This window comes from Vibrio sp. 378 (assembly GCF_033339435.1).
In genome coordinates, this window is record NZ_JAWOUO010000002.1 from 234,941 (window position 1) to 350,283 (window position 115,343).

Sequence of the window (115,343 nt, forward strand, 5' to 3'; positions counted from 1 at the left end):
CAACAAAAGTCTCAAAACGAAGGGAAAGAAGCGCAAGGACAACAGTCACAAAATCAGCAAGATTCTGAAAATAAAAAAGAAAAACAAAAAACGGAACAACATCAACCGCAACGAGATGACAAGCAAGTGAAGGATCAAGGTGAACCAATACAGGCTAAAGCGCATCCCGAAAAAATGCATCAGGATGATCCTGAGTTCCGTCGACTAGAAGCAGTAGAAAGTGCTCGCGACCCAAGCTTTTTGATCCGTGCGCAAATGCAACTTCAAGCGCAACAAAAACAACCTCCACAACAATCTCAAAAGGAGTGGTAAGCCTGTGATGAACAAAGGCGTAAAACTGGTCTTTATTTTTGTGGCCAGCCTAATATCCAGTTTCTCGGTGATGGCACAGACACTTCAAGCTAGTGTGAATAAAACACAAGTAGCCAAGAATGAAGTGATTAACCTCAGAATCATTTCAGATACTGAGCTCAGCTCAGACTCAATCGACTTCAATGTTCTAGAGAAAGACTTCTTCTTAGGTCAACCTCGTTATGGCCGCTCTAGCAATAACATTAACGGAAGAAAATCAGTGCGTACCGAGTGGAGTATCTCAATTGCACCAATGAAAGAAGGTGTTCTGACTATTCCAAGTTTTTCCGCTGATGGTATGAGAACGGAGCCGATCAAACTGCGTGTCAACGCGAGCCAAACAGACCCCAATCTTGATGATCTATTTAGCTTCAATATTACGGTCGACAACAGTACGCTCTACCCTCAGCAATCTGCAACATTACGTATACAGCTTCTAATTAAAGCGGACACTCGACGCCTAGATAACCCGCAAATAGTACCTCCGCAGATTGAAGGCATGAAGCTTGAGGCACTGGGTGGCTTACAGCAAAGACAGAAGATCTTAAATGGGTTAGAAGTAGCGGTCATAGAGCAGTCGTTTCGCTTAACGGCCAATCAACCAGGCACTTATACCTTGATAGGTCCTAAACTGACCGGTTCTTATATTTATGGCGACAGCTTGACGGGCTCAACCAAAATAATGCCTATCAACACCAAAGCGGAACGCATGCCAATCACGGTCAAACCGATTCCGAGCGAATTTAAAGGTGAATGGCTTCCTGCTTCAGCGTTAGAAATGACACAGAGCTGGCAAGACGATCAAGGTAATCTACTGTCGACTAACGCGATCAACACAGTAAAGCAAGGTTCTTCACTCACTCGAACCATTCAAGTTAAGGCTCGCGGTACACAAGCCGAATATCTGCCACGAGTCAATATTAGTTACCCGAGTTCACTGCGCGTGTATCCCGAACAACCTAAGTTCGATAGCGGAAGAGATGGCACCGTTACCATGACGGTGAAGCAAGTCATTATTCCTACAGAGGCCGGGAGATATACCTTACCAGGATACGACTTGAACTGGTGGGACAGTCAAAATGATGAAGCGAAGAAAACAACGTTACCAGAGCTAACATTAGACGTAGAGAAAAATGACACTGGGCTAATCACGTTGCCGGAATCGCCTCTTTCAGCACCTTTAGTGTCAGCCCCTAGTCCTGAATCAAGCGGCGGTGTGAGCAGTCTCTGGCGAACGTTAACCTTTGTTTTCTCAGGGCTTTGGATAATGACATTGGGAATCGCAATTTGGGCATGGAAAAAGCGCCCAATAACAGCAAGTGGAACGGTTTCAAATGCTGAACAACCACTTTACATCAACGCGCTAAAAAAAGTCATCGAAGAAGGCGATGCTGCGAAAATTGAACGCTCTGTAAATGAGTATTTAACCACTCATCAAGACAGGTTAAACCCTGGTGACGTACAAGCAATTAAGCAAGAGCTTAATGCCATGAATCGAGCGCATTTTAGTGCTAACCAACAACCTTGGAGCCCTGATTCGCTGCTAGCCAAAATTCAAAACCTTGGCAAAGCAAACGTAACGAAAACCGACCACCAGCTCGAAAAGCTATAAATAACTAGATAACAATGGCAGCTCTCATGAGCTGCCCATTCTCTTATCCGGCCAAATTTGCTTTAGCGGTTTTATCTAGAGCACCAACCGCCACCCCCTTCCCTATCAAGTTGCTCTTATGAACATCACTTACTCAACAATACTTGGGGCTCGTATTCGTATCGCCTTACACAATTTCGCCCATGATTCTTCGCTTGATAGAGTGCCTTATCCGACAACTGATATAAATGGTCGAAATTAAAGTCTTTGCCTTTCGCTTTATAACAGGAGTAACCGACTGAAACGGTAAGTAACTCCCCTTCTGGGTTATGTCGATGCTTTATCCCCTCGCCCTCGATGCACTGACGAATGCACTCTGCTCTCAGTCGAACCTCCTCTTGCTCAGAACCAATCATGAGCAATGCAAACTCCTCACCACCGATACGGCAAAAAACTTCATCTTCACCTTTGGTATGATGATCCAAGATATAGCCAATTCGCATCAATGCGATATCGCCTTCGAGATGACCATAGTGATTATTGAATAAGCCAAAATGGTCAATATCAATCAGGATCAGGCCAAACGACATGTCGTCTTCACACTCTAGGGCACAATATTTTTGCATCACATGTTCTAACATGCGGCGATTACCAAGACGCGTCAAAGGATCGAGCTTAGAAAGTACCTCAAGCTGTCGATTGGCTTCCTCCAACTCTTTTGTTCGGTTCTGAACCTCCAGCTCTAAGTTTTCGTTTAATTCGCGAATCGCCTCTTGAGCTTGAGTACGTTGCAATACTTCAGCTAAGCTGGACGCGAACATACGAATCACTTCACGTAACTGAGAAGTTAACGGCGCACGTGTCAGCAAATTATCAACAGCGATAAAGGCGATAGGACCACTGCTATTTGAAGTCAATACCGTCATCGCAGCCCAACCAAAGCCAACAATATTACAGTCATGATAAATAGGCACTGATTCTTCAAATGCGACTTCGTTTGGCATTGAGCGAGCCAGATTTATAAGAGAGAAATCTTGGGTTTCGCCAAAGAAGTAAGATTCATCCACCACGTTACCTTGAATATCGGTACCCCACGTTCCTTGCATGTAAGAGCAATTTTCATCAGTTAAAAACACCGCCATTCGATCAATACCAAGATTTTTAATGGCGAAAGTGACGGCCGATTTGCATACTCCACTGACAGTAGTGCAACGTGATAACTCAACCATGCTTGAATGCAGCATGCGTACGTTTTGTTCTTGGCGCTTACGAATGTAAATTTGAGAGAAGAGTGAACCAAACGAGTCCAACATCTGTTTTTGATATGCCGTTATCGGCTTACGATGAATAAAGTTATCTAGCGCGAACCACCCAAACGGTTCATTGCCATCGCGTAAAATCAACATCGCATTCCAGCCCTGCCCGATGACCTTGCCTGCTGTGTATATTGGCGCGTCTTCTACAATAACTAAGTTGCTCTCGAGGCTAGATAACGCGGTGATATACTCCTCGCTAAGTTGGTGTAAATCATATTGTGTGTGAAATTCATCAATCGTAATTCCTGACTCATCCGTGCCGTATGTACCACTGAAGCTGCGCTTTTTCATATCGAGAAGCATCAGTGTAGAGCGATCAAACCCAAGTCGTTCACGTAACGCTTCGACGGCTTTGTAGTACAAGTCCTTTAAAGAATCAGGATTAGAGATTTCGAGTGCAACTTGCTGAACTAACTTCATATTTTCGATAAATCGCTCGCGTTGGCTAATCTCATCAACATATTGCGCTTCACGAATATCTCTGTGCCTGATCTCTTTCGAGGCATTTTTTTCGGCACGAATACATTGCCAACGCGCCGCTGCAAGCTGCATTGCGTCGTAACTTTCTTCATAGATATTATGTGCCGTGCGAGCATGAACAGATTGAATCAGTAGGTAGGTACGTTTTATAGGCGTGTTGTCGAGCATCATGATGTAACTATCACCACCTAAATCTCGAGTGTGATTCCAGTTACATGTGTTGATCGCCAGAGGTATGATGCTTTCAGAGGTGTCAAACTGACTTGCCCACTCCCAGAATGTCTCAGGATAGTTTTGGGTTGGGTAAAGCTCTCCGCGAGAGAAGCTCATCGAATGACGAGGGTTAATTGAAGGATCTTCAAAAATAGCGAGGGCTTGAGGGGAGAACAGACTCTCTAAATGATCAAAGATTGCCTCCGCTAGCAACCGATGGTCCCTCGTTGAAGACACTTTTCTTGTAAAACTTCTTAAACTCACCCTACCAACCTAATCTACTTTTTTATCCTCGATAAAAAACTACTTAGGCCATGATATGCAATCAATACGTTCAAATTTGAGCTGTTAAGTCATTCGCAAAATTATCAGACTTAGTGTTACATTCGAGAGCTCTTCAGCACTTTTAAAGCCATGTTTCACATAAGTTACATGCTTTATAAACTGGGGAGGAAAGTTGTGCTTATTTACAAGATTTTTTGTGTTGGTAGGCGTTATAAGCCTACGACTTAAAAAGAAAAAGGCCCCTCATTAAGAGGGGCAAAGTTACCATCGCTTATAGTTATTTAGTTATGCTTGTAAATACGGTGGATTAACCGAAATCACCATTTACGTAGCCTTGAGTACGGTCGTCTTGAGGGTTGCTAAAGATCACTTGCGTATCGTTGTGCTCAACCAGTTCACCCATTAGGAAAAACGCAGTGCGGTCAGAGATACGACGCGCCTGTTGCATTGAGTGAGTCACGATAACGATGGTGTAGTTCTTCTTTAGCTCTTCCATCAACTCTTCGATTTTGTGTGTCGCAATTGGGTCAAGTGCCGACGTTGGTTCATCCATCAGAATCACATCAGGCTCCATCGCGATTGTACGTGCAATACATAAACGTTGCTGCTGACCACCAGAAAGACCGAATGCGTGTGATTTAAGGCGATCTTTCACCTCATCCCAAAGTGCAGCACCGCGCAGCGAACGCTCTACCACTTCATCAATTGTCTTTTTGTCTTTGATACCTTGAGCACGTAAGCCGTAAGCCACGTTCTCGTAAATGCTCATCGGGAATGGGTTTGGCTTTTGGAATACCATGCCGACTTTGATGCGAAGGTCAGCAACATCAATGTTGCCGTAAATATCTTCGCCGTCCATCGCCAATTTACCTGTAATTTTCACGCCTTCGATTAGATCATTCATTCGGTTCAAACAGCGTAGAAGCGTTGATTTTCCGCAACCTGACGGGCCGATAAGTGCAGTTACTTGGCGAACTGGAATTGGTAAGTTGATCGATTTCAGTGCTTGGTTGTCACCGTAGAATAGGTCTAGGTTTTCAATATCAAATTTGTTCATTGTCTTAATCTCTTAATTCTTGAATTCGTGTCTTTTAACGTGCGTTCTTAATTAGTGTTGTTAGTAAGTTGCGGTGTTAAAACGTCTAGCAATCAGTTTCGTTACCATGTTGATCAAGAGAACAACCACGATAAGCACTGTTGCCGTACCGTAAGCCTGATTCCATTCTTCAACGGTAAACAGTTCGGTAGTCAGTTTGTATAGGTGAACGGTTAGCGTACGACCTGAATCCAATAAAGAATCCGGAATACGTGCAACCATACCTGCTGTCAGGAATACTGGAGCAGACTCACCAATGACACGACCAATACTTAGAATGACCGAGGTTAAGATACCTGGCATTGCGCTCGGAAGAATCAAACGCCAGATAGTGTAAATCTTAGAAGCACCGAGGCCATAAGAGCCTTCACGGTACGTTTGTGGTACTGCCATCAGCGCTTCTTCCGTTGTACGGATGATCACTGGCAGGATTAGGATACTTAGCGTCAATGCACCCGACAGAATCGAGAAGCCAAGGCCAAGAATCGCCACGAAGAAAGTCATACCAAACAGGCCGAAAATGATCGACGGGATACCCGCCAATGACTCGGTACAGAATCGGATGATTTTCACCAAACGACTGCCCACTTTCGCGTATTCGGTCAAGTAGATTGCCGTCATGATACCGAGTGGCGCTGCCACTGCGATAGAAGCGATAACCATGTAAATGGTCGCCACAATCATTGGGAAGATACCGTGCTCTTCACCTGTGCGCGTATAGTTATCAGTAATGAAGTTCCAATCTACGTGTTGTAGACCGTTTGATAGGATGTACCAGATAATCCAGAACAAAAAACCTACCGTTAGTGCTGCCGAGATCCAGACAAATGCGTTAAAGACATTATCTTTGAACTGGCGTGCTTTTTTTAGTTTTGCGCGATCCATAATAGTCACCTTTAACGAGCGATTACTTCGCTTTTTCTCGGTTTAGGTACAGTAGTACAGCGTTCAACGACATGATGAAGACCAGAAGTACTACACCTGTAGCGTAAAGTGCGTTCGCGTGAACACCACTTGCGTAAGACATTTCAATAGCGATGTTTGCAGTTAGTGTACGAGCCGAATCAAGGATGCCTTCTGGCATTGCCGGCGCGTTACCCATAACCATGATAATCGCCATGGTCTCACCCAACGCACGACCGATACCCAGTATCACACCTGTCATGATGCCTGAGCGAGCCGCTGGAACGAGCAACTTAAAGATGGTGTAGATTTTCGATGCGCCCAGTGCCAAAGAACCTTCTTTATAAGTACGAGGGACAGCGCGAATAGACGTTTCAGAAACCGTAATTACCGTTGGTAGAATCATCACACCAAGAACAATGATACCGGCAAGGATAGTATTACCTGCAGGTACATCAAATACCTTCTGAATCAATGGAACGATAATAACCAGACCGAAGAAACCGTAGACCACTGAAGGAATACCGGCTAGCAGCTCAACCGCTGGACGGATAATGTCTGCTAATCGCTTTGGTGCGATTTCAGCGATAAAAATGGCGGTCAGAACACCAATTGGAACCCCAACAATGACAGCACCAGCCGTCGATACGATAGATGCCACAATCATGGTGGCGACACCGTAAAGCGCAGGTGGTAACCAGTTTTGTCCTAAGACAATGCCCGATACGCCTGCTTCTTGGAATGCCGGAATACTCTCTCGAACGATGAAGTATGCAATAACGGCCAATGAAACAATGCCGATTACGGCACTCGTTAGGAACAAGCCGTGGAAGATGCGCTCTTTCCAGTCTACACGACGCTTCTCGCGTAGGCCTGACTTGCTGATAGCTCTAGCGTCAGTATTCATAAGCTTTTCACTATTTGTTGCGATGGTCATTTAAAAATCTCACGGTTCTGGGCAATGCCGTTGAACACAATGGATAGAAAAGGCTCAGCCCGAAACGTTGGGCTGAGCAAACTTTAGAGTCCCGATGGGATTAGTTAACTGAGATGTAACCTTTTTGGTCAACTAGCGCTTGCGCTTCGTCAGTTAGCATCCAGTCTAGGAATTTTTGCGTTTCTGTTGATGGCTTGCCTTCTTTGTAAAGAACAAGGAATGGACGCGCTACTTTGTAAGAACCGTTTTTAACGTTAGCTACCGTTGCATCAACGCCGTCGATTGCTAGCGCATTAACAGTGTTGTCTACAGTACCAAGAGAAATGTAGCCGATTGCGTATGGGTTAGATGCAACCATTGTTTTCAGTGCGCCGTTACCGTTTGCAACTTGAGCACGTTGAGAGATAGCTGATACCTTCTTACCAGAAATCTTCATTTTTAGAGACATGATGTCTTCAAATGCGCCACGAGTACCAGAAGCTGTGTCACGAGTAATGGCTACGATTGGCTTGTCTGCACCACCAACTTCTTTCCAGTTTGATACTTCGCCTTTGTAGATTGCAGTCACTTGCTCGGCTGTTAGACCTGGCAGTTTGTTTTGTGGGTTAACAACCACTGCGATACCATCACGAGCAACCACTTCTTCGATTAGTGTTGATTCTTTTTCAGAGTCTTTTAGATTACGAGAAGACATACCAAGGTCTGCTGAACCATTTTTCGCTGCTTTTACACCAGCTGAAGAACCAGGACCTTGAACTTCGATAAATACGTTAGGGTTCTTCTTCATGTACGTTTCAGAGAAAACTTCCATCAGTGGAGTTACGCTGCTAGAACCCACTGCAGAGATAGTTTCTTTAGCAGAAACAGGAGTCACTGCCATTGCGCCTAGAAGTGCGATTGCACCGATTACTGTCTTTTTCATCACAATTTCCTTAAGTGGCTTTATTGCCGTTGTGTTTCACTTGAACGGTGCTCACTTTAGAATTTGAATATGACAGTTGTGTTTCACTTAGTTGAACCCTCTATGACACGTTGTCATTTCTAACTATTAATTCCGCGACTTATCCCTCTCTCAATTTGAACGTAACGTTTTTATAACGTTGCCTCATGTTCAAGATGATAACCCCATCGATTTTGGTACATTTCATAACAATTAGATATGAGTAACTCATTGATTTGGCAAATATAACAATTAAAATCGAAATGCTTATTTATAAAAAAGATAATAATCAAACCGATAGAGGGTCAATCTCATGCGTCAATTTCTTAGTACGCTTTCTATTAAACTTCAGGTTTTTCTGCCTGTTCTATTCACAGTTATATTACTCATCATTGGACTGAGTGTCGGAATCGGTAAACTCGATCAAGCATTCAATAAGGTTTCGGCTTCCACCCATAAGCTAATCATTCACAAAGAGGAACTTAGCGGCATCGTAGACAACACTTACGCCATGCGCATCAAAGCCATTTATAGTCTATTTAGAGCCGAAGATGTTCAGTCTCTCAACCAAGAGCTTTCTGAGCGACAAAACAAAAACCGCGATTTTCTTAACTCCATCGACCATCTCCCTGGCGTTCAAAATGAAGTCAATGCTATGCGTAAGGCCATGAATCACTATGTTGATTTCACTCGCGTTACCATGACACCTCTGCTCACCACTAAACACTCTTCTGATTACACCACCTCTGATTTCAATCAAAAGTACGAATATGCAATGGCTGAGTATCGATTAGCTGGCGAAGCGATGATCAACGCCATCGACAAACTATCTAAACAATTGAATCAAATCGTCACCGATGAAGTCGAAACGAATGGCGAACAACATTCAACCACGCTAACTTACAGCGCCGTCTCGCTTGCGGTGATCTTGAGTGCCGCTTCACTTATTAGTTGGGTACTCGCCAGCTACATCGTTGCGCCGATTCGTAACCTTCAAGTAACGATGCAGGAAGTCGCGAAGGGAAACCTACTAGTTAAGGCCGAAGCCATCGGGAAAAACGAAGTGTCTCAGCTGGCTCGAGATGTAAACCAGACCATAGAAAAACTGCGTGAAACTGTAAGCGCATTGGTTCGCATTAGTGAAGATGTGGCATCAGCATCAACCGAGTTAGCAACTGTTATGACTCAAAGCAGCGTCAACTCGGATCAAGAAAAGCAAGAAGTTGAGCAAGTAGCCTCGGCGATCAATCAGCTAGAGTCGACCGCAGCTGAAGTATCGACCAATGCACAAGAAGCCGATAGTGCATCAAATCAAGCACGTACGTTAACCTCACAAAGTATAAGCATGTTTGGGGAAAGTACTCGCGCAAGTGAAAAGATGGCGGAACAACTTAACGAAGCCGCTGCCGTCGTGACTTCGCTAAAAGAACAATCAGAACACATTGGTCGCGTGATCGAAGTGATTGAAGGTATTTCTGAGCAAACGAATCTACTTGCACTGAATGCAGCGATTGAAGCTGCACGAGCGGGCGAAAGTGGCCGAGGCTTTGCGGTAGTGGCCGATGAAGTACGTATGCTGGCAGCGCGAACTCAGGAGTCCACCAAAGAGATCCAAACCATTATAGAAGAGCTACAGCAACAATCTGGTCACGCAAATGAAAGTATGCATTCCAGCTTAGCCATGTTGTCAGACAACCAAGCTCTGACACAAGAAGTTAGCCAATCACTTGCTAATATCAGTAATGCTATCGCCGATCTGAACTCAATCAACACTCAAGTTGCAACCGCATCAGAAGAGCAGAAACAGGTCACGGCTGATATCAACAACAACTTAACGAACATCTATGAACTAGTGAGCCAGAACGTAACTGGCATTACGCAATCAGCCGCAGCAGCGCAAGAACTGTCTGGCTTAGCGGAAAACCAAAAACATCAGCTTAAGCAGTTCCAAGTTTAAATACTCTGCTCAACACGATAAGTTCCAAAGGTTAGAAAAGAAAAAGCTCCGCACTGGCGGAGCTTATTAACATCTGGATTCGTGAAAATCCAACGGGGTGATTACTCCTCGTCAGTAACCAGCAGAACAGAGGAAATGTTCGTTGACTCTAGTGGGTTCCAGTTGTAAACCTCACCATTAAATGAATCAAACACCATAACGTTTGAGCCATCACCGTTTGGTGTGTTACTCCAGATGTAACCAGCATAGTCACCCACCTCTAGCGTGTAACCACTTGCGAATGCAGTGCCGTTCATCGCAGGGCTATGGCAAGCACGTTCTGTCAACGCGACTAACTCCTTAATGTTTGGTATGCGCCAATTCTTTTTGCCAGCGAAGTCATATAAAGCATGATTACCTGATTCATTGCGGATTTGCTCAGCGGTTGATAGCGCTAACTGCCATGACATCTTAGTCGCAGCGCCATCACAAGCTTCGTTTGCCGTATTCCACGTTGAACCAACAGGGCAACGCATCCATGTTAGACCTGTTTTCAGGTCAGTTACGGTACCGCTCTCAGAATATGTATAACGCGTGTTAGGTGCCGTTTTAGCAAAGTCAGTAGAACACTCTTGTGCAGCCATTACAGTTTGAGAAGCCAAAGCAAGAGATAGTACAGTTATTAATTTCTTCATCTTATTGGCCCTTTACTGCTACTAGACGGATTGGGAATTGGAATGACGTGCCTGTGTCACGCTCTACTTTGTCAGAATAAATTTCAACAAAGCTTACGTGGCCACGGTCAGCGCCCTTCGCTGCAATCACTGCAAATTGAAGTGCACCTTCGTAGTTAGCAGGAGAGTAATTATTAAATGTGAAATCACTTAGCCAAATAGCACCTGAATTAGCGTCTGGGCTGCCTTTACCCTGTTGAGGGAAGTAAGCTGTCGTCATACCATAGACATTGCCGTCGGCGTCTTTCTCTGTCTCACCTAAGTCGAGAACATCGTAGAACTCTTGGTATGTTGGTAGGCGCCAGTCACTAATGCCACATAGTGATTGCTTGTTTATATGTTCAACATATTGGCTTGTTGAACAGATGCCATCAGCAGCATCCACACAACCAACGACTTCAAGATCTTCGTAATACGGCTTAAATGTTTCAGACTCAAACGCAAATAGGCGATCTTTAAATTGAACTGAGCTCGCATCCGCACTCTTATTTTCCCAAACAAGACCAGTACGTTCGTCCATAGTACAAGCCCACTTAGTCGCATCTGCTGCTAAAGCTGCACCTTGTGAATCTAGCTTAACGAACTTAAAGCCAGCGCCTGTCGACGTTTGCTTGTCCTCTTTGTCGAAGCCGTATTCCGCATCTTGACCAGGGTAAGACGCTTGAACCTCTGCTACGTCTGCTGCTCCTTCAGCAAAATAAAGAACGGCGCCCGTATCGTTACTACCAACCGTTTGTTCAGCAACCGCTACAATTTCTTCAGCAAATGCACTCACTTCCACTTCAGACAGAAGATCAGAGGCCAATGATTTACCCTGGAAGCTAAGGCTTTGAGCAAGCAGCGCTACGCCTTGGGTCATTTGTTGTGGCTGCATTGCAGCTAATAGTGCAACCGTGTTTTGCTCTAGCTTATCTAGCTCGCTGGCTTCTGCGTTAGACATTACCGTTCCAGACAGAGAAACACCGGCATCGGTGAGTTGTGCTTTCACAATCTCTTCAGCTTGAGCAACGGTTTTACCGTCAACCACAAGACCTGCGAGCAACGTTGTTACACCATTGACCGTGTTACCCGTTGCTAAGTTTTGGCCCGGAGCCGCAAGACGCAACGTTTGGTTCGAACCTTGATCAACTTGAGCAAGAATGGTGCTGGTTAGTACGTTTTTGTCGCTTGAAGTCAGGCTAAATTTACCGGCATTATCCGTTTTAGCACTCGGCTCGGTCGTATCACAAACGTAGTTTTGGTTTAAATCGATGCACACTGGCGTATCAAGAAGTGTACCTGCAGAAACGATGGTGCCAGCTACATCATAGGTCGGTGCCGACGTGTCACCACCAGAACCACCGCCACAGCCAGCTAGGGCTAGTGACATAGCAACGAAAGAATATTGAAACTTCATAGATTTTATCTTCTTTTGATTTTAATTAACGAGAGCGAATCACTCTCACCATTGAAAGCAGGACAAGTCCTAACAAGGTCCAAGGCGAACCACTGCCACCTGAATCACCGCCACTGCTTTCTTTAGTGGTATCAGCACTACACTGATACTGAGCAAAGTGACTCACACCCCACTCTTTCAACACCCCAGAATTCCCTGACACGCGGTCAGACACTTTGAGACGCCAAGTACCCCAACTCGGTTGACCGACAAGTGCTCGTAACTCCTCGTCATACTGAGCGGTGAAGTAACCTTTAAATCCTTTGGTATTGCTTGATTGATGGCTAAGTAGCACGACCGATTTGCCTTGTGGAGACACTAGCGTCACTTGCAGATCTTGCAGTGAGTCATGCTCGATGTTCAGGTAAACCGCAAACGAATCATCAATCGTGCGTGACTTGTCCGATAGCGTCTGAGAGAACAGTCTGTCGCCCTGTTCCGGCAAAGCGGAGTTCACTGGTTGAGGCTGGATATCGAGCTCTGGCGTACCATTAACCAGCATCACCTTATCACTCCACTGGTGAGTCTTTAGGCCTTCTGCAAATTGGTAATCCAATGAAATAGAAGAATCGAATTGCGTGCCACACCTCAGACCGCTTGGTAACGCCACCTTCATTGAGGTCGAATCAGAAAGCGTTTCATCAAAGTCGAAAACGGATGCGTTATTTAGCTGCCATTGCCCTTTGATGCTCGCTTCACGGCCAGTTTGGCTCAGGCTCAAACCAACGTCTTGACCTTGTGCGATGTATCGAGCGTCATAGCGAACACGAAGAGGCGCTTTAAGTAAGTTATGTCTGTTGAAGCTGTCCGTCAGGAATTGGGCGTAGTCTTTATTTGGGAACAAGGTGTTTGCGGCAAACACGGTCGATTCCGCCAGATCATGCATTTTCACGCCACGACCAATGCCGTACATACCTTCAAGTACAATGGCGTCAAACTCGCGGAACACCTTATCGGTATCATCACCGTATCGTTCAACCGATGCTTTAAGCGCTTGAAACAGCGGCGTTGACCATAGCTCGTCACCTAGTTCACCGCCCACACTGACATGCGCTGGATACTCTGAGCTCTCGAAGTAACGTGCTCTTTGGTTCCATAAGCTACGAGTTGTTTTGCGTGTTCCGAACACACCGTCCCAGTTGAACACCGTATCTAACTCGAATTCTTGACCACGACGCGAAGCATCCAAATATTGAGTTCGGTAGCTCGCGCTGCCCGCCCAGTAATCAGCAAAACCCTCTGCGATAGCACCAGTGTGACCGTACGCCCAATCCGGTACGATTTGGTAATGAATGCCATGCCCAAGCTCGTGTATCACTACATCAGCATCGACTGCATCCGGAGAAACACCACCAACACCCAGCATGAGTGCTTTTGGACCGTAATAGTAAGTAGAGTTATCTTTTGATAAACCGCGAGCATCAAAGCGAAGTGGTTCATCAAACAAGTCGTAAGTCAGGCTTGTCAGATATTGGATCGAGCTATCAAGATGATAAAAAGCCATCAACTGTGGGAACGCACTGTCACCAAACTCGGTGCTTTGCATCTCATCAACACTGTCAAATGCTTGAACCCCTTCTGCGCTGAGAAAGTCCAACGTATCGAGTACAGGCGCTTCACCAGGTGCTGGGGCTGCAAATAAGCCCGTCGCATCCACTTGCTTTAATCTTGGGTTAGAGAGATAGAACTTACCGCCGGACTTTAAAACCTCAATCGACTTGGTTACGTACTCGATCGGCTGAGGGTAATCGGACAGTGCTGGCCACGTCGATTCTGGTGCTGCTTGCTGTTGCATGGTGCGAAGATCTGGGTTGAATAAAGAAACCTCAACATCAACCAGACTTCCAGAGCTCAAAGCCGGTGGCTCTTGTGCTTGCAGTTGGCGAGGCGATTCCAATTCCATTGCAACCGTTGGTTTACCGTTGCGAATGATCGTATCGTCAAGGCTCTTAAACACTCGCACAACGTAATGATTTTTATCGGTTGTTACTACGAGGGCACGCTGTGCTTGATATTCACCGTTAACCCAAACATCAAAATTGTAATGCTTGCCAAGCTGAGACTGGGTTTTGTAACGGAACTTAAACTCGCCCGCTTCTGAGTAGTGGCTGTCTAGATAAGTTTTCGCTTGCGCTTCATTGGTCACCACAGAATCCGTTGAGGGATAATCCCACTCTGCAGCCAGCGCCGCAGGGGTACATGCAATAAGCAGTGAAAACGCCAATGGTTTTAGCTTCATGATTTCGTCCTAGAATTCGTATTTTGCAGTCAGCGTGAAGTAGCGCCCTGGCTCAGTTGAGTAACGCTTACTTTCCTCAACGATACCCGCTACGTCTTGGTATCGGATGTATTCTTTGTCGAATAGGTTGATGATGTTTGCGCTAACACGAAGGTCTTTGGAAACGTGGTAAGTTGCGCCGATATCAAACGTATTCCACGCACTTGTCTGCGCGCAATCTGTCGCTAGACCAAGCGTGGTCTGGCATTTAGGAACGCGATCCATTGCCGCGGCCCAGTTCCAAGCCACGTAAGCATTGAAGTCTTGGTCGGCGTATTTCAGTTGAGCGTTACCTTCGAATGGCGTAATGCTTCGAACGTATTCACCTTCCGCGTCTTTGCCATCTACGTAGCCAAACTTGGTGCTGATGTTCCATCGCTTAGTGATCGCGTAACCTGCAGAAAGCTCTGCACCATACGTCTCGACACCATCGAGGTTTTGGTATTGTTTAATGTAATTACCATTGCTTGAGTCAAAGCCCGTGGTCACAACGTCGATGAAGTTTTCAAACTTGTTGTAGAACAAAGACGCATAGACATACGCACGACCGTTATCGAACTTGTTACCGATTTCAAATGAGTCGGAAGTTTCAGCTTCTAGATCCATGTTTGGTGCAATGACAAACGGCGTGAGCGGCACAAAGTCGTGGCTTACGAAGCCATACGCTTTATCGTATTCCGGAGCACGGTAACCATGGTTATAAGATACATAAGCGATGTTGTTGGCAAACATTTCACGAGAAACCGAAAGACTTGGAGATACCTCTGAGCTATCCATGTCTTTTAATGGGAAGCCGCCCACTTCACCCGCACCGTCTGGCGTGAGACGGTGCGCATCAAAGCGTACGCCACCTGTGATGGTCCATTTATCCAGTTCCACCATGTCTCGGACATACAAGCCAATGTTATAAGCACGAGCAGGAGCGAAAGGTTGTTTGGTCGAAGGTGTTACTCCGTTCCAATCAATCTTGGAGTCGCTATCTGTGCGCTCGTAATAGTCTGTAGAAAGCTCAACACCGTAAGCCAATTGGTGCTCAGCATTTGCTGCATAAATCGTATTGGTGAAATCGCCACGGAAGCCAATTGTTTCGTCAATGAAGGTTTTGTGTTCCAGCTCGCGACGTTTGGTGATCAAACCATTGTGATCCACCTGGCGCATTAAACGATTGGTGTCTTCCACGACTTCGGTGTGACGCCAGTAAACTTTGGTATCCAACTCTTCGAACCAAGTTGGATTAATCGGTGTCACCTCTGCGCCAATGTAAGCGCTGTACTCTTCGGAGGTTTCATCTTCAGCAAAGTCTTCAATATGCCAGATGCCATCAGGTTGAATGGACGGTGAACCCTCCAAACGCTCTTGATTCTGGGTGTAGAGTTCCGCTTTGGCTTTCAACATCACCTCTTCATTGAAAAAGTGGTTGATCGTATAAGCACCGCTATAACCATCTAGATCGCGGTTATACAAATCTTCATCAAAGTTACGTGTCTCTTGCCCTTGCCAGTATGAAACGTTAAACAAACTCTCTGTATCACCGGAGCGGAAAGCTAGATTACTCGTGCCTTTGTACTTGTTACTGATGTCCGTGTAAGTACCGGATACATCGGTATAGAAGTCTTTGTCTTTTAAGAAATCACCCGGCTGACTGGATTCTAAAATCACCACACCGCCGATTGCGCCAGAGCCATGCACCGAAGAGCTTGCACCTTTAATGATTTGCAGCGATTCAAAATTGGATAAATCAAAAGTATCTCGCCCAACTGCATCATTAATGTCATTCGCACCGAAGCCATCCGCAGAACGAATGCCATCACGAACGATCATAATGCGGTTACCCGTCATACCACGGATGGTAATGTTTTGCGGACGTCCTGCACCGCCCGTCACGCTTACACCAGGTTCGTTACGCAGCACGTCATATAGCTCGGTCTCGCCTCTTTCTTCGATTTGCTCGTTTGTGATAACCGCGACACTACCTGCCACTTTTGACAATGGCTGATCGATTTTATTGGCGGTTACCACCACCTCTTCCATTGAGAAAACCTTAGATTCGGCGTGCACTTGACTGGCAGCAAGTACCAAAAGTACTGCCGCTGACACTGGGGTAAGCTTCATTTACTGCTCCGCTTTAGATGTTTTAATGAGTGATAGTAGAAATGCGTATTCTTTTGCTTGTTGTTCTTGCGCTTGTCGCGGGTCCATTTGGTGGCCCGAATTAAAATTAGTTTGCAACAAGTACGGCCCGTTGCGCTCACTTAACGCTGAAACTTTAGCGAGATACTTTGCGCCTTCCCAATATGGCACGCGCTGATCGATTAAACCGACTTGAACCAACATGGGTGGGTAAGCGTTTTTATGGATATTGAGAATCGGATCGTACGCCTTCATTAACGCCAATTGTTCAGGTTTGGTTGGGTTACCCCATTCGCCATACTGCTGTGTGGTAAGCGGAAGTGAGGTATCCGACATACTTGCAACCACATCAACAAAAGGCACTTTAAGTACGACACCTGAAAACAATTTAGGATCTTGATTAACCGCTCCGGCCACCAACGTACCACCAGCACTAGAACCGATGGCGAAAACCTCTCTATTGCCACGTTCGAATGTTTGCAGCGCCTTCGCGGCCGCGACAAAATCACCAATAGAATTGGCTTTTCGCACACCACGGCCTTGCTCGTGCCATTCATCGCCAAAGTACCCACCGCCACGGACATGGGCGATAGCGTAAATCACACCTTGGTCGAGTAAACTGATAACCTGAGGCATAAAGTACGGTTTCATCGTAAAACCATACGCGCCGTAACCGTAAATCAACACAGGAGATTGTGGGTGCAATTTGTCTTTGCGATACGCCAAAGAGACCGGGACAGAAACGCCGTCGTGCTTAATAAAAATACGTTGGGTTACATAACGCTGACTATCAAAGTCTTGGTAAGCATCTTGAGAGTACAAGGATTTATTCAGCGTTTTTACATCGAACTCTTCCCACTGAGGAGGCGTAGTCATCGACATGCTTCGGATACGAATTTTGTTTGATTCAAAATCGCCCAACGTGCTTAGCCAAGCGACATTACCATCGTGTTCCAATGGCAGTATCACTTTTTCCTGACCTTGGTAAGAATACACCGTCAAAGTCGACACATTGTTTGGCTTGCTAAGTGCCACAACTCCTGCATCATAAAGGTAGAACTGTTCAAGCGGCTCACGAGGATTGGTGAAGCGTTGCCATGTTGCGCCAAGCGGTGCGAGTTCGGCTTGGTAAAGGGCGAACTTTCCTTCAAAGTTGCTTTTCAGATAAATGTAACCTTTCGCCACATCCGCGTAATATTCCACACCCACTTCAGGCTTTCGCAATGAATCTGAGACAGTGCCCGTTTCTAGATCGACAAGCTTCTGCTCTGTTGTTGACTCGTTGTTGCTTTGCAGCACAGCATAACGGCTATCTGCCGCACGATAGAAAGATAGTAACCAATCTGACTTGGGTTCATTCCATAGGACTGTTTTTGCCAAAGATTCAGTGGAGATACGTAAGATCTGATGAGGTCGCTGAGTGCGCTTTTCTTTTGCAACGAGGAATGCCACTTTCCCGTTAGGTGACAACAATACGCCACTATCGACGTGCGTCGCCAGTTCCGTAGATTGGCCGGAGAGTAAATCAACAACCACAGCACGATATTGTTCGCTACCGTCGATATCTTCCGTGAAAAGGAGCGTGTCACCATTCACTTGCCATTGACCAAGTTGGTAGTACTGATGCGCAGATTGTCGTTCATCGAAATCGAACACCACGTTTTCTGGTGCATGTTGACTCGCACGGGATAATAGTAAGTAACGACCATCGCGACGCGTTAGCGTCCACTCTCTTCCACTCATGATCGACCATGGCTTATCACCTTTGTCTGCCACCATGGTATCCCACTGCGTGAGTAGGTTTTTTGTCAACGTCTGATAACTTTTTTGGTGCTGTTCAGTTTTGTGGTTTTGTTCTGTTAGGTAGGTAAGAACTCGCTCATCTTTACGAGCATCATCTCGAAGCCAGTTGAAATCATCAGCAGCAAAGCCAGAACTAGAGGTAATTATGAGCCCTAAAAAAACATGAGTAAGTTTCATATAGAGAGCGAATTCATTTATAGGATTAATACAATGGCGCGTATTCTGCCCTTAAATAAAAATGAGATCAATTATCATTTTCACAATCATGTGAGATTTTTATCTAGTGTGTGAGGAAAAACGTTTGCTTTGACCGAGGTAATAAAACTTAATAACTTCCTAAATTAGCGTTCTATGCTGTTTATATACAACCAGACAAATATAAAAGCTGACAAACGAGTGAGTATGGAAAGGCGCTATTTCACCTAGCGACAGACATAAAAAATCCGAGTGCGAACACTCGGATTTTTAAGAACTAAAATCAATGGGAAACTACAGCAGCTTTTACTCTTCAGAGCTCGGTGCCGCTGGTTTTTTCTTAGGGATGAAGACATCATCACCCACAGATACGTTTTTGTAGAAGCTCTTGTCACGCTTAGCTGGTTTTTTCGCCGACTTTTTCGCTTGAGGGCGAGCTTTCTTTGCGGTCGCTTTCTTATTGCGAAAATCTGGTTTAGGTGGCTTAAGGCCTTTAAACTTACCTTTCAAATCTTCGAACACTGAAAACTCAAGATCTTGTTGTAGGTATGCTTCTACACGTTTAAAGCTATCCCAGTCTTTTGGACCAACAAGAGAGATTGCATCCCCTTTGTTGCCAGCACGACCAGTACGACCAACTCGGTGTACGTATTCTTCGGTATGCTTTGGCATATCGAAGTTGATGACGTGTGTCACAGTTGCAATATCCAAACCGCGGGAAGCAACATCAGTCGTTACAAGGATCTTAAACACTGCGCGCTCAAACTGACTCATAATGGTGTTACGTTGAGTCTGGTTCAAGTTACCACTTAGTGCTACAGCCTTCAGTTTCTTTTCGTTCAGCTTTTCTGTTAGTCGCTCAGTATCATCACGCGTTGCCGTAAAGATAATAACTTGACGGTATTCAGCCTCAGAAAGAACACGATCTAAAATTGCCTCTTTATGATCCAGGTGATCACACAAGTAAAATTTTTGCGTAATATCTTTATGTTCTTCGTTAGAAACGCCGATAGCAATACGCTTTGGCGTATTGAGCATTTCAGCCGCGATTTCATTGACGTCTGCATGATCTAATGTCGCAGAGAACATCAACGTTTGACGACGACGATGCTTGGCTGCTTTATGAATGCGACGAAGCTCTGGTGCAAAGCCCAAATCCAACATACGGTCTGCTTCGTCAAGAATCAGCGTTTCCAAACCATCCAGATAAAGCGAACGATGATCTAAGTGATCAGCCAAACGTCCTGGTGTCGCCACGATAAATTTCGGGTAACGACGCAGAGCTTTTACCTGATCGTTAAAGTTCTCACCACCCAAAATCAGTGCTGCTTCATAAGATAGGCCAGCTAGCATAGAACGAAGCTCACCATATACTTGTTTCGCTAACTCACGAGTAGGAGCAAGGATAACCGCGCGAGGGTCTTTCGCAGAAAACGATTTTGTCTTTAAAGACTTATGAAGCATTGGCAATACAAACGCCAAAGTCTTGCCCGAACCCGTTTTCGAAGATGCCAATAGATCCTTGCCTGCAATCGCAACAGGAATCGCCTGCTGCTGAATGTCAGTCGCTTTTTTAAAATCGTAGTGTTTTAGGTTCTTCAACAATCGGTTGTCTAGGCCTAGATCTTTAAATTGCAAAGTATTCTCCAATAAATCAGTCAGCGTCTGAGCGCTCTGTAGTGTCGTTTCCGCTCTAACGCAGCAAAAAAATAAAGCTCGGTATAATACCGCAAATCATAGGAGTATAGATAGAGATCACACAAACTAATTCCCTGTGGTGACGGTAAAACATCATTTGTGGCTCAGTTCAGAGTAAACCCTAGCCTTTTTGATGTGCATCTGAACGTGAAGTTTAATGAAAGGCCTTTCAGATATGTCTTCTATTCTTCAACAAAACGACGTAAATAGCAGTTATTTGGGCCAATAAACTTTCATTTGTGTCAATATCGTCTAAATTATTGATATCAGGAACGTGGCAAATACACCTGCTATGAAAACTGTTGTGAGAGCGAGGGAGAAGATAGACTATTCACCTTTGTTAAGCTCAGGTAAAAGTTGACGTCAGGTACTCCATGAAATTCTTGGGTTTTTTTGACTTTTGCTACATCATGTACTGATAAAATGTAACCACATTTAACCTCGCTACTGTATAAAATAATAGTTGGTGGCGAGACTTTCACTATAAGCAAGGAGTTCTTATATGAACAAAACGTTGATCGCAGCTGCAGCAACTTCAGTACTTCTACTAGCCGGTTGTGCTTCTTCTGATGACGCAGCTACAGCAAATGCAGCAAAATTAGACGAACTAAGCAACCAAGTTAGCCAACTAAGCCAAGACGTACAAGCTCTTCAATCTGACGTTCAAAAATCAGGCGCAGCAGCAATGGCTGCTCAAGAAGAAGCTGAGCGTGCTAACGAGCGTATCGATAACATCGCTCAGTCTTACACGAAGTAAGATTTGATACCGCGTCTTAACGCCCGTTAAGGCGCGGTTATTTCGACAGGAACCCCATTCTGTGCAGCGATTGCTGCTTTAGCCTTCACGTTTTTCATACCGAATTCATCCAGCCACCACTTTAACTCTTTCGGCACTTTGAGTTCATCTTTCTCGCCATTACTACGAGTCAAAGGCTCATGTGCTTCTAAGAACACACTTCTGTCAGGTTCAAGTGTCATTTTGATAGGCTGGTTAATGATGTTAACGTCTTCGCCGTTACGAACCTTGTCAAATAACCACTCAATGTCACTTGGGTCCATACGAATACAACCCGCGCTGACTCGCATACCAATCCCAAAGTCCTTGTTGGTACCATGAATTAGGTATTCGCCGTTTCCGTAAGCTAAACGCAATGCAAACATACCAAGCGGATTATCAGGCCCCGCAGGAACAACGGCTGGTAGGTCAATGCCCTTTGCTTTGTACTCGGCACGAATAGAGGCTGGAGGAGTCCATGTAGGGTTCGGTCGTTTTTGGCTGATACGCGTTGTCATTACTGGGGTATCGCGCCCTATTCGGCCAATTCCGACAGGAAATACATGGACAATATCCTCTCCTTCCGGAAAGTAATATAAGCGCAGCTCGGCTAGATTAATAACGATACCTTTATAAGGTACGTCTGGGAGGATTAGCTGTGTCGGAATAGTAAGAACATGCCCCTCTTCTGGTAAGAAGGGATCCACGCCTTTGTTTGCGGCCATTAAACCTAGCATACCCACATCGTAGAGCTTAGCGATATTTGCCATGGTTTCGCCTTCTTGAACGACGTGGTTTTCAAGGCGACCAATTAAACGGCTTCCATCCTCTGGTAATTCGTACATCTTAGCGAATGATAGACCACTCACTAAAGATAACGACACAGATAGCAGGGTACGTTTTGCGAAACTCATTGATCGCTTTTTGCTAAGCATTTCACTCTATTCCTTGGCACTTTTAAAGAGCTGTAAGGTTATCTCTCTTTCTGTCTTGTGATCAACCATCGGCTTGTGATATTCCAGTAAAGAAAAGCCCTCCCAAGTCCAAGGTTTATGGATGTATTTGTTCGGTACACTTTTGATTTCTGGTACCCAGTGGCGCACAAATTCACCATTAGCATCGAACTTTTCGCCTTGGCTTATCGGGTTGAAAATACGAAAGTATGGCTGCCCGTCACAGCCCGTAGAAGCAGACCATTGCCAGCCACCATTGTTCGCTGCAAAATCGCCGTCCACCAGCTTACTCATGAAGTACGCTTCTCCCCATCGCCAATCAATATGTAAGTCCTTGGTAAGAAAGCTCGCGACAATCATACGTAATCGATTGTGCATCCAACCTGTTTGATTGAGCTGACGCATTGCTGCATCAACGATTGGGTATCCTGTTCTTCCTGTCTTCCATCGCTCAAAGGCTTTCTCATCATAGGACCACTGGATTTTATCCTCCCAATCGATAAATCCTTTGCCTTTGACGAGTTTTGGTTCGAAAACCAATAGGTGCTGATAAAACTCACGCCAAATGATCTCACTTAACCAAGTTGCTTTCCCTTCTGTAAGGTCATTTTGTTGATTTTCAGCATACAAACGAGCAATACACTGCCTTGGTGATAGCGCGCCAATCGCAAGGTATGGAGACAGTTGGCTAGTGCCATCAATAGCTGGAAAGTCTCGCTCGCTTTGATACGCGTCACTGCGCTCCCGTGCAAATTCCCTAAGCTGCTTCAAAATATCATTAGTCGAAGCCAGCCAGTCTTCACTGGATTCTCGAGGATAGCTAAATGTGAAGCTTGAATTAAATCGAGCCGACTCTAATTGTTCGAGTACCTTTTTATTGAGTGGCGCTTGCTTGTGAGGTTTTACTACCGTCGGCATAAGGAACTGCGTTAACCAAGCACGCTTGAATGGCGTAAACACCTTAAAATATTCGCCTTGCTTATTAAGAACCGTCGTTGGCGCGTGCACACATTTGTCATGAAACAGTTCAAATTCGATATCGTGAGAAGCTAACGCTTCACTTACTTGTGTATCGAGCTCTCGTTCGTTCACCTCATAGTGAATGTTTGCCATGACAGACGTAGCTTCAAGTGTTTCCGCCCACCCACTAATCACATCTGTACAATCGGAAAACGACGGTACCTCTTTGTACAAAAAGGGAATATTAAGGCTTTCAAGCTCCTCGTTAAGACAAGCTAAGCGACGAGCAATGAGGTCTGCCTGCATCGGCGCCATGTGATGCTCCCGCCACTGCTCTGGCGTCGCGATAAAGCAAGCGACGACAGGCTGACCTGAATCCAATGCCGCTTTGAGTGCCGTGTGGTCTAACGTACGTAAGTCACGTCGAAACCATACTAAAATCATGGTAGCTCCTATCTTTTGTCTACTAAGTTAGGTGTAATTTCTCTATCACTTCAGAGCACCCCATCCGATCACCTAGCTGTGCGTGAAGCATTTTGATGGACGCTACTTGTTTAGCAGCTAGTGCTTTATTGGAGAAAAGGTAGATAAACGAACCATTTTCAATGACCTCATGATCTAGTAGACCAGAAACATCATCAACCTTATCGATCAAAGTCGTGTGATACCCTTGTTCACAAAGCTTCGCTGCTTGAATCCAACTCTCAGATTCTCTGTTTTGTTCAAAGCTAATGAGCAGACACTTTCCTTTGGAAGCGGCTTTGTTTTCAGAATCGATTACAAGGGCAAGTCGAGTGATTAAACAAGTCTGAAATAACCCCACCTGCAAGGATCGCAACGATCCTTTTACCATATCTAGCGCATCAAATACTGGGCTAATAAACTGATCAATAACGAGTTTTAGTGGGTACTCTTTAAGAACAGAGGCAAGTAAACTCTCTGCTTTTCCTCGATTCAGGGTAGACAGCGCAAGCAGCATGTTTTCAACTTCTTCGAGTGTGCGAACCTCGTTTTTGACTTCGACATCGGCGCTTTTTCCTAGCAGCCCCTTCACTTTACCAATCGAAATCCCCTTCGCGAGCCAGCTCTGGACTTCGCGAATCGTATCGAGATCTTGCTGGCGATAAAGTCTGTGTCCTTTTTCAGTTCGCTGAGGTTGGATCAAGTTGTATCTTCGTTGCCAAGCTCTCAGCGTAACTGGTTTTACACCCGTGATTTCTGCGACATCTCGGATCGCGTATAGTTTTTCTTCTGAACTACAAACCATAGCGTAATCTCATCTCCTGCGGATACGGTTCTAAAAACTTCTGTTTTGATAAATACTCGTCTGGGTAAGTATTTAAGTAATGCTTAATCAACGTAAGTGGTGCTAGCAGAGGCAGCATTCCAATACGGTAGTCGTGAATCACTGTCGCTAACTCTTCTTTTTCTTCTTTAGTTAGTGAGCGTTTGAAGTACCCTTGTAAATGCATCAACACATTTGTGTTATTTTTGCGGCTAGCCCGATTCGTTAACGCCTTCATCAGTCCTAAACGATACTCTTGGTAAAAGTCTTCAATTTCATAATTAGCGACATCGGCAACTAAGCGGCCAAGGGATCGGTATGACTCTGGGTGGTGTGCCATTAACGTCAGTTTGTAGCGCGAATGAAAGTCGATGATTTTGCCACGAGTAGGCTCACCATCCATCGAGTCGTAAAAGTCATTTAGACAAAATACTCGAGTAATAAAATTTTCTTTCAATACAGGGTCGTTAAGTCTGCCATCCTCTTCAACAGGCAACCAAGGCATTTTTTGCATCAATGTTTGTGTATACAAGCCAACACCTTCTTTCGCAGCACTGTTCTTGCTGTAAACCTTGACTCGCTCCATGCCACAAGTTGGTGACTTGGCACAAACGATGTAACCACAAAGCTGCTCGCTTTGAAGTTCATCTACTTTATTGGCCGAGTAAGTGAGCATATTGTCGGTATGATCATTTTCTGGATTTTTGGTTTCAACCAATGCAACACGCTCTTCATTAGAAACAAGACGAATTGTTGGACGGGGTACTGGCATACCTACGCCGACTTCAGGGCATACCGAAACAAAGTCAAAATACGGGCTGAGCTCTTTAGTCACAAAGTTGCTCACCTTATGACCAGAGTCAAAACGCACTCGTTCACCCAAAACACACGAACTGATACCTACTTTGATTGAAGATTCCATGATGACGCATCCCTATACAAAAAGTTTTGTTGTATAACTTATAGCAAGCCTTTCCAGATTGTACAAGAAAATAAGTTGTACAATTTAATCGTTTTACTTCACTCGAAAGTATTTCGATCAACCAGCTTTCAGAAAAAAGTTTGGCCCAAAAACAAAGAATTTGTGCGCGCAATCGACAAACTGCTCAAAAGCAAATCGATTGCTCTTTTGGTTTCAACAGATTTAGTTATCAATAGGAGTTGCAGTTTCTAAATGCGTGGTTTTTGTGACTAAGCTCTCAAGGGGCTACTGTACGTCCCGATATTATTGCCTCAACGAAAACGAACAAGTTCAACAGAATTGGTAATAGCGTTCTATAATAGAGGCGTTTTATCAAAACAAAACTTTGGAGAGCACTTATGGCAACCCCACACATTAACGCACAACCAGGTGATTTCGCTGAAACAGTTCTGATGCCAGGCGACCCGTTGCGCGCTAAATACATCGCTGAAACGTTCCTAGAAGATGTGAAACAAGTTTGTGACGTTCGCAACATGTTCGGCTTTACTGGCACTTACAAAGGCAAAAAAGTTTCTGTAATGGGCCACGGCATGGGTATCCCGTCTTGCTGTATCTACGTACACGAGCTAATCGCTGAATACGGCGTGAAAAACGTTATCCGTGTGGGTAGCTGTGGTGCAGTACGTGACGACGTGAAACTAATGGACGTTGTTATCGGTATGGGTGCTTCTACAGACTCTAAAGTTAACCGTATCCGTTTCAACAACCACGATTTCGCAGCAATCGCTGATTACGGTCTTCTAGAAGAAGCAGTTAACCAAGCACGCGCTCAGGAAGTGCCTGTAAAAGTAGGTAACGTATTCTCTGCAGACCTGTTCTACACACCAGAAGCAGACATCTTCGAGAAGATGGAAAAACTAGGCATCCTAGGTGTAGACATGGAAGCGGCTGGTATCTACGGCGTAGCAGCTGACCTAGGCGCGAAAGCACTGACTATCCTGACAGTTTCTGACCACATCATCCGTGGTGAAAAACTAAGCTCAGAAGAGCGTCAGAAGTCGTTCAACGACATGATGAAAGTTGCACTAGAAACTGCAATCAACATCTAAGAACAAATAGTAAGTAATAATTTGCAGCCAGAGTTATGCTGGCTGCCCGAATTATCCCGAGGGGGCGATTGTGTCTAACGGCGAACTGCCAAAAGACGCAGATGGGTTACAACTCAACTTTTGTAAAACATTGGCGTGTGACAACTTTGGATTGAGTGATGCAAAGCGTTACGTTCTGCAACATGCGAACCCTAAGCGTCCGGCGATGGTATGCCGTGAATGTGGAGCTTTCCCCCCCTTACTTAATAATCGCGATGTCGTGAACGAACTTCATCGCCTGCGGCACGTCCACAGTGACGGGTTGCCTGCTTGCCGTAATGATGATTGCGACAACTTTGGACTTTCTGTCCACACTCACAAACACCTCTATCACGCTTTCGGTTACAGTGGCGATCGCCAACGTTACCGCTGTAAAGTGTGTCAAAGTACCTTTGTCGACAAGTGGTCTGGTGCCAACAAGAAGCTTCAGTTTCAAGAGAACTTGATGGGCTTGTTGTTTACGGGATATTCCGTACGAGAAATCTGCCGCAAGCTTAGTATTAACCCAAAAACCTTTTACGATCATGTTGACCATATAGCTAGCCGCTGCCGCCGTAAGCTGGCAACCATTGATGCGCGCTGGGTAAACCACGCAACGCATTATGAATTGGCCTCAAACTATATTGCATTGCAACCGAACAGCAATAACGGTGTGTATTGGATTGTTTCTGGCGAAGCGCATTCTGGCTATATTCTTTGCCAGCACGTCAATTATTCCGCTGATGAAGAGCCAATCGCAACGCTCGATCATAACCCTTACGATGAGGTGTCTCGTTTTGTTTCCCAGGAGTACGTAGCGGAAGCAAGTGAGCCGCTTGCGGAACCTTCTCATCACCTCAGAGAGCGAATTGACCAAAAATACCAAACAATTTTGGCTCGCGGTAACGTAGAAGACCCTCTTGGTAATCTATCTGTATTTCATTACCCTTCAAAAGGGGCATTAGTCCGTCCGCCATACACCTCGTATGCACACTATTTGCACGTACTTGATATGTGCTGCCCAAACAAACGTGTATCTCTATACATGCCTCAAGATCCCCTACTACGTTCAGCTGCACTGAGCGTTTGTTTACCTCGTATTAAAGAGAAAAGTGTCGACTTGATGTACGTAGAAGAGGACGCTAGTTGGAACATGAGCACTCCCTTTGGCAAAGTCGATATCGCCTATATGAGTTGGTGGCGCGATCGTTGGGCAATCTCTAGTCAAAACGAAAACCACAAAGGCATTTGCTACCTCGCTGGCGATCAAAATGAGCCTGAAAAATGGTTTAACGTTGCGACAACTCGTCATGTGAAGTTTTATCAAAACCGCTTTCAGATTCTTTTCGAAAGCTTCATTAACGAGCCACGTCGCAAATTACGACCTGCTGGTATTTTACCTCTTTTAGATATATTCAGAGCTTGGCATAATTTGTGCTATCAGGATAAACAAGGTCTTACCGCTGCACAAAGGTTGGAAGTCTCTGATGCACCTTTGACAATCAAACAGCTCCTATCGTAGCTATTCTATTGGTAATTTAGATGTAGTAATTAGGGGTTGTAACGGTATACATTACGGCCCCTGATCGTTTACCAAAACGTTATCCGCATCGCTTTGGTAAAGAAACATGCATCTAACCACTTAATATTAGGTGTGATTTCCAGTTCGATAGTCATGGATGTGAACGTTGGATAAAAACCAAATTCAGCTAGAAGATGATCTCACTAAGCTTAAAGGCCAAATAAAATCGGCCCCTAAACATACCTTTAATGTTGCGCAGCAATATCGTATCCGCGCGGAACAAATTTTATTTGTGGACGGAGAGATCAAAGCCTTACTCATCATGGCGCAATGCTGTTGGTGCCTAATGGATTACCGACAAGGCTTAAAACTCGTCAAAGACGCTTACAGCAAACAAACACAGCTTGAAACCGACGATCATCTCCCGGAAATTCTCCATCTTTTTGCACTCCAATATTGGGGCCAAGCAAAGTATTATTCCGCGCAACAATATTGGATTAATGCGCTCGAACAATCTGCTCTTGTTGATGATGTTGAAATTCAAATCGAATCTCTAATTGGGCTTGGTAATGTATGGCGCATCACTAATGAACACCAACTTGCCGCTTCAACTCATGAGTTAGCCGTTAAAGTGGCAAACAATGTTCGTATTGCTTGGCTAGAAGGCAAAGCGCGCATCCTATTAGCTTGGGACTATTACTTACTAAATAAGTTTGTCGAGATGCTTACGGTACTGGATGGAGCAACCGAAGTATTAAAAGATCATGATGACAGTACGTGGCAAGCCGAGATCTGGGACTTTAAAGGGTTAGCACTGCTTGGACTAGAACGCCTTGATGCGGCCGAAGAAGCCACCCAAAAAGCCCACCAGCTTGCCATTGAGCATGACCTCGTTTGGATGAAAGCACACTCTTTTATTAGCCGAGCAAGACTTGAGCTTTTGCGCCAAAATACAGACAGCGCTGCCAAGTTGCTACTTGCAGCAGAAGAGTCTGCACTCAGTTTCGACCACGGTGAGCTACTCAGCCAAATTTGCTTCCAACAATCACGAGTCGCTGAAGAACAAGGTGACTTTGAGTCTGCGTTTAACGCGTTCAAGAAATACCGTAAGCACGCACTCAAAATGCTCAAAGAACAAACTCATCGAATCAGCATGGATAAAGCAAGAGGCTCTAAACGCCAACTAGAGCAGCGAGCACGTAAGCTGATCAATCATATTCGCTCTCAACACGAATACGACCCTGAAAAACAGTTCTCTAATGTCGTTTCTGAGACCTACTGGTGGGAACAGTTAGTTTTGTTTAAAACGGAGCTCAAACGCTCTAACCACGCCATCATTATGATTCAGCATTCAAACCCTGAAGTTCTCGATGTTTGTACCGAGCTCGTTCATGCATTGACAACCTCCAGCGACCTCATCTCGAGAATTTCCAGTAACAGGCTAGCAATGTTAATTGCAGAAAAAGGTCAAGCAGCAGAAGAGGTCTACCGCACTGTCCAAGCGATGTTAGACATCTATCCATGGAAGCGACGCGGAATCAAAGGCCCTAAACCGATACTGTATTTGCAAGATATCCTGACCTTCCCATTCACGTTAGAACAGCTCGAAGAAAGTTATATTGAGGTAATGAAGAATGGAACAACTGCTTAGCAAGGTGACTGACGCAGGTATCGATCCTTCTTCCGTTTCAGGTGAAGAAGCGATTACGCTATGGGAACACATAGGGTTACATATTGCGTCAACAAACCGAGAGAAAGCGCATTGCTATATCATTAGCGCCGAGTATCGAAGAGAGATCAAACAGCTCAACGACAGCATTAGTGAATTGAAACAAGCGCTTGAGTTGCTTGTTTTACCAGAGGATGTAGAAGATATTCTTTCTGTGAAAGCAAGCTTGAGTGAGCGTTTAGTTGAAGTAGGTGACTACAATGCGGCATTAACCGAGTATGTTGCTTCAACCAATATCGCCGTCGAGTACGGCTATATTGATGAGTACGTATTGGCCATTATTGGAATGGGTAATTTGTGCGATGCCTATGGGGATCACCAACGTGCATTACGTTATTATCAAAAAATAGATGCTATCGATCACGCTATTGGCAGTCGATCCCTACGCCTTCGTTACAAGCTGTACATGCTTGCCTGTTATATCAGCTTGAACCGTACCGCAGACGCCAAAGAGCTATTGAGTGAATGTGAAGAACTGAGCATTCTCGTCAGTGATAAAAACCTCGCCGCACAAATTCACCTCTACCGAGCCAAATTACATCGTCTGCAAGAAGACTACCCCAATGCGTTGCTGGCTATTTCGAATGTTCAGTATACAACGGGTAGTGCCACGACATACTGGTTATCCACGATGGTCAAAATTGAGACTGCGTATTGTCTAAACGGTGTAGGGCACACTTCTTTAGCTAATTTAACGTTGGACTCCATCAGTAAAAGGATTCAAAAGCAGCTATCTCCTATCGTTACTCAGCATTTTTATAACGCGATGAGTCAAGTTTACGCCTCTCAAGGGTTGTATCAAGAAGCATTAAATTGTGAAAAAAAAGCGCATAGAATCGAATCTGATCTTGTAAAACATATTCCGATCGGTGAGTTAGGGTCTGCTCAACTACGCCGACTTTCACGCTTTGAGTTACAACTCAAACTCATTTTGTCAGAGCTAGAAAACAAAGAACTAAAAGAAACCACCAAGCAGCATAAAAATACTGTTGCTCAGCTACAGCAGGACGTCTTTACCGATCCACTTACGTCTTTACACAACCGACGCTGGTTAGAAGTTAAACTAAAAGATCTACTTCTGCACGATACTGCATTTGCATTGATGGTCATCGATATCGATCACTTCAAATCCATCAATGACGAACTAAGCCACTTGGTGGGCGACAAAGCGATCAAAAGTGTGTCACAGGAACTGGCGTCCTACTTCAGATTTAAAGGCGCATCGTGCGTACGATTTGGTGGTGAAGAGTTCCTCGTGATCCTTGAGAATACCCAACTGGAACACGCAGAAATGCATGCCGAGAATTATCGTGAACGGATTTATCAATATGGTTGGGACGATATTCTTGGTGAACGGGGGCTGACCGTATCCATAGGGATTACCTTGCATCGAGAAGGCGAGAATACTCAGCGAACTTTTTATCGTGCAGACAAAGCTCTTTATCGCGCCAAAGCCAATGGCAGAAACCAAGTCTGTACCGAACTTTAAACCATGCCCCCGGTTGATATCTGGGGCTTTAGTATACTTGTTACTTATCCTTCCTATATCACTTCACTGCTTGTTTAAATAAGTACTCAGCAACACCTTAACTGTCAATGAACATCAGTGGATACTTACATCGCATAAACATAATTCCTACATAAAAACCGCTTGATTCATCTGTAGTTAAGACAAATACTTAAATTGTTAATTTACGTAGATTTTCCATTTCGCAATACACACAGGTAGGTAAGATGTTTCTAGACTATTTTGCACTTGGGTTACTCATCTTCGTTGCTTTAGTGATCTTTTACGGAATCATTGTCATCCATGATATTCCATATGAAATCGCCAAAGAGAGAGAGCACCCGCACCAAGACGCAATTCACTACGCTGGCTGGGTCAGCCTTTTCACTTTGCATGCGCTGTGGCCATTTTTATGGATCTGGGCAACATTATGGCGCAAGGAACGCGGCTGGGGTTTTAAACAACTAGAACAAGAAACACACGACATTCATCACCGCCTTGAAGAACTCATCGATGAAGTCAACGAACTCAAAAACGAAGTATCGATGTTGAAACAACAAAAGATTCAGCAAAAGCCTTTGCCTGAACAAAGTAAAGAGGACGAATAATGGACTTATTGCTGATTCTGACTTACGCAGCTCTTTGTATTGCCATTTTTAAAATTTTCAATATTCCTCTAAACAAATGGACCGTTCCAACCGCCGTACTTGGCGGCGTAGTGTTAGTGGGCACACTCGTGCTGCTTATGAACTACAACCACCCATTTACTCAATTGGGTAACCAAGTGTTCCCGACTACGCCTATCGTCTCTGGCGTGCGTGGCCGCGTGGTGGAAGTGCCAGTCCAGGCCAACCAACCGCTCAAAACGGGCGATATTCTTTTCAAAATCGATCCTGTGCCTTTTGAAGCAGAAGTTGCTCGCCTGGAAGCGAAAGTCAAAGAAGCAAGCCAAGGTGCGTTGGGCTTAGAGTCTGATCTAAGAGAGGCAGAAGCTGCTGTATTGAAAGCGCAAGCGGACAGAGATAAAGCACAAAGGGAATTTAGCCGATATCAAAGGGGCTTTGATCGTGGCGCGTTTACTGAACAAGATTTGGATACTCGACGCCAAGCGTATAAAGCGGCAGAAGCCATGTTAGACGTTGCGATTTTGCAACAAGAACAAGCGCAAATCGCTCTGGACTCTGAAATCGGAGGCGAAAATACCCAAGTCGCGCAACTTCTTGCCGAGCTGCGTAAAGCAGAGTTTAACCTAGAGCAAACCGTCGTTCGTGCGCCAACCGATGGTTACGTTACGCAATTGGCTTTGCGTCCTGGTGTTATGGCTGTGCCGTTGCCACTTGCCCCGGCAATGACCTTCGTACATACCGAAGACATTACGTACACCGCGGCATTCAGACAGAACTCATTACAACGCTTGAAGCCAGGCTTTGAAGCAGAATTTATGTTCCGCGCAATTCCGGGCAAAGTGTTCCGTGGCGAAGTCATTGACGTGATTCCAGCCATTGGTGAAAGCCAAATTCAAGCGCGAGGCGCTCTGCTTGGGACTGATGCCTTGCGCACGAGCGGACGTGTTTTTGCGAAGCTGAAAATTACCGACGACTTGAGTGGATACCACCTACCAATGGGTACTGCGGTTGAAGTTGCAGTTTATTCAGACAGCTTTACTCACGTATCAGTGATGCGCAAAGTTCTTATTCGTATGAAGAGCTGGCAGAACTATTTATACCTCGACCATTAATGAACATATAGCGCATTCATTTATCGGTAAAAATAACATCAAACCGTGTAATCAGGGGCTGACGATCAGCCCCTGATTCATTCTAGCCATCCAGATAGATAGCATTCCCACTTTTATTAATATTCTGTATAATGCGCGCCTTATTTTTAATGCTTGCTAAAACCAAAGCCAGTCAAAGGGATGCGTGAATCAAATCACACATTTCCTGAAGAAAAATAGAGCAAACAATAAGCAGCTTGGTTGTTTTGAATATATGTTACACAATCAAATAACTAACGCTTTCCGACAAATCAATTAAACGTTCTTTAAAATCGACTATTGAACTGAGGTTATCTATGAATCTTTCCGCTAAAACTGTTGTGGTTATTGCAATCGGTGCTGCTCTTTACGGTATCGGCGGCTTACCTATGTTTGGCATCCCTGTGTTTGCAAACACAACGCTAAAACCAGCCATGGCAGTATTAGCATTGTTCTCAGTACTATTTGGACCACTTGTTGGCTTCTTGGTTGGTTTTATTGGTCACTGGGTTACTGACCTATTTGCTGGTTGGGGCGTATGGCTCACTTGGGTACTTGGTTCAGGTATTGTTGGTTTGATTATCGGTCTATTCCCTTCTCTAACGCGCTACCGTTTGGAGAAAGGTGATTTCAATATGAAAGACTTCGCGTTATTCGTAGTACTTGCGCTATTAGGCAACGTATTTGGTTACGGTTGCTCTGCATTCCTCGACACGATTTTATACGCAGAACCGTTCACTAAAGTGTTTACCCAGCTTTCTATTATCGCGATCGGTAACACCATTCTTATTGCTATTGTTGGCTTCTTCATTCTTAAGTCTGTCGCTAAACGTAACAAGCAAAGCCGTAACTTAACAGAGGCTTAATGTCGAATGACAATCGAATTTTCTAACTTCTCTTTTAGATATGAGTCGCTGGACAAACCGACGCTAAAAAATATCAATCTAAGGATAGAGAAAGGAGAGAAAATCGTCATTATCGGTCCAAGTGGTAGTGGTAAATCTACCCTTGGGCAATGTCTTAACGGACTGATCCCACACGCAATCAAAGGGGAAACCAGTGGAACATTGACCATCAATGGTCAAGACACCGCCCCTTTCGACATGCACCAATACACTGAGCAAGTTGGCACCGTACTGCAAGATACGGACAGCCAATTTGTCGGTTTGAGCATTGGCGAAGACATTGCATTTGCGCTGGAGAACCAGCTAACTTCAAATATCGACATGTACCCATTGGTCAAAGCCACGGCCAAAATGGTCGACTTGGAACAGATGCTAGAACGCTCACCCCACGATTTATCTGGCGGGCAGAAACAGCGTGTTTCTTTGGCGGGCATTCTCGTCGATGATGTCGATATCCTTTTGTTTGATGAACCACTAGCTGCGCTTGACCCTAAAACGGGTAAAAAAACCATCGAGATCATCGATGATCTACACCGCGAAACGGGCAAAACCATCGTAATCATTGAGCATCGTCTTGAAGACGTTCTGCATTGCTCAGTTGACCGTATTATCTTGATGGAAAGCGGCAAAATCATTGCCGATACAACGCCAGATGAAATTTTAGCGTCGCCTCTGCTAGAAGATTACGGCATCCGCGAACCGCTTTATATTTCAGCACTGAAAGAAGCAGGCTGCGCGATTGAGGGCGATGCAAAACCTTCTAGCTTAACTACCTTACCGTTGGAGCAATATAAACCGGCAGTACAAGCATGGTTTGATGGTTCAAAAGCACAACCGCCCAAAACGCCAGCCGAGACTTTGCTTGAAGTCCGTGGCCTCACCTATTCTTACGACGGTGAGAAAAACGCGTTAGAAGACGTGAGTTTTGACATCAAGCGTGGCGAGTTTGTCTCTGTACTTGGCAAAAATGGCTCGGGTAAATCGACCATCACCAAACTGATTATGGGCGTTATTGAAGCGGATAGCGGCTCAATGAGCATGAATGGTCAAGATCTTAACGAACTGACCATCTTCGAGCGCAGCCAGAAAGTGGGTGTGGTGATGCAAAACCCGAATCACATGATTTCCCATCACATGATTTTCGACGAAGTGGCCTTCGGCCTCCGTAATCGTGGCGTTGAAGAGAAACAAATCGAAGCTAAAGTACTTGAAGTCCTTGAGCTGTGCGGTTTGAGCAAATACCGTCACTGGCCAATCGAAGCATTGAGCTACGGCCAGAAAAAGCGCGTAACCATTGCGTCAATTTTGGTCTTGGAACCAGAGCTTCTGATCCTTGATGAACCGACGGCAGGTCAGGACTATCGAAACTACACGTCTATGCTGAGTTTCATCGAAAAGCTCAATCGCGAGTTGGGCGTAACCGTAATGATCATCTCTCATGACATGCATTTAGTGTTGGAATACACCTCGCGCTCTATCGTGATTGCAGACAGTAAATTAGTCGCGGATGCACCAATGACGCAGGTATTCAGCAGTCCAGAGCTACTAGACCAAGCAAACCTCACTACCACAAGTTTGTTTGAGTTGGCTACGAAAGTTGGTATCGAGGACACCAATGGCTTTATGCAGCACTTTATCAATGTAGAAAAAGCGCACCGCCAACAAAAAAGCGACGACGTAAACCAACTAGAGAAAGCGGTGGCATGAAAGACAATAAGATGAAGTTTGGTATCAACTACATCGATACCCAATCGCCACTTCATAAGTTGAATGGCATTACTAAGTTCTTGCTTTTCATTGCTTGGGTAACGGTGGTATTGACCACATTTGACTTGCGAATCATCGCGCTGTTGATCGTGCTGGGTTTGGGCTTATTGAAAATGACCAAAGTGCCCTTTCATGTCTACAAACCGCTGTTATTCGGTACAGGCACGGTATTACTGATCAATGCCCTGTTTATGTTCGCGTTAGCACCGCAACAAGGTACTGAATTCATGGGCTCATCAACGGTTTTACTCTCGTTACCCGGTAATTACTCGCTCACTCAAGAGACGTTGTTTTACCTAGTAACAGTGACGTTGAAATACTTCAGCATGTTTCCAATCGCGTTGGTGTTTGTATTTACCACTCACCCGACGGAGTTTTCAGCCAGCTTGAACCGCTTGGGTGTACCTTACAAAATCGCCTATGCCGTAAGCTTAACGCTGCGCTACTTGCCGGAAGTGAAAAAGGACTTTGTTAACATCATGCACGCGCAACAAGCACGCGGAGTAGAACTGAGCAAGAAGGCTCCGTTGTTCAATCGTATGAAGAACGTCGCGAAGATTCTTGGACCTCTGATTTTCTCTAGTTTAGACAGAGCCGATCAAATCTCAAACGCGATGACGCTACGTGGTTTTGGCCGCCACTCCTCTCGCACTTGGTACAGCTTAAAACCACTGACCAAAGCCGATATGATCTGCATGGCTGGGATTGCGGTGATAGTGATTGCTGCGATCAGCAAGCGTGTGATGGACACACAACTGTTCTGGTATCCGTTTTAAATTCTGAAGCTTCAAACTGAACATAACGTGGTTAGTGTTGTGACCACGTTATCTTCCGTCTTTCCCCTCGATAACTCGCCTGTTGGCTTCTTGCTTGCAAGTATTCAAAAGAAGCGGTAATTTCAGCGGCTCGCTGATGTGCCAGAAAGTTGCTTATTCAAACGACCAACATGAACTAAACTCATCAGTTTTATCAGGGGCTTAATGATCAACTGCGCACTGCCTACAATGAAAAGCCAAGTACCACTTTCAATCAACGAATCATTCAAAAAGAAAAAGCTACCAATTAAAAACCAAATAGCAATGAGTAGGTCGTTTGCAGCACCTAACGCCTCATAGCGGCGCTGAATAACGATGTGACGGCTTCCTAGATCTAAATCCAACTCTCTGCCATGTATCTGCACTGTATAGCTCCCCTCTTATTGTTTCGCGTCAGTTATGCCCAAGTTATTTCGAAATACTTAGTTCTAAACCCTAACGGACGTGGCATGCATTGACAACCATTGGAGGGATTATCTATTTGCAATAAAAAGAAAAGGGCGCATAAGCACCCTTTTTAGCGAGTCTAATTACAGGTATTCGCTTTAATGATTAGATAGTGAGTACCAACTTAACTCCACTTCAACAAGCGAGTTTCGTTGCCTTCTTCCGGCTTCGCTGGAATATTGAGTGACAACAGCAAGCTCACTGCTGCCATACCAGCGCCGATGTAAAATACGCTAGCAGGTGAAACCAGCCAAATCACACCAAACGTAACAGGTATTACAACCGCCGCAATATGGTTAATCGTAAACGCAACGCCCGCGGTCGGCGCCATATCTGCTGGGTCGGCAATTTTCTGGAAGTAGGTTTTAATCGCAAGCGCTAACGCGAAAAATAGATGATCGACAACATACAATGCTGCCGCCCACTCAGCCGTTTGCACCAAACCGTACCCGACAAACACGAAGATCAAACCGACGTATTCAAACATCAACGCTTTGCGCTCACCTACAACGCCGATAAAACGGCCTATTCGCTTCGCAAACAAGAAGTTAAAGACATAGTTAATCAGGAACAGCAACGTAATATCTGCGGCGGAGTAACCAAACTTTTCTACCATCAAGAAACCAGCGAACACCGTAAAAATTTGACGGCGTGCTCCACTCATAAACGTAAGCGCATAGTATAACCAGTAACGTTTACGCAGGATGAGCTTCTTGTTCTGAGGCACTTTTGTCTTAAATTGTGGGAAGGCAAATGCCATCACCAAAATGAGCACAAAACCTAAACCACCAGCCATTAAATAGACCGTTTTAAAATCAAGTTTGAGCTGTTCGAGCGAAACCCAAATGGCGCCGTAGGTAAACAGAGAAGCCAAAGCTCCAACAGAAATAAACTTACCCAGCATTTCTGGCGCTTCTTCTTTAGATAGCCATTGTAAAGACAAAGACTGCTTGAGTGTTTCAAAGTAATGGAAGCCGGTGGACATTAACAAGGTTGTAAAAAGTAGACCGTACAAAGTGGGAAAATAACCTGTTAATGCCGTACCAAGCGTAAGCATCGCCAAAGATACGAGCATAAAGCGTTGCTCTCGGATAAACAGCAATACAAACACGGCGGTAAAGGCCAAAAAACCCGGAATTTCGCGCACACTTTGCAATAGGCCTATGTCGGCACCATCAAAGTTTGCTTTCTCTATAACAAAGTTGTTCAACAACGCCATCCAGGTAGAAAAAGCAATGGGCACGATAATGGAAATTAACAGGAGGAAATTTTGCGGCGTTCTCCAGCCGTGCGATGAGGTAGTCATGATGTTTCCTTTAAATATGAAGGCATCATCATAGCTTTAAATGTAACAAATTCGCAATATCATTATTATTTTCAACCCAGAGCAAGCTGATATGGCTGAGGAATATTGTTATGAAGATAAACATCGCACTCAATTCCTTGGCTAAGCGCGATGTTCAAGTATCAAGAGAACTAAAGCATGAGTAAATGTGCTCAGTGGCTTAATCAATGACTTTTACTGATAGGCGATTTTTAAATTCAAACACATGTTCTGGACACACATCCAAACAACGGCCACAGCTAATGCAGTTTTGATCCATAACTCGACGATCTCCCTCTTTCAAAGGCTGCCGAAGCACTTCTGGTTCTGGGCAAACGTAAAAGCAATCCATGCATTTGGTGCAATCTTCGCGCCGAACAGCAGTAACGCGCAACAGGCTTTTTCGGCCTATCACGCCATAGGTAGCCCCCAGTGGACACAAGTGCCCACACCACCCATGCTCAACCAAGAGTAAATCCAACACAAACACTAGGGCGATTAGCACCCAACCTGCGCCCATACCAAACACCAACCCGCGATGCAGTGCCGCAACTGGATCTAACCATGTCCAAAGAATCGCGCCAGATAGCGCACTGCCCAACATCAAAACAGGGATCAGCCAATAACGAATCACGGGAGACCAACGATAGCTCGCTTTAATGTTGAACTTTCGACGCAACCACGCCGCCAAGTCTGTCACGATGTTCAACGGGCACACCCAAGCACAAAATGCGCGCGGCGCCAAAATCGCGTAAAACACCACGACAATCACTACGCCTAACAACGCATTAAACTCCGGAACATGCCCTGTCGCCAAAGCTTGAAGCACGATTAACGGGTCACTTAACGGCACGGTATCGAGCAACATACTTGATGACAGATTACCAGTTAGAATTCCCAGCGTCGGCCCAGCCATAAATAGCGCAATGATGGTGAACTGACATAGCCGACGTAAAATCAAAAACCGATGCGCGCGCCACCAACCAAGCTTTTCAAGCGCTTCTTTGCCAGCATTTTGAGCTAAATTCTTTGCCATTACTTACCTCCTTTTAGCGATTCAAGCGCACCTTCCGGCACAGGCGTCTCACTAGGGAGGATATTTTCGAGTGGTTTGTCGAGCTCTTTCCAACCAAAATTGTAGTGGCTGCCCACTTTGCCTTTCGCCAAATCCGTCGGGACGACTTTAATAGCAGCGACATCCAACACGCACGCTTGTTCACACTTACCACATCCGGTACACACTTCGGAATTCACTGTAGGGATAAGTTTGGCGTGATAGCCAGTTCGATCGTTGTGAACCATCTCTAACGTGATGGCTTCATCAATCAGCGGACAAACGCGATAACAAACGTCGCATCGTAACCCTTGCCAGTTAAGGCAAGTTTCATGGTCAATAAGAACCGCTGTACCCATTCGAGCATCATCAATATCGGTTAGTTTCGGATCCAGCGCCCCACTCGGACAAGCGACAACACAAGGAATGTCTTCGCACATTTCGCAGGGAATATCGCGTGCAGTAAAGTAAGGTGAGCCAGTCGCGACGGGTGAAAGTAATGTCGCAAGTTTCAAGGTATCGTAAGGACATGCCTGAACACACAAGCCACATCGAATACAAGCTGATTCGAAATCGCCTTCCGGCAGTGCACCAGGCGGACGAATAGGCACACCTTTGGTTTCTCGAGCTTGGCTTTGTAGCGATTGTAAGCCCAATACACACGCAGCTGCGCCAACACCAGCCGCAGTTCGAGCTGTATCACGCAAAAATCGGCGCCGACTTTGCGATATTTTAGACTGAGAGGATTTCATGCTATTTCCTCAACAAAACTCCCTTATCAAGTTAAGCATAAATAGCCCTAAACGTGTCGTTTCCCTATACCTCATAGGAGGTAACCCCATCCTCTATTGATTCAAGTCAACTGACGCACAGTGCCGTCATCACAGTTTGACTAAATGCGTTTATTTACTGCGACATGAAATTCACCACGATACTCTGCAGTACGCACCATTCTCAGTACAATAATTCAACACCTTTGCAATCTATTCGCTCAATTCGATGATAAATCACTACTGAAAATTAAAAAAAGACATCATAACAAGCTAATTTAAAAGGCATTTATCCATTAAACATAAAAAAATACTATCCAAATAAGAAAACTGTGGTTAGATTAAAAATTAAAACTAAAAAGCGAAGGAGAGAGGCATGGAAATTATCGTACGTCCAACGACCGTCGAAGACGCAGCGGCACTCGTAGAAATCTATTCACAACCAAAAGCACAGCGTGAAACCCTGCAACTCCCAAAGCCTTCGCTCGCGATGTGGGTGGAAAGATTGTCAAACATACCTGATGGTGTTTATAGCTATGTCGCTGAAATTGATGGTAAAGTCGTCGGTAATATTGGCTTTCACCACTCTCTACGTCCAAGAACGATGCACACGGCATCGTTTGGCATCGGAGTACATGATAGTTTCCACGGACTTGGTATTGGTAGCAAATTGATAGAAACAGTCACTGAACTAGCAGATAACTGGTTAAATGTGAGAAGAATTCAGATAGAGGTCAATGCCGATAACGACGCCGCCATTGGGCTTTATAAAAAGCATGGATTTCAAATTGAGGGTGAAGCGATTGACGGTTCCTTCCGTGATGGTGAATTCATCAATACCTATTACATGGCGCGCATCAGACCAGGCCAAAGATAAAACAAAGCCTCCTACTAATTGGAGGCTTTTCTTTTTAAACTTCGACTCACTTTCGTAAGTAAGCCAACGCTCTGCGAGTCAATGCTTCTGTGTAGGGATTGATCTTCCAGTGGTCGGAACTCCAACCTTTCACAAATCGCTGAAAGTCTGCCCAAGCCACAGCAAACAAAGGACGCCATTCACGCTCGACTTCATTAGGGTCAAGATTCGGTTGATAGACCATTAGCGCGTATTGCAACTGAGCAAAATACGTATCCAAAACCCAAACTTCCATCTCTGCACAACGTTCTGGCTTAACGGCGCTACTCATAAACAGTGCCACATCTTTCATTGCACACCCACATCCAACGTATTGAAAGTCAACCGCAGCAACGCTTGATTCTTCTTCATCAAAACAGAAGTTCGCCAATTTGGCATCACCATGTACTAGTGTTTTAAACTTAGCTTGCGAAAGCGTTTGATCAATCAATTGAGCCGCATTTTGTAGCTCAGTGTCTTGCAATGCTTCAAGCTCGTCGGGTCTGGTTGCTAAGTGCCAGTATGTACCGGTATGCCACAACTTATCCGAACGAACATCGATGTATCGCGCATGAAAGTTCGCCAACCAAGTGAGGCAGGCTTGTAAATGCTTTAGCTGTGCATCTGTGATGACTTTTGGAAAGCCCACCTCGGCGAGATCTTCCATCACAATGAGCCATTCATTCTCCGATTGGAACGTTTTTAGACCTTGTGGTACTCGGCAGCGAGTATCCACCCCTCCGGAAAAATACTCATACCAATTCACTTCCACCTGATAAGAGTGCAACTTTCTTTGATGAGAACGGTCCGTATTCCAGCCTCTAGGATGCTCTGAAGGCTTAGGGAGTTTTACATGCTTAATGATCACCGAACGAGTAGAATAAGTAACTTGGACTAACTCTCCATAGCCTCCCCATAGCGATTGTATGACTTCTACAGAGCGGTAATTACCTAGATTGAGTTCCTGGCCAATATTTTGGTAGCGTTGGTGGTTGTTACTCATCATGCGAGCAGATGTGACCACGTTTGGTTCTTCTCCATGTAGTGAATAACATATGGGCAAACTGGTTTGATTTGATAACCGAGTGACTCAATTTCTGGCAACACCGCTTCCATCATCACTTTTCCGTACCCCTTACCTCGCAGTGCTTCAGGAACAACCGTTGATGTAATGTGCATGACATTACCCTTAAGCTGATAAATCACCTTGGCTTTATAACCCTGCTCTAAATCAACCCAGAATGTACTATTCGTGGTCTCATGAGTTACTTTATGCATATCTTGCTCTCTAATTTTTGTTACAGATTGATTGAATCAAACTATATCACTGAATAAAATCGATACCATGCGAGAGTGCTGCTTCGCCTCACGCGATTACCTTCTTACATCAGGTACGACAATTATAATGAGAAATATGAGCCCAATTGCCAGAGACGGCAAGCTACCTCTGCAAAGCAAGAAGGCACCAGAACGTCAGGCAAGTACATTAAATAGCACCGATGCAATGGCAATGGTCGAACATGGCAGTGAAGTGAGCTTAAACGTCACCACCCCCGTTGGTACAAAGTTTATTACAACCAGCACATTTGTTGGCTGTCACTCAAATAATACTGCATTGATAGAGGTTCCGAACATCTCCGATGAAGACTTGAAGTTCTATTTTCAAGAAGGCTTTTGGATCAATGTAAAAGCCTACTCTCATCGAGGTGAAGGGGCCGTTATCCCATTTCGGGCCCAATTACAGCATCGACTAGGCGATCCGTACCCAATTTTGGTGCTAGACCTACCCAACACTATGCAGGTCTTTCAGCTTCGCAAAGAAGTGCGTTACGAAGTAAATTTGAGAGCGCGTGTTTGTTTAGAAGCCTATCGAACTGAATGCGAAATAAGAGATTTATCTCGTAGTGGCTGTCGTTTTGTAACATCACCAATGAGCCGACCACTTCAGGTTGGTGACCACGTTTCATTGGATCTAACGATGCCCGGAGAAAGTCGTATGCTAGCGCCGTTGCGAGGTCGTATTTGTAATTTACAAAAATCAACGCATTATGCTCGCTACGGAATGGAGTTTGATGAGGTTGGTAAAAACAACGCTAAAAACCTCCTCAGTCACCTCAAATTTGATGGGACTAAGCTCACACTAAAAAGATAGATTTGATAACCCCTATCGCTTATCAAGAAGCTTTGAAGTGCTAGAAAACAAGAAACCCCTTACTTTTCAGTAAGGGGTTTTTATTTACTAAGAATAAGGCAGTATCTTAGATAAGAGTCATGACTTAGAAGTCGTAACGTAGACCTAGCGCTAGCTCATCTTTTTCAGCCGCGCCTTCGTTATCCATTAGATCGAAGTTGTATGATGCGTAGCCACGGAAGTTAGGCTTGAAGTAGTAAGTTACATCAACAGCTAGGTTTTCTACAGTATCTGCGTCTTCTAGTTCACCTTTGTTGAACGTAGAAGTGAATACAGTTTGACCCATAGTGTAAGCAGCGGCTAGTTCGTAGCCTTTGTAATCAAAAGTCTTACCTGCAACATCCATATCCGCGCCAGTGTAGTTACCAGCGAAGTAGAAGTCACCTACAGAGTATGCAGCTACCAGCATGAACTCATCGTTGTCGTTTTGATCTGCGTAACCAGCACCTAGTTCAAAACCAGTGTTAGCAAACGCGTAAACACCAGATAGAGAGAAGCCATCTTCCTCGTTGTCTGTAAAGCCTTGTGCATCTGTTGTGCGATCAGCAAAACGGTAGCTTGCGCGTACAGCTAGTTGCTCGAATTGGCCTTTGTAAGACAGCATGTTATCTGTACGGTCAGAAACAGGCAGTTTAAGTGCTGCTGTGTTACCGTGGTAAGCCATAATGTCAGTAAAGTCAGTAAGAACCACTAGTGCGCCGTCGTTTTTACCGTAAGTTACTTCACCGTATTTGCCACCCAGACCCGCATAAGCGTAACGAGTTTCAAGGTCACTATTGTTATCTACGGCACCTTCTTCTTTTGTTTTGAACTCACCTTCCCAAAAACCAACGCCGTATAGGTTTTCATTGATTTCCTGTTTGCCTAGGAAGTTAAGACGGATGCGAGTACGGTCTTCTGCCTTACCATCCATCATAGAAAGACGCGCTTCAGCGCGGCCGCCCATCTCAAGAGAAGTGCCATCTTGGTTGTATAGTTCTGAAGCGACAACTTGAGATCCTGATGCCATTAGCGCCACTGCTACAGCTAAAGTTTTTAATTTCATTGTTATTTTCCATATCATTGTTTTATATGTGTTTTCTCACCAGAAAAACAGGACTTTTCTGTACCAACGAGAAAACTGGCGGCATAGTAGCAGCTGTTATTTTTCACGCAACGTGTTGAATAAACAGCGCTTATAGAAGAAAACACCACTTAAAATGACGATATGAATACCTCTCAACCATCAAGTTATCGGTTGAGTTAAAAAAAATGTTCGCGTCAAAAAAAAATTGACGAAAAAAATGTAAAAACAATATCACAAAACGTGATATTGCCCGCAAAAAATATTGTTAACTGACTGTTTTAGATAGACTTATTGATAATAAATCCGATTATTACAAACAAAAAAATCCCTGAGCATTCACTCAGGGATTTAGAGATTTGATAAGTAGATGATGAATTAAAGCTTAAAGAAACTTAATTGCTCTTTCTGCTTCTCTGCAAGTAATGAAAGCTCAGTACTCGCACTTGCACTCTGGCTGATGCCCGCTACGTTTTGGTTTACAAGCTCCGACATGTTAACCACGTTGCGATTGATATCTTGCGTAACTTGAGACTGCTCTTCGGCTGCGGTTGCTACTTGCGTGTTTGAATCGTTGATGTTGGCGACTGACTCGGTAATTCCAACCAACGCTTCATTAGCTTGTTGCGTCAGCTCGTTGTTGCGGCTAAGCATATCAAGGCTGACTTGCATACTGTCATTCGCAAGCCCAGACTGCGCTTGAAGCTCTTCAATGATCGTTTGGATCTCTTGTGTCGAGTCTTGAGTACGCGCTGCTAGCATTCGTACTTCATCAGCTACTACCGCAAAACCACGACCAGACTCACCAGCTCGCGCCGCTTCAATCGCAGCATTCAATGCTAGCAAGTTGGTCTGCTCAGATACGCCGCGAATCACTTCAATAACATCGTTGATCTGTACAGATTGCTCTTTTAGACGCAAAACAACTTGCGCTGCATCGTTCAATGCTTGAGACATTTGCGCACTTGCTTCCGCACTTTCTTGGAAGATAGCCAAACCTGATTGAGCAAGTCCATCAGCTTCACGCGCGGTTGCGTCAGCAGAGGTCGCGTTATCACTCACATTATTCGCAGTGCTTGCAAGCTCGTTAACCGCAGATGCAACTTGCTCGATCTCCGCCAACTCTTGTTGAGCGTTCGCTTCCGCTTGCGTCATTACCGCAGCTAATTCGGTCGATGCAGATGCAACTTCCTCACTAATACGGGTTAACTGGTCCACAGTGTTGTATAACTGCTCTGCGGTTTGGTTTACATCTTTGCTCAGCTTAGAGATCTCATTGTCCCCATCGACATCTGCACGTACTGATAGATTACCCATTGCTAACTGACGCATCACTTCTTGCAGCTTTTGGATTGGTGTAACAATCATGCCAGATAGGAACCAAGCGCCTATCAATGAGAAAGCAAATACCGCTAAAACCGTCAACATAGCGTTATTTTGCACACGTTCATTTTGCTGATGACTTCTGATAGTAGATTGTTCAGCTTGCTCGTTTACATGCTTTGATAGTGTGTTAATTTGTTGGACCATTTCTCGGCCAACATTGCGATACTCTTTGACAAATGCACGGTACTCGCTATCCGATTTCAAACCTTGATCGTATTGGTTGAAGAAAGCAACTGAGCGCTCTGAATATCGCACATAGGATTCAATTGCTTGGCGAACTTTAACGGCATCGTCACGGAATAGGTTTCGGGCTTCAATTGCGCTTAAATCGGCATCAACTTGCTTTAAGCCTTCTTTCAATTCGGTTAGAAAATTCTCACGACGAGAAGCATCGTAAATAGCGTAAACCGCGCTTATGCGCAGAGGGTAAATTTGGTCGTCAATACTCGCCAATGTGTCTTTGTGAAAAACCAAAGATTCTTGGTTGGAAGCAATAACATCTTGCTCTGCTTGAAGATTGTTTTTAGTAATCCAAAGAGCAATAAACAAAACAATCGCGGTAAATAATACCGGAACCAAAATTTGCGTTCGTACTGACAAATTTTTCAGTGATAACTGCATGACAGGGCCTCAGTTGTATGCGTGATGTCTATATCCAAACAAACTCGAGCAGTGCTTATAACAACGTTACTTTTCGGCAGTTTGAATATCTATGCTTCCTTGCGACGGGATAAATCCCAGACGAATAAACAAGTGGCGAATATTAGAGGTCGATCACACTTTTGTCTAGTACAAAAACTCTCCATTTTCAATCTGTTATTGACAATATCCCGACAGTAGCGTCGGGATATTGTCGTTATGATAACTTATGATCACTTATGATGAGATACATTCACATTTAGGACGGTTTCAGCCTATTTTCTCAACGAATTGAGCTTAGCTTGAGCAAGGCCAAAAATGGTATCGATTGGATAAGAACCTTCATCGGTTGGCTCACCAGCAACTTTCCCCGTAAACAATTCGATAGCTTCAGTAACATGGTCAATCGCCCAAATATTAAACTCGCCTTTTTCGACTGCTTTCACGATGTCGGAACGAAGCATTAGATTGTGAACATTAGAGCGCGGAATAATGACCCCCTGCCCGTCATGACGACCTTTAATTACACACACATCATAAAATCCTTCGATCTTTTCGTTTACGCCACCAATAGGCTGAGCTTGACCAAATTGATTCATCGACCCTGTTATCGCAATGTCTTGTCGATTTGGTTGCTTTGAAAAAGCAGACACAACCGCACATAACTCAGCCATGCTGGCACTATCACCATCAACACCACCGTAAGATTGCTCAAAGGTAATGGTTGTCGTTAATGGCACTCGTGCCGTTTTACCAAATACGGAAGATAAGTAGGCAGACAAAATCATCACGCCCTTAGAGTGAATACTGCCCCCCAAATCCACGCTGCGCTCGATATCGATAACATCCCCATCACCGTAACACGTCGTCGCTGTGATGCGATTCGGTGCACCAAACATGTAGTCACTAGTGCTCAATACCGAAAGTGCGTTCACTTGGCCTACGGCTTCTCCTTCGGTGCGAATCAGCGTTGTGCCGTTAATAAAGGTTTCCATTACGTTATCGCGTAATCGGCTTACTCGCATTTCTTGGTTATTGAGCGCCTCTTCAACATGACCAATACGGATCATGTTAGAGTTGGCTTGACGAGCCACGTAGTTCGACTCTCGAAGCAAGTTGGCGATATTAGCCGAATGCAGAGATAGCTTGGATTGGTCGCCAGACAAACGTGAGCTGTATTCGATGATTCGAGCAATGGCTTTGCGATCGCAATGCAGCATATTGTTGTCATGCACCACGCTAGAGATAAAGCGCGCGTAATGCAGCTCAGACTCCGGCGTACGTTTCATTTCGTCTTCGAAATCTGCCGTCACACGGAACAACTCGCTGAACTCAGGATCGTAATGTTGGAGTAATTGGTAAGTTCGGTAATCACCAAATAAGATAATTTTGATATCAAGCGGAATCGGTTCAGGATCGAGTGATACCGCTCCCGTCAATGTGACTTCTTTTTCTAGAGACGTAAAACTCAATTGACGAGCACGCAATGCGCGCTTCAAACCATCCCAAACGTAAGGCTGTTCAAGTACTTTCTGAGCATCCATTAATAGAACGCCGCCATTCGCCTTATGCAAGCTCCCTGCACGAATCAGCGAGAAGTCGGTAAACACCGTTCCTTTGAAAGTGGCAGTCTCAATCGACCCGAAGAGTGAATGATAATTGGGATTTTCTTCAACAACGATAGGAAATTCGCTGCTTTTACGGCTTACCAAGACGTTCACTTTATAACGACGTGGCAATTTTTTATCCAAGGATGCCGTCGCAATTTCGCCTTGCTCGCCACTTTGGTCAAGGAAAATATCTGCGTTTTCAACAATATCTTTTTGCAGCTCAGTTAAGTAGGTTTTGATTTCGGAATATTGCGCGTAATCCACTTTGAGTTTTTTGATGAAGTGAGTAATCACATCAAGCGTCACTTCATCATTGAGCTTTTTGATTTTATCGCTGTATGTCTCTTCCCACTCCGTAAGCTCACGAACCATCGAGCGCAATCGCACTTCGAGTTCATCAATAGCATCGCTGAATTGCTCTTGTTCTTTTTTGCTTAGTACATCAAAAGACTCTTCCGTATGAAGCTCATCACCGTTCATGGCGACAAACTGATAATCCCCCTGCGTAGTCAGTGTTAGGCTGATGCCCTTTTCTTTTGCCTCTCGACTAATACGATCCAGCTCGTTTTGTTGCTTAGCTGCCAATTGATTTTTTAATCGCTCAGCGCGGCTAAAGTACATTTCATTGTCGAATGCTAGGGGTAAAGCATTCAATAATTTGCCCATTAAAGCTTCAATATCAACACGTAGCTTATTTCCGATACCACAAGGCAACTTTAATACCTTTGGTGTACGGGTATCCTCAAAGTTCGCAACGTAACACCAATCAAACAGGGCTGCTGCATCGTGCTGGTGACGATTCAGATAGCGCAAGATCATGGTGCGTTTACCTAGCCCATTCTGACCAATGGCGTAGATGTTATACCCTTTCTCTTTGATGGACATCGCAAACTCGACCGCTTTTTGCGCGCGCTCTTGGCCCACGATTTCATCAATTGGAGGTAACTCCTTGGTCGACTTACATGGCATATTCTCTAGATCTGCTACAGAATATAGCTGCTTAGCTTCCAATCTTAGTATTGCCATATCCACTTCCTTTTTTCTTATTTTCGTTATTTGAGTGTAGAGATTATTTGCTTAATTTTAAGTGATTTACCTTCCACCCTAGATTGATTGGACATTTTATGAACACATAAGTGATATTAACACGCACTTGCAATTGATAATCAATTTCATTTAATATCTAAACAAATCAAATGTTGTGGAGATGGATATGAATATTGAGCAATGCTGGATGCGCTACTTAAAAGCGGAGCAACTGATGGAACAAGGCCATTGGCCAGAAGCTCATCGTTTATATGACGACGTGCTCAACAATCTACCCAACCACATTCATCTAGCGCTAGAAAATGCACAAACTAAACCTTGCCAGTTTGTATGTCTCATTACGGGGCTTAGAGATGCCAGCGTGACGCAATCAGAGATTCTCAACAAACTCGGCTTACAGCATGATGCGTTCTCAATACTCAATCAAACTTACGCGCTATTTCAATTTTTGCAGCTAGAGAGCCATGAACTGATTGAGCGCGTAGGTCACCTACTTGGTCAACAGAGCGAAGACTTGTTAGCTCACATGGCGGCATTTTGCTCTGCCCAACGTAATGCTCAATGGATGATAGAACTCGAGCACGTAACGCGCGCGCATGAGCAGTTCTTACATTTGCAAGCAATGAGTTCGGCAAAATCTTCGCCTTCTCACCTGTATAATTAATCTAAAGCTCAAGCATTGAGGCCAGCTAGGTTTGTGCTGTCCATTGCTTGAGTATCATTTGCTTTATCAACCACAAGGATCTGTGATGTCTTCTAAAACCATTCTTTCGGTGAACAACCTATCAGTCAGCTTTACGACAAACGATGGGATCGTCGATGCAGTAAAGAATGTTAGCTTCGATTTAAAAGCAGGCGAGACGCTGTCCATCGTTGGCGAATCTGGCTCTGGCAAGTCAGTATCAACCAATGCACTGATGAAACTACTGCCAGACAACGCTATTGTGCATGAAAGCTCATCCATCATGTTTGAGGGTAGCTCCATCTTGGATAAAACAGAGCGTGAAATGCAAAGTATTCGCGGTGATCGCATTGGCATGATTTTTCAAGAGCCGATGACCTCACTAAACCCGTACATGCGGGTGGGTATCCAAGTCGCTGAGGCCATCATGTGTCACCGCCCGGTCGACAGACGAACAGCAAAAGCAAAGGTGTTAGAGCTGTTTGAATTGGTTCATATGCCAAACCCAGAAAAAGCGTACAACAAGTACCCACACGAATTTTCTGGTGGTCAATTGCAACGTATCATGATTGCGATGGCACTGATTAACGAGCCCGATATTTTGATCGCCGACGAACCAACAACGGCGTTGGATGTCACGGTTCAAGCAGAAGTGTTGCACCTGATTAAAGAAATTCAGGCTCAGATGGGCATGGCAATCCTATTTATTACTCATGACTTAGGCGTCGTAAAACACTTTGCAGACCGTGTCATTGTGATGTGTAAAGGAGAAGTCGTCGAAGAAGGCGAAACGCAAATACTCTTCGAGGACCCAAAGCACGAATATACACGTATGCTAATCAACTCGATTCCTAAAGGCAGTAAGGAGCCTATTAGCGAAAGTGCTACACAGCTCTTAAAGGCCGACGATATACGAGTCAAATTCTTGGTAAAGTCGCATTTTATTGCGAGCAAGAATGAGTACTTCGAAGCGGTAAAAGGCATTTCTCTTGAGCTTAAACAAGGAGAGACCCTCGGGATCGTTGGGGAGTCCGGTTCAGGTAAGTCTACACTCGGCCGAGCTTTGATAGGTCTACTGCCCTCAACTGGCAAAATAGAATACAAAGGCCAAGATATGGCCTTGCTGACAAACAAAGAACGTTTTGAGCTGAAAAAAGACGTTCAGATGGTATTCCAAGACCCTTATGGTTCGCTTTCTCCTCGTATGACTATCGGCGAGATCATCACAGAAGGATTAACTGTCCACCAACCAATGTTGAGTAAAAAAGAACGTATGCAGAAAGCGCGCGACGTGCTCCGTGAGGTCCGCTTAGATCCCGCGTCCATCAACCGTTATCCGCACGAGTTTTCAGGAGGCCAGCGTCAGCGTATTGCTATCGCGCGAGCACTGATTCTTGAACCTTCGTTTATTTTGCTTGATGAGCCGACCTCTGCATTAGACCGCTCGGTGCAACTGACAGTGATTGACCTTCTGAAAGATTTGCAGAAAAAACACAATATTGGCTACTTGTTTATTAGCCACGATCTATCAGTAGTTAAAGCACTCTCTGATCGTGTTCTAGTCATGCAAAAGGGCGAGGTCATGGAACAAGGTACGGCCGAAAAGATTTTCCAAAACCCTAAAAATGACTACACGAAAAAACTGATAGATGCCTCATTTGATCTTGAAAACAGTGAAAATCAGCACAATGCGGCTTAGGTTCATCACAGTTTCATATTCATAAACTAGGATTAAGAAAAGGTGATAAATTCATCTTGTCTTAAGAATGGCGTAGCTGCCTTTCGGTTTGGCCGCCGAGACTGGTTGGTTCAAGGGTCAGGCTTAGTCAACCTGGCTCAAATACTGGCAAACAGTATGAATTGAGTTCCCCCAACCATGAAAAATGCCGCGACACTGTCGCGGCATTTTTTTATTCTCAGAAGCTTCGAACAACTAGGGCATTAAATCGACTCAATACCCATATTATGTAACGTAAATGCATACACGTCTGTGGTGAGGTCAATTTGCTTACTCAGCGGCATTCCTGCACCATGACCTGCATTGACATCAATGCGTATTAATACTGGATTAGCGCCTTGCTGCTTGTCTTGCAGCTCCGCAATAAATTTGTACGAATGTGCTGGCACAACTCGGTCGTCGTGATCAGCAGTTGTCACCAAGGTAGCAGGATATTGCACGCCTTCTTTTACATTGTGAACAGGAGAGTAACCAAGCAAGTATTGGAACATCGCTTCACTTTGCTCCGACGTGCCATAGTCATACTTCCAGCCTTCTCCAGAAGTAAACGTGTGATAACGCAGCATATCAAGCACGCCAACCGCAGGCAGCGCGACTTTGAATAGTTCAGGGCGTTGCGTCATACACGCTCCAACTAACAAACCACCATTAGAACCACCGCGAATCGCTAGGCGATCCGAGCTAGTGTAGTCGTTTTCAATCAGGTATTCCGCCGCCGCAATAAAGTCATCAAACACGTTTTGCTTTTGCTGCTGAGTACCTGCGTTGTGCCAGGCTTTACCGTATTCACCGCCGCCTCGCATGTTGGCGACAGCGTAAATACCACCCAACTCTAACCAGTTGGCTACATTGCCAGAAAACATTGGAGTGAGGCTGATGTTAAAACCGCCGTAACCATACAACATGGTTGGTGCTCTACCATCAAGTGCAATGCCCTTCTTGTATGAGATGATCATCGGAACTTGCGTGCCGTCTTTTGAGGTGTAAAACACCTGTTTTGATTCATACTCATTACGATCGAACGGTGCCTTTGATTCTTGAAACAGCGTCGAACCACCAGATTCGACATCAAATGAGAAGATCGTCGGAGGCGTCACGTAGTTAGTGAATGTGTAATAAAGTGTGGTTTCTTCTTTTTTACCCGCCAGACCATAAGCCGTGCCTTCTCCCGGCAATTGTACATCTCGAATCCACTCACCTTGGTAGTTAAACTGCTGCACTTTAGAAAGCACATCTACCATATAAGTCGCAAACAGATAACCGCCACCTTTGCTGATTTCTAACGGCTGTTCTTGTTCAGCAATCACGTCAGCCCATTGTTCTGTCTGAGTGTTGTAGCTGACAACTTTGCCATTCGGCGCGTCTAGGTTGGTGTAAAGCAGCAAGGTTGCGTCTTGGCTATCAATTAAGTAGGTGTCGCCTTGCGTTGTATCGCGCAGCGTCACAATTGCTTGGGAGTCAGACTGTAAATCTATATAAAACAGACGATTACCCGATGTAGATTCTGCGCCAGAGATAATGAGGAAGCGATCATCTGTCGTCGTCGTACCAGACACATAACGATGAACTTGCGTATCCAACTCACCAAAAATCACTTTATCTTCAGATTGAGGGGTACCAAGTTCATGATAATAAAGCTTGTGATGCTCAGTTCGAGCAGACAACTCACTGCCTTGCGGCTTATCGTAGCTTGAGTAATAGAAGCCTTTGCTGCCCAGCCAAGAAATCGACGTAAACTTCGCATCAACAATCTCAGGCTCTAACTGTTCTTTGGTTTCCGTATCAATGACAAAGATCTTACGCCAATCACTGCCCCCTTCCGAGATGGAATACGCGACCAAACGGTAGTCTTTAGAGAAGCTGACTTCGCCAAGAGAGGTCGTGCCCTCTTCGGAGAAAGTATTTGGATCAAGGAAAACCTCGGCTTCTCCCTCGCCTTTACGTCGATACAATACGCTTTGGTTTTGCAAACCGTCGTTTTTGTAGAAGTAGGTGTAGTCACCACGTACAAATGGCTGGGAATATTTTTCGTAGTTTTGACTCTTCGCCACTAAGTCACGGATTTGTTGGCGGTACGGTATCTGACCAAGGAAATCGAAGGTGACCGAATTTTGACCCGAAACCCATTGAGCGGTTTCTTCACTGCGATCATCTTCTAACCAGCGATAAGGGTCGGTAATGTCGTGACCAAAATAAGTGTCCACGACAGAATCTTTACGTGTTTTTGGGTAATGCATAACGTCCGTGTTACTCCGTTGTTTTTATTAAGTTGTTTATCTTCAATCGTTTTATAGCGGTGATTACCTTAGAGCACCCAATTTTGATTTCAATGACATTGTTTTAAATCTATGAAGGAACTAGAAATAATGAGATATCGTTAAGTAACGATCACGAATGTGCTCAATAAGCAGTTTCACTTTATTCGGTGGTTGACGAGTAAACGGGTACACCGCATAGATACCCAACTTTTTACCCACTAGTTCAGGAAAAATATCCACCAGTTGGCCATTGCGAATATCATGATACACCAAGCATCGCGGGACGTAAGCTATACCATGGCCGCCCAGAGCGGCTTTACGTAATGCGGTCGCGTTATCAGTAGAAAAGCAGCCCGATACTTTGACGATGTAATTGCCATCTTCTCCTTTAAACTCCCAATCCGTTGCACCTGTGGTTTGGTAAGCGTATTGCAGACAATTGTGCGTGGTGAGATCAATCGGCTCGATCGGTTTCCCATTTTTAGCGATATATGAAGGGGACGCGCATACCACCCATTGGGAATCGAGAATATGTCGTGCGATCAAACTGGAGTCGGCTAGGTAGCCAGTTCGAATGACTAAGTCGTAACCATCAGCCACTAAATCGACAAAGCGGTTATCCAATGACATGTCCACGGTCAGACCCGGATGAAGGTTACAAAACTCGGCAACAGCATCAGCAAGTATCAAATCTCCAGAGATACACGGCACGGACATTTTTATATGACCGCTCACATTCTCTCCAAAGCCTGCAACAGCATCCATAGCCTCCTGAGTGGCCTGCTTCACATTTTTAGCACTGTGGAGTAACACCTTACCTGCCTCGGTCAAGGTTAATTTGCGCGTTGTTCGATATAATAGCTGAGCCCCTATTTCTTCCTCCAACCTCGCCATTCTTTTGCTAACTACCGAATTTGTAAGGTTATTTGCCTCTGCAACCTTACTAAAGCTGCCAAGTTCGATTACTTGAGAAAATAGGATTAAGTCGTCTGCTCTCATACCATTATGTCACTTTTGGAATTAATTATTTTCATTATTTCCCTATATCAACAAAAAATAAAGGAGTAAATTCACGCCAAATTAACAAAACCATTACAACAAAAAGTCACCTCTACAGCGGATTGACACCGTTCGAGAAGTCAGCGTACGAAGGATGTACAAATGAGTGAAACCCTACTTGCCCTAGTGGCATTTTCGCCAATTGTTGTTGCCGCCATCTTATTGGTTGGTCTCAACTGGCCTGCTAAAAAAGCCATGCCTGTTGCGTTCGGTCTAACCGTCGCTATCGCACTAATGTTTTGGGATATGTCAGCCAATCGCGTACTGGCCTCCGTATTCCAAGGACTGGGCATTACTGTCTCTGTTCTATGGATCGTGTTTGGTGCCATCTTCTTGCTCAACACTTTAAAACACACTGGAGCGATCACCACAATCCGTAATGGATTTACCGATATTTCGGCTGACCGCCGTGTACAAGCCATCATCATTGCTTGGTGCTTTGGCTCGTTCATTGAAGGCGCATCTGGGTTCGGTACCCCGGCAGCAATCGCTGCACCACTACTGGTTGCAATCGGCTTTCCTGCGCTAGCCGCTGTCCTTATGGGCATGATGATTCAGTCAACGCCTGTTTCATTCGGCGCGGTAGGCACGCCTATCATCGTAGGTGTAAACAAAGGTTTAGACACCCATAACATCAGTGAGTCGTTGGCCGCACAAGGTGCAACGTGGGAAATGTACCTGCAAGATATCACAGCGCACGTTGCTGTCATTCACGCAGTCGTAGGTACGATGATCCCAGTATTAATGGCGATGATGTTAACACGTTTCTTCGGCAAGAACAGAAGCTGGAGTGAAGGTCTGGATATTCTACCATTTGCACTATTCGCTGGTGTCTCTTTCACCGTTCCATACGCGTTAACCGGTGTTTTCTTAGGTGCAGAGTTCCCTTCACTTATCGGTGGTTTGGTTGGTCTGTCTATCGTTGTTACCGCAGCGAAAAAAGGCTTCTTAGTACCAAAGACTAAGTGGGATTTCGAAAGCGAAGACAAGTGGCCTGCAGAGTGGTTAGGCTCACTAAAAGTCGATCTAAACGATAATCCGGGCAAGCCAATGAGCATCGTAAAAGCTTGGGTTCCATATGTAATGCTGGCAGTTATTCTCGTCGCAAGCCGCGTAAGCCCAGAACTGAAAGGCTTTGTACAAAGCGTAAGTTTGTCGTTCAGCAACATTCTTGGTGAGACTGGCGTTAGCGCTGCGATTCAGCCGTTATACCTTCCTGGTGGCATTCTGGTGTTTGTCGCACTACTTGCTGCAATGTTACAAAGCGGTAGTGTAAAGCCATTGCGTGAAGCGTTTGGCGAGTCAAGCAAAACACTGATTGGGGCGGGTTTTGTCTTGGTATTTACCATTCCGATGGTTCGTATCTTTATCAACTCAGGCATCAACGGTGCTGACCTAGCAAGTATGCCCGTCACAACCGCAAACTTCGCCTCTGACCTTGTTGGTTCTGCGTTCCCAGCGCTGAGTGCCACCGTTGGTGCACTGGGTGCGTTCATCGCTGGCTCAAACACGGTATCAAATATGATGTTCAGCCAGTTCCAATTCGAAGTGGCACAAACGTTGTCTATTTCGAGTGTGATTGTTGTATCACTCCAGGCCGTCGGTGCTGCCGCAGGTAACATGATTGCGATTCACAACGTTGTTGCCGCATCAGCCACGGTAGGTTTGCTTGGTCGAGAAGGCGCAACATTGCGTAAGACGATTATCCCTACGTTCTACTACATTGTAATGACGGGCATTATTGGATTGGTGCTGATTTATGGCTTCCAAATGACAGATGTCTTAATGAAGTAACGCGAAATGCAGGGTTTACAGCCCTGCCTAATTTGACACAGCTGTCTGCACTACTACCCCGACATGTTGATTTAGCTTGCTACATCAATTCCCCCGACAGCTGTGTCACCCTTTCCAGTTTGCATAACTGATTGAGTGATTTGATAAAATTTTTCAACCAATTATGTAAATGGGTTACCAACATCACCGATTCAAACGTAAGTGAACCATAGGTAACTATACTCATTTTGATGTCTTCACTGCTTTGCGATGAAGGCTCAACGAAAGAGCAAATTGCTCCACAACTTTGCTTAGAATAACCGCTAGGACACCATTATGATTATCTCAGCTTCTACTGACTACCGCGCTGCCGCGAAAGCCAAGCTTCCCCCGTTTCTATTCCATTATATTGATGGCGGCTCTTACGACGAACGCACGCTGAAGCGTAATACTGACGATTTAGGTGATGTCGCTCTTCGCCAACGCGTCCTACGCGATATGACAGATTTGAGCCTCGAAACCGAGATCTTCGGTGAGAAACTGGCAATGCCAATCGCGCTAGCTCCTGTTGGTCTAACTGGTATGTACGCGCGCCGAGGCGAGGTGCAAGCAGCAAAAGCAGCCGAGAAAAAAGGCATCCCATTTACTATGTCGACTGTTTCGGTTTGTCCGATTGAAGAAGTCGCACCTGCAATTGAACGTCCAATGTGGTTCCAGCTTTACGTGCTTAAAGACCGTGGCTTTATGAAAAACGTACTTGAGCGTGCAAAAGCAGCAGGCGTAACAACGCTGGTGTTTACCGTTGATATGCCAGTTCCTGGCGCACGTTACCGTGACATGCACTCAGGTATGAGTGGTCCTAACGCAGCCATGCGTCGTGTATTCCAGGCGATGCGCCACCCAAGCTGGGCGCTGGATGTGGGTCTACTTGGTAAACCGCACGACTTAGGTAACATCTCAACTTATCGTGGCGAACCAACAAAGCTAGAAGATTACATCGGCTGGTTAGGCGCAAACTTCGACCCTTCTATCTCCTGGAAAGATCTTGAGTGGATTCGTGATTTTTGGGATGGCCCAATGGTTATCAAAGGCATTCTAGATGAAGAAGACGCGAAAGATGCGGTACGTTTCGGCGCAGATGGCATTGTGGTATCTAACCATGGTGGCCGTCAGTTAGATGGCGTACTTTCAAGTGCTAAAGCACTACCAAGCATTGCGGATGCGGTAAAAGGTGATCTTAAGATCTTCGTAGACTCTGGTATTCGTACTGGTCTTGATGTCGTTCGTATGCTCGCACTTGGTGCAGACTGTACGCTTCTTGGCCGTTCATTTGTGTACGCATTGGCTGCACAAGGCGGAGCAGGCGTTGAAAACCTACTGGATCTGTACGATAAAGAAATGCGTGTAGCAATGACGCTGACTGGCGCTAAGTCTATCGCGGATCTTTCACGCGATTCGCTAGTGAAAATCCCATAATCTTTGCAATCGAGCAAAACAGAAACGAAAAAACGAGCCAACAGTGGCTCGTTTTTTGTTGCTCTTCAACCCGATAATTTGACGAGCAAGCTAGCTAACTTGGTGAACGTACTCGATCACGACTTGGTTTCCGTCGATAAACACGTTACTGATATCGCCATCCACCGTCACACGATTTTGTAAATAAACGGTACCAGATGCAGATAGATCACGCTCCGTCAAAGACGGAATCACCTGACCAGGACGTACATGTAGCTGCTCGCATAGCTGTTTTACAAAACCTAGCGTCAGTGGAGAATTACCACGTAACAAGCCAGAAAACTCGTGTAGACTCAAACCAAGGCGCTTCGCCATTTCCATTTGAGTGATGTGCATTTTGGCTTTTTGTGACATCCAGATGTCGTAGAGCGCGTTTCGATCCAGCTCTGTAAATTCCATATCTGCCTCCGCTAATTCAAGAGCCAATACACTCTCACACTTACTTAAGATAAATGTTAGCGATAAGTCAGAGAAGTTATAATTGATCGTCCAAATATCAACCCTCAATCATTGGTAGCGTACCTCTGAACATGCATGAGGCGGTCGCTCAACAGAACATTGAGGTGACTCTCTTGTCATCGGAAGGAAAAGTCCATCTCGGACGGTTTAGACATAAGTAAATGATTTAAAGGAAATCACTGGGGTGAAGGAGTAATATCTGCTACCTTTCCTTCCATGGTTCACTAGAAATAAGTTACATATGCCACAGTGGTTTACCGAATTACAAAGCTACATTGAAACGTCTCATCAAAATTGGAGTGGGAGCGTCCTTTTCATTACGCTCGCTAGCTTTATAGCTTGGATAGCTTGGCGGCTGATCCGCTCTCGCCTCGCTGCGCTCGTAGAGAAAACGCCCTTCCACTGGGATGACATGTTGCTTGATGCGCTAAAAGCGCCCGTCAGCACACTCATTTGGTGTTGGCCAGCAACCGTCTCTATTGGCATCATATTGGAGAGCGAGCTCAACGATAAAATAAACTGGTTAAGTACGCTGAAACTGATTTTAATCATCAGCATCTTCGTATGGACCGTTATGCGGCTCATTACCAATGTTGAAGAGCATGTTCTCGAACAAAAGAACCGAGATGAAACAACAGTACAAGCGATAGCTAAGGTCGCGCGCCTGTTCTTTATTACCGTCGGAATTCTAACCGTAATGCAGGCATTTGGTCTGTCACTATCGGGCCTACTTACCTTCGGTGGTGTTGGTGGTTTGATCGTCGGTTTAGCGGCGAAGGATTTGCTGTCTAACTTTTTTGGAGGTCTTATGATCTACTTCGATCGTCCATTTAAAGTTGGCGATTGGATCCGTTCTCCAGACCGACAAATAGAGGGGACGGTAGAACGCATTGGCTGGCGTATGACCATTATCCGAACTTTCGATAAGCGTCCACTGTATGTGCCAAACTCAGTGTTTAGCAGCATTGTCGTAGAAAACCCATCTCGCATGCTGAACCGACGTATCTACGAAAAAATTGGACTTCGTTACGACGATGCTGAAAAAATGCCGCAAATTATCACCGCGGTAAAAGAAATGCTGAAAAATCACAAAGACATTGATGCACGCCAAACACTTATCGTCAACTTCGATACATTCGGTCCATCATCATTGCACTTCTTTATCTATACCTTTACTAAAACCGTGAATTGGGTGAGATACCATGAGGTTAAGCAGGACATACTGCTTAAGGTAATCAACATCATTAAAGAACACGATGCAGATATCGCGTTCCCTACTCAGACGCTTAAGCTTGATCCTATACAAATGGTAAAAGCGGAAGAGCAAGAAGATCACGGCTTCTAGTTCTCACCAATACCCAAATAATCAAGCCCGCTGTGTTTAAGCGGGCTTTTTATTTTTCTTCGCATGAAGTGGTTATTGTTGCGTTAACACTATACGTGCATTCAGCGGTTGGATTGGGCGATTGTTTTTCCCCATTACTTCCGAAAAAGATTTTATCTGCTCAGGAGAAATAGTTTGTGCTTCTTTCATCACCAACCAACGCACACCTTCAGAGCATGGTGGTGTCGTTAGTGAGCCGTTAAAGCGGTAGTAGTCTTTATCACTTGGGATAAGGGCATCCGCATCAAATGGAACCTTGATGGTAACATCTTGATCTTTAGTTGGAGTGTTAGCTAGCATCTTAGCTAGATCTGGGTTCGCGTCACCCAGTTTAAAGAACACCGCGACAACAGCTAGATGACCTACTTTGTCGGCATGCACAAAGTGTACTTCTAGTGGGTATTCTTTACCATCCACATGGTTTTCAGATGGCGTATGGAAGTGGAACTGTTTCAACATAAACTCTTTACCATCAATGGTGAGTGTGTTTTTACCTTCTAAACCAGTCTGTAAAGTGTGACCGTTGTTCAGCAGTGAAATTGCCTTACCTTCGTAGTCGAAATTCAATTTTTCTAGCTTCGCTTCGGTCGCCGATTCAATGTTGATTGGGCTCTGGTTTTGACCTTTCGCGCACTCAGATGCAAACTCACCCCAATGAGCTGGCCCATGGTTTCCCTCGTAGCCCCAGCTTGCTGCATAAGCTGTTCCTGTAAATACCAGTGCCAAACCTAATGTTGTTAGTGACTTCTTCATCATTTTCCTTATTTCTGAAAGTTAAATTCCGTGAGAATAAAGCCATACTAATCTCACAAAATTAAGCAGTGACAGAGTGAAAACTATGATTACAAAAGATTTTTGGAATAGAAGCCTCTAATGATGTAATTGACATGATGCTCAAAATTGAACGTCAACGATTATTGAGTCGGTGTAAGTACCTGCAGGAGGGGTCGTTTGGCTGGTTAGTATCTGCGCGCGATAATTATAATTCTGTGGAGTGATACCATCAGGAATGGAGCCGCCAGTATCGACGTCACTGTGTTCACGACGTTCAGAACTGGTTCCTCCCCAGCGCTCCATCGTTGATGACTTATAGATTTCATACTCCAAATAGTGACCACTAGAAATCATTCGCCGCTGACCGCCGGACGCATTTAGGCCGTCATTCAAGCCAATGGAGAAGGAACTATTCTTGGTACAAGTTAACGATATAACCTGACTGACTGGTTCAAAACCGGCCACTAATGGGGACGAACCAAAATCAATATCTGGCGCTGTGATCATACAATCAGGGGTCACTTCCAACTCAACCGTAATCACGCTTTGAGCGCTGCCATTGGCGCGGCCAATGCATACCCCTAGAACCCCGATACCCTTACAGTAATCCCAAATCCAGGATACGGTGATTTGGTCTTTATAAGTCCCAGCGGAAAGATTACTACCCACTCCCGTCCGAGCATAGAGCGGAAACTCGGCTTGAGTGCCAAACAACCCGAGTAAATCGATTAACCCGATTTCAAAAAAATTGTAAGTTTGGCCGAATACATACTCTTGTGAAAGACCTGGATCGCCAAAAATCTGATAGCTGAGCTCCGAACTCGGATCATCCTCATTTAATAGCAAACCATTATTTATACTGTTAAACGTTGCTGATACGTAGTCGCCACTTAACAAAGACACAAGTGTAGAAAAGTCACACGTAATCCCCGCATGAGGCTGAGCTGAGCTTTGCTGCTGAGAGCTTGAAACAGTAAACGAAGAAACATTGCCAAACAAGATTAAAGGTGTTGCCGCCGTGAGCTGACAAGCCATTGTCGAGAACGAGAAAAAGAGAAGTAGGCTAGCAAGCCAGCGGCGCAAAATCATAGTGCGGTCTCTTCTTCGGCTTTGATACAAACCTGCTCAGGCAATGTTTGTATTTTTTGACTCTCACGCTGATACAACCCCTCAATAAACACTTTACATGGCGGCTGTCCTTGAGGATAAAACTGAATGTAGCGGCCTGGGTCAACGCCTTCAAAGTAGGTAAAACCATCCCAACCAATTTGGCTTGTTAAGCCCGTTTCTGAGCGGCCATATGTACCAATCGGAAGGAACAAATGATTTTCGTCTACCACCGTCATGCTCAGTGCAATTTGTAGCTCTATTGGGAACTCTAACAGGTAGCCGTAGCCCGAATGTATCGAAGCAAACTGCTCTGTCGCAGAAAACGCAGCATTGGCAGGTAAATTAAGTGGATCGATTTCATATTTGGCGGTGTAATACGCCGTAGCCCAAGGAACAAGTAAGTAACCTTCATCGTCTGTCACTCCGACAATTTGATTTTCATATTTAACCGGAATACCTTCAAAACCACTGGTGCTCACTACCGCAAAGCTGTCATACACTTCATTCGCCGGGAATATTTCTCCATCCAATGTAGAGACCGAACCTGCCATTTCCGCAAAATAATCATAGTCGCCACTGGTGCCATTTAACCCCGCTCTGAACTGCGCCCATGACGCACGGTAGGTCAAATCGGCCTGTTTACGGTTTTCTGGGTGTTCGTTAATATCATGCGCTAAATTGACGCCCCACCCACCTCGTATTGGCGCGAGGCGGCTGTAACCCACTCGACCTCGCACATCGCCATCGTCCTCTCTTTTCAGCGTTAGCCCCGAACTTCCCCCCAAAGAACTGAAAGGTAGAGAGAATTGCGCCAACGTAACACTCTGACCACCAATACTATGGTTGTAAGAAAGGGACATATTGATATTAAAAGGCAGAGCGTAGCTATAAGTAAGGTTTAGGGTACGTGAATCTGAGTCGGATTGTTGAATATCAAAGTACCCACCAGAAAGTGAGCCCCAATCTCCCAAACGGACTCCCATATTGATTTGTGATAGATGACGCGACGCGAGTGAAGCGTCCTTGCCTTCATCGAGCATTTCGTAATTTGGTAAATGAGATAAGGTATAAAAGTCGGCTTGTTCTACTTGAGTTCGAGCAGCGAAGCTAAACAGCCGAGACTGATAACTATAACCTAGCGCATATGAGGTAGATTGATCCTGAAAATTACTCACACGAAACGAGGCATCCACCGTACCCAAGTTGAAAGCATTGGTGACAAAGCCCAGCCCCGCAACGATCAGGTCATCTTTTGCTTCAGCTTGAGCTTCTAGTGTTAACCAATCAGTCATGCCATGACGCAGAGCGGTAACCACGCCACCGTCTCCATAGTCGTTAGATGCATTACCGAAATTTTCTCTGATCGCACCAATACTCGCACTGTAAGATGTAAATCCGGTCTTGAGTAGATCGGAAGAGAGAAAAAATGGGCTGGTCATGACCGTTTGCTTACCTTGAGCATCCGTTGCAATTACCGTTGCTTCCCCAGCACCAGAGAGCATTGGAATATCGTTAATAATGAAAGGACCGGGCCCAACATTCATTGAGTCAGTTTTAAAGCCATTGATAAACAAATCTAACGTAGTGGGCGCTGTGACCTCACCATAAAATGCAGGTAACGGCGTCGTCACGACATCCGGACGCATAGAGAAATCATGTGACAACTGAATACCCGCCAGTCTTACTGGTTGGCTCCAAGATAAAGGGCGAACAATATAGTCCCCTACCTCCATACGAATTCGCTTCTCTTGATTGACGTACTCGTAACTCGTATCAAAACGAGTGTACTGGCTGCTTTGCTGGGACTGAACATCGCGATGAAAGTTAGATTTAAATATCCCGGTAGTAGAAAAAACGCCAAACTCAGAAAAGGCTCTGACTTCATGATTGATAGAAACCTCCTTTTGTCGGCTTTCGTTCTCGTACACACCAAATACGTTGTAGTTAAGCAGGCCACCACGCCCAAACTGAGCCGGGGAAAATCGCCCCATATCCTGCGCTGATAAATTCTGCATCGGTAACCAATTAGGCGGTACGTCAATTGCGAGTTGCAATGACGATTGCAAGTAACGCACGTTAACACCTGGGATAGACGTAACCTCAAGTCTCTCTTCGGTTCCAGGCAACGACTTGGCGGTAACCCCAACTGAAATGAGGTCCTCCCGGAGCAAAAAGAACTGATCGCCAACTCGCTCAACTTTCGCAACAAGCCCTGTTGCTCTTTGATTGATCACCAACTCCAGATTGAGGCTAATATTCTCAAACTTTTCTAATGAGAAATTTTCAGGACTCGGTAGCTCAGAGAAGTGGTTTGCTGAATTTGCACAAAGACCAATACTGCTCCACGTTACGCTAAGTAATACCAACCAAAAGAAAGCATTCATTGTATTAAATCTATTCATTATTGCTTCAATGGTATTTGGTAACGTTTACCTCCAATATTCGCGCTCAAACTCAAGGGTCTGACATTACTATGGGGAATAGACCAAACCTTATACTGTTCAGGAAGAATATAGCCAGCTAGTCCATCGGAAATAACGACAGGATCTTTATTTGGTAGATTCAACTGTAAATTCACTAAGCGAACATGGTGTTTTCCTGAATTTTTAATGTGAACAAAACGCTGATTATTTTTCTTAATAAACTGTGCCTGTAAATCATCCCATAATTCACTGTCACGGTTTGGTTTTTGAGTATCAGTCAGCCCTTTCCCGTAAATAAACAAAGGTATCGAGTAACGCATTCGGACTTTTACAGCGAGTTCATTTTCCGTCAATTCTGTTTGAGGGTTTTGAGTTGGCGGTAATTCATCTATGATCACTCGGTATGCATACTCCTTACCCGCAGAGGCCTCATCTTGGTTGATGATGCGGATTAACTGCTTTTCACCTGGTTCAATTTTGACAAACGGAGGGGTTGCAATTAACTGGCTTTGACTTGAATAACTATCTTCTCCTTCGTTTTGTTCCCACTTAAAAATTCTCACCTGTAAATAAGAATCAACACTGCCTTTATTTACCATCCAAAGTGATGTTGCATTACTCTCCTCTGATATTTTGGGGTAAATCGGCCAAATTAATAATGAGTTAGCATTGGCATTTGAGAAAAAAACAAAAAGGAAGGTTATTAATAATAGTTTTTTGAGTATGAATTCCATTTCACCCCTCCAAAGTTCACTTACCACTCTAATGTCAGCGTAAGCGTATCCATATAAATTCCAGCCATTTCATTCCCATTTATTGTTGCCTTTGCCCAGATAGGAAACTGAATATTATCTGGGTCTTGGTCGGTATCGACGGAATATTGCGTGTCAATATCAAGCACCTGCGTATAATTTAGATCCTGAAACAAAAAGTAATCTACCGTTGTCGCTTCTTCACTGTGCTTTAGCTTACGTACACCGTCCGATGCATTCATCCCGCCATTTACGGAAACATTCATCGTAATACCCGGAGTACAACTTAATGTGAGTGATGAACTGTAAGTGATGCTGCCTTGTACTTCCGTCGCGTAAACTGAAGAATGCTCACCAAAATCTAACGTGCCTATTTGCCCGGCTTGGGTTGCGCTTTCTTCTTGTACTGCGCCGTTAATCAAACAACCTGTATCTACGGTGGCAGACACCTGAAAAGTTTGTGTCGCATCAGCCAGCACAGTTAAAGAGCACAAACTCATCGCGACAAGTGAAAAGCCCCTAACAACCAGCGTCACGTTTTACCAGCTTAGCGTCACACTGATGGTATCGGAGTATGTACCGGCAATGCTGCTCGTACCGTAAGCTTTCGCAAAAAGCTCAATAGTTTGCGATGTTGCACTAGTAAATTCAGACAGAGCTACCGTCCCGCCTTGTATAATTTGTGTGCTTCGGTCTGAGTCGGTAAACAACGTATAATCAATAAATTGCGCGCCATTTGACATCGCATAGGTACCAACGGTCGCACTTGCATCATACAATCCGGTGCCCAATGTAAACGTCGGTGTCACACCGTTACTACAAAGCACTTCAATACCCGTCGCACTACCACCATTTACCACACCATCTTGTTCACTGAAGATTGCAGGCACGTCTCCAAAGGCGAGTGAGCCAAAGCCAACGCCAGAAGCTGCATCTACCGCATTATTTCCATTAATCACACAACCTTGTACAAGGTTAATTGAAACATCAATCGTACCGCTCACTGACGCTCCACTCGCTTGCCAACTAAATGAGGTTAAGAGCAGAGGCATCATCAGATAAAATCTTTTCATATAAAGCTCCATTTTTACATTCCACTGTATATCGGTAACCTTTTTATTAGTTATAGCTCAATTATGACAAACTAAATGCATATAAAATGTAAAACAATAAAAAGAAGCAGGATAAGGATAAAGACGAACAGCAAATAAAAATATTAAACTTAAAAGTGACGATTTTTAAGCATGTAATGCTAAAAAATGACCACTAAAAACAAGTGGTTATTATCTTGTTCCAAATATAGAATCGACAATGAGTTAGAAGGTAGGGTGAAGTTGAGTGGAAAAAATCTAAAAAAGTAGCAGAACGATACGAGAAGTTTAGAAAAGATTGGCGACCATTTCTTCCCGAAACAAAAATCTTCATGAAACAAAAATGCGCCCCAAAAAGGAGCGCATTTCTTACTTGAATAAGTTATTCCCAATCAAGAATAACCTTGCCTGACATGCCGCTGCGCATTACGTCGAAGCCTTCTTGGAAATCATCAATCTTGTAGTGGTGCGTGATGATTGGCGATAGATCCAGACCAGATTGGATCAGTGAAGCCATCTTGTACCAAGTTTCGAACATTTCGCGACCGTAGATACCTTTGATCACCAAGCCTTTGAAGATAACTTGGTTCCAGTCGATACCCATGTCTGATGGTGGAATACCTAGTAGTGCAATACGACCACCGTGGTTCATTGTGGTTAGCATTGAGTTGAATGCTGCTGGGTTACCAGACATTTCTAGACCAACGTCGAAGCCTTCTGTCATGCCTAGCTCAGCCATTACGTCTTCTAGCTTCTCTTCAGCCACGTTTACTGCGCGTGTTACACCCATCTTACGAGCAAGTTCTAGACGGTATTCGTTCACATCCGTGATCACTACGTGACGAGCACCAACGTGTTTCGCGACTGCCGCTGCCATGATACCGATTGGGCCAGCACCTGTGATAAGCACGTCTTCGCCTACTAGGTCGAAAGAAAGTGCTGTGTGTACTGCGTTACCAAACGGGTCAAAGATAGACGCTAGATCGTCAGAGATGCCTTCAGGGATCTTGAACGCGTTGAACGCTGGGATCACTAGGTATTCTGCGAATGCACCTTCGCGGTTAACGCCCACACCAATCGTGTTACGACATAGGTGAGTACGGCCGCCACGACAGTTACGACAATGACCACACGTGATGTGACCTTCGCCAGATACGCGGTCACCGATTTCAAAGCCACGAACTTCCTGACCAATCGCAACCACTTCACCCACGTATTCGTGACCGACAACCATAGGCACTGGAATGGTTTTTTGTGACCATTCGTCCCAGTTATAGATGTGTACGTCTGTACCACAGATAGCGGTTTTCTTAATTTTGATCAGAATATCGTTATGGCCGACTTCAGGTTTATCAACCTCAGTCATCCAGATGCCTTCTTCAGGCTTTAGCTTTGATAATGCTTTAATTTTCATAATGTAACCTTAATTAAAGGCCCTATTGTCTAAGGCCTAGAATCTTAAATAAGACCCATGTCCTTACCAACTTGGATGAACGCGTCGATTGCACGGTCTAGTTGCTCGCGAGAGTGCGCCGCAGACATTTGAGTACGGATACGTGCTTGACCTTTTGGTACTACAGGGAATGAGAAGCCGATTACGTAGATGCCTTTCTCCAGCGCACGCTCTGCAAATTCTGCTGCTACTTTTGCGTCACCAAGCATGATCGGAATGATTGCGTGGTCAGCACCACCCATTGTGAAGCCTGCGTCTTCCATACGAGTACGGAAGTGTGCTGCGTTTTCCCATAGACGGTCACGTAGGTCACCGCTCTCTTCTAGTAGGTCTAGAACGCGGATAGAAGCGCTTACGATTGCTGGTGCAACAGAGTTAGAGAATAGGTATGGACGAGAACGCTGACGTAGCCAGTCAATCACTTCCGCTTTACCAGATGTGTAACCGCCTGAAGCGCCGCCCATTGCTTTGCCTAGCGTACCAGTGATGATGTCGATACGGTCAACTACGTTGTGGTGCTCGTGCGTACCTGCACCTGTTTTGCCCATGAAGCCAACAGCGTGAGAGTCGTCAACCATAGTCAACGCGCCGTACTTCTCTGCTAGGTCACAGATAGCCGGAAGGTTTGCTACTACGCCATCCATTGAGAACACACCGTCCGTTACGATAAGAATGTGGCGAGCACCTGCTTCTTTCGCAGCGATCAGTTGTTGCTCTAGCTCTTCCATGTTGTTGTTTGAGTAGCGGAAACGCATTGCTTTACATAGACGAACACCATCGATGATTGACGCGTGGTTTAAAGCGTCAGAGATGATTGCGTCTTCTTTGCCTAGAATAGTTTCAAATAGGCCCGCGTTTGCGTCGAAACATGATGTGTAAAGAATCGTATCTTCTTTACCTAGGAACTTAGAAAGCTTCTGCTCAAGCTCTTTGTGGATGTCTTGCGTACCACAGATAAAACGTACTGAAGCCATACCAAAGCCGTGCTCGTCCATGCCTGCTTTACCCGCTTCGATAAGTGCCGGATGGTTAGCAAGACCAAGGTAGTTGTTCGCACAGAAGTTTAGTACTTCTTCACCAGTAGAGATTTTAACAGCCGCTTGCTGTTGAGACGTGATGACACGCTCTGATTTGTAAAGGCCTTCCGCCTTTACTTCTTCGATTTGCTGCTGAATCTGTTGGTAGAATGCAGAAGACATTTGAAATTCCTTCCTAGTTATTTTGGCGAGTATTTACTCGTTTAGAATTAGGCTTAGCCTTTATGTGACGGGCGTCACGGGCTATCACTCATCAATTAATTGTAGTGTAATTCAAGGAAGGAGGAAGGATTATACCTTAAGGTGGAAAAGCATTAATGAATCCTAGGCACAAATTCAATTAATGCTTTTCTATGAGGTTGTTATAAAAGGAATTATAGCCAGGTAGGCTTAGCCAAAAGTGCTTCAAAGTCCTTAGCAGGTAATGGTCGGCTATAGTGGAAACCTTGTCCGAACTCACAGTTTAGGTTTTTCAGGTAATCCACATGACGCTGTTCTTCGATGCCTTCTGCGACGATCTTAAGATCCAGCGCTTTCGCCATTGCTATGATTACGTTGACAAGCTCGCGGTCTGAGTCGTTCTCGAACATATTTTGCATAAAGCTACGATCAATCTTTAAGCGGTCGAACGGAAACTTCTGCAAGTAACTCAGCGCAGAATAACCAGTACCAAAATCATCAATAGTAAGTTTGGTGCCTAACGCTCGTAAGTTATTAAGCATGTCTAATAGCTCAGAATCGTGATTGAAGAGGAGACTTTCTGTCACTTCAATATCGAACTTATCTGACGGAAGACCAGACTCCTCAAGGCTGTGTTTAATAAACGTAAGTAAGCGCTCGCAGTACCTAAATTGAACACTAGAAAAGTTTACAGAAACAAACAACGGAGTCAGACTCTGCCATTGTGCCGCTTGTCGACACGCTTGTTGAATAGCAAACTCACCAATTTGATGAATTAAACCATTTTTCTCTGCAATAGAGATAAACTCTTCAGGGTTTACGAATCCGTACTTGTCATCATTCCAACGCATTAGCGCTTCTGCCCCTACGATTTTACCACTACTCAGCTCAATAATTGGCTGATAATACAGCTCTAACAACTGATTGGAGATCGCACTTCTCAGACGATTTTCCAGATCTAAGTAGCGTTGCAAGTCTTGGTTCATATTATGGTTATAAAAACAAAAGCCATCACGCCCATCTTGTTTCGCCCGATACATTGCCATATCAGCACATGCAAGGAGCTGCTCAGCGTTGTCTCCGTCATCCGGGAACACAGACATTCCAACGCTGCTACTCAAGAAGAATTCATGGTTGTTCCAAACAAACGGATCGTTAAACGCCGAAAGTACACTTGAAGCAACTCGCTTTGCAGTATCATTATCAGGCAAATCAGGGATGACGAGTAAAAACTCATCTCCACCAATTCTCGCCAATAAGTCTGTTTTTCTTGCGACTTGATACAGTCGCTGAGCACTGAGTTTAAGGATTTCATCCCCAACAAAGTGTCCCATTGAATCGTTAATCTGCTTAAAGTGGTCTAAGTCGATGAACATCACCAAAACTTTAGACCCACTACGCGATGCCCTAATTAACTCCAAAGCCAATCGCTCGGAACCATAACTACGATTAGGTAAATTGGTTAATGTGTCATATTTAGCTTGGAAGGCGAGTTCTTTTTCAGACGCTTTTCGACGTTCAATTTCGTTCGTTAATTTTTTATTCTGTTTAGAAAGAATATCTTTACGCTTTTTTTCTTCCTCAAGCTTAATTTTCAATTCAATCCTATTATTGTTCGTGATGAATGCATAACATAAAGCAATGACGATCATAACGGCGAGAATACTCAAACCAATAATAAAGAGCCGTGATGTAAATATATCTCGTTCACTCAAAGGCTCGAACCACGCCATCAATTTGAAGTGATGTTTATCCACAGGCACTTCAAAGTAAATTTTTCCGTCTATAGCCTCAGAAACGAAATAGTTCTCATCCTTATTGTGAGAAGGTGTTTTATTTATGGTATCCCATACAACCATTTCCACGTCTTTTATTTTTAGCACCATTCGGCTATAACTATCTTCGTGTTCTTGGTTAGTAAGTTGGTCAATAACAATATTCTTATTAAGATCGGCAATTAAAAAGGCAACAGGCTTTCCGGAGAACTTAACTTGCTTAATGACTTGAATGCGAACGTCATCATTGTATCGCGTCGCACAAACCTCTTCGGGATGCCCGTGTTGAGTCATTAAGGTTTGTATGTCCATTTTGTGCTCGGCAAGGTTTTCAGATCCAGTGGTGACAATGGTGACTCCATCACTGCCTACCAGCGTGAGCTTCTTATAGATTTGGCTGCTATTAATTAGCTTACTGTCTATCTTCTCATCGAAGCGACGCTTTAAATTAATTAGACTGGCACCTAATCCATACTCCATTGACATTCCAGAAGCTAAATTACCAAAGAATGTTTGTATTGTTTTATCTGTAGCTAGATTATCAACATCTTCACTCGCTATGGTAAATAAATTATCGAGTGTGCTTGCATAACTTTTAACTTTTAAATCTAGTTCTCTGTATTGAGATTCTTTTAATTTATTTTGACCTACGCTAGTCACAGTAATAAGCATAGCTAGGTAAATTGAAACTAATATTGCGCTTATTGTAATAAATCTTTTACTGGAAAATTTTTTAACGGCCTTATTCATCGGACTTTCTTTTTATCTTCTATAAAGTAATCGTTATAAAAGTAGTAAATAGATGGATAGTATTTTTTTACTAATTTTTCGTATGAACCGTCTTTTTTTATCGAGTCTAAATAACGATCAAATGCTTTGCGTAATTCAGGGGAATTTTTACGGAATGCAACAGCCATTTTTTGATTTTCAGATATAGGGCCAATGACTTTTATTTCGCCCGGCCATTTTTCGAGGGCAATTAGCGTATCCGCAACATCTAATAATGTGCTTTCCGCATCATTTTTCATTATCGCTGGAACCATCTCATTAAGGAGACGCGCCCCATCAGGTAATATAACTTTTGCACCTGTGTCATATAAGTCATAAAGGTTAGGATCCAAGCAAGAATGTTCTAAAGCTAACACTTCGCGACCATCGATCAGCTGCTTGACGTTTTTAACATCTTCATCGACCGACCCACTTGGTTTAATCGGGCTCAGACTAGAGTCGGATCTGGAAACCAACCATACACCTGAAGGAAAATAATCTTGTGAAAAATCGACAACCTCAGAGCGCCAATCAAGAATAGTAACGCCATTTGCGATCAAGTCGCCTTCAATTGGAACACTTTCTCCGACAACAGCCTGCTTGTTGTGATATTGCACATTTTGCCCTGTCAACTTACCAACCACGTCGCTCCACTGTGCTGGAACATACTGGTACTGAACACCTAACGACTTGGCAAAACCTTTTATTATCTCTACATCCAAGCCAGTCAAAGTTTCCACTTCACCTTGTTCAATATAGGAGACAAAGTTAGCGTACGGGACACCAATGTGACGCAGTACACCGCGTTCACGGATTTGTTGTAAATCGTCTGACCAAGCGGCAGACGACGCAACAGAGGTAACCATGAGCGCCACCGTCGCTAAAGTTCTTTTGAATGTTATGACTGACATAATAATATCCTTACCTTTCACAAAGCGCCCAATAATGGGCGCTTGAGTGATAAACAACGATGTTAGAACGACGAGTAATACAAATTCGTCATCGCCACTACGAGCCCTTCCACATCTTGTTCGTCATGGAACAAATGCGTAGAGATACGCAGCGCGTAAGTATCAAAGTCATCATCCTTATGCAGCTTAAAGCTAGTCGTACGGATGATGTAACCATACTCTTCACGTAAACGATCTCGGAATTCCGTCAGTATCTCTTCATTAGTTACATCGGAGAACGGGTTAACCGTCGTTAAGCCACTGGTTAAGCCTTCCACGTTTGGTGAATACATTTTGGCTTGTGGTAAGTACTCTTGAAGCAAGGTTTTACATAAACTACCAAGGCTTACAACTCGCTCTTCGATACGGTCTCGACCAATCTCATCCCACATTTTGCAACTATCAACTAGTGCTTGTTTCGCAGGATAGTTATCGTTACCAATGTATTGCATTTGCAGCTGTTTACCCAGGTAATCAGCATGAGAAAGTGAGGAGTTGATCAACCATAACGGGTTCTCTCGGTCACTCCAATACTCATTCAAACGGTTACCGTTATCACGAACATACAGAATACCCGTCGCGCCCGGACCACACTGCCACTTATGACCAGATCCTGCATAGAAATCACAATCCATATCGTGGAAATCAAGGTCAAACATACCGACCGTATGCGCGCCATCAACAAGAGTAGGTACACCATACTCTTTTGCTAAAGCACAAATGGCTTTTGCTGGTAGCGCGGTTCCTGTTTTGTATGTGATATGAGAGAAAACAATTAGGCGAACGTTTTGATTCGCATCAAGCGCGTCTCGGAACGCTTGAATGTAATCTTGCTCAGAAACGTTTTCGGTACCAGTAAATACTGGTAGTTGAATTTCTACCACATCCACACCAAAACGATGTTTCGCTACGTTCATAGGTGATGTTGCAGCAATATGTTCATGGTGTGTCGTTAGAATCACATCACCTGGTTCAAAGTGTAAGCCATTAATGATCGAGCATAAGCCATCAGTAGTGTTGCGGCTGAGAATGATCTCTTCTGGGTTAGCACCAAAACCTGGTGCGACGTCTTTAACCATCTCAGAAACATACGGCCAAGAGCCAAATTTGCCTTTCATATCCCAAGGGTATTTAGCCACCAGCTTGTTGTTATGCTCGTAATCTTCAAGAACATGTTTTGGCATTGAACCTGTTGTACCAATGTTCATGTAAGTGGTTCGTTTATCCAAAACGAACTGTCTTTGCACTTTACGCCAGAAGCGCTTATCGTGTTTTCTACCTAGCCCGCGGCTGCTCCAATCAATTTTCTGTTCTCGTGCTTGAGCTACGCCTGAGAAAGCGGAAGCACTCACACCAGCAACAACAGCTCCTGTTGCGCCTTTCAGAAAATTACGGCGGCTGCTATTAGTCTGAATAGATTCCTTGTCTTTCATCTTTTTCAATCCTTGTCGGAAATTAGCCATATTATTAATTTTAAGTGCGTAACTATCTGTTACTAAAACATTATTACCCATTACAATCAGAGTTTAATTTTTTCCTCTGCCATTAAGTGACTTTAGTTCCAATTTTTTATCTTATTTGATGATATAAGCAACAGTTTGACCACAAATCTATAAACAACAATGTTCACATTAATATATTCGTTAATTTGATTATTCTTTATTGCGGACAATTCCACCAAATTCTTTATAAAACAATTATGAGCTTTGTTATAAAGTCATTAAAAATTTAACTTTGCGTTAATTTAAAAATATTCAGGCTATTTTAAGATTGGCGTCTATTCTTTTTATATCTTAACGATCTCAACATGTTAAGACTAAATAAAAGAAAGCTGATTTCGGATCGAGATATCAGTTTAAGACCATAAAGTGATACACATCACTCTATGACATAAACTCACCGCTCAACAGACATAAGTAAAACAGGTTTTCACTAATATGTGCTTGAGCGTACACCCTAAAAGAAGGAGGTCCCATGTTAAAAGGATTGCTATGCATTTCAGTTGCATCCGCTCTTGTCGCCGCCCCTAACGCGCTAGCAAAAACGGTAGAAATGACTGCTCTCAACACCAATGAGAGCGCTGGTACCATTGAGATTTCACAAAGTGATTATGGCGTTGTTTTTACGCCTCAATTATCAGGTTTGTCAGCAGGTGTGCACGGTTTCCATGTTCACACTAATCCATCTTGCGATAGCATAGAAAAGGATGACAAAACCGTATTAGGCGGCGCAGCAGGTGGCCATTATGATCCTAACAACACAGGGAAGCATGGCTATCCTTGGACCGATGACAATCATTTAGGCGACTTGCCTCCACTCTATGTGGACATGGACGGCAATGCCAATCAGCCCGTTGTCGCGCCTCGCCTAAAATTATCGGATTTAAAAGGTCGAGCGTTAATGATCCATGCAGGTGGTGACAATCACTCCGATCACCCAAGTAAGCTAGGTGGTGGCGGCGCTCGCGTCGTATGTGGTGTTATTGAATAAACATTAACTTATGTCTCACACTTCTCTTTAGATTGCGAGAAGTGTGAACTTCTGTTGATATTGAGAGGATGTTGCATTGGTCTCAAGATAGCTGTGGTGAAGCATTAAGATCGATTGAACAATCTTCGTCCCGATCCCCAAAGAACCGCCCTCCGCTTCTTCCTCGATGTGATTGACGAAGGCAAAGTGGATACGCGACTTATCTTCACTCAAATGCGCTTGGCAATGCACTTCCGAGCCGATTGGGCTGTGACGCAATGCATTTTCAAGCAGGTTCAACACCAACCGTTCCAATAGCCCCTTATCACCCACAGTTTGGATTTCGCTATCGATATCCACTTTCAACACCACTTCTTTACGAGAAAACTGGCTCTGCATCGTTTCAGCACATTCTGCCATCAACGCGCCAAGATCTACGGGGCGGTACTCGTAGTTTGGCATTGGAGCTTCTTTGCGTGCGGCGTCTAATAAAGAATGCAGTTGAGTTGAGAGCTTCTCACAATTTCGGAAAGCGACGTCAATTAATGGATCGGATTCCGGATGTTGCAAACGCCACGTTTCCAAATAGCCCAGCACGCTCGATAACGGCGTTTTTAAATCATGACTAAGCTGCAGCAAGCTTTGACGACGATGAGACGATTGATACTCCAACTGCAAAAATTGCTGCTGAATATGCTTCGCCATCATCTGATAAGAGTGCGCAATCGGCACGAGCTCCGGCACTTGGTGAGTAAAATCAGGTTGCAGGCGAAAATCATGTTCAGCTTGCTGTTGAAGTTGCTTGGTCACACGTTCAATCGGATTCAATAGGCTACGTTTGACCAGCACATAAGCCCCGAGGGCAAAGCCTAAAATGGACACTAAGACCAATCCTGCCAGCGCGATGTAAGGGGTATCGACTTGAGCATTGGCAATGGCGTCATGTCGGGTACTGCCAATCACCACGTAGAGATAACCGACCGTAGAGCCTAATTCTTCTATCGCCGCGACAGAAAAGACTTTGTGCTCACCACGATTACGTGGGTCTTCACCCAAAATAGGAAAAGGCTGGTCATTTAAGAATTGCTTAATGGGGTTGAGATCCAACTTCCCCATGATCTCCGCCCCTTCTGGTGCTGCATGGGTGGTGATATTGCCTTGGCTATCGAGGAAGTAGATTTCAAAATCAGGGCCAATCAGCATGAGCGTGTGAAAGATCGACTTAAGTGCTTTAGGGTTGTAATCCGTCCCGATCATCAGCGGATTATCGTCACGCATATGGCTTGCCAGCTCTTTATGCAGGCTTTGCTTAGTGCGTAACTCAATGGTTTCTTTTTGCCAATTGTAAGTCAGTGCAATCACCACCGCCGCGAGGCAGAACCACAAGCTAGTAAATGCTACCAAGCGAGATTTGAAGCTCATCCTATCGCCTCCTTAAACAGCGGTGTTTTTGAAACACCCGTGATGATTGAAAAATGACGGTGAAAACAACCGCCGACTTACTGTCTTGGCTTGATGTTTTGACTTATTTTCTTGCGTTAGTGTCTTGGTTGAAACTTATATCCAACACCCCAAACAGTTTGAATGAAGTGATGATCAGAGTCGGACAACGACAACTTGCTGCGTAAACGGTTAATGGTGCTACACACAGTGTGGTGATAACCAGAATGACTGGTGTTCCAAACGTGATCGAGCAATTCATCTTTACTGTAGACTCTGCCCGGACGAGTCGCGAGAAACTGCAGCAAAGTAAACTCTGTCGCGGTGAGAGTGACATCTTTATCGTTTAGGGATACTTGGTGCAACTCCGGAATGATTCTCAGCGGACCAAAATCCATCGCATCGTCGAGGACTTCATTTGCTACTTTGACTTCTACGGTTTGGCTGACTCTGCGTAGCACATTTCGCACTCGTGCTTGAAATTCTAATACGCTAAATGGCTTAGTGATGTAGTCATCAACGCCTGCTTCTAAACCGTCAACCTTATCCATTTCACCGTCTCTGGCTGTCAGCATGAGCACTGGGCTCCAATCTTGTTGCTGACGCAAATAATGGCAGATGTCTAGACCATCACCATCTGGCAAACCTCGGTCAAGGATCAATAAATCAAAGGGTTGTTGCTGATATTGCGCTTTAGCATCGGCGACATTTGTGGCTCGCGACACTTGGTGTCCTTGAAACTTGAGATGCATCTGAACCAGTTCTGCCAAATCATCGTCATCTTCCACCAACAAGATGTTCGCGACTAAATTGATTGCCTGTTGTTCCATGGTCCTTTCCTTGCCTTCGAGTATCCTCACTTTGCACATGACCGGAACAAATTAGAAATTCTTTCAAAAAAGGTTCCGATGACGCCATGAGGGATAAAGCGCTCGGCTACAAGCGCTTTGGAAAGGAGACGTCATCGGAGCCTGTGTTACTCGACTCGAGTGATGGTGACTTTCGCACCTGGGTTCAAGAAACGATGGTTCGCAGAAAGTGCTGAGTTTGCTAATCCGTCATCTTGGCTAACAACACCCGCATGGAATGCAACAACGTCATTGCTGTCATTACGCGCGGCATTGAAACCCTCACCGCCACCTGCTGGGCCCGGAATGGTTGCAGCAAGTTCATCGTTCAGTTCTGTGCCAGAGTCCCAAACGTTCATGCTCATTTCATAGCTTTCACCCACTGCGAGCGATTTGAGCGATAGCCCCGTTTCGCCAACAAAAGCATCGTTGGTATTCACGAACATAGACGCCACAGACAAGTAACCGTAACGACTAGGGTCAACCGTGATGGTGACTTCGTCCGATGCACCCGGCAACACCAATCCATTACCCGAAATGCCTTGGTAAACACTGTCATTGCTGTTCATCAATTCAATCAGCTCTGCGTTACTACCGCCTTCGGCAAGGTGCTCAAGTTCAACGGATGCGGCTTGTCCAATTTCAAACAGTTGGTAGTCACCATTGTGAGTGAGTACAGCAAGCGGAGACATAGGTTGATTCGCAGTCAAGTTCGAAACGTTGACGGTGTAGCGGTACGATTTCACTACGTCATTATCATCATCGCTTGGGCAACCGGCGAGCAAGCCGACTGAAGCTGCTACTAGTAAGATTCTGTATTTCATACATCCCCCTTACTTCACAACGATTGTGATGGTTGCAACTGGGTTTAACCAACGATGGCTGCTGCTGTCTAGGTCACTGATGCCGCCAGATGGGTCGCTATCACCAAGGTTACCCGGATGCACGTGAACTTTGTCGTTAGTTACCGTTGCTTCAACGCCTGTGCCGCCAGTACCAAAGGTAATGAAAGGTGGGTTTGGCATGCTAGACGCAAGCTCATCGTTCGCTTCTGTACCAGCATCGTAACTTCTTAGCGTTGCTCGGTATGTACCCGCTTCCGTTGGAATCTTCCAGCTATCTAGACCGACAAAACCGTCATTGGTTGGCAGCAACATCGCGCTCAGAGAAAGATAACCGTGGTCGCCACTATCCAAGGTGAAGGTGGTTGCCACACCTGGGTTCAAAATGCCACCAGCAGGGTTCTCTACCACCGCACCACCAGCGTTACCAATCACACTAGCAAGCCCAGAGATATCACCGCCTTCTGCCATTGCTTCTAGTTCAGGCGTTGCTGCTTGGCCCGTTCTGAACATTTGAAGATCAGAACCATGTGCAGCGACAATAAGTGGCGTAAAGTAGATGCCTTTGGCTGCGTTTGTCACGGTGATTTCCAATTCCGCCGCATTCACTGATGCAGAGCCTAGTGCCATAGCGACTGAAGTCATGACGAGTCCGAGTTGGGTACGTTTTTTCATTGTGATTCCATCCTTAAATGAGGGTTGAACTACCCAAGCCCATGTGTACGGCTTTACTTCATTGTTCGTGACTTGAGTAGGTTAAGCATTACGTTTCGAACGTTTTGCGTTCTTGCCTCTAAGAATGACGAGCAAATCTATCAGCAACTTCATCGAATTCTCATAAAATTCTCACAAGTTCTGTTCGAATTCTGTCAGCAGCACTTTTTTACTCTTAATCAGCTATTTACACGTCGCGCTTTCCCCTCCTACAATGCGGTATTCTCTGTTTAAATCACGATTCTCACCATGATTCATAACGTTCTGTCTGCCTACTATGGCGAAATCTACGGCATCGCTTTTTTCAACCACTACTTGAGCCATTACACCCAAAGTGAACAACAAACGCTGTGGAAAACCTTGATTGAAGTGGAAGAACTCACCGCAGAAAAGCTCAAATCGGTACTGCTGACAAATGGCATGGATATCGAAAGTCGACACCAAGAGATGCTAGATAAAGGCTTGGCAGACGCAACCAAGTGGATTGGTTTACCATCGCAAGAGTTGGTAGCGACTCTTTTGAAGTGGGTAGAACCTTATGAGGTTAAGTATCGAGAGTGGCATGAAGAAGTGAAAGCTTCACAGCAGTATTCAATCGCTGAGCGAGAAGCTATCGAGTTAATTGCAGACCACGAAACGGCCATTTATCACTGTTGGCAGCAATACCATACTGGTGAATCTGGCTTGCCTGCACTCAATGCATTTTTGGCAAAATATCGTTAAAGCGAGACGGTGACACTTGAACCTCGTGAAACCGTACCAGACAATGTCGTTATTCCGCTCCGCAGAACTGAACAATTATGGTTAATCCAAAACTCATTGCCCTACTTCCTGATCTTGCTTCGTTTATCTTAGTGGTAAACGAAGGCAGTTTTACCGCTGCAGCCAAACAACTCGGCGTGACGCCATCGGCTTTAAGTAAGTTGATCACACGATTAGAGCAAGCCCTCTCGGTCAAACTGTTTGAGCGCACGACTCGTAAGTTGATCATCACTCAAGCAGGGCAAAAGGTTTACGACCAAAGCATCGCAATGGTGAATGCCGCACAGCAAGCCGTTGAGCTATCTGCGGAAGATCATGCCGAGCCAACAGGCGCACTCACAGTAGCAGCCCCTGAAGCATTTCTTAATTCGGTGCTTCAACCGTTTGTGTTGCCATTCCTAGAACGTTATCCAAATATACAGCTTAAGCTGCGTGCAGCAGATGGTGAGATCGATCTGTTCCGCCAAGGAATTGATGTCGCATTTAAGCTCACCGACAAACCCGATGAGAACCTGGTCCTCAAAGAGATCAGCAAGACCAACCTTGTTTTGTGTGCCTCTCCAGATTACCTAGCCAAACACGGTATGCCTGAGCACCCAACCGAGCTTGAGCAGCACGACTGTATTTACCTTGCCGAGAACGACAAAGACAACATCTGGTCGTTCTTTAAAGAGGAAGCGTTCCACTCGATTGCAGTAAGTGGACGCTACGCCGTCAACCATTCTCAAATGCGCTTGAACGGGGTTAAGTCTGGCTTGGGAATTGGGATCTTCCATGACTTCGTGATCAAAGACGCTTTAGAGCAAGGAGAAGTGGTGGAGGTTCTGCCGGATTGGATGATCAAGAGTAACTATCATGGCGCTATCGCGATGCAGTATGCGCAAACCAAATACATGCCCGCTCGTCTGCGTGTGTTTATCGACTTCGTTAAGGAGCATTTAGTCTCCGAGGATACTAACCATGCTTGAAGAGGCTAACCATGTTTAATGCCATTCATCACGTCGCGATCATTTGCAGCGATTACCCAAAGTCAAAACGCTTTTACACTGAAGTGTTAGGACTGAAAGTCATTGCCGAGAACTATCGTGAAGCCAGAGACTCCTACAAGCTTGACCTCGCTTTACCTGACGGCAGTCAAGTTGAACTGTTTAGCTTTCCGGGCGCCCCTGAGAGACCGAGCTTTCCCGAAGCGCAAGGCCTGCGACATCTCGCTTTTTTGGTTGATGATGTTGAGCAAGTGAAAGTCTACCTAGAATCGAATGACGTTGAAGTTGAGCCAATTCGTATTGACGAATTTACAGGCAAAGCCTTTACCTTCTTCCAAGACCCAGATGGCTTGCCGCTGGAGATTTACCAGAAATAAAAAGAGCCAGCACTTCGCTGGCTCTTTTACTATTTCATTCTTTGTCTGTTACTAATTCAACGCCGTTTTCAGCTTCTCAACGCGGTTGAACAACAGCCAATCCAGTGCGAGAACCGTAACAATTGCCAAACCACCCATCGGAAACGCCAGACACAATATCACCAACGTTACTAAGCCTAGCTTCCAAATACCGTCTTGCTGAAACTTAGGTGGTGCGCCCAATGCGGCACTGCGACTTGGTCTACGAATCCACCACATCACCACGCCTGTGATTGAGATTAAGATGAACGCCAAACAGAACACTACGTTGAGTACTTTGTTAAGCACACTGACATCACCTTGATGCAATGACACACCTGCCGCCATGAACTTGGCAAACAAACTGTAATCTTGCCATGTGACATCCACCAACAAGCGACCGGAATATTGGTCAAAGTGGCTGGTGCGATCTTGTCTTGGGTCGGAGATATCGCCACCCATAGAGTTAGCGGCAACGGTATAAACGCCCGTCTCAGAGCGTGGCAAAAACAACTTATAGCCCGTGAAGCCCATCATTTCAGCCTTGAGGATGATATCATCAATAGAGAGCGCATCATGGCTGCCTGCGTATGCCATCTCTTCCTTCATATTGGCATGATCATGAGCGGGCTTATCTTTCGATTCTGGCACAGCAGCAAGCTCTAAGTTCCATGGCATCTCTTCTGAAGCGCCATGGTTAAGATCTTTGTGTGTCAGTGTGGATTCCGGTTTCTCACCCCATGTGTAATAGGTTGGGAAGGTATTCCAAGCTTGCACCATTTTCGCCCCCCAGATCCCTGCCCACGACAAACCTGAAATCAAAAAGAACAACAGAACAATCGACAGCACGCCACCTAAATTCGCATGCAGGTCACGCATCAAAATTCGAGGGCCATTGTTAAGGCGAATTTTCAAAAAGCCGGCGCGGCTGGCGTTGTCTCTAGGTAACCAAAGGTACAAACCAGACACCAACAGTAAAATCCCGAGACTTGCGGCGATTTCAATTAAACGGTCGCCTAGGTCGCCGATGAGCAAGGTGCCGTGAATGCTGTTCATCAGTTCATAGATGCTGTCACCACGATTAATGGTGCCCTGTACGTCTCCTGTATAAGGATTTACTGCAACAATCAACGAGCTGCCTTCTTGGTTTTGAATCGAGAATCGGTTGGCAATATCGGCCGTTTTAGCAGGTACAAATTGAGTGACATTAAAATCGGGATACGCCTGCTTTACGGTTTCCAATTGTGCAGAGACGGGAACCATTTGCTCTTGTGGTGAAACTTGTAATGTCGCTTCGTATCGAGCCAGTTCGATTTCATCATCAAACAACATCACTAACCCCGTGAGGGAAAGTATCAGCATAAATGGAATGACGAACAAACCTGCGTAGAAGTGCCATCGCCACGTCATAAAGTAGATGGATTTTGCGCGTGAGGCTTCCTTGAGTTGAGGCTTTGCCGAGTTTCTCAACATGTGTATTTTCCTTTTTTCATTGTTGAACACCCAAATTGAGCCAAACGCATCCTGCACATACGCATTCGTATGCGGCGCTAATTGACTTAGATTTGGGAGTACCACTGCTCGAAGTGGCAGTGTTGTTGGCTTTATTTACTTGTAATTGTTTTCGTTATGAGAAAAGGGAAACTGGCGGCGCTCTAGGAACTGGTGTTTCAAATCGCACACTTAGAGCCAAATAAGCGTAGCTGTCAGAAGTCACCAAGCTCTGTCTTGAAAGTATCGGTGTCGTTGGAAGTGTATCGTGATGAAAAGTCGAGAAGTGGCTAAACGGACAAGGCTTGCCTTTGTGGCTGACCGAATTGTCGCCCTCTTCTATTTGGACCAACTCAAATCCGTTAAGCGTACATAGCGTCGCCCACACACCCATGCTGTTACCATGAGCATTGATAACAGGCATCAGCGTCACTAGCACCCAACTGAGAGCACTAGCAAATAACATCGAGCGGTAAAAAGGAATTAATCTACGCATAACGGTGACTTAACAAATTTCACACAGCGTAACCAATTCTGAGTGGTAGCTCAAAAACAGGATCAATAAGTGGTTGCTACCTCACAAGTTTTCTTGAATGCATCGATTGACAGGCGCAAAAAAGCCCGCCGAAATGGCAGGCTGATAATGTGTTCATTCATTACTTAGAGATAACGCGTAATCCACTGCCACGAGCAAATGCTCCGCTCAGTAGATAATTAGCCGAACAACTTGCTCCAAATGCTTGGATTGCGCTTGTCGTGGTACTCTTCACGAAGACTATCGATTTCACGCAGTTGAGCTTTTGCTTCTTGTAGCTTGCCTGCATCAAGATCCGCTTCAATCTTATCTAGCGTTACCGTCAGCTTGTTAAAGCCTTCTAAGTAAGTATCAAACTTCTCTGGTGGGTAATTACCACGCTTAGATTGTTCAACAATCGCTTGCAAGCTATCAATCGCAGATTTCATGGTTTCAACATCAGACGCTTCCGCCGCCTGTTTGAATTCCATCTTCATCTGTTTCATGTTTTGTTTTAAATCAACCGCTTCTGCCATTGCGTATGTTGAGCCAAACGCAATCGCACACCCTAGGACTAAAGGACGTAACATTTTTCACTTCTCCATTTATAGTGCCGAATTCTGTGTCGGCTTTATTCACCCAAATAACCTACGCCATAAGAGGCGAAAAACTAGCTTAGTTGAGTATTTCCGGGTCGCAGTGTAAAGCAATCTGGCGTCGGGTGCATACCTTAAATGTAATCAAGTTTATGCGTTGAGAATGCTGTCATATTCTGCAATTGGTTTACGGCCTCTCAAAGCTAAGAAAGACAAAAACTGCTGAGCGGTGTGAGTAATCACTTTCTTGCTATCAATACCCACTTTGTCCATTAACTCTCCAACCAAATCCAGATTACCAACATCGTGACAGAAATGCGCGTCACTGCCCGTGGTGAAGAAAACACCGAGATCTTTCCCGATTTGTGCAATCTCGTGGCAACGGTCTACGCTGCCTACTCGGCTGTTGCCTTTCAGCGTGGTGTTATTAATTTCAATCGCGACATTGTGCTCTTTCGCGCACGCTAAAACGGTCTGAAAATCAAAGTCGAAATTTGGATTACCAAGATGACCGAGCGCATCAATACGACCACTCTGAATGACATTAACAAGTGCTTCCGTGTGAGTTTGCTTGTTTGCAGGACGAAAAACGGGTTCATGAAAACTCGCGATCACCCAATCTAAGTTGCGGTCCACACTCAGTGGAATATCAATGTCGCCTTCGGTATTCATAATGTTAGATTCAACGCCACGAATAATCGCAACGCCTTCAAGAAAGCGAGGCAGAATTTTCTGGTTCGAGAAGAACCAGTAATGAGGAGCACCCGGCATTGATTCTGCGTGATCGGTCGTGCAGAACATATCCAGCCCGTTCTCTTTTGCCAACTTTGCATTTTCAATCAAGGTACTGTACGCGTGACCACTGGCGTACGTATGTGTATGGGTATCAACTTTAAATTCCATCATCCACTCTCTTAGGTGCGCTATCTTGCGTGCTATTGTATACCTTCAGGCAACGCATCGTCAGCCCAAGATAAGCAAGAACCCTAAGCTTGCTCTTCACTAATGGCTTTTATCAAGGGTAAAGCTTTTTCCCATCCGTGATTAAACATGGAAACAAAGTCGTTGTGAGTATGAATGGTAACATTGAGTAGTAAACGATCGTTGTTGGTATCGATCTGGTAGATCTCTCGCGATCCGATCCACCTAGATGCTAGGTCAGCATCGAGTTGTTGACGATTATCCGGATTAAAAATGGCAACATGATGAAATTCAAGTTTTTGAAGCGGTAGCACCGTATCTATGATCGCCCTTGTCCCGCCCATATCTGGATCAAAAAAAGTGATGCCACCTCCTTCTTCCCAAGCTCCTTCAAATTGAGACTGCGGTGAAAAGGCTTGTGCCCAACGTTTATACAACTCAACATCGGTTAGCACTTCCCACACTCGTTGCGGTGTCGCCGAAATTTCGACGTAATAATTTAGCGTAAGCATGATTTCTCTCCCTGAACCTTTCTTGACGCTAGCCCATACTCAGGAAAAATCAAACCACACGACCAATTTATCTACCTGCCCCCTTCATTTTCCGACAGACTAAGAAGTTCTCGCTTGTAAACCGCCACTGCGATGCGCCGTAAAACGAACCCAACATGTGTTCAGTATGATTGCGAGCACTATTAAACTCATCCCAACAATTTGACTTTGACTCATTCGGTCTTCAAAAAACAGGCTCTGCCAAACCGCAGTGAACAATAAGTTAGTAAAAATGAGTGGCGCAAGTTGAGAGCCACTGCTTGCCAGTTTATATGCTTTGGAGCGAAAAACTTGGGTGTTAATGATCATCAGAGACATCATACCGATCCACAGCGTATTTGAAGAAATCTCAGGCGCCATAACACTCATATTAAGTAACGCGTCGAAGTCATTAAACAAAGTTAGCGGCAACAGAAATACGGCAGCGAAACCAAACGCCCAAAAGTTGATTTCTAGCGGCGACATATTTGTTTTACTCACTTTATATAACGTAAGCTGAGAACCAGAATTGAAGAGTCCACCAGCCAAGCCGAGCAATAAATCCGCTCGCCATGTAATCTCACTTCCACCGCCCGCCAACATAACCACACCAGTGAACGCCATTGCTAAAGCCGCCAATGTTGAAACACGAATGCGCCCCCTCATGAACAGCTTTTCAACCAAGGGAATAAATAATGGGCCAGTAGCAAACAAAACGACCCCCTCAACGAGCGTTAACGTTTGTAATGACGCGATAAAGCAAAGTTGTGACAAACCGATACAAAGAGCACGCAATAAAATAGGCTTTAGCGTGCCCGCTTTAGGAAAGGTAAGGTTTTTCACACGAAGTAAGATAAGTAAGATAAGCGCAGGCACCAAAAAACGTAAGAAGCTAAATAGTGTGACGGAAAGTTCGCCTGACAACTGCTTTGCTAACAGTCCAGTAACAGATAAGCTTAACGTAGACATCAACATGAAAAGGATAGATTTATTTACAGCATTCATTCAATACTCCTTAATATATGGAGCATTTTAAAAGACATCACTTATCGTAAATAGCGAGTAATATTAACCATTGATGTAAGAAAAACTTACAGTTTAACTTATCTATCACCAGCTACGGTTTTTAAATTATGCGGAAACTAGTCCCCTTAAAGTCCATCTACGCATTTGTTGCAGTAGCTGAGTCTGGCAGCATGACAGAAGCAGCACAGATATTAAGTGTGAGCCACTCAGCCGTAAGTCAGGCAATTAAATCGCTGGAGAGTCAAGTCAACAAGCCTCTGTTTGATCGCATAGGCAGACAAGTTCAACTCAATGCGGACGGTAAAAAGTATTACAGAAAGGTGGCACCCGCTTTAGAGCAAATTGTCGATGCAACGGAAGCACTCATCCAAGATCAGAATTTGCAACGTGTTACGCTCAATATGGTGAATTCATTGGCTCTTCACTGGTGGATTCCTCGAATGTCAGATTTACAAGGGTTTGCTCCTCAATTAGACGTTCGTTTATCAAACCTGTCTGGCAGATTCAATTTAGAACAAGAAGGTATCGACGCGGCTTTGGTGCATGGAAATCCCGAAGAATGGCAGGATTACTACTGCGAAAAGCTCAGTGAAGATGAACTGGTTTTGGTGTGCAGTCCTGAATTGATAGCGAAGACAAAGGACTCAAACATCACTCAACTCTTAAAGCAGTATCCCATCATTGAAGTTACTAACGAACGAAGAAAAAATGACTGGAACGTGTGGCTGGACGCGACGGGTATCCAGCGACCTAAAAATAAAAAACCAATCACTTTTAACATGTCGATACAAGCCGTCCAGGCCACAACTCGTCGTTTGGGGTTATTGGTCACTCATCGCTTGTTTGTGAAGGATGACATCAAATATGGTCAGCTAATCGAGCTGGGTGAACCCGTCATTAATCCTCATCAACAGCTTTACTTTGTATGTCCGCCACACAAGCTAAAGCTTGAATCGTTTCATCTGTTGCGATCTTGGCTACAACAATCATTCAACTATTAGAAACTTTTGTTAAGCACATTCACTGAAAAACTAGTATAAAGTTAGAAGAGCACTTTCATCCAAGGATGGTTTATGAAGCAGTATCAAATATGGCTAAGCGCACTCTGTTTTGCAGTATCTTTGAGTGCGACCGCAGAAGCAGAAAATGATAACCGCCTTTCAGAACAAGGGATCTCCACGGCAATTATTGGGGGGCAGCAGGCGACCCAAAACCAACTTCCTTTTTTTGCACGTCTTATTCTACATAAAACTGGCGCTAATCAGTTTGCCAATATTTGTGGGGGAACCATTGTAAACGACCGCTTCATTTTAACTGCGGCTCACTGCGTAGAACCAAGCGTTTTCACTGACGGTTGGACAATCAACGATCTACGAGTGCTAGTCAAAAACCCTACGATGAATGACGTGTTTGTTGAAGAATTCAAAGATGTTCGCTCTATCACGATTCATCCTGATTATGTGCCTAGCGATTTATGGATTAATGACATCGCTGTCCTTGAATTGACTCGCCCTATTACCGATAACGTTCAATCCATCACTTTACCGCAAGACTTTGGAGACTACAGCAGCAAGACGGTTTATCAGATATTCGGTTTAGGTCAGACCTCGACTAGTGATGAAAACGGGCCAAACTATTTGCGCTGGGCAGAAGTGAAACCCCTTACCGACACCCAATGCGCTTCGCTGGTAACAGGGTTTAATGCTCAGGAAAGTTTGTGTGCGAATGGATTTCCTGAGCGAAGCTACACTGGTATCTGCCGCGGTGACTCAGGCGGTCCCCTCACTTATCAAGACAATAATGGCATGTATCAGCAAATCGGTATTGTTAGCTATGGTTCTTCTGTTTGTGAATCTGCTGCGATTCCGAGTGTGTTTACTGAGGTTCTAAATTATACAACGTGGATTGAAGCCCAAACCAGTTCGGGAGTGAAAACTCGTTATAACGCCCTCTTAGCAAGTACAGAAGATTATCATAGTGAAGGCGATTCCGGCTTTGAACCAGAAGATACTAACACGTCGGGCTTTGACGATAACGGCAGCGGCGGCGGCGGTGCTCTCGGATCAGGGTTGATCATGCTTGGAGGCTGGTTTGGTTGGCTAAGACACCGCAGAAATGATTCGCGCTCCTAGTTGCGTCAACAAGACATCATAATATCTTGCGCTTAACGCGAGAGTTAATGATGTCTTCAATCATCTTTTGCTCTTTTTTCGCTTTTTCATAGTTCTGCTTAGTACGCCAACGTTCAAGCACTTTTTCTAACCCTTGAACGCGTGCGTGCTTGTGTTCTAGTGTTTTCTGTACAGATGCACATTCCGCTTGCATAACGGCTTGCTCTTGCTCGTGGTGACGAAGCATTCTTTGTAGCATTTGGTCAACACGATTAAAGTTCATCAAAGCCGCGCTCGTCAGCGTCGGGTCGGTTCGGGTTGATTGTCCAGCGTGGCCTTTCAACGCCGATAACTGTTCCAATTGCATTGAAAGATGGGAGTGACGCTGACGCATGGCATCAAGTTGTTGACCCACACGATCACGCTGTTTTTCTTCCATTTGCTGTAACTTGCCTACGGCTTTTAACTTGGATTTCATTTCAGCCTTGTCACTCCCATTTGATTAAGCACTTTGAAAAAGCTGCGCGAGCTCGGTCAAACTGGTTGTGTAATCTACAGACTCATTGGCAGCTTGTTGTAGATATGCACGCAAGTTTGGATACATAGCAACAGATTGATCTAACTCAGGATCTTGTCCTGGTTGATAACCCCCTAATGGCAGTAACTCTTTAACCTGAAGGTAGTTGGAGTACATTTGACGGAAGTTATTCGCAATCGTGCTGTGTGCGTCCTGCGTACAAGTATTCATACAACGGCTAATAGACGCGTTGATATCTATCGCGGGATAATGCCCTTGTTCAGCCAGTTGACGCGATAAAACGACATGCCCATCTAAGATGGCGCGCGCGGAATCCACAACAGGATCTTGTTGGTCGTCTCCTTCTGCCAATACGGTGTAAATTGCCGTTAAGCTACCATGTTGATTTTCACTGTTACCCGCTCGCTCTAGGAGTTGAGGTAACACGCTGAAGACTGAGGGCGGATAACCACGAGAAGCTGGAGGCTCTCCGAGCGAAAGAGCGATTTCGCGCTGTGCCATGGCGTATCGGGTTAGAGAGTCCATCAGAAGTAGAACGTCTTTGCCTTGGTCTCGGAAATACTCTGAAACGCGATGACAAAGTAGTGTCGCTCTTAACCTCATTAGCGGGGATTCATCAGCAGGAGCCGCGATAATAATCGCTTTCTTGCGCGCTTCTGGGGTTAAGTTTCTCTCGATGAACTCACGTACTTCTCTGCCTCGCTCACCGATAAGCCCGACCACAATTACATCGGCCTCCGTGTTTTTGGTGATCATCCCCATTAACACACTTTTACCGACGCCACTGCCAGCCATCAAACCAATACGTTGGCCTTTGCCTACCGTCAATAGTCCATTAATCGCTCGCACGCCTACGTTGAGTGGTGTATCAACTGGGCGTCGCTTCAGTGGGTTAATCGGTTTTGGTTCAAGTGAAACTCGCTCTCCCCCCTTAAGCGGAGCCCCGTCATCTAGCGGCTCACCTAAACCATTCAGTACGCGTCCTAACCACTGAGAGCTTAGCTGCACGGTACTGTCACCATCAAGAGGGATGACTTTTGCACCTGCAAACAGACCACCTAAACGGCGGATAGGCATGAGGTAAGCAATAGTGTGTTCAAAGCCCACAACTTGCGCTTCGATCATATCGCCTTCCGCGGTTTCTACGAGACAACGCTGCTCAAGCTTAAACCGACACCCTACGGCTTGTAACATTAAGCCGTTTACTTTTATCAATCGCCCTGTTACGCGAGCAACAGGGATTGAATCGAGCGAAGCCAAGGCTTCGCTCAAACGCTCACTTAATAGTTCATGGCTTAGGGTATTACTCATGCTCAGACTCTACCTGTGGAATACTGACTTCATCCAAAAGGTGTTGCTTTACATTGTCCATACAGGCTTCCAGGCGAGAGTCGCAGCTCGCATCCGCTTCTGCGTCATCAGTCACTAGCTGGCAACCACCAATAGGAAGCTCTGTATTAGGGACCAGTTTCCAAGATTGCGGCAGATCAGCATTGATGTGAGTAATGCGCTCTAAATCTTGCGGATTTAAATGCACAGTTACTGTTTCCGCTTTACCAGGCATGGCAGACAATGTCTCGTCCACCAAAGCTAGGATCTGCTGAGGCATTAAAGTGAGCTCGGCACGAATCACTTGCTGAGCTACCTTTTGTACCAGTTCACAAATCATATGGCGTTGTTGCTGCTCTTTTTCATCCTGCCAACGAGAAAGGGCGTGAAAAAGTTCATTGACAGGCTTCGCCGCCTCCAAAAAGCCTTGCTTTCCAGACTGCTCACCGGAAACAAAGCCTTTTTGGAAACCTTCTTTTTGGCCTTCCAACAGACCTTGTTGCTTGCCCTGTTCGATACCTTGGCGTAAGCCTTCTTCATGTCCTTGTTGCAAACCTTGTTGAAAACCTTCTTCAAGTTGCTGTTGGATATCTATTTGAGGTTCTTGCCAGCCTTGGTTATCTAGCCCGAATTCGTCTTCGATAGTCTTAGGTTGCGCTAAAGGCGGAAAACGGTGTAAACGATACCCGCTCGGAGGCAATCGCATAGTACTTGATTTTGTCTCTAGCATGACCTTACTCCACCGTTGGCTCTTCATAGAGAAGCAGCTGAACTTCACCAGATTCATCCAGCTCACGTACCATTTGCATGATGTCTTGACGTGCTTTTTGAACTCGACTTAACGCAACAGCGCCGCGTGCGTCCATGTCATCTTCTAGCGCTTTTACCATACGTTGCGGCATTGAACGCTTAATAGCTTGTTGTAAGGTAATATCGGAACCTTTTAGCGCAACTGCCCACAACTCTAGCGGGATTTGCTGCACCAACATGTCCATAGTTTCTTCGCGTTGTCGGCCAAGAACCATAAAGTCGAACATGTTTTCTTCGATTGCATTAACAACATCTTCATCATGCAACTTCAGCATTTCCATCAATGAACCACGGTCACCTTCAAAGCGGTTAATGATATCTGCTGCTTGCTTAACACCTGATAACGGCGTGCTTTGACTTGCGGATACTTTTTCGATGCAACGCTCAACGAGTTCATGCAAATCAACAGCAACTTGATGATCGATATCTTGCAATTGAGCAATACGGAACAAGATTTCGTCATGGTAATCTTGTGGCAAGTGCTTCAATACCGCTGAAGAGCTGTCCGCTGGCAAATACGCTAGAAAAATTGCTTGCATTTGTGGGTGCTCGTTCACAATGAAACGAGCGAGAGTTTCTGCTTCCACCCACTGTAAGCGCTGCATATTGTTGCGAATTTCATCGCCATATAAGGTATTTAATAACCCTTTTGCCAAATCGTTACCCAATGCTTTACGCAATGTATTAGATAGGTATTCCTTAGAGGCTCCTCGAATACCGCTGTGCTCACGGAAATCTTCAAAGAAAGTTTGAATAACACCACGAGCAGAATCGCTCTTAATGCCATTTAACTTCGCCATTGCACGAGTCACACGCTGGGTTTCATCACGGCTAAAGTGTTGCAAAACCTTCGCTGCGGCATCCTCGCCCATGCCTAATAGCACGAGCGCGGTTTGTTCAACATAACTAAGCGTCTGCTTTGATAGAACTGTGTTCATTGATGTTTACCCATTGTTTCAGTATTTCGGCTACGCGCTCTGGCTCTTCATTAGCAATAAGCTGTAGGTGTTTCAATTGAATTTCTAATGGCGAACCTGCTGGTGGTAGCATGTCGCTGTTTACATCTAAACCTGAAGAGGCTGAGATGCCTTTTTCAGATAGGCGGCGATCAAGTACTTCTTCATGCTCGCGCTCTTCACGCGTTTGCAAGTTTTCGTAGTCAGGTTCTTCCTGAGGCTCAGCAAAATTTAGCTCAGGCACAGGTTTATCAACGCCAGTTAGGTGCATGATTAATGGACGCAGTACGAAGAAGATCATCGCCAAGCCTAACAAGCCACCAATAACGTAGCGTATTGGCTGCTGTACTGTAGGGTCTTGCCACCACGGCAGTGCAGGAGGAGCATCAATTTCGATTGGGGTGAAGTTGAAACTCATTAAACTTAAGCTGTCACCTCGTGTGGCAGAGATACCAACAGCATCCATGATCATGTTTGAGATTTGCTCTTTATCGGCTTCACTCCACGCCACACCATCTGGCGAAGCTTTGGAGTTCAACAGAACCGAGACACTAAGCTTTTCTATTTGGCCTTGTTGGTATTGAGTACGACGAACACTACTACCTACAGCATATTGACGATTCACTTCAGATCGCGCATTCGTGTTTTGGCTATCGTTCGTTTCCACTTCACCAGATCCTGTCACTGGCGGTTGGTTACTTAGAGAACCAGGAACACCCAATGCAATTTGATCAACCGAGTTGTTATGAATGGTGTGCTCATTACGCACAACCGGCGCGTTATCCAAAATTTCTTGTGTTTCTTCAACTTGGCTAAAGTCCAGATCGGCAGCGACTTGTACGCGGAAGTTACTCGGCCCCACAATCGGCGTAAGCATATCTGCTGCGCGTTGGATGATCTGTTTTTCAACACTCTTCTGGTATTCAAGATATTTCGCGTTTACTTTGCCGGCTTCCGCAGAAGCGACATCCGCACTAAGAAGACGGCCATACTGGTCAATGACAGAAACAAATTCTGGCTTCATTGCCGTGACACTGCCAACCACTAGGTTAATGATCGCTTCAACTTGTTCAGGCTTTAAGTCTTCACCAGGTTTGAGCTCAAGCATGACAGATGCTGAAGGATTCTCACTGTTTTGGCGGACGAATAGAGTTTGACGAGGTATTGCTAAATGAACACGCGCGTTCGCTACTGAGTTCAAAGACATGATAGTACGTACTAACTCACCTTCTAAACCATGACGATAACGCGCCGTTTCCATAAATTGGCTCGTACCAAGAGAGCTATCTTCCTTGAGCGAATCCAAACCTGTCGGCAGCTTAGCTTTAACACCTTTTGATGCAAGCAACATGCGCACCTTCGCAACCTCACCTTCAGGTACAAGAACTTGTCCATTTTGCTCTTGCATGCGGTAGCTTACGCCTTCGCTTTCTAATACCGACACAATTTCGCCGATATCAAAACGCTCTTGTTGGCTATATAGCGGACGAAAGCTCTGCGAGGAACTCCATAGTGCAACCACAATAATCGCTGCAACAATCGCAGCTAACACCGCAGATAGCACTAAGTTTCTCTGACTGCTAGACCAGATTTGCTTCAGCTTCGTTGTCACATCGTCCATGCCGTTGGCAGTAGAAAATGTCTGTGCTGTGCCGGTAGCCATAGCTGTGTTTCCGGCGACTTGGGGGGTTAGTTCTGACATGAATTACACCGGCATCTTCATAATATCTTCAAATGAGGTCACGACTTTGTTGCGCACTTGCATCAAAGCATTAAAGGACAAGCTGGCTTTTTGGCTCGCGACCATTGCACCAACTAGGTCATCACTTTTTCCTGTTTCTACGGCCGTCATTTTTTGACTAGCCACTGATTGATGTTGATTCACTGTATCCAACACATTTGTCATCGCTTGTGAGAACGATAAAGGTGCGTTTAGTGATTGTTGATCTAAAGGATTTGCACTCACGATAAACTCTGGCGGCTGCACTTGTGCCTGCATCGCCTGCATTTTTGACAACATAAGTTGCTCTGCCGAGACCGCATGAGTAGGTTGACTTGCCATCTATTTTTTCTCCTATTAGGCAGCCGAGCCTAGTGCCGACTGTAAATCAATACCATGTTCTCGCATTGCTGCGAGCTTGTAGCGTAGCGCTCGAGTAGAGACTCCAAGCGCGTTTGCGGTTTTCGTTCGGTTTCCACCAAACTGACGTAACTTTTCCAAAATAAACTGATATTCAGCTTGCTTCTTCGCTTCTACATGACCAAAACTTGAAGTTGGCTCTGCTGTAGGAACTGACGCGACAAGCTCAATAGGCAGCATCAGGTCATGGGCTGTAATGTAATCACCATGACGCATGACCAAAGCGCGTTGAATGACATTTTCCAACTCACGAATATTGCCCGGCCAGTGATACTGACTCAGCGCACTAATCGCATCTTGGGATAGGTGACAGCGGCTGCTATCTTGATACTTTTCAATAAAGAATTGGCTAATCGGTAGAATGTCCTCTTTTCTTTCACGCAAAGGCGGCCAGTGCAGAGGCAGCACATCTAATCGATAATAAAGATCTTCACGGAACGTGCCTTTTTGAACTTCCTCACGTAAGTCTTTGTTGGTTGCCGCAATAACACGAATATCGAGCTGAACGGCTTTATGGCTACCAACACGTTCTACTTCACGCTCTTGAAGGACGCGTAACAATTTAGCTTGAACCGCAGGTGACATTTCACCAATCTCGTCAAGCAGAATCGTCCCGCCATTTGCTTCTTCAAACTTACCGCTTTGAGAATTTGTCGCTCCGGTGAACGCGCCTTTTACATGACCGAATAGCACAGCCTCTAACATTGACTCTGGAATGGCGGCACAGTTAACCGCCACAAATGGACCATTGATACGCGGAGAGTGCTCATGCACATATCGCGCCAGCACTTCTTTACCCGTTCCCGATTCACCTGTAATAAGCACACTCGCGTTAGTACATGCTGCACGATGCGCTAATTGCAGAACTTGTTTGCTTCTCCAAGACTCCGCAACAATGTTGGCCATTGGCTTACCTAACGCTTCAACACGTTTAAGCAGATTAACCAACTGATTAGATTCAAATGGGCGTAATAGATAATCAGTAGCGCCCGCTTTCATCGTCTCAGCAGCCAAGATGCCTTGTTCTTGGTCGACAATCGCAATAACAACACCCGAATTTCGCTGCTTTTGGTGACACGCGACAAACTCACGAACACACATATCCGGCAGCGTAGAGCTCACTAAAGTGATTTCTGCTCGCTCTTCAAGCAAAGCGCCTCGACCAGTACGAGTGTGTTTCGCGGTGTAACCTGCATTTTGCAACACATCCAATACTGGTTGAGCAAGAGCTTCATTTGGCTCAACCAACAAAATTTTCGTTTTCGTCATCATTGAACCTTAACTTTCGTTTGTTGATTTTGTGATTGTAGATCTGGGTGGTGTTTCGTAGCCGTATACTCGTTGTCCCTCACTAAACGCAGGGTGACACGTCGGTTTTTTGCTTGGCCATTAACCGAGTTATTGCTGGCAATTGGGTAACGCGAACCATGAGCTCGTGTTTCGATCATCGACTCGTCGACCCCAAGCTCAATCAAAGCGTTGGTGACTTGCTCTGCTCGAGTACGTGACACAGAAAGGTTCGTTAAACTTGAACCAACGTTATCGGTGTGACCGTCGATGAGGATTTTGGTCACTCGATCATCCACAGATACATAGCTATACAGCGCTTCTAGTGTTGCTTTCTGTCCACGACTTAACGTCTTCTGACCAAACTCAAATGAGAGCGCCATATCCCTTGCCTCTGAAAAAGACAATTTAGGCAATCGCGCGCGACACACATTAAATGATTTCAATGCGTTTTGAATTTGAAGAGTAGGAATCACAATCTCTGAAACAGAGGAAGCATTACTTCCTTTAAGTGACAGCGTCACCCAACTACCCGAAGCAATTGAATCCATGAATTCTTCAGCGCCTTTATTAAAGATGAAACGCTGAGACGGCTTAGTAAATTCAAGGGAACCAAATTCTTTTCTATAAAGCTCATCACTCCAAGGAGCATTTTGAGTTGTTAAAGCAATCGTTTTCCATTTATTGTTTTCATATTCTATATCGGAAATAAAATAGAATTTATTATTAGGTTCCGCTAGGAAATAAAACTTCCCATAGTCATTATTTGATTGCAACAAGTTGCATTTGAATTTATTTCCCTCATATGTCCATTTAGAGAGGTCCATAGGGATTGTTAAGACTTCTTCTGAATATGACACTTTTGAAAAAATAAAACTGATAACAATAATTGTGTTACAAATTATCAAACGGACATGATTCATGTATATCTTACATTCCCATGACTTAAACCGTTTAATTAAATATGCCACCAAGCCGAGAGAACTGGCATAGCTAATCATTTTAATTACCTATTCTGAATATTAAAATTGGTTACAAAACGCTCAAGAGAGCACGCTTAGCCTCCAACGGAAGCTTTAAGCATAAAAAACAGTATCTTATAATTTATTTATTTGAAGTTGTTGTTACGCCATAAAGGCAATTTAAAAAAGCTATAACAACTAAAACGCTCAACATTGTTATTTTATTTATTAAGCGATTTATAAAGAAAACTAACTCTTTTTAAATTTCATTAAAAGATTATGACTATATGAACAAAGCAACATGTGAACTAAAGTCACAATCTTAGAGTTTGGAGCTAAAAGATCATTAAAATTTCTGTGTAGACTACACGCCATTAAGTTAAAACACTTTCGATTGTTAACGCACGGTAAAATATAAATGGAAAATAGAGTTAGCGAGCCTATTTCTGATAGTCAACTACTTGATGTAGAATTATTAGGCAAACCTATTCATATCATTCGTGAGAAGCTCGATAATTTAATTTCAGAATCTTGCTCAAACCTTACGACTGAATTACAAAATTGGCTCAGCACAGGAAAAGTGGAAGCTAGCTTAACCTCAGTAGACTTGCACCGCTTTACATCGGTTGAGATGGACAAAGAGCAAACGTCGACCTATCAACATCAGGAAGGCGGCATGGTATTCATCCATGGTAACCCTCACACGCTAATAAAGTTGGCTGATAGATTTTATGGTGCAAGTGCAGAGCGCTCAGCCGCTACTCTGACGGCCAGTGACTTACGTTTACAAGAGCGCATCAGTCGAATCATCATCGGTTGGCTTGCTCCTGGTGAAATGTGGGACACGGGTGAGTATGAGACCCCTAGAGGAATTGGCATTAACGTTCAATTAAACATTGCGTTTGACGATCATCAAGGCTCAATTCATCTCAAGCTAGATAGTCATCTTATTCAAACGCTGATCGAGCAGCTTGAACTGCAACCTGATACCGATTTGTTTCAACCTTTCTGTCGTTCTTTAGAGACGACCCCCGTTCGACTGAACGTTGTTCTAAGTAAAAAGAAGATGCCTTTAAGTGATGTGGTTGGCTTACAACCCAACGATATTTTACCTATTGAGCTTCTTAACACGGTTCCAGTAAGCATTGGCAACCAATCTCTATTTACAGGTCGTATTGCCGAGCAAGACGGCCAACTTGTTTTGATCTTTAACCCTGATAAGGAACCGCAGCGATGAGCGAAGCGCTAGAAACTAATGCATTCGACGCAGAAGAACTGAACTTTGATGATTTTCAATTAGAAGACTTTGAAGCCGAAGATACGCTCCAACAAGAACCAGCCACTGCGGAACGTGACCTTAGCTTTTTCAAAAGCATTCCTGTCACAGTCACGCTGGAAGTTGCGAGTAAGGAGATCCCACTTGGGGACTTAATGAAAGCGGGTGAAGGCACGGTTATCGAGTTGGAAAAGCTCAATGGCGAGCCTTTAGACGTGAAAGTAAACGGTTCTCTTATGGGCCACGCTGAAGTTGTCGTTGTCAATGATAAGTATGGACTTCGTCTGATCGATGTACATGACTCTGCATTGAGTGGCGTTGGTCAATAATCTTAGGTAGGCATCACAATGAAAAATCTGAGCGCTTGGCACCGTTGGTTACCTCTTTTGGTATTGGTGTCACTTTTGTTTGCTTTCCCAACAATGGCGGCTGACAACGGCTTAACTATCTTGTCCGTTTCTGATGGCGACACACAACAAGAATACAGCGTTAAACTGCAAATTCTGTTGTTGATGACGGCGCTCAGTTTTCTTCCAGCATTTATTTTGATGGCGACGAGCTTTACTCGAATTGTCGTTGTCCTTGCGATTTTGCGCCAAGCTCTTGGTCTTCAACAAAGCCCACCTAACAGAGTGTTGGTCGGGATCGCTCTCGCATTGACGTTACTGATTATGCGCCCTGTCTGGAGCGATATTTATGAAAATGCGTTTCAGCCATACGACAACGGCGAAATCACGCTAATACAGGCTTTTTCTGTTGCAGAGAAACCAGTGAGAGAGTTCATGTTGGCACAGACGCACCAAAGCTCTCTTGAACAAATGTTACGTATTGCCAATGAGCCTCTCGACCAAAACGTTGAGGATATTTCATTTGCCGTTGTCTTGCCTGCATTTGTCATTAGTGAACTGAAAACCGCCTTCCAAATTGGTTTTATGCTTTTCATCCCGTTTTTGGTCATCGACTTGGTTGTCGCCAGTGTCCTGATGGCAATGGGTATGATGATGCTATCACCTTTGATTGTCTCACTTCCCTTTAAGTTGGTGGTATTTGTACTCGTGGATGGTTGGGCAATGACAGTTGGCACCTTATCTGCCAGCTTCGGTTAACTAGGAGCAGTTATGACCCCAGAACTAACCGTAACGTTATTTTCCGATGCAGTATGGCTGATCATTTTGATGGTTGCCGTATTGGTTGTTCCAGGCTTAATTGTCGGTTTGTGTATCGCCGTATTTCAGGCTGCCACACAAATCAACGAGCAAACACTCAGCTTTTTGCCACGTTTGCTCGTTACCTTATTAATGGTGATTTTTGCAGGTCACTGGATGCTCCGTAAGATCATGGAACTGTTTGATTTCTTGTTCCACAACATACCAGGGATGATTGGCTAATGGCCATCACATTTGCAGAGCTCTCGGCGATACTCGGTCAACTCTGGTGGCCGTTTTTTCGTGTGGGAGCCGTATTTATTTCAATGCCTTTCTTTGGTGATGCGATTATTCCTGTTTGGGTTCGTACTTTACTGGCCCTCTCGATCGTTGTCATTACTGGACCGTTAATGCCACCCATGCCACAAGTCGAGTTATTCTCTATGACTTCTCTGTTCCTTGCTTTTGAGCAAGCTATTTGGGGGGTAATGTTTGGGTTAATTTTGCACATGCTCTTTAACGTTTTCACCATGCTTGGTCAGGTGATTTCTCTGCAAATGGGCTTAGGTATGGCGATGATGAATGATCCTATTAACGGGCTTTCTGTCGCCATTTTGGGACGCATATTTCTGATTTTCTCAACCTTGTTGTTTCTTGCGCTAGAAGGACACTTACTCGTCATAGATATCGTGATTCAAAGCTTTGTTGTTTGGCCAGTCGGATCTGGTATCACATCGCTTTCTCTGCAAGGTGTTGTCAATATTTTCGGTTGGATGTTTGCCTCTTCACTAGCTTTGGCTTTGCCCGCTATTGTTTCCATGCTTCTAGCCAACATCAGTTTTGGTGTAATGAACCGAGCCGCACCATCACTTAATGTCTATGCGTTAGGTTTTCCTATGACGATGCTGCTGGGTCTATTCAGCGTATTAATCTCAGTTTCTGGTGTTCCTGGTCGCTACACGGCGCTCGTTCACGACACCATTAGACACTTGAGTAACTTTATGTTGGGGGGAGCATGAGCGATCAATCTTCTCAAGACAAAACTGAAAAAGCCTCACCGCAGAAGGTAAAGAAAGCCCGCCAGGAAGGACAAATTCCTCGCGCGAAAGAGTTTACTACTGCGGTGATATTTCTAGCGGTGGCGCTCTACTTTTACTCTCAGCTTAATAGTATTTGGGAAAGCATGTCGGGGATCTTTCGCTACAACATGATGCTGACGCGAGCCGACCTAGAAAATCCTAAACAACTTGTCGAGCAATTGGGACAAAGTTTAGCGGTCATCATCGACATGCTATTACCATTGTTTACCGTCATTATTATCGTGACCTGTGGTAGTAGCCTTGTGCTAGGCGGCTGGATGTTCCGTCCCGCGAACGTGATGCCAAAGCTGAGCAAAATTAATCCTTTGAGCGGGATAAAGCGCATTTTTTCGACCCGCTCAGTGGTTGAGCTCTTAAAGTCGACGTTCAAAGTAGCCGTCATCTTCGGCATCTTATATGGCTACTTAGACAACCACTTACAGCCATTACTTGGCATGCAAAATCTCCCGCTCAGCCAAGGTTTTTCTCTAGTAATGTCAATTCTGTTTGAAGGCTTACTCTTAATGGGCTTTGCATTGTTGTTATTTGGGGTTATCGACATTCCTTATCAGCGTTGGGAACACCTAAAAGAACTCCGCATGACGAAACAAGAATTGAAAGAGGAATTTAAAAATAATGAAGGTCGTCCGGAAGTAAAACAACGTATTCGTCAAATACAGCAACAGTTTGCGCGCCGTAAGATCGATAAAATGGTGCCGACGGCTGACGTGATCATCACAAACCCAACGCACTACGCAGTCGCACTGAAATACGAGCCTTCGCTTTCTGACGCGCCCTTTGTCGTCGCAAAAGGCGTAGACGAAACTGCTATGCACATTCAACGTATCGCCCGAGAAAACAAAGTGGAAATCATTAACTCCCCGCCACTTACCCGTTCGATTTATCACACGACGGCGATTGAACAAGCAATCCCAAGCCAACTGTACATCGCAGTGGCACATATTCTTACTTACGTTTTGCAATTGAAAGCCTTTCGTAAAGGTGAGGGAAAAGAGCCAATTCCTTTACCTCATTTTTCGATTCCAAAACATTTGCAGCACTGATTAACCCGCGTTTATCCAAGGACACGAAAGTATGCTTAACCGGTTAAAACAACTTCAAACATCAACCAAAGGCTACGTTGGCATTCCAATCGTCTTGCTAATGATATTAGCAATGGTGATTCTTCCTTTGCCTCCTCTGCTACTGGATGCGCTGTTTACCTTTAATATCGTCTTAGCAATCCTAGTATTACTGGTCAGCACAACCGCAAAGCGACCATTAGATTTCTCTGTTTTTCCAACTATTTTGCTGGTCGCAACATTATTACGTCTCACATTGAACGTGGCTTCTACGCGAATTGTACTCCTAGAAGGACATAATGGTGGTGACGCAGCGGGTAAGGTCATTCAAGCATTCGGTGAAGTCGTCATTGGCGGTAACTACGTCGTTGGTATGGTGGTGTTCGTCATCTTGATGATCATCAACTTCGTCGTAATCACCAAAGGTGGTGAACGTATTTCTGAGGTTTCAGCCCGCTTTACGTTGGATGCTTTACCAGGCAAACAAATGGCAATTGATGCCGACTTAAACGCTGGCCTTATCGATCAGGAAACGGCTCGCTTACGCCGTAAAGAAGTCGCCAACGAAGCCGATTTTCATGGTTCGATGGATGGTGCATCAAAGTTTGTGCGTGGCGATGCCATCGCAGGTTTGTTGATTCTGTTTATCAATATCATTGGTGGTATCAGTATTGGTGTCTTCGAGCATGGACTCGCTGCGTCTGACGCCTTTAAAACTTATGCCCTACTCACAATCGGTGATGGTCTAGTTGCTCAAATTCCTTCACTACTGTTGGCAACGGCTGCCGCGATTATCGTTACGCGAATTAATGATAGCGATAATGGCATGTCGGAAACCATGCAAAAGCAATTACTGGCAACTCCTGCAACGCTATTTACTGTCGCAGGTATTATGGCGGTAATCGGTATGGTACCGGGTATGCCACACCTAGCCTTTTTTGCGTTTGCTGGCGCATTAGCGTTCGCAGGGTGGCGTCAAACCAAGAAGCCAGTGCAAGACTCCCAGATTGAAGAGGTCGAAGCACTTTCACAAGCAATGCAAGACGATGATACACCGCTGACATGGGATGATATTCCTCACGTCCAAACATTATCACTTGCGCTTGGTTACCGGCTCGTCCATCTAGTCAACAAAGAACAAGGGGCACCTTTATCACAACGAATTCGCGGTGTGCGTCGAAACCTTTCTGAACAAGTTGGCTTTTTATTACCTGAAGTTCGTATTCGTGACAACCTGAGCCTCAAGCCAAACCAATACACAATTTCTCTAAATGGCGAAGTCATTGAGCAAGGCTTTATTGAACCAGAGCGTTTAATGGCGATAGCGGTTGGCGAAACTTACGGTGAGGTAGATGGCATTTTGGGTAGCGATCCTGCTTATCAGTTGCCAGCTGTATGGATTGAGCATCAAGATAAAGCAAAAGCACTTAATATGGGTTACCAAGTTGTCGATGATGGCACTGTTATTGCCACTCATATTAGTAAAATCATGAAGACAAACCTTGCAGAATTGTTTACGCACGACGATGTGGAAGCAATAACCCAGCGTTTGACACAACAAGCCCCGAAACTAGCAGAAGCATTAGCAGCAGCACTTAATCCAGCGCAGCAGCTGAAAGTATATCGTCAGCTTTTATTGGACCAAGTGCCACTAAAAGATATTCGCACGATTGCCAACACAATGTTGGAATCCGCGGAAAATACAAAGGACCCGATCCTACTTGCATCTGATGTGCGCTGTGCACTAAAGCGTACGCTTGTTAACTTAATTGCAGGACAAAAGAACGAGTTAAATGTCTACGCACTGTCTGATGAGCTAGAACAAATGCTACTAACTTCACTGCAACAAGCACAATCTTCTGGTACGGTAACACTAGATAGCTTCCCAATTGAGCCAAACATTCTTGGTCAGTTCCAACAAAACTTGCCATTAATCAGACAACAGCTTAAGCAACAGGGGCTACCTCCGATCCTTCTCGTTATGCCACAGCTGCGCCCTCTTCTAGCGCGTTACGCTCGTACATTTACACAAGGGCTGGCAGTATTGTCTTACAACGAAATCCCAGAAAACAAACAAATCAATGTGGTAGGAAACCTTGGTTAATCTTATTTCAACACATGCGATGTACGAACATTTGGTTGGTCTCGCAGTACAACACATCGTCACGGATGACGATCAATTAGTCTTTGATGCTTTAAAACACAATGATGTCCAACACGCATGCCAAGCAATTAGGGAAGCTCAATCAGGGGAAGTAGAATTCCAACACCTGACGTTGAGATTTGGTATGCGTGGAGAACAAAGTGTCTATCAATTCAAACTCTCTGAACAAATGCAGTACTGCCTGGATTTGTTCAGTCTTTACCTTGCACTAAGACAAACACAATTTCAGTTAGAAGCCTTTCATCACGACTTGATTAGTAATGTTGTCGTGCCGATTCGCGTGGATGCATTACTTTGGGAGCCTGGGGTTTATTTTCTCGAACAGACGATTCAATTCCACTCTTCTGCTTTTCAACATGTGATTCCTTCTCTTCAAGCTGATGAAACGTTATGTGATCGTGATAAAGTCGCCACACTCACCAAAAAGTTAAAAGAGAATGCATATTCACTTTGGTTTGAAGTCGCGACATCGCAAGTGAACTTCGAACGCGTCGCAGACTTTAGTCCCGATATGATCAAATTGTCAGTCACACTAGAGGATAAAGAAGAAAGACACGCTTTCCTACCTATTGCTAAGTTCTTAAGAAAGCATAAATATACTTGGGTTGCCGGACGTGTAGCGAGTCAAACGGAACTTAACCGCTATCGTTTATTGGGTGCCAGTTATTATTTTGGTTATTTCAGCGATATCCCAACCTCTCTCTCCTTTCAGTCTTTTGATGAGGAATAGTTGAAACTCAACCATTTATATTTAAAACAGCACGATTTATTCGTGCTGTTTTTTTATTTATAACGGATAACCACAAGATCATTGGGCAATAGTTTCTTTAACTTAACTAAAAAATTTAGGCTTATATGATGACTTTCCCGGTTTTCATGGAATACAAATCACTAAAAATCATCAATTTTTATCTTTTTTAGAAATTTTTTAATTTTCAAATTAATCATTAAAGCCGACCGACCGCCTCTAGTTAGTGACAAGGGAATATCCCGAGGCCTGAAAGATATAGTGACTAACTAAGGAGACTAAGATGGCTTTATCAATGCACACTAACTACGCTTCGCTTGTAACTCAAAACACAATGAACACAACAAGCGGACTTCTAAACACAGCAATGGAACGTCTAAGCACAGGCTACCGTGTGAACTCAGCTGCTGATGACGCTGCTGGTCTTCAAATTGCTAACCGTCTAGAAGCGCAAACACGCGGCATGTCAGTAGCAATGCGTAACGCACAAGACGGCATCTCTATGATGCAAACTGCTGAAGGTGCGATGGATGAAATGACAAACATCGTTTACCGTATGAACGACCTTGCTACACAATCGTTGAACGGTTCAAACAGTGCAACAGACCGTGCGTCTCTTAACAAAGAGTTCACACAGCTTACTGCAGAACTAAACAACATCGTAGACAACACTAAGTTCGGTGGTCAAAACCTTCTTAAAGGCGGCGGCTTCGGTGCAGGTGACGTAACATTCCAAATCGGTGCATCTTCTGCTGAAACATTGACTGTAAGCGCAAGCGCAGGTATCGGTGAAATCACTACTATTCTTGCTGATGCAGCAATTACAGATGGTATCGATGACGCGACTAAAGCAAAAGCAGCACTAGACAAAATCAGCGGCGCTGACGGTCTAGTAGAAAAAATTGGTAGCTCTCGTGCAGACTTCGGTGCGAACATCAACCGTCTTGAGCACACTATGGCTAACCTTGGTAACATGGTAGAAAACGTTACAGCATCTAAAGGTCGTATCATGGATACAGACTTTGCAGTAGAGTCTTCAAACATGACTAAGAACCAAATGTTGATGCAAGCAGGTACAACTGTTCTGTCTCAAACTAACCAGCTTCCAAGCATGGCAATGTCACTACTACGCTAATTACTTAGTTAATAGTGCGCTTAATTTAAATCGTCTTAATTATAAAGCCTTCCTATGGAAGGCTTTATTTTTATCTACGAATATAAATAGAGCTCGTATTATCTTTGTGAGATTCAGGCACTCTGAATCCGAACTTCAACATAATATTGAATAAAACCTTATTAAACAGTTCTAATTCTATCGTCTCTAATTTACTTCCTATTTTACTATCTCTAAGTTCAGGAAAATTGAACTTAGCTTCCTTTAAGATACTAGCTATCTCATCAGAATTGATGCTCTGTTTACTTAATAGTTTTTTGTTAATGAACTCTTCATATGCACGAGCACATTTCATCAATCGTAACGCAAATTCATTCATAACTGACATTCTTTGAAACGTAAAAAATTTAATTTTTAGTGAGAACACTTGCACATCGCACTATCAAAAATAATATCAGAACGCAATTAATGCACTCTGTAAGAATTATCTGAATCAAGCTGAAGTAAAGGCTGAATATAACGTCTAATTAAAACATCTCTCCTAATTAGAACCGTCAATACAATTAAATATTTTCTTTGTTTAGGTCGCCTTTTCTTATAAGGAAATTACTTTTTCCATGGAGGAAGGCGGAACAAACAAGGTGGAAACACCACTTCCTCCCAAGAAAACAAAATAGCTTTAAACCTTTGTTTTAATTGAATTTAATATACGGCACGCATCTTGCCACTGATAATTAAACTAAGGCGTAGCATTCAAAGTATTCAAGCCAATAAGAGATGAGAGGAGCACACCTCATGAGTTCTTTAGACCCAGTAAAAATGGCAACCCAATTCGCACAATTGGACACAAACCCATTCAAAAACCGTTACCAAGCGCAAGCTAATGTGTACCAGTCACAACTGTCAGCTTTTAATAAAGTTGAAAGCGCACTACGTGATTTTCGTACTGCAATGAAAGAGATGAATAACAGCACAAACAGCATCATCAAAAACAGTGCGACACTCTCTCAAGAAGGTAACTTTACTGCAAACGCGGATGCTAAAGCGCTAACGGGTAACTATCAGATTTTTGTAGAAAAAGTGGCAACGGCGCATCAAGTATCTACAGGAATGCCTGCAGACCTTGAGGCGACGACAGAAGTACCAACAACTGGATCTTTAGAATTCACCATCAACGGTGAAACAATGACTCTAGACTTGTCCTCCGTTGATGTTAATGGTGACGGCACTGCAACGATCAGTGATTTAGCCAGTGCGATTAACAATCACACGGATAACCCTGGCGTTAACGCCACTCTAGTTCGCTCGAATGGTCAAACACACTTTATGCTATCGAGCACTGAGACTGGTGTCGAAAATAAGATCAACGTATCTGCAACGGGTACTGGCCAAGCGTGGTTTGAAGACGCCTTCACCAACCTCAAGCAAATTAACGCTCCGCAAGATGCGGTTATGTGGCTAGGTGCAAAAGACTCAGGCCTGAAACTAACCAACGCAAGTAATACTTTTGAAGGTGTCATCGACGGTGTTGACATTACCGTATCTAAACCGCAAGCCGCGGGAGATTCGCCAATCGGTTTAAAAATCGGAGCTGATAGCGAAGGCACTAAAGAACAACTAGATAAGTTTGTGGAAACCTACAATGCCCTTGTTTCGACTATCGATCAGTACACCCAAATTGGCGGTGAAGATCAGAAACGCGGCGTGCTCGCTAGCGACTCGACATTGCGTTCTATTGAGAGTCAGTTAACGGGGTTAATCCGAGGTGAACACAATGGTATGCGCCTAAGCGAAATCGGCGTGAGCCTAGACCGCAACGGTAAAATGAAAGTTGATCAAGAAAAGTTCAAAGAAGCTCAACAAACAAACAGCGCAGGCTTAGAGGCGTTGTTTAATGGGGATGACGCTTTGCTAGATTCTCTTGACGCAATGGTAGAGCCTTTCTTGAAGTTCTCATCAGGTACCTTCAGCACGCGTAAAGACGCAATACAGTCAAGCTTAGACCGAATCAAAGATAAACAAACCAATTTAGAGCGTAAGTACGAAATGTCGTACAACCGCTACCTCAAACAATTCACTCAAATGAATTCAATTATGACCCAAATGAACCAAACCATGTCCATGTTTAAAGCTCAAAAATAAGACATTTGGTTCCAAATTTAGGAGAAATATTCATGCTTATGGATTCTGGTTACGATTCGTACCAACAAGTCGATCTCGACGCTCAAGCGGCAGCAGCAAATCCACACCAATTGGTCATCATGTTAATCGATGGCCTACTCGATGAAGTTGAACGTATTCGCGGCCACCTAGCCGCAAATCGTTTGGCCGAGAAAGGGAATGGAATCAACAAATGCATGAACATCTTGATTGGACTAACAAGTGCTCTAGATGATGAAAACGGCGGTGAAATTGCGGAAAACCTACGCCAGCTGTATGACTTCTGCCAAGTCGAACTTTATTACGCTAGCGTGCAAAACGATGCAAATCGCTTGGTTAACGTTGAGCGTGTAATGGGTAACATTCGTGAAGGTTGGATGAATTTTGGACAACAAGCATAAAGTATCGCCAGAGCGATTCCGTCATTTATCTCAGCTCATCCAGTTCGCCGCAAAAACGGCCGATTGGCATGCGCTCAAGCGGTACGACTTGCAGTTGCGAGAGCTTTTGATCAGTCACAAGCCTTTTTTGAAAGATCCTAAGCTTGCACCTGAAATCCAGCGAGCGAAAACAGTGCACGCTAATGCCTTCGCAGTATTAGAGAAGTCGACCAACGAGTTGAAAAAAGAGATGAACATGGTCAATGACCATCAAGAACGCGCTATGGCCTATCAATTAGCAATGACCATGGAGCTAACTCAATGATCATACCTTCTTCAACTCAGCACTCAGTTAATTCGCCAGCTAACAATGAGGGTCACATCAAGCAAGCGAACTCGGTACACGGCTTTTCTCATGGTTTTAAATCAGGGAACAAGCAGAATGGTGAGCAAGACTTTAACTCTGCGTCAGCGGTACCGAGTTTTCACCTTACGGCCTCTACTTTGAACAGCGCAAACAAAGTACAAAGTCATGGTTTTGATACTGATGACCGCTCAGCTTCAGATCCGGATGCCAACTTGACCAGTACACCAGGGTTAACAGAATCGACTGATCTTGCAGCGCAAGCTCAAGCTTTAACCCAGGGTATGATTACCATGGCAGAGAAGCAGGCTGAGAAACTAGGAAAAGCGTCATCTTTAATGGCTGCGAGCGAAGTTAAGTCTGTTACTCAAGATTCGTCTAACGCCATGCTAAACACATCATCAAAACAAGATGTGAAGCAAAGTCTGCCGACTTCATCGAGTTCGCGTTTGCCTATCTCCGGTGCTGAGTTTCAAACTCTTTTGAATCAACCTGTTCAAGGGCAACCAACCGCATCTCTACTTCAAGCACAAGCTCCTACAACACAACCTGCACATTCACCGGTTGCGACGAGTCATATTCAAGCTCAAGGCTCTGAGTGGGCAGCGGTGCGTGTTGATACCACTGCCGGAAAGTGGGGGGAGCAAATGATGCAAGTTTTACATGATCGCGTGACGCTCCAAGCTCAACAAAATGTACAAGAAGCAAAAATCCGCCTAGACCCACCAGACTTGGGGAAACTGGATTTACTTGTACGTGTTGAAGGTGACCGATTGAGTGTCCACATCAACGCCAATGCCGCAGCAACACGAGAAGCTTTAATGCAAGTTTCGGAACGATTGCGTACTGAGTTACAAGAGCAAAACTTCGTTCATGTCGATGTCAATGTTGGCTCTGATCAAAACCAAGGTCGAAATGACCCACATGCAAACGAAGAAGACGCCAATATTTTCGCCGCACGAGAATCTGGTGCATTCCAAACCACGACAACAACTAACTATTCAGAACACTGGCTAAGCACTCAAGCTTAGTGAATCTTCGAGGAAAAAGGTTATGACCAAACAACAAATGATCGCCCTGTTTATCGCCATGATCATCACCAGTGCCCTCGTTTCGGCCGTCACAATTATGGGCGGAATCTGGTACTTAAACAAACACGCTCAAGAGTCACCTGACTCTGGTTCACTGATCGAAGACTCTCCACTGTCTTTTTTGGTCACAGAACAACCGACAAGTAAAGGTCCTAGCTTCCATCCTTTGGACAAAGTCGTTTTGACCGTTAAAGGCAAGAAACAGACTCACTTTGTGATGCTAGAACTGGCAATTGAGACACGCCGTCCAGAGCGTATCAAAGAGATCGATGAATACATGCCTATGGTACAAAACTCTCTATTAAAACTGTTTAGCGACAAAACGTTTGATCAGTTACAGCAAGCGGGTGCCATCGATATTCTGCAAGACGAAGTGAAGCAAACGCTTCTACTCGCTTTTGCTAAAACAGACATCGTCCGAGAAATCGACGATGTTTTGTTGACTAAATATGTTGTGCAATAACGGAGCACAACCATGTTAGACATGAATGTACAAGACACTTACACCACAGAAGAGGAAGTGACAACACCGTCACGACCAATTGATGAAAACGCATTGCTACAACGTCATCAGGTCATGGTAAAACGCGTAGTTAACCAGCTGCGCGTTCATGCCACTTCTCACTGTAGTATTGAAGATATGCAGCAGATAGGCCTTATCGCTCTAGTCGAGGCTGGACGCCGATATGGCGATGTTGACGATCCTCACTTTCCTGCTTTCGCCGTTTGTCGAGTTCGGGGAGCTATTTTAGACGAATTACGCCGACTAGATTGGCGTTCACGTAAGACTCGTCAACAAGCCCACGAGCTCAACGACGTGACTCGAGATCTCACTCGAACGTTAGGTCGAATGCCAACGGATGCCGAAATCATCCAGGCTTTAGGGACGAATGAGCAAGATTATTACAACCGCCAAAATGCCGCTCTCGCAGGCGAGATGCAAAGCCTTGACCAACTGATGGAGAGCAGCGGTGATAGCTACATTGGCGGGCAATACGATGGCATGGAACATGAACATATTCGTCGTAGTTTAGACAGTGCTTTGGGTAAGTTACCTAAGCGCGATCAACTGCTCCTGACTCTGTTCTATCAACATGAACTCAACTTACACGAAATAGCTCTGGTATTGGATCTGACACCACCTCGTATATGTCAGCTTCACAAACAAGCGCTGAAACAACTCAACCAATTAATGTCCTCTTAGGAGTCACAAGATGCAAAAGTTTTTTGGAGTGCTCACTATCCTGGTGTGCGTCTTCGGTGGATATATGTGGGCCGGTGGTAGCTTAGGTGCTATCTGGCAGCCAGCCGAATTCCTTATCATTATTGGCGCCGCTGCTGGTTCTTTGATCATCGGTAATCCGCCTCATGTACTAAAAGAAATGCGTCGCCAAGTGCCAGCGACCATTAAAGGTCCAACAGAAGAGCATGAGTACTACATGGAATTAATGGCACTACTCAACAACTTGCTAGAGACAGCGAGAAACCGCGGATACAAGTTTCTGGATTCTCATATTGAGGCTCCGGAGCAAAGCTCTATGTTCCTCGCTTACCCGACGATCGCCGAAGATCATCGCCTAATTTCTTTCATTACTGACAATTTACGTTTAATGGCAATGGGACAGATGTCGCCTCATGAATTAGAGGGACTGCTAGAGCAAGAAATCGAAGCAATACAGAACGAAATGCTTTTACCTTCACGCTCACTACAGCGTACAGCAGAAGCACTACCTGGCTTCGGTATTCTTGCAGCAGTTGGTGGCATCATTATCACCATGCAAGCTATTGATGGCTCAATCGCTATGATTGGGTATCACGTTGCGGCAGCTCTCGTTGGTACATTCATTGGTATTTTCGGTTGTTACTGTGGCTTAGATCCACTAAGTAACGCCATGGCTCAGCGAGTAAAACGTAATATGACTGCTTTTGAGTGCGTTCGTGCAACCTTGGTTGCCTACGTAGCGAAAAAGCCGACATTGCTCGCCATTGACGCTGGTCGTAAACATATTCAGCTAGACATCAAACCAACATTCAACCAAATGGAGAAGTGGTTAGCTGAACAGGAGGGATAATGCAAAAACAAGAGCATGTAGTGTTCAAACGTGCCAAAGTATACAGCCATGATGAGTCGTCTCATGGCGGCGCGTGGAAAGTCGCGTTTGCTGACTTCATGATCGCCCTAATGGCGCTGTTTCTTGTACTTTGGGTTATGCAGGTGGTAGACAAAGAAGAGCGTAAAGCGATTGTTGCCCACTTGCATAGTTCAAGCGTATTCGACAAGAGTTACGGCAACCCATTTGATACGTCACAAAGTATTTCTCCTATCGACTTGGCACAGGACTCTTCTGTGCCAAGTAAACACAACTCCAACCATGTGGTAAGCTCTTACTTCAAAGGTGATGGGGATGGACCAGAAATTGATTCTTTGATTCCTGGTAACTTCGATACTCAAGAGCAACTTGCCGCACTAGCGAAAGTAATTGAGCAAATGACTGCCCAAATTAATGCGCAGGGAAATGTAAACGTCACGGTGACACCACAAGGTTTGCGTATCGTCCTTCAAGATGATTACAAACAGCATATGTTCAGCCGTGGTGGTGCAGAACTTACTCCTTTTTTTGAAGATTTACTGCTCGCACTAGCACCTGTATTTCATCGTGTTAACAACCCTCTGATCATCAGCGGACACACAGATGCAATTCCATTTAAAAAGCGTTTTGGTCGTCAATCTAACTGGGCGTTATCAGCCTCTCGAGCAGACGTAGCAAGAAATACGTTAGTTGAAGGCGGTATGCCGGATGATAGAGTAATGCAGGTAACGGGTATGTCAGATAGAGCGCTGCTTAATCCTGATGAGCCAGATTCTAGCGAAAACCGTCGTATTGAGCTGTTTGTTTTAACGACTCCTGCCGCTAAAGTGCTTGAGACCCTTTTTGGCAACCACCAAGAAAGCGAACTGCAAAAAGCGAAAGATAAGGCTGAATTCAACCAACCAGTCATTCGTCAAGAAGTCATCAATTACTCCGGCGATACCGCCACCAGCGAAGTAAAAATTCAAGAATTATAATCTTAAAAGGTCACCACTCTGATGGTGACCTCTCTAACCAAAGCCTCTGTTACTGTGACTTTTTAGTTGAGTTCTATATGCACATAACATCATCCGAAAAAAGAAAAAGCGACTTACTGAAGAAAGCCTTTTTATGGCTCATTGTCTTCGATTACCTTTTATTGGCGTTTTTCTTAACTCAGCTATCAAGTATGACATTAAATAGCGGAACCATGATCAGCTTGTTACTTGTAGTTTATAACGTCTTACTTGTTTCGCTATGTTTTCAACGAACCAACAAGCAGGACTCTTACATTATCTACCCTGTTTTGTCCGCAACGTTATTAGCATTTGTCTGCTTTCTTTACTTCTTTTTTTTAATTTAGCTCCCCGACTCGACCATTGATTTTACTTTTACTGCTTTTTCGAAGTGGTCGAGCTGATGAGTCTGAATCCACCACGTAGCCGCTTCCATCAACAGCTCTGGGTCGTCATTTTTATTAGCGAAAAACGCATAAAATGAGAGACCAACCAATTCACCTTTACTCGCGATCTTTTTGTCACAGACCTCTATAATTTTGTCTCTCAGCGAAGCTCTCATTTCTAATCCCTTAACCTAGTACATACTCACTAACCATACGGTTGAAAGAAATCAAATCAAACGAGCCTTTAATTTCAAAACGCACTCTTCCCACCTCACTCATGAAGAACTCGATTTCACAATCCAAATCAAAAGTACCAGAGGTCTCGATAGAAAATGCATTGATCTTACTGTAAGGCAAAGAAGTGTAATCCACTTTTGAGCCGGTAATCCCTTGCACATTTGCCGCTATCACTCGCTTGTTCGTAAACACCACTTGGTCACGAACTGTTTTAAAAGCAGCGAAAATAGTCTCACCATCAATCAAGAACTTAAGGAAGTCTTCTCTGGCATTAGAAACGTCAATCGGCTTAAGCTTAAATACAGAGGAATTGTCGAAATCAATCATAATTAATCCTTTGAGTGGGCGTTAGAACGAATTATCAACGTATCAGATAGCACCACTTTTGCCTACTCGCAACGCACGTTTCTGCTTGATTCGCCCAACAACGAAGCGTCACTCACTTCCACCCTTGCATCCATTGCTCAGAGTCTTTTAGGTCTTGCCAGTTCATCTCTCGGTCGCGTTTACTCATGACTGCCTCGATGACACATCTCACAACGTTACCATCTTCATCTAGTTCCATTTCCGTCACGACAAAATGCTTCTCTTTGTTTTTAGGTGAAATTGCCGTCCATTTACTGTGCAATAGTTTCTTAGGGTGGATTCTGTTCATCGCATTGTACCAATTTAACTACCATGTTGATGTATACGACTGAATACCAAGAGAGAATCAGATTTTGTTTTTGCAAACCGACAAAAGATAAAACCGCAAAAGAGATCACTCCCTTTCGCGGCTCTAACTACAATCCGACTAGGTCTTCTGACCATTCAGTCGAGGGTTTAAGTACTGACTTTGTAGCAACTGTAACCCTTTACCGACCAGAACAATCACTACCGCGCCAATCAGGACAGGCGTGAAGAGAAAACTCCATCCCTGCCCAGACGCCATGATCAAAATTGGATTTGCACCCGCAGGTGGATGAGTGGTCTTCGTAATCAGCATCGCAGAAACACCTAGCCCCGTCGCAATCGCGAGCGTGACCGGCGTGACGTCAACATACTGGCTAAACGCAATACCGATAGATGCCGTAATGAAGTGACCAATGATCACGTTTTTTGGTTGAGCGAGAGGGCTGCTAGGCACCCCAAACACCAACACCGCCGTAGCACCAAATGGCGCCATGAGAAGTACTACCTCAGTAAGAGATACCTCGGCGTAAGACAACACACCAATAGCCAACGTAGCGCCAAGCCCGGCAACCAACGATAAAATTAAATTATTCATAAACACCTCAAAATAGACCGAATTGTCTACAAAATAAAATAGACAAATCTGTCTACCTTTGTCAATATGTGTTTATGGAACTTTTTGAGGACATAGTTATGAACAAAAAGAAACAGTTATTGATCGACACAGCTTTGTCACTGTTTTATAAACAAGGCATCAACTCTATTGGCATCAATGAAGTCCTCAATGTTTCCGGCGTGGCTAAACGCACGCTATATAACCATTTTGAGAGCAAAGAAGCGCTTATCATCGCCGCATTAGAACAACGCCACCAAGTATTTATGGAATGGTTAGAGGAAAAGCTTTCTTCAGCACAAACGTGCGCGGAGGTGATCGATCAGTTATTTACAGCACTCAACGGCTGGTTTCATGGCTCTGAAGAAAAGTTGGGCGAGTTTCGCGGTTGCTTTTTCATCAATACGTCCGCGGAATTCAGTGACGACAGTGGCGAGATCGCAACGTATTGCCGCTACCATAAACAGCAAGTCAGAGAGCTAATTCAACGCTATCTCAAATCAGAAAACGCTTCATTACTCGATGCCATTTGCATCATGAAAGAGGGCGCGATCACTACCGCTTACATGACGAAAGAGTACGACAACGTCACGAAGAAATGCGTGACCATTTTGCACAAGCTTTAATGCGTTCAGGTATAGTCATTTGCGGATTAAGTATTCAAACCAAAGGCACCAATCGGTGCCTTTTGTTTTAGTTAGTCAGTGTACTTACAGCTCGTGCTCAGTACGTGCGATGATGTCGTCTTGCGCGTCAGGTGATAGCGCGGTGAAGAAGGCCGAGTAGCCTGCGACTCGCACAACAAGATCACGATATTGTTCAGGGTTCTTCTTCGCGGCTAACAAGGTCTCGCGAGAGACGATGTTGTACTGCACGTGCCAGCCTTTGTGGTGGTTGAAGAAGGTACGAATCAACATAGAAAGCTTGAGCTTATCCCCTTCAGACTCTACCGCTGCCGGGCTTAACTTCTGGTTAAGCAGCACGCCACCAAGGATCTTATTCGCTTGGATTTTACCGACCGAGTTGTACACTGCCGTTGGACCTAAACGGTCTGAGCCAGATGACGGGCTCGCACCTTCTGCCAATGGCGTTTTCGCTTTACGACCGTCTGGCGTTGCCATGGTGGAAGCACCGAATGGGACGTTTGCCGAGATACTTGATGTACCAGCGTAATAACCGCCGCCAATTGGACCTCGACCATAACGCGTATTAACGAACTGCTCTAGCTCATCAATGTACACTTGGTACGCGTCTGCCAGTAGTTGGTCTACTGCGTCATCATCGTTACCGTATTTTGGTGCAAAGTTGATAAGACGTTGGCGAAGCTGTTCGTTCTCCATTCCGTCGAAATCTTCAGCCAATGCTTTTGCCAGCTCTGGCTGAGTGATTTGCGCGTCATCGAAAACAAGGTGCTTGATGGCTGCTAGGCTGTTACCCAAGTTTGCAATACCGACTTGCAAGCCGGATACCCAATCGTATTTCGCGCCACCTTCTTTCACGGTTTTACCGCGAGCCAAACAGTCATCCACCAGCGTTGAACAGAAGATGTCTTGTGCCTGCTGTTCAAGCACACTGTCGACTACCGTATCAATCTCAATCGATTTACGGGTGTAGTAGCGGATTTGCTCTGCCCAAGAAGCCGTCACTTGCTCAAAGTTCTCAAAGTTACCTTTTGCTAATGACTTATCGTGCGGCAAGAAGGCTTTACCCGTTGTTGCATCCACACCTTCGTTCAATGAAGCGAGCAGGATACGAGCGAAGTTAATGAAGCTCATACCCGTACAACGGTAACCCCATTTGCCCGGAACCGCCGTCTCGATACAGCCGATAGATGCGTAGTTGTAAGCGTCTTCTTTCTCTACGCCAAGCTTGATGAATTCAGGAATAACAATCTCATCGTTGTTGAACGCTGGCATACCGAAGCCGCATTTAATCACTTCAATACAGCCCATTAAGAACTCTTGGTTTAAACCTTCATGGTAACGCACACTCAAGTTAGGTTGCGTCGAACGTAACTGACCACAAGATTCCAGAATCGCCCAAGAAAGTGGATTCACTGCATCTTCAGGCTCACCCTTTTCATTCAACTTCTGACCGCCGATACACACGTTTTGATACAGCGGAGAACC

Annotated in this window: 106 protein-coding genes and 1 pseudogene (1 of these 107 cut by a window edge); 45 read left to right on the forward strand and 62 right to left on the reverse strand. The window is 44.7% G+C overall.

Annotation, left to right across the window (positions count from 1 at the left end; all coding sequences use genetic code 11):
* Positions 1-312, forward strand: a pseudogene (locus R7Q48_RS04470) (hypothetical protein); the annotation flags it as partial.
* A gap of 4 nt (positions 313-316) precedes the next feature.
* The gene (locus R7Q48_RS04475; RefSeq protein ID WP_256903357.1) at positions 317-1,963 is read left to right on the forward strand and encodes a BatD family protein; all 1,647 of its coding nucleotides are present in this window, start codon (positions 317-319) and stop codon (positions 1,961-1,963) included.
* Between the two features lie 125 nt (positions 1,964-2,088).
* On the opposite strand, the gene R7Q48_RS04480 is transcribed toward R7Q48_RS04475, so the two are convergent.
* The 5 genes from R7Q48_RS04480 to R7Q48_RS04500 all read right to left on the reverse strand — a co-directional run bounded on the left by R7Q48_RS04480 (position 2,089) and on the right by R7Q48_RS04500 (position 8,094).
* Positions 2,089-4,215, reverse strand: a complete 2,127-nt coding sequence (locus tag R7Q48_RS04480) for a GGDEF domain-containing protein (RefSeq protein WP_054574929.1) — start codon at positions 4,213-4,215, stop codon at positions 2,089-2,091.
* Between the two features lie 328 nt (positions 4,216-4,543).
* Positions 4,544-5,293 (reverse strand): phosphate ABC transporter ATP-binding protein PstB, encoded by a 750-nt coding sequence (pstB, locus tag R7Q48_RS04485; RefSeq protein ID WP_005375156.1) that lies wholly within the window; start codon positions 5,291-5,293, stop codon positions 4,544-4,546.
* Positions 5,294-5,353: 60 nt separating this feature from the next.
* Positions 5,354-6,217 (reverse strand): phosphate ABC transporter permease PstA, encoded by an 864-nt coding sequence (gene pstA, locus R7Q48_RS04490; protein WP_005383923.1) that lies wholly within the window; start codon positions 6,215-6,217, stop codon positions 5,354-5,356.
* 22 nt (positions 6,218-6,239) lie between these two features.
* A complete protein-coding gene (pstC, locus tag R7Q48_RS04495; protein WP_005375154.1) occupies positions 6,240-7,172 on the reverse strand; it encodes a phosphate ABC transporter permease subunit PstC in 933 nt (310 codons plus the stop codon).
* Between the two features lie 100 nt (positions 7,173-7,272).
* Positions 7,273-8,094 carry a phosphate ABC transporter substrate-binding protein gene (locus R7Q48_RS04500; RefSeq protein WP_005375153.1) on the reverse strand — a complete coding sequence of 274 codons (822 nt, stop codon included), beginning with the start codon at positions 8,092-8,094 and terminating at the stop codon, positions 7,273-7,275.
* Between the two features lie 331 nt (positions 8,095-8,425).
* On the opposite strand from R7Q48_RS04500, the gene R7Q48_RS04505 reads away from it, so the two are divergent.
* Entirely contained in the window at positions 8,426-10,069 is a 1,644-nt protein-coding gene (locus R7Q48_RS04505; RefSeq protein ID WP_203345589.1) for a methyl-accepting chemotaxis protein, read from the forward strand.
* 101 nt (positions 10,070-10,170) lie between these two features.
* Here the strand turns inward: R7Q48_RS04505 and R7Q48_RS04510 are convergent, their stop codons facing one another.
* From R7Q48_RS04510 to R7Q48_RS04535, 6 genes are all read right to left on the reverse strand, one after another.
* Positions 10,171-10,743, reverse strand: a complete 573-nt coding sequence (locus R7Q48_RS04510; protein ID WP_017820503.1) for a DUF1566 domain-containing protein — start codon at positions 10,741-10,743, stop codon at positions 10,171-10,173.
* A 1-nt stretch (position 10,744) separates the two neighbouring features.
* Positions 10,745-12,178 (reverse strand): DUF1566 domain-containing protein, encoded by a 1,434-nt coding sequence (locus R7Q48_RS04515; RefSeq protein ID WP_170889982.1) that lies wholly within the window; start codon positions 12,176-12,178, stop codon positions 10,745-10,747.
* A gap of 25 nt (positions 12,179-12,203) precedes the next feature.
* Positions 12,204-14,456: a proprotein convertase P-domain-containing protein gene (locus R7Q48_RS04520; protein ID WP_256903358.1), complete on the reverse strand. Its 2,253-nt coding sequence runs from the start codon at positions 14,454-14,456 to the stop codon at positions 12,204-12,206.
* Between the two features lie 9 nt (positions 14,457-14,465).
* Positions 14,466-16,607 (reverse strand): TonB-dependent hemoglobin/transferrin/lactoferrin family receptor, encoded by a 2,142-nt coding sequence (locus R7Q48_RS04525; RefSeq protein ID WP_256903359.1) that lies wholly within the window; start codon positions 16,605-16,607, stop codon positions 14,466-14,468.
* Positions 16,608-18,605: a prolyl oligopeptidase family serine peptidase gene (locus R7Q48_RS04530; RefSeq protein ID WP_256903360.1), complete on the reverse strand. Its 1,998-nt coding sequence runs from the start codon at positions 18,603-18,605 to the stop codon at positions 16,608-16,610. It lies immediately after the preceding gene.
* A 324-nt stretch (positions 18,606-18,929) separates the two neighbouring features.
* Positions 18,930-20,273, reverse strand: a complete 1,344-nt coding sequence (locus R7Q48_RS04535; protein WP_151515347.1) for a DEAD/DEAH box helicase — start codon at positions 20,271-20,273, stop codon at positions 18,930-18,932.
* Positions 20,274-20,823: 550 nt separating this feature from the next.
* On the opposite strand from R7Q48_RS04535, the gene R7Q48_RS04540 reads away from it, so the two are divergent.
* Positions 20,824-21,078, forward strand: coding sequence for an Lpp/OprI family alanine-zipper lipoprotein (locus tag R7Q48_RS04540; protein ID WP_005375145.1), 255 nt, complete (start codon positions 20,824-20,826; stop codon positions 21,076-21,078).
* A gap of 26 nt (positions 21,079-21,104) precedes the next feature.
* Here R7Q48_RS04540 and R7Q48_RS04545 read toward each other — a convergent pair whose 3' ends face one another.
* From R7Q48_RS04545 to R7Q48_RS04560, 4 genes are read right to left on the reverse strand one after another with little or no spacing between them, the layout of a single operon-like run.
* Entirely contained in the window at positions 21,105-22,031 is a 927-nt protein-coding gene (locus R7Q48_RS04545; RefSeq protein ID WP_256903361.1) for a L,D-transpeptidase family protein, read from the reverse strand.
* Positions 22,032-22,037: 6 nt separating this feature from the next.
* Positions 22,038-23,453, reverse strand: a complete 1,416-nt coding sequence (gene phrB / locus R7Q48_RS04550; protein ID WP_256903362.1) for a deoxyribodipyrimidine photo-lyase — start codon at positions 23,451-23,453, stop codon at positions 22,038-22,040.
* Between the two features lie 22 nt (positions 23,454-23,475).
* Entirely contained in the window at positions 23,476-24,276 is an 801-nt protein-coding gene (locus R7Q48_RS04555) for a MerR family transcriptional regulator (protein WP_005375142.1), read from the reverse strand.
* The gene (locus R7Q48_RS04560; RefSeq protein WP_005383935.1) at positions 24,266-25,216 is read right to left on the reverse strand and encodes a YbgA family protein; all 951 of its coding nucleotides are present in this window, start codon (positions 25,214-25,216) and stop codon (positions 24,266-24,268) included. Before R7Q48_RS04560 ends, R7Q48_RS04555 begins: the two co-directional genes overlap by 11 nt.
* A gap of 398 nt (positions 25,217-25,614) precedes the next feature.
* On the opposite strand from R7Q48_RS04560, the gene deoD reads away from it, so the two are divergent.
* The 9 genes from deoD (at position 25,615) to R7Q48_RS04605 (ending at position 36,305) form a co-directional block, all read left to right on the forward strand.
* Complete coding sequence (gene deoD, locus R7Q48_RS04565) at positions 25,615-26,325, forward strand: purine-nucleoside phosphorylase (RefSeq protein WP_005375140.1); 711 nt, start codon at positions 25,615-25,617, stop codon at positions 26,323-26,325.
* A 70-nt stretch (positions 26,326-26,395) separates the two neighbouring features.
* Positions 26,396-27,865 (forward strand): lactate dehydrogenase, encoded by a 1,470-nt coding sequence (locus R7Q48_RS04570; protein ID WP_256903363.1) that lies wholly within the window; start codon positions 26,396-26,398, stop codon positions 27,863-27,865.
* 166 nt (positions 27,866-28,031) lie between these two features.
* Positions 28,032-29,516: a hypothetical protein gene (locus R7Q48_RS04575; RefSeq protein WP_054729922.1), complete on the forward strand. Its 1,485-nt coding sequence runs from the start codon at positions 28,032-28,034 to the stop codon at positions 29,514-29,516.
* Positions 29,500-31,083 carry a GGDEF domain-containing protein gene (locus R7Q48_RS04580; protein WP_256903364.1) on the forward strand — a complete coding sequence of 528 codons (1,584 nt, stop codon included), beginning with the start codon at positions 29,500-29,502 and terminating at the stop codon, positions 31,081-31,083. The genes R7Q48_RS04575 and R7Q48_RS04580 overlap by 17 nt, the downstream gene beginning before the upstream one ends.
* A 245-nt stretch (positions 31,084-31,328) precedes the next feature.
* Positions 31,329-31,709: a DUF3302 domain-containing protein gene (locus R7Q48_RS04585; protein WP_005375135.1), complete on the forward strand. Its 381-nt coding sequence runs from the start codon at positions 31,329-31,331 to the stop codon at positions 31,707-31,709.
* The gene (locus tag R7Q48_RS04590; RefSeq protein WP_005375134.1) at positions 31,709-32,839 is read left to right on the forward strand and encodes an HlyD family secretion protein; all 1,131 of its coding nucleotides are present in this window, start codon (positions 31,709-31,711) and stop codon (positions 32,837-32,839) included. The genes R7Q48_RS04585 and R7Q48_RS04590 overlap by 1 nt, the downstream gene beginning before the upstream one ends.
* 335 nt (positions 32,840-33,174) lie before the next feature.
* The gene (locus R7Q48_RS04595) at positions 33,175-33,723 is read left to right on the forward strand and encodes an ECF-type riboflavin transporter substrate-binding protein (protein WP_005375133.1); all 549 of its coding nucleotides are present in this window, start codon (positions 33,175-33,177) and stop codon (positions 33,721-33,723) included.
* A gap of 6 nt (positions 33,724-33,729) precedes the next feature.
* Positions 33,730-35,469 (forward strand): ABC transporter ATP-binding protein, encoded by a 1,740-nt coding sequence (locus R7Q48_RS04600; protein WP_005375132.1) that lies wholly within the window; start codon positions 33,730-33,732, stop codon positions 35,467-35,469.
* Positions 35,466-36,305: an energy-coupling factor transporter transmembrane component T family protein gene (locus R7Q48_RS04605; RefSeq protein WP_005383942.1), complete on the forward strand. Its 840-nt coding sequence runs from the start codon at positions 35,466-35,468 to the stop codon at positions 36,303-36,305. Before R7Q48_RS04600 ends, R7Q48_RS04605 begins: the two co-directional genes overlap by 4 nt.
* 122 nt (positions 36,306-36,427) lie before the next feature.
* Here R7Q48_RS04605 and R7Q48_RS04610 read toward each other — a convergent pair whose 3' ends face one another.
* The 4 genes from R7Q48_RS04610 to napG form a co-directional block, all read right to left on the reverse strand.
* Positions 36,428-36,709 (reverse strand): YrhK family protein, encoded by a 282-nt coding sequence (locus R7Q48_RS04610; protein WP_025768568.1) that lies wholly within the window; start codon positions 36,707-36,709, stop codon positions 36,428-36,430.
* A 206-nt stretch (positions 36,710-36,915) separates the two neighbouring features.
* Positions 36,916-38,097, reverse strand: coding sequence for an MFS transporter (locus tag R7Q48_RS04615; protein ID WP_318132183.1), 1,182 nt, complete (start codon positions 38,095-38,097; stop codon positions 36,916-36,918).
* 199 nt (positions 38,098-38,296) lie between these two features.
* Positions 38,297-39,151 carry a quinol dehydrogenase ferredoxin subunit NapH gene (napH, locus tag R7Q48_RS04620; protein WP_170894191.1) on the reverse strand — a complete coding sequence of 285 codons (855 nt, stop codon included), beginning with the start codon at positions 39,149-39,151 and terminating at the stop codon, positions 38,297-38,299.
* Positions 39,151-39,921 carry a ferredoxin-type protein NapG gene (gene napG, locus R7Q48_RS04625; protein WP_064376387.1) on the reverse strand — a complete coding sequence of 257 codons (771 nt, stop codon included), beginning with the start codon at positions 39,919-39,921 and terminating at the stop codon, positions 39,151-39,153. The genes napH and napG overlap by 1 nt, the downstream gene beginning before the upstream one ends.
* Positions 39,922-40,315: 394 nt before the next feature.
* Here napG and R7Q48_RS04630 point away from each other — a divergent pair, with 394 nt between their 5' ends.
* Positions 40,316-40,816 (forward strand): GNAT family N-acetyltransferase, encoded by a 501-nt coding sequence (locus R7Q48_RS04630; RefSeq protein WP_017820512.1) that lies wholly within the window; start codon positions 40,316-40,318, stop codon positions 40,814-40,816.
* A gap of 46 nt (positions 40,817-40,862) precedes the next feature.
* Here the strand turns inward: R7Q48_RS04630 and R7Q48_RS04635 are convergent, their stop codons facing one another.
* Together R7Q48_RS04635 and R7Q48_RS04640 are read right to left on the reverse strand one after the other, a co-directional pair.
* Complete coding sequence (locus R7Q48_RS04635) at positions 40,863-41,840, reverse strand: phosphotransferase (RefSeq protein WP_017635481.1); 978 nt, start codon at positions 41,838-41,840, stop codon at positions 40,863-40,865.
* Entirely contained in the window at positions 41,837-42,112 is a 276-nt protein-coding gene (locus R7Q48_RS04640; protein WP_017635482.1) for a GNAT family N-acetyltransferase, read from the reverse strand. The genes R7Q48_RS04635 and R7Q48_RS04640 overlap by 4 nt, the downstream gene beginning before the upstream one ends.
* A gap of 127 nt (positions 42,113-42,239) precedes the next feature.
* Between R7Q48_RS04640 and R7Q48_RS04645 the strand changes: the two genes are divergently transcribed.
* Entirely contained in the window at positions 42,240-42,986 is a 747-nt protein-coding gene (locus R7Q48_RS04645; RefSeq protein WP_042521645.1) for a flagellar brake protein, read from the forward strand.
* Between the two features lie 124 nt (positions 42,987-43,110).
* Here the strand turns inward: R7Q48_RS04645 and R7Q48_RS04650 are convergent, their stop codons facing one another.
* From R7Q48_RS04650 to R7Q48_RS04660, 3 genes are all read right to left on the reverse strand, one after another.
* Positions 43,111-44,070: a porin gene (locus tag R7Q48_RS04650; RefSeq protein ID WP_017635483.1), complete on the reverse strand. Its 960-nt coding sequence runs from the start codon at positions 44,068-44,070 to the stop codon at positions 43,111-43,113.
* A gap of 396 nt (positions 44,071-44,466) precedes the next feature.
* Positions 44,467-46,095 carry a methyl-accepting chemotaxis protein gene (locus tag R7Q48_RS04655; RefSeq protein ID WP_005375120.1) on the reverse strand — a complete coding sequence of 543 codons (1,629 nt, stop codon included), beginning with the start codon at positions 46,093-46,095 and terminating at the stop codon, positions 44,467-44,469.
* 293 nt (positions 46,096-46,388) lie between these two features.
* Positions 46,389-48,749, reverse strand: a complete 2,361-nt coding sequence (locus tag R7Q48_RS04660) for a Lon protease family protein (protein WP_005375118.1) — start codon at positions 48,747-48,749, stop codon at positions 46,389-46,391.
* A gap of 187 nt (positions 48,750-48,936) precedes the next feature.
* On the opposite strand from R7Q48_RS04660, the gene R7Q48_RS04665 reads away from it, so the two are divergent.
* Positions 48,937-49,434, forward strand: a complete 498-nt coding sequence (locus tag R7Q48_RS04665; protein ID WP_005375116.1) for a hypothetical protein — start codon at positions 48,937-48,939, stop codon at positions 49,432-49,434.
* An 85-nt stretch (positions 49,435-49,519) separates the two neighbouring features.
* Complete coding sequence (locus tag R7Q48_RS04670; RefSeq protein ID WP_238843708.1) at positions 49,520-51,151, forward strand: ABC transporter ATP-binding protein; 1,632 nt, start codon at positions 49,520-49,522, stop codon at positions 51,149-51,151.
* Positions 51,152-51,393: 242 nt separating this feature from the next.
* On the opposite strand, the gene R7Q48_RS04675 is transcribed toward R7Q48_RS04670, so the two are convergent.
* The gene (locus R7Q48_RS04675; protein ID WP_151515314.1) at positions 51,394-53,427 is read right to left on the reverse strand and encodes a prolyl oligopeptidase family serine peptidase; all 2,034 of its coding nucleotides are present in this window, start codon (positions 53,425-53,427) and stop codon (positions 51,394-51,396) included.
* Positions 53,428-53,547: 120 nt separating this feature from the next.
* Positions 53,548-54,447, reverse strand: coding sequence for a LysR family transcriptional regulator (locus R7Q48_RS04680; protein ID WP_005375112.1), 900 nt, complete (start codon positions 54,445-54,447; stop codon positions 53,548-53,550).
* A gap of 162 nt (positions 54,448-54,609) precedes the next feature.
* Here R7Q48_RS04680 and R7Q48_RS04685 point away from each other — a divergent pair, with 162 nt between their 5' ends.
* Together R7Q48_RS04685 and lldD are read left to right on the forward strand one after the other, a co-directional pair.
* On the forward strand, positions 54,610-56,301 hold the full coding sequence (locus tag R7Q48_RS04685) for an L-lactate permease (RefSeq protein WP_005375111.1): 1,692 nt from the start codon (positions 54,610-54,612) through the stop codon (positions 56,299-56,301).
* Positions 56,302-56,616: 315 nt separating this feature from the next.
* Complete coding sequence (lldD, locus tag R7Q48_RS04690; protein WP_005383962.1) at positions 56,617-57,756, forward strand: FMN-dependent L-lactate dehydrogenase LldD; 1,140 nt, start codon at positions 56,617-56,619, stop codon at positions 57,754-57,756.
* 90 nt (positions 57,757-57,846) lie between these two features.
* Here the strand turns inward: lldD and R7Q48_RS04695 are convergent, their stop codons facing one another.
* Entirely contained in the window at positions 57,847-58,194 is a 348-nt protein-coding gene (locus R7Q48_RS04695) for a helix-turn-helix domain-containing protein (protein WP_005375109.1), read from the reverse strand.
* A 301-nt stretch (positions 58,195-58,495) separates the two neighbouring features.
* Here R7Q48_RS04695 and R7Q48_RS04700 point away from each other — a divergent pair, with 301 nt between their 5' ends.
* Entirely contained in the window at positions 58,496-59,599 is a 1,104-nt protein-coding gene (locus R7Q48_RS04700) for a mechanosensitive ion channel family protein (protein WP_005375107.1), read from the forward strand.
* A gap of 72 nt (positions 59,600-59,671) precedes the next feature.
* Here R7Q48_RS04700 and R7Q48_RS04705 read toward each other — a convergent pair whose 3' ends face one another.
* The 11 genes from R7Q48_RS04705 to R7Q48_RS04755 all read right to left on the reverse strand — a co-directional run bounded on the left by R7Q48_RS04705 (position 59,672) and on the right by R7Q48_RS04755 (position 73,384).
* Entirely contained in the window at positions 59,672-60,391 is a 720-nt protein-coding gene (locus R7Q48_RS04705; protein WP_085569378.1) for a carbonic anhydrase, read from the reverse strand.
* Between the two features lie 141 nt (positions 60,392-60,532).
* Positions 60,533-61,501, reverse strand: a complete 969-nt coding sequence (locus R7Q48_RS04710) for a spore coat U domain-containing protein (RefSeq protein WP_262643477.1) — start codon at positions 61,499-61,501, stop codon at positions 60,533-60,535.
* Positions 61,498-63,924, reverse strand: a complete 2,427-nt coding sequence (locus tag R7Q48_RS04715; protein ID WP_395233922.1) for a fimbria/pilus outer membrane usher protein — start codon at positions 63,922-63,924, stop codon at positions 61,498-61,500. Before R7Q48_RS04715 ends, R7Q48_RS04710 begins: the two co-directional genes overlap by 4 nt.
* The gene (locus R7Q48_RS04720; protein WP_005375103.1) at positions 63,924-64,679 is read right to left on the reverse strand and encodes a molecular chaperone; all 756 of its coding nucleotides are present in this window, start codon (positions 64,677-64,679) and stop codon (positions 63,924-63,926) included. Before R7Q48_RS04720 ends, R7Q48_RS04715 begins: the two co-directional genes overlap by 1 nt.
* 20 nt (positions 64,680-64,699) lie before the next feature.
* A complete protein-coding gene (locus tag R7Q48_RS04725) occupies positions 64,700-65,197 on the reverse strand; it encodes a spore coat U domain-containing protein (RefSeq protein WP_017820521.1) in 498 nt (165 codons plus the stop codon).
* A 39-nt stretch (positions 65,198-65,236) separates the two neighbouring features.
* The gene (locus R7Q48_RS04730) at positions 65,237-65,782 is read right to left on the reverse strand and encodes a spore coat U domain-containing protein (protein WP_005375099.1); all 546 of its coding nucleotides are present in this window, start codon (positions 65,780-65,782) and stop codon (positions 65,237-65,239) included.
* Between the two features lie 388 nt (positions 65,783-66,170).
* Positions 66,171-67,202: an L-threonine 3-dehydrogenase gene (gene tdh / locus R7Q48_RS04735; RefSeq protein WP_005383983.1), complete on the reverse strand. Its 1,032-nt coding sequence runs from the start codon at positions 67,200-67,202 to the stop codon at positions 66,171-66,173.
* 44 nt (positions 67,203-67,246) lie between these two features.
* The gene (locus R7Q48_RS04740; RefSeq protein ID WP_005375095.1) at positions 67,247-68,440 is read right to left on the reverse strand and encodes a glycine C-acetyltransferase; all 1,194 of its coding nucleotides are present in this window, start codon (positions 68,438-68,440) and stop codon (positions 67,247-67,249) included.
* Positions 68,441-68,652: 212 nt separating this feature from the next.
* Positions 68,653-70,983: a putative bifunctional diguanylate cyclase/phosphodiesterase gene (locus tag R7Q48_RS04745; RefSeq protein ID WP_064354925.1), complete on the reverse strand. Its 2,331-nt coding sequence runs from the start codon at positions 70,981-70,983 to the stop codon at positions 68,653-68,655.
* A complete protein-coding gene (locus R7Q48_RS04750) occupies positions 70,980-71,912 on the reverse strand; it encodes a transporter substrate-binding domain-containing protein (protein ID WP_005375093.1) in 933 nt (310 codons plus the stop codon). The genes R7Q48_RS04745 and R7Q48_RS04750 overlap by 4 nt, the downstream gene beginning before the upstream one ends.
* 62 nt (positions 71,913-71,974) lie before the next feature.
* Positions 71,975-73,384 carry an aminotransferase class V-fold PLP-dependent enzyme gene (locus R7Q48_RS04755; RefSeq protein WP_238843709.1) on the reverse strand — a complete coding sequence of 470 codons (1,410 nt, stop codon included), beginning with the start codon at positions 73,382-73,384 and terminating at the stop codon, positions 71,975-71,977.
* A 541-nt stretch (positions 73,385-73,925) separates the two neighbouring features.
* Between R7Q48_RS04755 and R7Q48_RS04760 the strand changes: the two genes are divergently transcribed.
* Positions 73,926-74,441, forward strand: a complete 516-nt coding sequence (locus tag R7Q48_RS04760; protein ID WP_005375091.1) for a superoxide dismutase family protein — start codon at positions 73,926-73,928, stop codon at positions 74,439-74,441.
* 27 nt (positions 74,442-74,468) lie between these two features.
* On the opposite strand, the gene R7Q48_RS04765 is transcribed toward R7Q48_RS04760, so the two are convergent.
* From R7Q48_RS04765 to R7Q48_RS04780, 4 genes are all read right to left on the reverse strand, one after another.
* Complete coding sequence (locus R7Q48_RS04765) at positions 74,469-75,842, reverse strand: sensor histidine kinase (protein ID WP_256903365.1); 1,374 nt, start codon at positions 75,840-75,842, stop codon at positions 74,469-74,471.
* A 116-nt stretch (positions 75,843-75,958) separates the two neighbouring features.
* Positions 75,959-76,690, reverse strand: a complete 732-nt coding sequence (locus R7Q48_RS04770; RefSeq protein ID WP_206959466.1) for a response regulator transcription factor — start codon at positions 76,688-76,690, stop codon at positions 75,959-75,961.
* Positions 76,691-76,836: 146 nt separating this feature from the next.
* A complete protein-coding gene (locus R7Q48_RS04775; protein WP_171344183.1) occupies positions 76,837-77,532 on the reverse strand; it encodes a spondin domain-containing protein in 696 nt (231 codons plus the stop codon).
* Between the two features lie 9 nt (positions 77,533-77,541).
* Positions 77,542-78,225, reverse strand: a complete 684-nt coding sequence (locus R7Q48_RS04780) for a spondin domain-containing protein (RefSeq protein WP_256903366.1) — start codon at positions 78,223-78,225, stop codon at positions 77,542-77,544.
* A gap of 288 nt (positions 78,226-78,513) precedes the next feature.
* On the opposite strand from R7Q48_RS04780, the gene R7Q48_RS04785 reads away from it, so the two are divergent.
* The 3 genes from R7Q48_RS04785 (at position 78,514) to R7Q48_RS04795 (ending at position 80,389) form a co-directional block, all read left to right on the forward strand.
* A complete protein-coding gene (locus R7Q48_RS04785) occupies positions 78,514-78,987 on the forward strand; it encodes a hypothetical protein (protein ID WP_256903367.1) in 474 nt (157 codons plus the stop codon).
* 77 nt (positions 78,988-79,064) lie between these two features.
* Entirely contained in the window at positions 79,065-79,994 is a 930-nt protein-coding gene (locus R7Q48_RS04790; protein ID WP_033906703.1) for a LysR family transcriptional regulator, read from the forward strand.
* Between the two features lie 11 nt (positions 79,995-80,005).
* Positions 80,006-80,389 (forward strand): VOC family protein, encoded by a 384-nt coding sequence (locus R7Q48_RS04795; RefSeq protein WP_161445704.1) that lies wholly within the window; start codon positions 80,006-80,008, stop codon positions 80,387-80,389.
* A gap of 51 nt (positions 80,390-80,440) precedes the next feature.
* On the opposite strand, the gene R7Q48_RS04800 is transcribed toward R7Q48_RS04795, so the two are convergent.
* The 6 genes from R7Q48_RS04800 to R7Q48_RS04825 form a co-directional block, all read right to left on the reverse strand.
* Positions 80,441-81,880, reverse strand: a complete 1,440-nt coding sequence (locus R7Q48_RS04800) for a PepSY-associated TM helix domain-containing protein (RefSeq protein ID WP_256903046.1) — start codon at positions 81,878-81,880, stop codon at positions 80,441-80,443.
* A 154-nt stretch (positions 81,881-82,034) separates the two neighbouring features.
* Positions 82,035-82,394 (reverse strand): hypothetical protein, encoded by a 360-nt coding sequence (locus tag R7Q48_RS04805; protein WP_080276971.1) that lies wholly within the window; start codon positions 82,392-82,394, stop codon positions 82,035-82,037.
* A 218-nt stretch (positions 82,395-82,612) separates the two neighbouring features.
* Positions 82,613-83,002: a cytochrome b562 gene (locus tag R7Q48_RS04810; RefSeq protein WP_021035869.1), complete on the reverse strand. Its 390-nt coding sequence runs from the start codon at positions 83,000-83,002 to the stop codon at positions 82,613-82,615.
* A 156-nt stretch (positions 83,003-83,158) separates the two neighbouring features.
* A complete protein-coding gene (locus R7Q48_RS04815) occupies positions 83,159-83,911 on the reverse strand; it encodes a phosphatase (RefSeq protein ID WP_005375066.1) in 753 nt (250 codons plus the stop codon).
* 83 nt (positions 83,912-83,994) lie between these two features.
* On the reverse strand, positions 83,995-84,441 hold the full coding sequence (locus R7Q48_RS04820; RefSeq protein ID WP_005375065.1) for an SRPBCC family protein: 447 nt from the start codon (positions 84,439-84,441) through the stop codon (positions 83,995-83,997).
* 99 nt (positions 84,442-84,540) lie between these two features.
* On the reverse strand, positions 84,541-85,464 hold the full coding sequence (locus R7Q48_RS04825) for a DMT family transporter (RefSeq protein ID WP_053307934.1): 924 nt from the start codon (positions 85,462-85,464) through the stop codon (positions 84,541-84,543).
* Between the two features lie 128 nt (positions 85,465-85,592).
* On the opposite strand from R7Q48_RS04825, the gene R7Q48_RS04830 reads away from it, so the two are divergent.
* Complete coding sequence (locus R7Q48_RS04830) at positions 85,593-86,486, forward strand: LysR substrate-binding domain-containing protein (protein ID WP_033906699.1); 894 nt, start codon at positions 85,593-85,595, stop codon at positions 86,484-86,486.
* 72 nt (positions 86,487-86,558) lie between these two features.
* On the forward strand, positions 86,559-87,617 hold the full coding sequence (locus R7Q48_RS04835) for a S1 family peptidase (RefSeq protein ID WP_213867888.1): 1,059 nt from the start codon (positions 86,559-86,561) through the stop codon (positions 87,615-87,617).
* A 16-nt stretch (positions 87,618-87,633) separates the two neighbouring features.
* Here the strand turns inward: R7Q48_RS04835 and fliJ are convergent, their stop codons facing one another.
* Genes fliJ through R7Q48_RS04875 form a run of 8 tightly spaced genes read right to left on the reverse strand, consistent with a single transcriptional unit; the run spans position 87,634 to position 95,657 of the window.
* Positions 87,634-88,074 (reverse strand): flagellar export protein FliJ, encoded by a 441-nt coding sequence (fliJ, locus tag R7Q48_RS04840; protein ID WP_256903047.1) that lies wholly within the window; start codon positions 88,072-88,074, stop codon positions 87,634-87,636.
* Between the two features lie 24 nt (positions 88,075-88,098).
* Positions 88,099-89,445: a flagellar protein export ATPase FliI gene (fliI, locus tag R7Q48_RS04845; RefSeq protein ID WP_256903048.1), complete on the reverse strand. Its 1,347-nt coding sequence runs from the start codon at positions 89,443-89,445 to the stop codon at positions 88,099-88,101.
* The gene (fliH, locus tag R7Q48_RS04850; protein ID WP_005375050.1) at positions 89,438-90,193 is read right to left on the reverse strand and encodes a flagellar assembly protein FliH; all 756 of its coding nucleotides are present in this window, start codon (positions 90,191-90,193) and stop codon (positions 89,438-89,440) included. The genes fliI and fliH overlap by 8 nt, the downstream gene beginning before the upstream one ends.
* 4 nt (positions 90,194-90,197) lie before the next feature.
* The gene (locus tag R7Q48_RS04855) at positions 90,198-91,211 is read right to left on the reverse strand and encodes a flagellar motor switch protein FliG (RefSeq protein WP_005375048.1); all 1,014 of its coding nucleotides are present in this window, start codon (positions 91,209-91,211) and stop codon (positions 90,198-90,200) included.
* Positions 91,180-92,931 carry a flagellar basal-body MS-ring/collar protein FliF gene (gene fliF, locus R7Q48_RS04860; RefSeq protein WP_005384024.1) on the reverse strand — a complete coding sequence of 584 codons (1,752 nt, stop codon included), beginning with the start codon at positions 92,929-92,931 and terminating at the stop codon, positions 91,180-91,182. The genes R7Q48_RS04855 and fliF overlap by 32 nt, the downstream gene beginning before the upstream one ends.
* A 3-nt stretch (positions 92,932-92,934) precedes the next feature.
* Positions 92,935-93,291, reverse strand: a complete 357-nt coding sequence (gene fliE, locus R7Q48_RS04865; protein ID WP_005375045.1) for a flagellar hook-basal body complex protein FliE — start codon at positions 93,289-93,291, stop codon at positions 92,935-92,937.
* Between the two features lie 15 nt (positions 93,292-93,306).
* Positions 93,307-94,638 carry a sigma-54 interaction domain-containing protein gene (locus R7Q48_RS04870; protein ID WP_031778880.1) on the reverse strand — a complete coding sequence of 444 codons (1,332 nt, stop codon included), beginning with the start codon at positions 94,636-94,638 and terminating at the stop codon, positions 93,307-93,309.
* Entirely contained in the window at positions 94,638-95,657 is a 1,020-nt protein-coding gene (locus R7Q48_RS04875) for an OmpA family protein (protein ID WP_158173237.1), read from the reverse strand. The genes R7Q48_RS04870 and R7Q48_RS04875 overlap by 1 nt, the downstream gene beginning before the upstream one ends.
* Before the next feature lie 379 nt (positions 95,658-96,036).
* Between R7Q48_RS04875 and R7Q48_RS04880 the strand changes: the two genes are divergently transcribed.
* The 9 genes from R7Q48_RS04880 (at position 96,037) to lafA (ending at position 104,247) form a co-directional block, all read left to right on the forward strand.
* Positions 96,037-96,855 carry a FliM/FliN family flagellar motor switch protein gene (locus R7Q48_RS04880; protein WP_138939445.1) on the forward strand — a complete coding sequence of 273 codons (819 nt, stop codon included), beginning with the start codon at positions 96,037-96,039 and terminating at the stop codon, positions 96,853-96,855.
* Positions 96,852-97,223 (forward strand): flagellar motor switch protein FliN, encoded by a 372-nt coding sequence (gene fliN, locus R7Q48_RS04885; protein WP_005375038.1) that lies wholly within the window; start codon positions 96,852-96,854, stop codon positions 97,221-97,223. The genes R7Q48_RS04880 and fliN overlap by 4 nt, the downstream gene beginning before the upstream one ends.
* Before the next feature lie 18 nt (positions 97,224-97,241).
* Positions 97,242-98,000 carry a flagellar type III secretion system pore protein FliP gene (gene fliP, locus R7Q48_RS04890; protein ID WP_005375037.1) on the forward strand — a complete coding sequence of 253 codons (759 nt, stop codon included), beginning with the start codon at positions 97,242-97,244 and terminating at the stop codon, positions 97,998-98,000.
* A 12-nt stretch (positions 98,001-98,012) separates the two neighbouring features.
* Positions 98,013-98,282, forward strand: coding sequence for a flagellar biosynthesis protein FliQ (gene fliQ / locus R7Q48_RS04895; protein ID WP_005375036.1), 270 nt, complete (start codon positions 98,013-98,015; stop codon positions 98,280-98,282).
* Complete coding sequence (gene fliR, locus R7Q48_RS04900) at positions 98,282-99,058, forward strand: flagellar biosynthetic protein FliR (protein WP_005375027.1); 777 nt, start codon at positions 98,282-98,284, stop codon at positions 99,056-99,058. Before fliQ ends, fliR begins: the two co-directional genes overlap by 1 nt.
* A complete protein-coding gene (gene flhB, locus R7Q48_RS04905; protein ID WP_005375025.1) occupies positions 99,055-100,182 on the forward strand; it encodes a flagellar biosynthesis protein FlhB in 1,128 nt (375 codons plus the stop codon). Before fliR ends, flhB begins: the two co-directional genes overlap by 4 nt.
* Positions 100,183-100,213: 31 nt before the next feature.
* Positions 100,214-102,304 (forward strand): flagellar biosynthesis protein FlhA, encoded by a 2,091-nt coding sequence (flhA, locus tag R7Q48_RS04910; RefSeq protein ID WP_005375024.1) that lies wholly within the window; start codon positions 100,214-100,216, stop codon positions 102,302-102,304.
* A 19-nt stretch (positions 102,305-102,323) separates the two neighbouring features.
* Positions 102,324-103,094, forward strand: a complete 771-nt coding sequence (locus tag R7Q48_RS04915) for an EAL domain-containing protein (protein ID WP_005375023.1) — start codon at positions 102,324-102,326, stop codon at positions 103,092-103,094.
* A 301-nt stretch (positions 103,095-103,395) separates the two neighbouring features.
* Entirely contained in the window at positions 103,396-104,247 is an 852-nt protein-coding gene (gene lafA / locus R7Q48_RS04920; RefSeq protein WP_005375019.1) for a lateral flagellin LafA, read from the forward strand.
* A gap of 70 nt (positions 104,248-104,317) precedes the next feature.
* On the opposite strand, the gene R7Q48_RS04925 is transcribed toward lafA, so the two are convergent.
* Positions 104,318-104,605: a hypothetical protein gene (locus R7Q48_RS04925; protein ID WP_005375016.1), complete on the reverse strand. Its 288-nt coding sequence runs from the start codon at positions 104,603-104,605 to the stop codon at positions 104,318-104,320.
* A gap of 416 nt (positions 104,606-105,021) precedes the next feature.
* Between R7Q48_RS04925 and fliD the strand changes: the two genes are divergently transcribed.
* The 9 genes from fliD to R7Q48_RS04970 all read left to right on the forward strand — a co-directional run bounded on the left by fliD (position 105,022) and on the right by R7Q48_RS04970 (position 111,653).
* Complete coding sequence (gene fliD, locus R7Q48_RS04930; RefSeq protein ID WP_042521679.1) at positions 105,022-106,368, forward strand: flagellar filament capping protein FliD; 1,347 nt, start codon at positions 105,022-105,024, stop codon at positions 106,366-106,368.
* A gap of 32 nt (positions 106,369-106,400) precedes the next feature.
* Positions 106,401-106,787, forward strand: a complete 387-nt coding sequence (gene fliS / locus R7Q48_RS04935) for a flagellar export chaperone FliS (protein WP_005375014.1) — start codon at positions 106,401-106,403, stop codon at positions 106,785-106,787.
* Entirely contained in the window at positions 106,771-107,091 is a 321-nt protein-coding gene (locus R7Q48_RS04940; protein ID WP_005375013.1) for a hypothetical protein, read from the forward strand. Before fliS ends, R7Q48_RS04940 begins: the two co-directional genes overlap by 17 nt.
* The gene (locus R7Q48_RS04945) at positions 107,088-108,161 is read left to right on the forward strand and encodes a flagellar hook-length control protein FliK (protein WP_256903049.1); all 1,074 of its coding nucleotides are present in this window, start codon (positions 107,088-107,090) and stop codon (positions 108,159-108,161) included. Before R7Q48_RS04940 ends, R7Q48_RS04945 begins: the two co-directional genes overlap by 4 nt.
* A 22-nt stretch (positions 108,162-108,183) precedes the next feature.
* On the forward strand, positions 108,184-108,684 hold the full coding sequence (fliL, locus tag R7Q48_RS04950; RefSeq protein WP_005375011.1) for a flagellar basal body-associated protein FliL: 501 nt from the start codon (positions 108,184-108,186) through the stop codon (positions 108,682-108,684).
* Between the two features lie 12 nt (positions 108,685-108,696).
* Positions 108,697-109,425, forward strand: a complete 729-nt coding sequence (locus R7Q48_RS04955; protein WP_005375008.1) for a FliA/WhiG family RNA polymerase sigma factor — start codon at positions 108,697-108,699, stop codon at positions 109,423-109,425.
* A gap of 10 nt (positions 109,426-109,435) precedes the next feature.
* Positions 109,436-110,293 carry a flagellar motor stator protein MotA gene (motA, locus tag R7Q48_RS04960; protein WP_005375006.1) on the forward strand — a complete coding sequence of 286 codons (858 nt, stop codon included), beginning with the start codon at positions 109,436-109,438 and terminating at the stop codon, positions 110,291-110,293.
* Positions 110,293-111,288, forward strand: a complete 996-nt coding sequence (locus R7Q48_RS04965; RefSeq protein ID WP_005375003.1) for a flagellar motor protein MotB — start codon at positions 110,293-110,295, stop codon at positions 111,286-111,288. Before motA ends, R7Q48_RS04965 begins: the two co-directional genes overlap by 1 nt.
* A gap of 77 nt (positions 111,289-111,365) precedes the next feature.
* Positions 111,366-111,653: a hypothetical protein gene (locus tag R7Q48_RS04970; RefSeq protein ID WP_005375002.1), complete on the forward strand. Its 288-nt coding sequence runs from the start codon at positions 111,366-111,368 to the stop codon at positions 111,651-111,653.
* Here R7Q48_RS04970 and R7Q48_RS04975 read toward each other — a convergent pair.
* The 4 genes from R7Q48_RS04975 to R7Q48_RS04990 form a co-directional block, all read right to left on the reverse strand.
* Positions 111,650-111,868 carry a DUF6500 family protein gene (locus R7Q48_RS04975; protein ID WP_005375001.1) on the reverse strand — a complete coding sequence of 73 codons (219 nt, stop codon included), beginning with the start codon at positions 111,866-111,868 and terminating at the stop codon, positions 111,650-111,652. The genes R7Q48_RS04970 and R7Q48_RS04975 overlap by 4 nt on opposite strands.
* Before the next feature lie 10 nt (positions 111,869-111,878).
* Entirely contained in the window at positions 111,879-112,256 is a 378-nt protein-coding gene (locus R7Q48_RS04980; RefSeq protein ID WP_005386881.1) for a PH domain-containing protein, read from the reverse strand.
* 112 nt (positions 112,257-112,368) lie between these two features.
* Positions 112,369-112,584: a TIGR02450 family Trp-rich protein gene (locus R7Q48_RS04985; RefSeq protein ID WP_005374999.1), complete on the reverse strand. Its 216-nt coding sequence runs from the start codon at positions 112,582-112,584 to the stop codon at positions 112,369-112,371.
* Positions 112,585-112,722: 138 nt separating this feature from the next.
* Entirely contained in the window at positions 112,723-113,196 is a 474-nt protein-coding gene (locus R7Q48_RS04990; protein WP_005374998.1) for an HPP family protein, read from the reverse strand.
* 98 nt (positions 113,197-113,294) lie between these two features.
* On the opposite strand from R7Q48_RS04990, the gene R7Q48_RS04995 reads away from it, so the two are divergent.
* Complete coding sequence (locus R7Q48_RS04995) at positions 113,295-113,840, forward strand: TetR/AcrR family transcriptional regulator (protein ID WP_042521682.1); 546 nt, start codon at positions 113,295-113,297, stop codon at positions 113,838-113,840.
* An 84-nt stretch (positions 113,841-113,924) separates the two neighbouring features.
* Here R7Q48_RS04995 and R7Q48_RS05000 read toward each other — a convergent pair whose 3' ends face one another.
* On the reverse strand, positions 113,925-115,343 hold the 3' portion of the coding sequence (locus R7Q48_RS05000; protein WP_256903050.1) for a formate C-acetyltransferase/glycerol dehydratase family glycyl radical enzyme. Its footprint extends 1,005 nt past the window's final position; only the last 1,419 of its 2,424 coding nucleotides appear in the window; its start codon lies beyond the right edge, outside the window — the gene reads right to left on this strand; the stop codon is at positions 113,925-113,927.

Coding starts and splice junctions, on each gene's coding strand:
- napH (WP_170894191.1), bottom strand. CDS start 39,151: ATGGCAAAGAATTTAGCTCAAAATGCTGGCAAAGAAGCGCTTGAAAAG.
- R7Q48_RS04675 (WP_151515314.1), bottom strand. CDS start 53,427: ATGCATTACCCAAAAACACGTAAAGATTCTGTCGTGGACACTTATTTT.
- R7Q48_RS04955 (WP_005375008.1), top strand. CDS start 108,697: ATGTTAGACATGAATGTACAAGACACTTACACCACAGAAGAGGAAGTG.
- R7Q48_RS04590 (WP_005375134.1), top strand. CDS start 31,709: ATGGACTTATTGCTGATTCTGACTTACGCAGCTCTTTGTATTGCCATT.
- R7Q48_RS04945 (WP_256903049.1), top strand. CDS start 107,088: ATGATCATACCTTCTTCAACTCAGCACTCAGTTAATTCGCCAGCTAAC.
- R7Q48_RS04670 (WP_238843708.1), top strand. CDS start 49,520: ATGTCTTCTAAAACCATTCTTTCGGTGAACAACCTATCAGTCAGCTTT.
- R7Q48_RS04795 (WP_161445704.1), top strand. CDS start 80,006: ATGTTTAATGCCATTCATCACGTCGCGATCATTTGCAGCGATTACCCA.
- lldD (WP_005383962.1), top strand. CDS start 56,617: ATGATTATCTCAGCTTCTACTGACTACCGCGCTGCCGCGAAAGCCAAG.
- fliE (WP_005375045.1), bottom strand. CDS start 93,291: ATGGCAAGTCAACCTACTCATGCGGTCTCGGCAGAGCAACTTATGTTG.
- R7Q48_RS04780 (WP_256903366.1), bottom strand. CDS start 78,225: ATGAAAAAACGTACCCAACTCGGACTCGTCATGACTTCAGTCGCTATG.
- fliN (WP_005375038.1), top strand. CDS start 96,852: ATGAGCGAAGCGCTAGAAACTAATGCATTCGACGCAGAAGAACTGAAC.
- R7Q48_RS04820 (WP_005375065.1), bottom strand. CDS start 84,441: ATGCTTACGCTAAATTATTACGTCGAAATTTCGGCGACACCGCAACGA.
- fliH (WP_005375050.1), bottom strand. CDS start 90,193: ATGCTAGAGACAAAATCAAGTACTATGCGATTGCCTCCGAGCGGGTAT.
- R7Q48_RS04730 (WP_005375099.1), bottom strand. CDS start 65,782: ATGGAGCTTTATATGAAAAGATTTTATCTGATGATGCCTCTGCTCTTA.
- R7Q48_RS04760 (WP_005375091.1), top strand. CDS start 73,926: ATGTTAAAAGGATTGCTATGCATTTCAGTTGCATCCGCTCTTGTCGCC.
- R7Q48_RS04585 (WP_005375135.1), top strand. CDS start 31,329: ATGTTTCTAGACTATTTTGCACTTGGGTTACTCATCTTCGTTGCTTTA.
- R7Q48_RS04545 (WP_256903361.1), bottom strand. CDS start 22,031: ATGCTTAGCAAAAAGCGATCAATGAGTTTCGCAAAACGTACCCTGCTA.
- R7Q48_RS04770 (WP_206959466.1), bottom strand. CDS start 76,690: ATGGAACAACAGGCAATCAATTTAGTCGCGAACATCTTGTTGGTGGAA.
- R7Q48_RS04580 (WP_256903364.1), top strand. CDS start 29,500: ATGGAACAACTGCTTAGCAAGGTGACTGACGCAGGTATCGATCCTTCT.
- R7Q48_RS04720 (WP_005375103.1), bottom strand. CDS start 64,679: ATGGAATTCATACTCAAAAAACTATTATTAATAACCTTCCTTTTTGTT.
- fliS (WP_005375014.1), top strand. CDS start 106,401: ATGCTTATGGATTCTGGTTACGATTCGTACCAACAAGTCGATCTCGAC.
- R7Q48_RS04880 (WP_138939445.1), top strand. CDS start 96,037: ATGGAAAATAGAGTTAGCGAGCCTATTTCTGATAGTCAACTACTTGAT.
- R7Q48_RS04710 (WP_262643477.1), bottom strand. CDS start 61,501: ATGATTTTGCGCCGCTGGCTTGCTAGCCTACTTCTCTTTTTCTCGTTC.
- R7Q48_RS04790 (WP_033906703.1), top strand. CDS start 79,065: ATGGTTAATCCAAAACTCATTGCCCTACTTCCTGATCTTGCTTCGTTT.
- R7Q48_RS04825 (WP_053307934.1), bottom strand. CDS start 85,464: ATGAATGCTGTAAATAAATCTATCCTTTTCATGTTGATGTCTACGTTA.
- R7Q48_RS04985 (WP_005374999.1), bottom strand. CDS start 112,584: ATGAACAGAATCCACCCTAAGAAACTATTGCACAGTAAATGGACGGCA.
- R7Q48_RS04700 (WP_005375107.1), top strand. CDS start 58,496: ATGCCACAGTGGTTTACCGAATTACAAAGCTACATTGAAACGTCTCAT.
- R7Q48_RS04855 (WP_005375048.1), bottom strand. CDS start 91,211: ATGAACACAGTTCTATCAAAGCAGACGCTTAGTTATGTTGAACAAACC.
- pstB (WP_005375156.1), bottom strand. CDS start 5,293: ATGAACAAATTTGATATTGAAAACCTAGACCTATTCTACGGTGACAAC.
- fliI (WP_256903048.1), bottom strand. CDS start 89,445: ATGAGTAATACCCTAAGCCATGAACTATTAAGTGAGCGTTTGAGCGAA.
- R7Q48_RS04740 (WP_005375095.1), bottom strand. CDS start 68,440: ATGTCTTCTGCATTCTACCAACAGATTCAGCAGCAAATCGAAGAAGTA.
- R7Q48_RS04990 (WP_005374998.1), bottom strand. CDS start 113,196: ATGAATAATTTAATTTTATCGTTGGTTGCCGGGCTTGGCGCTACGTTG.
- R7Q48_RS04815 (WP_005375066.1), bottom strand. CDS start 83,911: ATGGAATTTAAAGTTGATACCCATACACATACGTACGCCAGTGGTCAC.
- R7Q48_RS04595 (WP_005375133.1), top strand. CDS start 33,175: ATGAATCTTTCCGCTAAAACTGTTGTGGTTATTGCAATCGGTGCTGCT.
- fliL (WP_005375011.1), top strand. CDS start 108,184: ATGACCAAACAACAAATGATCGCCCTGTTTATCGCCATGATCATCACC.
- R7Q48_RS04685 (WP_005375111.1), top strand. CDS start 54,610: ATGAGTGAAACCCTACTTGCCCTAGTGGCATTTTCGCCAATTGTTGTT.
- deoD (WP_005375140.1), top strand. CDS start 25,615: ATGGCAACCCCACACATTAACGCACAACCAGGTGATTTCGCTGAAACA.
- pstA (WP_005383923.1), bottom strand. CDS start 6,217: ATGGATCGCGCAAAACTAAAAAAAGCACGCCAGTTCAAAGATAATGTC.
- R7Q48_RS04520 (WP_256903358.1), bottom strand. CDS start 14,456: ATGAAGCTAAAACCATTGGCGTTTTCACTGCTTATTGCATGTACCCCT.
- R7Q48_RS04530 (WP_256903360.1), bottom strand. CDS start 18,605: ATGAAACTTACTCATGTTTTTTTAGGGCTCATAATTACCTCTAGTTCT.
- R7Q48_RS04695 (WP_005375109.1), bottom strand. CDS start 58,194: ATGGAATTTACAGAGCTGGATCGAAACGCGCTCTACGACATCTGGATG.
- R7Q48_RS04810 (WP_021035869.1), bottom strand. CDS start 83,002: ATGTTACGTCCTTTAGTCCTAGGGTGTGCGATTGCGTTTGGCTCAACA.
- R7Q48_RS04680 (WP_005375112.1), bottom strand. CDS start 54,447: ATGAGAGCAGACGACTTAATCCTATTTTCTCAAGTAATCGAACTTGGC.
- R7Q48_RS04775 (WP_171344183.1), bottom strand. CDS start 77,532: ATGAAATACAGAATCTTACTAGTAGCAGCTTCAGTCGGCTTGCTCGCC.
- R7Q48_RS04785 (WP_256903367.1), top strand. CDS start 78,514: ATGATTCATAACGTTCTGTCTGCCTACTATGGCGAAATCTACGGCATC.
- fliJ (WP_256903047.1), bottom strand. CDS start 88,074: ATGAAATCCAAGTTAAAAGCCGTAGGCAAGTTACAGCAAATGGAAGAA.
- R7Q48_RS04745 (WP_064354925.1), bottom strand. CDS start 70,983: ATGAATAAGGCCGTTAAAAAATTTTCCAGTAAAAGATTTATTACAATA.
- R7Q48_RS04925 (WP_005375016.1), bottom strand. CDS start 104,605: ATGAATGAATTTGCGTTACGATTGATGAAATGTGCTCGTGCATATGAA.
- R7Q48_RS04615 (WP_318132183.1), bottom strand. CDS start 38,097: ATGACTACCTCATCGCACGGCTGGAGAACGCCGCAAAATTTCCTCCTG.
- R7Q48_RS04995 (WP_042521682.1), top strand. CDS start 113,295: ATGAACAAAAAGAAACAGTTATTGATCGACACAGCTTTGTCACTGTTT.
- R7Q48_RS04915 (WP_005375023.1), top strand. CDS start 102,324: ATGTACGAACATTTGGTTGGTCTCGCAGTACAACACATCGTCACGGAT.
- R7Q48_RS04640 (WP_017635482.1), bottom strand. CDS start 42,112: ATGCATAAAGTAACTCATGAGACCACGAATAGTACATTCTGGGTTGAT.
- R7Q48_RS04660 (WP_005375118.1), bottom strand. CDS start 48,749: ATGGCAATACTAAGATTGGAAGCTAAGCAGCTATATTCTGTAGCAGAT.
- R7Q48_RS04870 (WP_031778880.1), bottom strand. CDS start 94,638: ATGACGAAAACGAAAATTTTGTTGGTTGAGCCAAATGAAGCTCTTGCT.
- fliD (WP_042521679.1), top strand. CDS start 105,022: ATGAGTTCTTTAGACCCAGTAAAAATGGCAACCCAATTCGCACAATTG.
- R7Q48_RS04755 (WP_238843709.1), bottom strand. CDS start 73,384: ATGAAAGACAAGGAATCTATTCAGACTAATAGCAGCCGCCGTAATTTT.
- phrB (WP_256903362.1), bottom strand. CDS start 23,453: ATGATTTTAGTATGGTTTCGACGTGACTTACGTACGTTAGACCACACG.
- R7Q48_RS04515 (WP_170889982.1), bottom strand. CDS start 12,178: ATGAAGTTTCAATATTCTTTCGTTGCTATGTCACTAGCCCTAGCTGGC.
- R7Q48_RS04630 (WP_017820512.1), top strand. CDS start 40,316: ATGGAAATTATCGTACGTCCAACGACCGTCGAAGACGCAGCGGCACTC.
- R7Q48_RS04540 (WP_005375145.1), top strand. CDS start 20,824: ATGAACAAAACGTTGATCGCAGCTGCAGCAACTTCAGTACTTCTACTA.
- fliP (WP_005375037.1), top strand. CDS start 97,242: ATGAAAAATCTGAGCGCTTGGCACCGTTGGTTACCTCTTTTGGTATTG.
- R7Q48_RS04705 (WP_085569378.1), bottom strand. CDS start 60,391: ATGAAGAAGTCACTAACAACATTAGGTTTGGCACTGGTATTTACAGGA.
- R7Q48_RS04805 (WP_080276971.1), bottom strand. CDS start 82,394: ATGCGTAGATTAATTCCTTTTTACCGCTCGATGTTATTTGCTAGTGCT.
- R7Q48_RS04830 (WP_033906699.1), top strand. CDS start 85,593: ATGCGGAAACTAGTCCCCTTAAAGTCCATCTACGCATTTGTTGCAGTA.
- R7Q48_RS04655 (WP_005375120.1), bottom strand. CDS start 46,095: ATGCAGTTATCACTGAAAAATTTGTCAGTACGAACGCAAATTTTGGTT.
- R7Q48_RS04965 (WP_005375003.1), top strand. CDS start 110,293: ATGCAAAAACAAGAGCATGTAGTGTTCAAACGTGCCAAAGTATACAGC.
- R7Q48_RS04715 (WP_395233922.1), bottom strand. CDS start 63,924: ATGAATAGATTTAATACAATGAATGCTTTCTTTTGGTTGGTATTACTT.
- fliR (WP_005375027.1), top strand. CDS start 98,282: ATGGCCATCACATTTGCAGAGCTCTCGGCGATACTCGGTCAACTCTGG.
- R7Q48_RS04600 (WP_005375132.1), top strand. CDS start 33,730: ATGACAATCGAATTTTCTAACTTCTCTTTTAGATATGAGTCGCTGGAC.
- R7Q48_RS04510 (WP_017820503.1), bottom strand. CDS start 10,743: ATGAAGAAATTAATAACTGTACTATCTCTTGCTTTGGCTTCTCAAACT.
- R7Q48_RS04605 (WP_005383942.1), top strand. CDS start 35,466: ATGAAAGACAATAAGATGAAGTTTGGTATCAACTACATCGATACCCAA.
- R7Q48_RS04500 (WP_005375153.1), bottom strand. CDS start 8,094: ATGAAAAAGACAGTAATCGGTGCAATCGCACTTCTAGGCGCAATGGCA.
- R7Q48_RS04560 (WP_005383935.1), bottom strand. CDS start 25,216: ATGGAATCTTCAATCAAAGTAGGTATCAGTTCGTGTGTTTTGGGTGAA.
- pstC (WP_005375154.1), bottom strand. CDS start 7,172: ATGACCATCGCAACAAATAGTGAAAAGCTTATGAATACTGACGCTAGA.
- R7Q48_RS04980 (WP_005386881.1), bottom strand. CDS start 112,256: ATGATTGATTTCGACAATTCCTCTGTATTTAAGCTTAAGCCGATTGAC.
- R7Q48_RS04505 (WP_203345589.1), top strand. CDS start 8,426: ATGCGTCAATTTCTTAGTACGCTTTCTATTAAACTTCAGGTTTTTCTG.
- R7Q48_RS04645 (WP_042521645.1), top strand. CDS start 42,240: ATGAGAAATATGAGCCCAATTGCCAGAGACGGCAAGCTACCTCTGCAA.
- R7Q48_RS04875 (WP_158173237.1), bottom strand. CDS start 95,657: ATGATTAGCTATGCCAGTTCTCTCGGCTTGGTGGCATATTTAATTAAA.
- flhB (WP_005375025.1), top strand. CDS start 99,055: ATGAGCGATCAATCTTCTCAAGACAAAACTGAAAAAGCCTCACCGCAG.
- lafA (WP_005375019.1), top strand. CDS start 103,396: ATGGCTTTATCAATGCACACTAACTACGCTTCGCTTGTAACTCAAAAC.
- fliF (WP_005384024.1), bottom strand. CDS start 92,931: ATGTCAGAACTAACCCCCCAAGTCGCCGGAAACACAGCTATGGCTACC.
- R7Q48_RS04635 (WP_017635481.1), bottom strand. CDS start 41,840: ATGATGAGTAACAACCACCAACGCTACCAAAATATTGGCCAGGAACTC.
- napG (WP_064376387.1), bottom strand. CDS start 39,921: ATGAAATCCTCTCAGTCTAAAATATCGCAAAGTCGGCGCCGATTTTTG.
- R7Q48_RS04800 (WP_256903046.1), bottom strand. CDS start 81,880: ATGTTGAGAAACTCGGCAAAGCCTCAACTCAAGGAAGCCTCACGCGCA.
- R7Q48_RS04835 (WP_213867888.1), top strand. CDS start 86,559: ATGAAGCAGTATCAAATATGGCTAAGCGCACTCTGTTTTGCAGTATCT.
- R7Q48_RS04665 (WP_005375116.1), top strand. CDS start 48,937: ATGAATATTGAGCAATGCTGGATGCGCTACTTAAAAGCGGAGCAACTG.
- R7Q48_RS04975 (WP_005375001.1), bottom strand. CDS start 111,868: ATGAGAGCTTCGCTGAGAGACAAAATTATAGAGGTCTGTGACAAAAAG.
- fliQ (WP_005375036.1), top strand. CDS start 98,013: ATGACCCCAGAACTAACCGTAACGTTATTTTCCGATGCAGTATGGCTG.
- R7Q48_RS04725 (WP_017820521.1), bottom strand. CDS start 65,197: ATGAGTTTGTGCTCTTTAACTGTGCTGGCTGATGCGACACAAACTTTT.
- flhA (WP_005375024.1), top strand. CDS start 100,214: ATGCTTAACCGGTTAAAACAACTTCAAACATCAACCAAAGGCTACGTT.
- R7Q48_RS04765 (WP_256903365.1), bottom strand. CDS start 75,842: ATGAGCTTCAAATCTCGCTTGGTAGCATTTACTAGCTTGTGGTTCTGC.
- R7Q48_RS04525 (WP_256903359.1), bottom strand. CDS start 16,607: ATGAAGCTTACCCCAGTGTCAGCGGCAGTACTTTTGGTACTTGCTGCC.
- motA (WP_005375006.1), top strand. CDS start 109,436: ATGCAAAAGTTTTTTGGAGTGCTCACTATCCTGGTGTGCGTCTTCGGT.
- tdh (WP_005383983.1), bottom strand. CDS start 67,202: ATGAAAATTAAAGCATTATCAAAGCTAAAGCCTGAAGAAGGCATCTGG.
- R7Q48_RS04650 (WP_017635483.1), bottom strand. CDS start 44,070: ATGAAATTAAAAACTTTAGCTGTAGCAGTGGCGCTAATGGCATCAGGA.
- R7Q48_RS04555 (WP_005375142.1), bottom strand. CDS start 24,276: ATGGTTTGTAGTTCAGAAGAAAAACTATACGCGATCCGAGATGTCGCA.
- R7Q48_RS04750 (WP_005375093.1), bottom strand. CDS start 71,912: ATGTCAGTCATAACATTCAAAAGAACTTTAGCGACGGTGGCGCTCATG.
- R7Q48_RS04970 (WP_005375002.1), top strand. CDS start 111,366: ATGCACATAACATCATCCGAAAAAAGAAAAAGCGACTTACTGAAGAAA.